Here is a 112,344-nt window from a genome sequence, read left to right on the forward strand (position 1 = left end):
CCCCCTGCCCCTCTCCCGCAGGCGGGAGAGGGGAGCAAACCCTCAGAACTTCTTGATTTCCTTGATGCCGTTCTTCTCGTTCACCAGGATGACCTTGGGCTTGTAGGCGGCGATTTCCTCGTCGCTCATCGGCGCGTAGGTGCAGATGATCAGCTGGTCGCCCAGGTGCGCGCGGCGGGCCGCGGCGCCGTTCAGCGAGATCTCGCCGCTGCCGCGCTCGCCCTTGATGATGTAGGTGGAGAAGCGCTCGCCGTTGTTCACGTTGTACAGCTCGATCTTCTCGAACTCCTTCATGTCGGCAGCGTCCAGCAGGTCCTGGTCGATGCCGCACGAACCCTCGTAGTTGAGGTCCGCCTGCGTCACGGTGACGCGGTGGAGCTTGGCGCGGAGCATGATGCGTTGCATGGGTGATACGTCCTTATATTTGATGCAAAAGCAGTGGGCGCATGGCGCCCGTGGAAATTACGCCGCCTCGCGCACGACCTTGCCGTCCCTGCACATCAGGCAGGCCGCGACGATGTCGTCTTCAAGGTTCAGCGTGAACTGGCCGTCCTTGTCGACGACCAGCTTGAGGAAGTCCAGCACGTTGCGGGCATAGAGCGCCGAGGCGTCGGCCGCGACCATGCTGGCCAGGTTGGTGTGGCCGATGATGATGACGCCGTTGTGGTTGACCACTTCGTCGGCCACCGTCAGCGGGCAGTTGCCGCCCTGTGCCGCGGCCAGGTCCACCACCACCGAGCCGGGTTTCATCTGCGCCACGGTGGCTTCCTGCAGCAGCACCGGTGCCTTGCGGCCCGGGATGAGTGCGGTGGTGATGACGATGTCGGCCTGGACCGCGCGCTGGTGCACCAGCTCGGCCTGGCGCTTCATCCAGTCCGGCGGCATCGGGCGGGCATAGCCGCCCACGCCCTGGGCGATCTCGCGCTCTTCATCGGTGAGGAAGGGCACGTCGAGGAACTTGGCGCCGAGCGATTCGATCTGCTCCTTGACCGCGGGGCGCACATCGGAGGCCTCGATCACCGCGCCCAGCCGCTTGGCGGTGGCGATGGCCTGCAGGCCGGCGACGCCCGCGCCCAGGATCAGCACGCGCGCGGCCTTGACGGTGCCGGCGGCGGTCATCAGCATCGGCATGAAGCGCTGGTAGTGGTGCGCGGCCACCAGCACGGCCTTGTAGCCGGCGATGTTGGCCTGCGACGACAGCACGTCCATGCTCTGCGCGCGCGTGGTGCGCGGCGCGGCTTCCAGGGCAAAGGCGGTGATGTTCGCGGCGGACATGCGCGCGTTGTTCTCGGCGTCGAAGGGATTGAGCATGCCGATCAGCACGGCGCCCGGCTTCATCTGCGCCAGTTCGGCGGCGTCCGGTGCGCGCACCTTGAGCACCAGCTGGGCGCCCAGAGCTTCGGCGGCGGTGCCGATGGTGGCGCCGACCGCCTCATACGCGCCGTCGGGCTGGCTGGCGCTTACGCCGGCGCCGGCCTGCACGACCACCCTGTGGCCCTGGGCGACGTACTTCTTGACTGTCTCCGGGGTGGCGGCGACGCGAGTCTCGCCGGCCCGCGTCTCCTGCGGGATGCCGATGTACATCGTCAATTTCTCCTTTAGCTGGCGTCTTGTGTGGTTGGGCGGACCGACGTCTGGCCCGTGCGCGCCGCAAGCTTAAGCCGCAGCGCAACAATTTTTTCGCAGCTTACAGGAATCTGACGTTCAATGGTGACCGGCCGGTCGGCTTTTGCGGCGACCGCCAAAGAGGGAGTTGCAGCCGCCATTCCAGCACCAGCCTGGCTTACCGGCCGGGGGCCATGGCGGGCCGGCGGCGCTGCACGATGGGCCCGCAACCGGTAGAATGCGGGATTGCCTAAAAATTGAGCATCATGTCAAGTGACTGGAATGCCAGCGTGACCGTTGCCGCCGTGATCGAGCGCGGCGGACGCTTCCTGCTGGTCGAAGAGGAAACCGCCGACGGGCTGCGCCTGAACCAGCCCGCCGGGCACCTGGACCCGGGCGAGAGCCTGATCCGCGCAGTGATCCGCGAAACCCTGGAAGAGACCGCGCACACCTTTGAGCCGCGCGCGCTGCTGGGCTGCTACATGGGCCGTTCGCTGTCGTCGCGCACCGGCACCGATGTGACCTATGTGCGCTTTGCCTTTACCGGCGACCTGGGCTCGCTCGATGCGGGCCGCCAGCTCGACACCGGCATCGTGCGCACGGTCTGGATGAGCGCGGAAGAACTGCGCGCCTGCACGGAGCGTCACCGTACGCCGCTGGTGATGGCCTGTGTCAACGACTACCTGGCCGGCAAGCGCTTTGCGCTGGACGCCTTGTACACGCACCCGTCGGCGCTGGCCGCGGCCGTCCCGCTGGGAGCGCAGCCGTGAGTGGTGCCGGAAAACGTGTCGTGGTGGGCATGTCGGGCGGGGTCGATTCGTCGGTCACCGCGTGGCTGCTCAAGCAGCAGGGCTACGAGGTCATCGGCCTGTTCATGAAGAACTGGGAGGACGATGACGACAGCGAGTACTGCTCAACGCGCCAGGACTGGCTGGACGTGGTCTCGGTGGCCGACCTGATCGGCGTCGACGTGGAGGCGGTCAACTTTGCCGCCGAGTACAAGGACCGGGTCTTTGCCGACTTCCTGCGCGAATACTCCGCCGGGCGCACGCCCAACCCCGACGTGCTGTGCAATGCCGAGATCAAGTTCAAGGCCTTCCTCGACCATGCCATGTCGCTGGGCGCGGAAACCATCGCCACCGGCCACTATGCGCGTGTGCGGCAGAACGCGGCCGGCCGGTTCGAGCTGCTCAAGGCGCTCGACCATACCAAGGACCAGAGCTACTTCCTGCACCGGCTGAACCAGGCGCAGCTGTCGCGCACGCTGTTCCCGCTGGGCGAGATCCCCAAGACGCGCGTGCGCGAGATCGCCGCCGAGATCGGCCTGCCGAACGCGAAGAAGAAGGACTCCACCGGCATCTGCTTTATCGGCGAGCGTCCGTTCCGCGATTTCCTGAACCGCTACCTGCCGACCAAGCCGGGCCCGATGAAGACGCCCGAGGGCAAGGTCGTGGGCGAGCATATCGGCCTCGCCTTCTACACGCTGGGCCAGCGCAAGGGCATCGGCCTGGGCGGCAGCCGCGAGGGCAACGGCGACGCCTGGTATGTGGCGCGCAAGGATATGGCGAACAATACGCTTTACGTGGTGCAGGGCCACGACCACCCGTGGCTGCTGACGCCGGTGCTGACCGCGTCGGACCTGTCCTGGGTGGCCGGCGAGCCGCCCGCCGCGGGCGCGGCGATGGCGGCCAAGACGCGCTACCGCCAGAGCGATGCGGCCTGCACGGTGCAGGCGGTGGACGGCGACGCGCTGACGCTCCGGTTTGCCGAGGCGCAATGGGCGGTCACGCCCGGGCAGTCGGCGGTGCTGTATGACGGTGACATCTGCCTGGGCGGCGGCATCATCCAGTAAGCGCTGCCGCTGCACGAAAAAACACCCGCTCGAGGCGGGTGTTTTCTTGTCGGCCGCTGTGGATCAGCCGCGCGGCGGTTCCGTATCGATAAACGACTGGCGCTTGGACAGCTTTTCCTCCAGCGCCGCCAGGTTGGGATGGCGCTCGCGCCAGGCGATCTCGGGGAAGCGGAAATCCAGGTAGGACAGCGCGCAGCCCACCGCCACGTCGGCCAGCGAATAGTGCGTGCCGGTGCAGAAGGGGCGGTCGGCCAGACCGTGCGCCATGGCCACCAGCGCCGCATCGATCTTGCCGCGCTGGCGCTGCACCCAGCGTTCGCTGCGCTCATGCGGCTCGCGCTGGGTGGCCTCCAGGCGCACCAGCAGCGCTGCGTCGAGCAGGCCGTCGGCCAGCGCCTCCCAGCAGCGGACTTCCAGGCGCTCGCGCCCGCCCTGCGGGATCAACCGGCTGACCGGCGTCAAGGTGTCGACATATTCGACGATCACGCGCGAATCGAAGATTGCGCCGCCGTCTTCCATGACCAGGCAAGGCACTTTGCCGAGCGGGTTGAACTGGCCGATCCTGGTCTCGGGCGACCAGACATCCTCTTCGATGAGCTGGCACTCGATCTTTTTCTCCGCCATCACCACGCGCACCTTGCGCGCGTAGGGACTGGTCCGGGATGCATACAGCTTCATATTCTCCCCTTGAGCTTGTTATGAAGTGCATCGTCGCTCTGTGGCAGCGGCGGTGGGGCGCGCGGCTTGCCCGATGCACTTCATAACAGGCTACTGGAACGGCGTGCGCGAGTATACCCGTGGTGCATGGCGAATGCGGGCTTGCGCACCGATGCCCCGCGGCGGCGCTTTACCGCTGCCCGGAGCCGGGGCAGGGGTGGTAAAATCCCGCGTTGCGCAGCGCCGGCGGGCCTGCCGGCGCGGCGTTTTGGACGCATCCGGCCGCATAAGGTCGCTTTTCCGGTCCCTCCCGCCGCCAACGCTGACAGCGCCAGCCCCCGCGGCGCTTCTTGTTCGTCGCCTTCTTCCATTGCCTCCCTTTTCCCGGTTTCCAGCATGACCTCCTCTTCGCTTTCGCCGCTCACCGCCCTGTCCCCGATCGATGGCCGTTACGCCGCCAAGGCCGATGCGCTGCGCGAATGGCTGTCCGAGGCCGCGTTCATGCGCAACCGCGTCAAGGTCGAGGTGCACTGGCTGATCGCGCTGGCGCAGGCCGGCCTGCCCGACATGCCCAAGTTCTCGGCCGCCTCCGAGGCCGCGCTGCTGGCGCTGGTGGACAAGTTCAGCGAGGCCGACGCCGCCCGCATCAAGGAAATCGAAGCCGTCACCAACCATGACGTCAAGGCGGTCGAGTACTGGCTCAAGGAACAGGTCAAGGGCAACGCCGAGCTGGAAGCCGCCAGCGAGTTCATCCACTTCGCCTGCACCTCGGAAGACATCAACAACACCTCGCACGGCATGATGCTCAAGGGCGCCCGCGAAGGCGTGGTGGTGCCGGCGCTCAAGCGCGTGCACGCCCGCCTGGTCGAGCTGGCCAAGCTCAATGCCGCGCAGCCGATGCTGTCGCGCACCCACGGCCAGCCGGCCAGCCCGACCACGCTGGGCAAGGAAATGGCCAACGTGGCCGCGCGCCTGGCGCGCGCGATCCAGCGTATCGAGCAGGTCGAGCTGCTGGGCAAGATGAACGGCGCGGTGGGTAACTACAACGCGCACCTGTCGGCCTACCCGAGCTTCGACTGGGAAGCCTTCTCGAAGCAGGTGATCGAGACCCGCCTGGGCCTGGTCTTCAACCCGTACACCATCCAGATCGAGCCGCACGACTACATGGCCGAGCTGTTCGACGCGATCGCCCGCGCCAACACCATCCTGCTCGACCTGAACCGCGACGTCTGGGGCTATATCTCGCTGGGCTACTTCAAGCAGAAGACCAAGGCCGGCGAAATCGGCTCGTCGACCATGCCGCACAAGGTCAACCCGATCGACTTCGAGAACTCCGAAGGCAACCTGGGCCTGGCCAACGCCGTGCTGCGCCACTTGTCCGAGAAGCTGCCGCTGTCGCGCTGGCAGCGCGACCTGACCGATTCGACCGTGCTGCGCAATATCGGCGTGGCCTTCGGCTACAGCCTGCTGGCCTATGAGGCTTGCCTGCGTGGCCTGGGCAAGCTGGAAACCAACCCCGAGCGCCTGGACGAAGACCTGGACAACTGCTGGGAGGTGCTGGCCGAGCCGGTGCAGACCGTGATGCGCCGCTTCGGCGTGCCCAACCCGTACGAGCAGCTCAAGGAGCTGACCCGCGGCAAGGGCATCTCGCGCGAGGCGCTGCAGACCTTCATCAACGGCCTGGCGATCCCCGACGACGCCAAGAAGCTGCTGCTGGACATGACGCCCGCCAGCTACATCGGCAAGGCCGTGGTGCTGGCCGAGCGCATCTGACGCCACATTTCGCCCCTGAACCGGGGCGACGTGCTGCAAAAGCCATCCGCGAGGATGGCTTTTTGCTTTTCTGGCGCAGCGCGGCGGGCAGGTCACTGCGGCTTTGTGCCGCTTGCGACAGAATGTCACTTCAAAGCATTTGAATAACTTAATGAAGGACTGTCCTTCATCGGCGCACAGCCCGCCGCAATAATGCGAGAATCGTAAGCGCACGGGCGGGCCAGCCCCCGCCGGTGCCTTCCCCAAAATTGTGAAACGCTCCTGCGCGGGGCGAGAGGAATCCGATGCGTTCTACCGCCAACGCCCCCACCGGCTACGGTGCCACCGCGATCGCCTTGCACTGGGTCATTGCGCTGGCGATCTTCGCCGCGTTCGGGCTCGGCCTGTACATGACCGGCATTCCGGGGCTGACGCCGACCAAGCTCAAGCTCTACTCCTGGCACAAGTGGCTGGGCGTGACGATCTTCGCGGTTGCCGTGCTGCGCGTGCTGTGGCGTGCAACCCATGCGGCACCGCCGGTGGCGCCCGGCACGCCGGCCTGGCAGGCCAAAGCCGCGGCCGGCGCCCATCACCTGCTGTACCTGCTGATCGTGATCGTTCCTATCAGCGGCTACCTGTACAGCTCGGCCGCGGGCGTGCCGGTGGTCTACCTGGGCCTGTGGAAGATGCCGGCGCTGCTGGAGAAGAACGACGAACTGAAAGAAATACTCAAGTTTGTCCATATCTGGCTGAACTACCTGATGGCGGCGGTGGTCGTTGTCCATGCGGCGGCGGCGGTCAAGCACCAGTTCGTCGACCGCGACGGCACGCTGGGCCGGATGCTGCCGTTCCTGCGCTGAGGCGCCGCCCCGGCCAACTTTTTCCGTACCGCGGCGCGCTGCGCCGACCCTGACAGGAGTTTTTTGAGATGAAACGCAATTCCCGCCGCGGCTCGCTCGTCATCGCCGCCGTCCTGGCCGCCTCCGGCATCGCAGCCAACCTGGCCTGGGCGCAGGTTGACGCCGCCAAGAGCTCGGTGACCGCGGTCGCGCGCCAGATCGGCGTGCCGATGGAAGGCAAGTTCAGGAAGTTCGATGCCGCGGTCAGCTTCGACCCGGCCAAGCTGGCGACCTCGTCGGCCAAGGTCGAGATCGATGTGTCCAGCTTCGAGATCGGCGACGCCGAGACCACCAAGGAAGTGAAGGGCAAGGACTGGTTCGACGCCGCCAAGTACCCCAAGGCCGTGTTCCAGTCCACCAGCATCAAGAACGGCACGCCGGGCAAGTACGACGTGGCCGGCAAGCTGACCATCAAGGGCAAGACCGTTGACGTGGTGGTGCCCGCCACCTACCGCCAGGAAGGCGCCGTGCAGGTGTTCGAGGGCGCGCTGCCGATCAAGCGCACGGTCTTCAATATCGGCGACGGCGAGTGGAAGGACACTTCCGTGGTGGCCGACGACGTGCAGATCAAATTCCGTATCGTGCTGGCCAAGAAGTAACAAGCAAGGCCGGCATTCCGCTGACGTACCCAATCGGCGTTCGTGAGAACGTTCCGCCCCAACCTGATTTGTCGGGAGATTCCATGAAACTGCGTTCCCTCGTTGCCGCCGTCGCGGCCATTTCCGCAACCGCCGCCTTCGGCGTGGCTTCGGCCAATACCGTGACCTACAACCTCGATCCGACCCACACCTACCCGAGCTTCGAGGCCGACCACCTGGGCGGCCTGTCGACCTGGCGCGGCAAGTTCGACAAGTCCAGCGGCGTGGTCACGCTGGACCGTGCCGCCAAGGCGGGCTCGGTCGAGGTCAAGATCGACCCGGCTTCGATCGATTTCGGCAATGCCAAGCTGAACCAGCACGCCAAGGGCCCGGACATGTTCGACGTGGAAGCCTTCCCCGAGGCCGTCTACAAGGGCAAGTTCTCCAAGTTCAAGGGTGACGTGCCGACCGAGGTTGACGGCATGCTGACGCTGCGCGGCGTGTCCAAGCCGGTCAAGCTGGAAATCCGCGATTTCAAGTGCATCCAGCACCCGATGCTCAAGCGCGAAGCCTGCGGCGCCGATGCCGTGGGCCATTTCAACCGTGCCGACTTCGGCCTGGACTATGGCGTGAAAATGGGCTTCAAGCCCGAGGTCAAGCTTGCCATCCAGGTGGAAGGCGTGCGCGCGGACTGAGCGTGCCAGCCCGCTGCGGCGGGCTTCCAGGCAGTCAAGGCCGGCCATGCCGGCCTTTTTTATTGTCCGGCATCATTCAGGGGCCTGCCAGGGCACTTGGTTGTACGACCCCCGACGGGCACAGTACAATGGCCCGCGGCAATTCCTCCTTGATCGGGGCATTGCTACTCCTGCCAAGGCGGGGGCAGCCATGCCCGCAACCGGCTAAAGCGCATCACTATGAGCATTCGCTGCATGTCCCGATACCGGTAGCCGCCCCCGCGACCTCCTCGCCCCTCATGCTGTACCCGGCCGTTCTGCCCTGGCTGTATGGCCCGCAGCGTTTCTCGGTTTTCCCTGGCGCAATACCGTGTATTCCAAAACGCAAATCGATCCGGTAGTTAGTTTCCGCAACTCGCAGGGCGAGCAGGTGCGGGGCACGATTGTCAATCTCCAGAGAAAGTCTCTGGTGATGGAAATCTACAATCCGTATTCGATCGTGCAGGTCAGCGAGGTGCTGAGCGAACTCAGCGTCCGCATGGGGGCCAAGAACGCCTACCTCGGCAAGGCCGTGGTGATGAGCCTGGTGAATACCGGCCTGACCGCCGTGGTGTCGCTGACGCTGATCGACGAATGGCGCGAACTGACGGACCTGACCAACGAGCCCAAGTCAGTCGCGCGCGAAGCCGAGCTTTTTGTGCAGGACTGGGACACGCGCTTCAATATCCGGCGCGACTACCAGATCGTGGTCAACGAGATGCGCGCGTTCCTGTCCGAAGTGTCGCGCTGGGTCGAGCAGGTCGACATGACCGAATCGCTGCCCAAGATTGAAGGCAAGCTCCGCGAAGACGTCTTCTACGAGCTGGCCACGCCCATCATGGTCAAGACAAAGACCTACCTGGATTGGCTTGAGGGCGAGGCCCAGCGCGTGGATCCGGAGATCGCGCCGGTGCACCGCACTTACGCGCAGTCGGCGCTGCACCCGCTCTTGCTGCGGGCGCCGTTCGTATACCGCACCTTCACCAAGCCGCTCGGCTATGCCGGCGACTACGAGATGGTGAACCAGATCCTGAACGACCCGCAGCAGGGTCCCACCACCTATTTCCAGATCGTCAACACCGCCTTCCTCAAGGCGGCCGTGGCGACCGCGCACCGCAACCGCATCGAACTGCTGATCGATTTCCTGACGCGCCAGGCCGATCGCGCGCGCGCCGCTGGCCGGCCGTTCCGCGTGCTCAACGTGGGCTGCGGCCCTGCCTTCGAGATCCAGCGCTTCGTGCGCGAATACCCCAACCCCGAACTGCTGTCGTTCCAGTTGGTCGACTTCAGCGAAGAGACGCTGGAGTTCACGCGTAGCTCGATCGAACGCTCGGCCACCAGCGCCGGGAGCAAGGTTGCCATCGAGATGGTGCACCAGTCCGTGCATGAACTGCTCAAGCGGCGTATCTCGCCGGACGATACCAGTGCAAGGGAGTTCGACGCGGTCTATTGTGCGGGCCTGTTCGACTACCTGTCCGACAAGGTGTGTACGCGGCTACTCTCGTATTTCGCCTCCCGCTCGCGACACGGAGGACAGATTCTGGTAACCAACGTCCACGCCGACAATCCTGAGAAATTCGGCATGGAACACCTGCTGGAGTGGTACCTGATCTACCGCGACGACGCGGGCATGGCGCAGCTACTGCCTGAAAATTCGCACTCGCACCGCATTTACGGCGATGCCACCGGCGTCAACGTATTTGCGGAAGCCACCATTGACTGAAGCAGTCCTTGCGGGGCACGCCATGAGCACCAACCAACTCTACGCCGGCTACCAGTCCGAGCTGGCTGACTTTCGCCTGGCATTCAGCCGTGGCGGCGCCTATACCGCGATCGCGCTGGTTCTGCTCGGCGTCGGGCTCGATTACGGCCAGTATCCGCAGCAGCAGCTTGCCTTCGGGGTGGCGCGCGTGTTGGTGTCGTTGTTGATCGCGGGCGTGGTGGTGGTGCTGTACAGCGCTGCGGGGCGCCGCTTCGCGCCATGGCTGACGCTGACGTGGCTGCTGCTGCCGCAGATCATGATTGCGTGGATGATCTGGCAGACTGAAGGGGCGCAGTCGCCATACTACGTCGGGCTTAACCTCGCGATCTTCGCGTCGGGCATCGCGCTGCCGTTCGGCTTGTGGCAGAACCTTGTGTTCGGCGTACTCTCGTACCTGCTGTACGTCCTGGCATGCCTGTTCCACCCCGGCGGCATCGAGCCGGTGGGCGCTTTTATCGCCAATTCACTGTTCCTGCTGTTCGCCGCGGCGGCCAGCGGGGTCTATACCTTCTTCAACGAGCGGGCGCGCTTCATGTTGTTCCGTCTGAAGGACGAGGTCGCCGAGAAGAATACCGAGCTCGAGGTGATCAACCGCCGGCTGGCCGACATCAAGGGCCAGATGCTGCAGCAGGAGAAGATGGCCGCCATCGGTACGCTGGCGGCCGGGCTGCTGCACGAGGTGAACAACCCGGTCAACTTCTGCCTGATGGCGATCGAAGTGGCGATGGAAGAGCCGCAGGCCAAGGAGAACCCTTCGCTGGAAGAATGCCTGGTCGACGCCAAGCAGGGGATGCAGCGCATCCAGCATATCGTCTCCGACCTCAAGACCTTTGCCTACCGCAAGCCGGGCGCCGAGGTGGAAGGCACGCCGTTCCTGTTCGAGAAGGCGCTCGATTCGTCGATCCGCCTGACCGCGCATGAGCTGCGCGGCGTCAGCCTCAGCCGCGAACTGCCTGCCGACACCCTGGTGCTGGGCGACGAGGCGGCCATCATCGGCGTGCTGATCAACCTGTTCTCGAATGCCGCGCTGGCCATGCGCAAGGCGGGCACGGTCGCGCCCGCGATCCATACCACGGCCCGCTGGGACAACCACCGCCTGCACGTCATGGTGCGCGACAACGGCCCTGGCATCCCCCAGGAAAACCTGGCGCGCGTGTTCGAGCCGTTCTTCACCACGCGCGAGGTGGGGCAGGGGCTTGGCCTGGGCCTGTCGATCAGCTACGCGGTGGTGGAACGCCACGGCGGGCAGCTGTATGCCGAGAGCGAACTGGGCCAGTGGACCGCGTTCAGCTTCGACCTGCCGCGTGCGGAGTAACCAGCCATGAGCGAAGCGAAGCAGGCACGGCTTGCCGTCCTCTATGTCGACGACGAGGAGATGGCGCGCAAGTATTTCGCCCGGGCCGCCGGCAGCGACTATGAGGTGCTGGTGGCAGACAGCGCCGACGAGGCCCTGGCGGTGCTGCGCGCGGACCCCGCCCGCGTGGCGGTGCTGGTGACCGACTTCCGCATGCCCGGGCGCGACGGCGGCCAGCTGCTGCGCCAGGTGGCGCAGGAATACCCGCAGATCGTGCGCATCCTGGTCACCGCCTATGCCGACAAGGATGTGCTGCTGGAAACGGTCAACAGCGGCGAAGTCTTCCGCATCCTGGAAAAGCCGCTGAGCGTGGCCGACCTGCGCGAGGTGCTGGCAGGCGCCGCCGAGCGCCACCGCGAGCGCACCCTGCGCCAGCACCGGCTGATGGCGATCGACGAGACCCTGGCCTTCCTGGCGCATGAGCTGAATACCCCGCTGGCTGCCATCGCCAACTTTGCCCACGGCATCCGCGGACGTGTCGCCGGCGAGTACAGTGCGCAGCGCCAGGCCGAGATCGGCCAGGCGGCCAGCGCCATGTACGACAACGCCCAGTATTGCCTGGCGGTGCTGTCGTCGTTCCTGCAGTCGGTGCGCAACAGTGCCGGCAGCACGCCGGCGCGGCCCGATGCCGGCGCCGAGGTCAGCGCCGGCTCGCTGGTCACTTCGCTGCTGGACAGCTACCCGTTCGCAGGCGACCAGCGCAGCTGGGTGCAGGTGGAGATGCACGGCGATTTCCCGGTGCAGACGCTGCCCAACTGCGTGGCGCTGGTGCTCTCCTCGGTGATGAGCAACGCGCTGCGGGCGCTGGGCAGTGTCGGCACGCCGGCGTTGCGCTTTGTGGTGGTGGCGCAGCCGCGCCCGGAAATCCGCATCTGCGACAACGGGCCGGGGATTGCGCCGGAAGTGATGGAGCGGTTGCTGGTCGACCCGGTCACCACCCACGCCAGTGCCGGCGGCAGCGGCCTGGGCATGATTTTCTGCAACCGCGTCATGCAGTCGTTTGGCGGCGGCATCCGGATCGAATCCGCATCCGGTGCCGGCACGACGGTGACGCTGGACTTTCCAAGTTTCAAGAGTCGAAAGCATAGGAGTGACCGATGACCGAACCGAATGCCACGCAGGCACCACCCCCGGCGATTCTGTTCGTCGATGACGAAGCGACTGCAGTCAAGTATTTCCAGCGTGCCATCGGGGCGCTGGCACCGGTGGCCACCGGCGGCTCCGTTGAAGAGGGCAAGGCCTTGCTCGACGCCCACGCAGACAGCCTCGCGGTGCTGGTGTCGGACCAGCGCATGCCGGGCGAGTATGGCAACGAACTGCTGCGCTACGCGCGCGAGCGCTACCCGCATATCGTGCGCATCCTGACCACCGCGTATTCGGAGCTCGACCAGACCGTCGAGGCGGTCAACCAGGGGCAGATCCACCGCTACATCAAGAAGCCGTGGGACATCACCGCGCTGCGCATGGAGCTGAAGCAGGCGCTGGAACTGGCCGGCCTGCGCAAGGAACGCGACCAGCTGCTGCGCGAGAAGCTGTCCGTGCTGCAGACCCAGACCGTGGCCTCGCGCATCGGCATGGTGCATGCGCTGTGCGCCAGCCTGATCGGGCCGGGCCGTTTCCAGCCGGTGGAGACCTACCTCGCGGCGGTCGACCTGGCCGGCGCGGGCAGCGTCGAGCCGGACTGGCAGCGCATGGACTACGCCGACCTGGTGCGGGCCGAGGCCGAGCGCAGCGGCAGCTTCGGCCATGCCGTCGGCACGCGCCTGGCGGGCCTGCGCAGCGCCAACGCGGGCAAGGGGGCGGCCGATGCCGTCGCGGTAATCGCCGACGCGCTGGGCAGCGAGGTGGTGCGCCGCGATGGCGATACCGTGGTCTGGACCGCGCCGGCCACGTTGGCCGAGTACCTGGTGCAGCCGGTGGGCGCGCCGGTGTCTGCCGCGCATGCGGCGTGGCTGGCCAGCCTGCTGTGGCTGGACGAGGCCGGCGGTGCGCTGCAGTTTGCGCGCGATGGCGACGCCATCCTGTGCCGTGCCGGCCAGCGTACCGAGTTCTTCGCGGCCGACCGGCTGGCGGCGTGGATCGAGCGCTTTGCCGAGCAACGTTGACATGGAGCCGGGCTGTAGCCGGTGAGGTGCAGGCTGACATGGCAAGCAAGACGATCGGTGCGGCCGCTGCCGTAGCCGCCAGGCGCAGGGGGCGGCCCGCGCGCTCCGCGCAGAACGTCGATACGCAGCGCGCAGCGATTGTCGAGGCGGCGCGAACCATCCTGGTTTCCGCGGGACTCGAGGCAGCGTCCGCCAGGCGGATCGCGTTGGCGGCCGGCATCGCCCCGGCGACCCTCTATCTGTATTTCGAGAACATCGAAGTCCTTTACGCCGCGGTGCTGGGCGAGTCCCTGCTCCAGTTGCAGCAATACGTGCGCGCGGCCACCGGCGATGTCCCGCCCCCGGCAAAGCCCGCCGGCGACGCAACGCCGGCGCGGGCCCGCGCCGCGGCATCACGCGACATTCGCCCGAGGGGATCTGGTTCAAGGAGTGTGCCGAGCGCTACGGTTTTGCCGCCGCCGTGGAATGGCGCGATTCCGGCCGCCCCATCCCCGAGCCCGAGCCGGGACAGGACCGCGAGCCGCTGATGCCGGCCCCGCCCGCGGGAGCGCGCTCACGCTGGTCAGGCCAGGCATAACACCGGCCGACCGCGGAAAAAAACAAAGGCGCCCGGGGCGCCTTTGTTTTCGTGGGCGGCAAGCCGTCAGGCCTGCGCGCCGTAGTTGGGGTCGTTGCGGTCGGTCGAGTCGGACTTCTTCTCGCCCTTGACCAGGTCCTCGCGCTTGACGCCCAGCCACATCGCCAGCGCCGCGGCCACGAACACCGACGAGTAGATGCCGAACAAGATGCCGACCGTCAGTGCCAGGGCAAAGTAGTGCAGCGTGGGGCCGCCGAAGAAGAACATCGACAGCACCATCATCTGGGTCGAGCCGTGGGTGATGATGGTGCGCGAGATGGTGCTGGTGATCGCGTTGTCGATGATCTCGTGGGTGCTCATCTTGCGGAACTTGCGGAAGTTCTCGCGGATCCGGTCGAAGATCACCACCGATTCGTTGACCGAGTAGCCCAGCACCGCCAGGATCGCCGCCAGCACCGACAGCGAGAATTCCCACTGGAAGTAGGCGAAGAAGCCCAGGATGATGACCACGTCGTGCAGGTTGGCGATGATGCCCGCCACCGCGAACTTCCACTCGAAGCGGAACGACAGGTAGATCACGATGCCGGCCACCACGCACAGCAGCGCGAGCAGGCCGTCGGTGGCCAGCTCCTTGCCCACCTGCGGGCCGACAAACTCCACCCGTTGCAGCTTCACGTCAGGCGAGGCCGCCTGCAGCGAGGTCATCACCTGCTCGCTCTGCTGGGCCGAGGTGACGGGCTTGCCGTCCGGGCCCTTCTGCAGCGGCAGGCGGATCATCACGTCGCGCGAGGTGCCGAAATTCTGCACCTGCACGTCGGTATAGCCCAGCTTGCCCACCTGGCCGCGGATCTTTTCCAGGTCGGCGGTCTGCTGGTAGCTGACTTCCATCACCGTGCCGCCGGTGAATTCGATCGACAGGTGCAGGCCCTTGTGCCAGAGGAAGAACACGGCTGCGGCAAACGTCAGGAAGGAAATCACGTTGAAGACCAACGCGTGCTTCATGAACGGAATGTCGCGCCGGATGCGGAAGAATTCCATGTTGAATCCTGTTCTGTACTGCTAGTTGTTGCTGCTCGCCTTACTTGGCGACCGGCGTGTCGGTGGTGTTGCCCGGCTTCCAGATCTGGCCGATGGCCACGCTCTGCAGCTTCTTCTTGCGGCCGTACCAGAGGTTGACCAGGCCGCGGTTGAAGAACACCGCCGAGAACATCGAGGTCAGGATGCCCAGGCAGTGCACCACGGCAAAGCCGCGCACCGGGCCCGAACCAAAGGCCAGCAGTGCCAGGCCGGCGATCAGCGTGGTCACGTTGGAGTCCAGGATGGTGGCCCAGGCGCGGTCGAAGCCGACCGCGATCGCCATCTGCGGCGACGCGCCCGCGCGCAGTTCCTCGCGGATGCGCTCGTTGATCAGCACGTTGGCGTCGATGGCCATGCCCAGCACCAGCGCGATGGCGGCAATGCCCGGCAGCGTCAGCGTGGCCTGCAGCATCGACAGCACCGCGATCAGCAGCAGCAGGTTCACGCCCAGCGCCACCACCGAGAACACGCCGAACAGCATGTAGTACAGGATCATGAACACGCCGATGGCGGCAAAGCCGTAGGCGACCGAGTCAAAACCCTTCTGGATGTTGTCCGCGCCCAGCGACGGGCCGATGGTGCGCTCTTCGATGATCTCCATCGGCGCGGCCAGCGAGCCGGCGCGCAGCAGCAGCGCCAGGTCGTTGGCGGCTTCGGTGGAGTAGGAGCCGGTGATCTGGAAGCTGGAGCCCAGTTCGGACTGGATCGTCGCCACCGTCAGCACTTCGCCCTTGCCCTTTTCGAACAGCACGATCGCCATCGGCTTCTTCAGGTTCTCGCGCGAGACGTCGCGCAGCACGCGTCCGCCCTGGGCGTCGAGCTTGATGTTGACCGAAGGCTGCTGGTTCTGGTCGAAGCCGGCCGAGGCGCTTTCAATGCGGTCGCCGGTGAAGATGACCTGCTTCTTCAGCACCACCGGGGCGCCGTTGCCTTGCGTGAAGAGCTCGCTGCCGAACGGGATCGGGTCGCCCGGGCGCGGGCTGCGCGGTGCGTCGTTGTCGACCAGGCGGGCTTCGAGCGTGGCGGTGCGGCCGATGATGTCCTTGGCCTTGGCGGTGTCCTGCACGCCGGGCAGCTGCACCACGATGCGGTCGGCGCCTTGCTGCTGGATCACCGGCTCGGCCACGCCAAGCTCGTTGACGCGGTTGTGCAGCGTGGTGATGTTCTGCTTGACCGCGGCATCCTGCACGGCCTTGCGGGCGGCTTCGGTGAAGGTGCCGACGATATTGTTGCCGTCCATGGCGAAGGCGACTTCGCGCAGGTTGTCGGCCAGCAGCGGACGCGCGCGGTTGGCGTCGTCGGCGTTGTTGAAGCGCACCGTCAGGCGCTCGCCATCGCGGTCGATGCCGCCGTGGCGGATGCTCTTGTCGCGCAGCAGGGTGCGCGCGTCGCCGCCCAGGCTGTCGAGCTTCTTGTCGACCGCGCCCTTCATGTCGACCTGCAGCAGGAAGTGCACGCCGCCGCGCAAGTCCAGGCCCAGGTACATCGGCAGCGCGTGCATGGCGGTCAGCCAGCGCGGCGAGCCCGACAGCAGGTTCAGCGCGACCACATAGGTGGGGTCGGCCGCGTCGGGGTTGAGCGTGCGCGACAGGATGTCCTTGGCCTTGAGCTGCTCGTCGGTGGTGCGGAAGCGCGCCTTGACCGAGCCGGACTGGCCGGAAATATCAAAAAAGACGCCGTCAGGCTGCAGCTGGTTCTGTGCCAGGATCTCTTCGACCTGCTTCTGCATCGACAGGTCGACCTTGACCGTGGCCTTGCCCGAGGACACCTGCACCGCAGGCGCCTCGCCGAAGAAATTCGGCAAGGTATAGATGATGCCGATGGCCAGGGCCACCAGGATCACGAGGTATTTCCAAAGCGGATAACGATTCATCTCTGGCCAGTCATTCAGCGGTTGGCGGGGCCGGCGCTGGCGTGGCGCACCACGTCGGCGGGGCCGAACCGGTTTGGCAAACAGCCGCCTGGCAACCACGGATCGAAGCCACGGGGGCTTCGTCGGGCTGGATCAGGCGGCTGCCGGGGCATGCGCGAACGGGCATGCCGGAAAAGACAAAGGCGGGAGTCGCGCGCGCGATCGGTGGATCAGAGCGCCTTCAGCGAGCCCTTCGGCAGCACCGTCGTCACGGCGTTCTTCTGCACGGTGATTTCCGTGCCTTCGGCGATTTCCAGGCTGACGTACTGGTCGGTGACCTTGGTCACCTTGCCCAGGATGCCGCCGGCGGTCACGACTTCGTCGTTCTTGGCCAGCGCTTCGAGCATTGCCTTGGCTTCCTTCTGACGCTTCATCTGCGGGCGGATCATGATGAACCACAGCACGCCAAACATCAGGATGATGGGCAGGAAGCTCATCAGGCCGCCAGCCGCGCCGCCGGTACCGGTGGTCTGGGCAAATGCGTTAGAAATCAGCACGTTGATTCTCCGTCACAAAATTAGTCAAATAATCGATCATTCTACCATTCGCATTCCGCCCACCCTTGGCATTCTAGGGCGGAATACGGGTTTGTTCGGGTGCGCCCGGGACAACTTGCGGCAGGGGGCGGCAAGGCCGGGCGCTCCGGATCGCGGCTCGCCCCCGGATGACCCGGCTATTCGACCGCCGGCAGCGCAAAAGTTCGCGCCAGCGGGCATTGTCACTGCGTGCCGCGGGCGCGGTCAGCGGCGAACTGGCGCCGGAAGTCGGCAAAGCGGTGGTGCTCGATGGCTTCGCGCATCTCGCGCATCAGTTGCAGGTAGTAGTGCAGGTTGTGGATGGTATTGAGGCGCGCGCCCAGGATCTCGCCTACGCGGTGCAGGTGGTGCAGGTAGGCGCGCGAGAAGTTGCGGCAGGTGTAGCAGGCGCAGCTTTCATCGAGCGGGCGCGGATCGTTGCGGTGCGCCGCGTTCTTGATCTTGACGTCGCCGAAGCGGGTGAAGAGCCAGCCGTTGCGTGCGTTGCGGGTGGGCATCACGCAGTCGAACATGTCCACCCCGGCGGCGACGCCGGCGACCAGGTCTTCGGGCGTGCCCACGCCCATCAGGTAGTGCGGCTTGTGGGCCGGGAGGCGCGGCGCGACGTGCTCGAGCACGCGCATCATGTCTTCCTTGGGCTCGCCCACCGACAGCCCGCCGATGGCAAAGCCGTGGAAGTCCAGCTCGGACAGGCCGGCCAGCGATTCGTCGCGCAGGTCTTCGTACATGCCTCCCTGGACGATGCCGAACAGCGCGTTGGGGTTGGCCAGGCGCTCGAACTCGTCGCGCGAGCGCTTGGCCCAGCGCAGGCTCATGCGCATCGACTTGGCCGCTTCCTCGTGCGTGGCGGCGCGGCCGTCGATCTCGTACGGCGTGCACTCATCGAACTGCATCACGATGTCGGAGTTCAGCGTGCGCTGGATCTGCATCGAGATCTCGGGCGACAGGAAAAGCTTGTCGCCATTGACCGGAGATGCGAACGTGACGCCATCTTCAGTGATCTTGCGCAGATCGCCGAGCGAAAACACCTGGAAGCCACCGGAATCGGTCAGGATCGGCTTGTCCCAGCCGATAAACTTGTGCAGGCCCTCGTGGGCGTTGACCACGTCCAACCCGGGGCGCAGCCACAGGTGGAAGGTATTGCCCAGGATGATGTGCGCGCCAATCTCGTTCAGTTCCAGCGGCGACATCGCCTTGACCGAGCCGTAGGTGCCGACCGGCATGAAGATCGGCGTCTCGACCACGCCGTGGTTCAGCGTGACGCGGCCGCGGCGGGCGTTGCCGTCGGTGGTGATGAGTTCGAAGTTGAGCATGGCTTGTGATTCTGGATTCAGGCGCCGGGCTGGCGGGTCAGCAGCATGGCGTCGCCGTAGCTGAAGAAACGGTAGCGCTGCTCGACCGCATGGCGGTAGGCGGCGCGGATGGCTTCCACGCCGGCCAGTGCCGACACCAGCATCAGCAGCGTCGACTTGGGCAGGTGGAAGTTGGTGATCAGGGCATCGACCAGGCGGAAGCGGTAGCCGGGGGTGATGAAGATATCGGTGTCGCCGCTGCCGGCGGCGAGCGTGCCGTCGGCCTGCGCGGCCGATTCCAGCGCGCGCAGCGAGGTGGTGCCGACCGCGATCACGCGGCCGCCGCGTGCGCGGGTGTCGCGCACGGCCTGGGCCAGGTCTGCGGAGACGGCGTACCACTCCGAGTGCATCTTGTGCTCGGCCAGGTTCTCGGTGCGCACCGGCTGGAAGGTGCCGGCGCCCACGTGCAGCGTCAGGAAGGCGCGCCGCACGCGGGCGGCATCGAGCCGCGCGAACAGCGCATCGTCGAAATGCAGGCCCGCGGTGGGTGCGGCCACCGCGCCCGGGCTGCGCGCGTAGACGGTCTGGTAGCGGGTCTCGTCGTAGGCGTCCGGGTCGTGCCTGATATATGGCGGCAGCGGCAGGCGGCCGTAGCGCTCGATCAGGTCCAGCGCCGGTTCGGGGAAGCCCAGCGTGAAGAACTGGTCCACACGCGGGCCCACGGTGACGGCGAAGGCGCCGTCAGCCAGGTGCAGTATGCTGCCCTCGGTCGGGGTCTTGGAGGCGCGCACCTGGGCCAGCACGGTGTGGCTGTCGACCACGCGCTCGACCAGCACCTCGATCTTGCCGCCGCTGGGCTTGTGGCCGAAGAAGCGCGCCTTGATCACGCGGGTGTCGTTGAAGACCAGCAAGTCGTCGGGACGCAGGTAGTCGACGATGTCGCTGAAGGCGCGGTCGACCATGCGCACCGCGTCGGCGGTGTCGGCCGGGGCCAGCCGTTCGACCACCAGCAGCCGGCTCGCGCTGCGGTCGGGCAGCGCACTCTGGGCAATCAGTTCTGGCGGCAGCGGGAAATCGAAATCGGAAAGCGTCAACATCGTGGGAGCGGCGGGCTGCGCGATCCCATGCAGGCCGGAGCGGGGCACAAAACGGCACTCCGCTGCCCGTGGTGGCAGCCGGCATGGGTACAATCGGCGAATCCGATATTGTAAGGCCACGGGCGCGCTTGCCGCCGGGCCAGGCGTGATGCCGGCTATTCGCCGGCGCCGCGCCAGCCAACCCCGCAGCACGAGAGCGACCGCTGCCAACTTTTTCGCCGATGCCCGGAACCGCCGCTGAACCGATCCACGACCCCGCCGACGCCGCCAAGGAAACGGCGGCGCCCGCGCGCGGCAAGGCCGGCGAAGCCAGGGGCAAGGCCGCCGCCTCCGGCACGTCTTCCGCGGCCGCGCGCCTGGCCAAGCTCGGCCTGCGCCGTCCCGTCGACCTGGTGCTGCACCTGCCGATGCGCTATGAGGACGAGACCACGCTGGCGCCGATCGCCGAGGCGATCCACCGCGCCGGGCTCGGGCTGCCGGCGCAGGTGGAAGGCGAGGTCATCTCCAACGAAGTCACGTTCCGGCCGCGCCGCCAGCTGGTGGTCAAGATCGCCGACGACAGCGGCGAGCTGACGCTGCGCTTCCTGAACTTCTACGGCAACCAGACCAAGCAGATGGCCGAAGGCGTGCGCCTGCGCGTGCGCGGCGAGGTGCGCGGCGGCTTCTTCGGCGCCGAGATGGTCCACCCGACGGTGCGTCCGGTGGTGCCCGGCGAAGCGCTGCCCGACCGCCTGACGCCGGTGTATCCGTCCACCGCCGGCATCCCGCAGGCCTATCTGCGCAAGGCTATCGGCGGCACGCTGTCGCGCACGCCCATGCCCGAGACGCTGCCGCGGGCGGTGCTGGAGGGGCCGCTGGCACGCCTGCACCTGCGCCCGCTGGCCGACTGCCTGCGGCTGCTGCACGCGCCTCCGCCGCAGGAGAGTGAGGCCGCGCTGGCCGACCGCTCGCACCCGGCCTGGCAGCGCATCAAGTTCGACGAACTGCTGGCGCAGCAGATCTCGCTGCGGCGCGCGCACGCGGCGCGGCGCGAAAAGACCGCGCCGACCATGCCGCGCCGCGAGGGCGGCCTGCTGACGCGCTTCCTGGCCGCGTTGCCGTTCCGGCTGACCGGGGCGCAGCAGCGCGTGGTGGAAGAAATCGCCGCCGACATGACGCGCCCGCACCCGATGCACCGGCTGCTGCAGGGCGACGTGGGCAGCGGCAAGACCATCGTCGCCGCGCTGGCGGCCTGCCAGGCGATCGATGCCGGCTACCAGGCCGCTTTGATGGCGCCCACCGAAATCCTGGCCGAGCAGCACTACCGCAAGCTGTCCGCATGGCTGGAGCCGCTGGGCGTGCCGGTGGCGTGGCTGGCCGGCAGCCAGAAGGCACGCGACAAGCGCGAGGCCGTGGCGCGCGTGGAATCGGGCCAGGCGCAGCTGGTGATCGGCACCCACGCGCTGATCCAGGACACCGTGCGCTTTGCCAAACTGGGGCTGTCGGTGGTCGACGAGCAGCACCGCTTCGGCGTGGCGCAGCGGCTGGCGCTGCGCGGCAAGGCCGGTGCCGCCGATACCCCCGATTCAGCGGCGACCGCGGCCGAGACCGTGCCGCACCAGTTGATGATGTCGGCCACGCCGATCCCGCGCACGCTCGCCATGACTTACTACGCCGACCTCGATGTGTCGGTGATCGATGAATTGCCGCCGGGCCGCACCCCCATCGTCACGCGCCTGGTCAACGACGAGCGGCGCGACGAAGTGATCGGACGCATCCATCACGCCGCCGCCGAAGGCCGCCAGGTCTACTGGGTGTGTCCGCTGATCGAGGAAAGCGAGGCGCTGCAGCTGCAGACCGCGGTGGAGACCTATGAAACGCTGGTGGCCGCGCTGCCCGACCTGCGCGTGGGCCTGGTGCACGGGCGCCTGCCGCCGGCCGAGAAGGCCGCGGTGATGGACGACTTCAGCGCCAACCGCATGCAGGTGCTGGTGGCCACCACCGTGATCGAAGTGGGCGTGGACGTGCCCAATGCCTCGCTGATGGTGATCGAGCACGCCGAGCGCTTCGGCCTGGCGCAGCTGCACCAGCTGCGCGGGCGGGTGGGGCGGGGCAGCGCCGAATCGGTCTGCCTGCTGATGTACCAGGCGCCGCTGTCGCCGACCGCGCGCGAGCGCCTGGCGACCATGCGCGAGACCACCGACGGCTTCGAGATCGCCCGGCGCGACCTGGAGATCCGCGGCCCGGGCGAGTTCCTGGGTGCGCGCCAGTCCGGCGAAGCGATGTTGCGCTTTGCCGACCTGCAGACCGACGCGTGGCTGGTGGAATACGCGCAGGAGGCGGCCGAACTGATGCTGGCGCGCTACCCGGAAGCGGTGGAAGCGCACCTTTCGCGCTGGCTGGGTGGGCGCGAGCACTACCTCAAGGCTTGATCGCGGGCTGGTTTTTCGACGGGATGTGCGCCATCCAGCGCACCCGCCAGTCCGCTGCGGGCTATTCGGGCTGGCGCTCTGACAGAAGCGGCAATCGAAGGTAAAATCTATCGCCTACCGGAAACTGATAAGTCATGACGCTCACCGAACTCAAGTACATCGTCGCCGTGGCGCGCGAGCGCCATTTCGGCCGGGCCGCCGAAGCCTGCTTTGTGTCGCAGCCGACGCTGTCGGTCGCGATCAAGAAGCTGGAAGACGAACTCAACGTGCAGATTTTCGAGCGCGGCACCTCCGAGGTGTCGGTGACGTCGGTCGGCGAGCAGATCGTGGCGCAGGCCCAGCGCGTGCTTGAACAGACCATGGCCATTCGCGAGATCGCCAAGCAGGGCAAGGACCCGCTTGCGGGTCCGCTGCGCGTGGGCGTGATCTACACCATCGGGCCGTACCTGCTGCCGTCGCTGGTCAAGCAGATGATCGAGACCGTGCCGCAGATGCCGCTGATGCTGCAGGAGAACTACACCCACAAGCTGATCGAGCTGCTCAAGCAGGGTGAGATCGACTGCGCGGTGATGGCCGAGCCGTTCGCGGATTCGGGCCTGACGGTGCGCCCGCTCTACGACGAACCCTTTGTCGTCGCCGTGCCGCGCGGCCACCAGCTGGCGCAGGCGCGCTCCATCGACCCCGATGAACTGAAGCAGCAAACCATGCTGCTGCTGGGCAGCGGCCACTGCTTCCGCGACCATGTGCTGGGCGTGTGCCCGGAACTGTCGCGCTTCTCGCAGGCGGCCGATGGCATCCAGAAGACCTTCGAGGGCTCGTCGCTGGAAACCATTCGCCATATGGTGGCCAGCGGGGTCGGCATCACCGTGCTGCCGCGCACCTCGGTGCCCGACCTGAAGGCCAAGGGCGACATGCTGTCCTATGTGCCGTTTGCCGATCCGGTGCCCGACCGGCGCGTGGTGCTGGCCTGGCGCAAGAGCTTCACCCGGCTGCCGGCTATGGAAGCGCTGGCCAACGCCGTGGCCGCGTGCGAGCTCGCCGGCGTGCGCAAGCTGGACGCCAAGGAGCTGGCCGAAGCGGCCTGATCTTCCTGCCCCCACAGTACCGGCATTTCCCTCGGCCGCACCGGAGATTCCGTTGCGGCCGTTGTCATTTCCGGCCCCGCAACGGGGTATTTCAGGGACCTGTCTTCGGGCGGTCACCTTCCGCTGCGATAAGTTGCAGAAATCCCAGATAGATTTGACCTAATGCATAGGTATAAATAATTGAATTCTCAATTCGATAGATCGTTGGTAGGCTGACTCCTGTCGATGCAGATGGCATCGACCTGAGACAGGAACCAATGATGAGCACCAGCGCCCAGTTCTCTCCGACAACAATCAACGGGCGCCCGTTTCCCCTCCGCGTGGGGCGCTGCCTGCTCGATTGCCTTGCCTGCTATGCCGCCGCGCTCTGATGCGGCGTTCCCTTTCAGCCTACCCACAAAGAGGAAAAGATGAGCAAGAAGGACACCCTTACCACTGCCGCCGGCGCACCCGTCGCCGACAACCAGAACGCGCAGACGGCCGGTCCGCGCGGCCCGATGCTGCTGCAGGATGTCTGGTTCCTCGAAAAGCTGGCCCACTTCGACCGCGAGGTCATCCCCGAGCGGCGCGTGCATGCCAAGGGCTCGGGCGCTTATGGCACGCTCAAGGTCACCCACGACATCACCAGGTACACCAAGGCTTCGGTCTTTGCCCAGGTCGGCAAGGAGACGCCGCTGTTCATCCGCTTCTCGACCGTGGCCGGCGAGCGCGGCGCGGCCGATGCCGAGCGCGACGTGCGCGGCTTCTCGATCAAGTTCTACACCGACGAAGGCAACTGGGACGTGGTCGGCAACAATACCCCGGTGTTCTTCGTGCGCGACCCGCTCAAGTTCCCGGACTTTATCCACACGCAGAAGCGCAATCCGCGCACCAACCTGCGCGACCCGATCGCGGTGTGGGACTTCTGGTCGCGCCATCCGGAATCGCTGCACCAGGTCACCATCCTGATGAGCGACCGCGGTCTGCCGCAGAACTACCGCCAGATCCACGGCTTCGGCTCGCACACGTACTCGTTCATCAACGCGAACAACGAGCGCTTCTGGGTCAAGTTCCACTTCAAGTCGCAGCAGGGCATCGCCAACTGGACCAATGAAGAAGCGGCCAAGGTCGTGGCAACGGACCGCGAAAGCGCGCAGCGCGACCTGTTCGAGAACATCGAGCAAGGCAATTTTCCGCGCTGGAACCTGCGCGTCCAGGTCATGCCGGAGGCCGATGCGGCCAAGTACCACATCAATCCGTTCGACCTGACCAAGGTCTGGCCGCACAAGGACTACCCGCTGATCGACGTGGGCGTGCTCGAGCTCAACCGCAACCCGGACAACTACTTTGCCGAGGTCGAGCAGGTGGCGATGAATCCGGCCAATATCGTGCCGGGCATCGGCTTCTCGCCCGACAAGATGCTGCAGGGGCGGCTGTTCTCGTACGGCGACACGCAGCGCTACCGCCTGGGGATCAACCACAACCAGATCCCGGTGAATGCGCCGAAATGCCCGTTCCACAACAGCTTCCACCGTGACGGCGCGATGCGCGTGGACGGCAACCAGGGAGGCAAGCTCAACTACGAGCCCAACCGCGAAGGCGCCTACGCCGCCAGCGAACGCGCGATCGAGCCGCCGCTGGCACTGGATGGTGCCGCCGACCACTGGGACCACCGCGTCGACCCGGACTACTACAGCCAGCCCGGCGCGCTGTTCCGCCTGTTCGACGAAGGCCAGCGCCAGCGCCTGTTCGCCAATATCGCGGCGGCGATGCAGGGCGTGCCTGAGGCGATCGTGCGCGTGCAGCTGGAGCACTTCACCAAGGCCGACCCGGCCTACGGCGAGGGCGTGAAGCGCGCGCTCAACCTGAAGTAAGCGGCAGCCTGGCGCGGCGCCCCTGGCGGGATGCCGCGCCGCGGAGAACGATGATGGCGATGATCCGGTTGTTTATCCAAGAGTGGCGACAGCTGTGGCATGACGGGCACGACCAGCCCCGGCGCGCCGATGCCGCGCGGCTGCGCCACAAGCTGTGGCGCAAGGAAATCGGCGCCGCCGTGATCGTGCTCGGCGCGACCGTGATGTTCAGCGAGGTGGCCCGGGGTTTGGCCGGGATTGCCGGCTAGTGCAATAATGCGGGTACTGCGCCGCCCGGCCCCAAAACATGGCAAGCGCCGGCGGCGCCCCTCGTGGCTTTACCAGAACGGAGCGTATTTACCATGGCAAAGAAGAATGAGATGAGCGTGAATATCGGTATTTCCGACAAGGACCGCAAGAAGATCGCGGAAGGCCTGTCCAAGCTGCTGGCGGACACCTACACCCTCTACCTCAAGACCCATAACTTCCACTGGAACGTGACGGGTCCCATGTTCAATACGCTGCATCTGATGTTCGAGACCCAGTACACCGAGCTGGCGCTCGCCGTGGACTCGATCGCCGAGCGTATCCGCGCGCTGGGCTACCCGGCACCGGGCACCTACAAGGAATACGCCCGCCTGTCTTCGATCGCGGAGGAAGAGGGCGTGCCCGAGGCCACCGAAATGATCCGCAAGCTGGTCGAAGGCCAGGAAGCCGTGGTGCGCACCGCGCGTTCGCTGTTCCCGGTGATCGACGCCGCCGGCGACGAACCGTCGGCCGACCTGCTGACCCAGCGCATGCAGACGCACGAAAAGACCGCGTGGATGCTGCGCGCGATGCTGGCCTGAGGCCAGCTTGCCACCTCCGGCTGCCCTTCAGTAGCGGCCGGCACTGCGCGTCGCAACCGTCCGGGCTGCGGCGCGTTTTCATTGAATCCTCCTTCCCGGATCCGCGCAGTGCAGACCCTCTCGCCGTTGCCCCCCACGCCCATGCTTGAACGCCTTTCCCTCTACGCGCGCCTGGTGCGCATCGACAAGCCGATCGGCACGCTGCTGCTGCTGTGGCCGACGCTGTGGGCCATGTGGATGGCCGCGGGCGGGCCGCCGGCGTGGGGGCTGTTCTGGATCTTCGTGGCGGGCACCTTTCTGATGCGCTCGGCTGGCTGCGCCATCAACGACTGGGCGGACCGCGACTTCGACAAGCACGTCAAGCGCACCAGGGAACGGCCGCTGACCGCGGGCAAGATCGCAGCGTGGGAAGCGCTGGCCGTCGCCGCCGTGCTGGCGCTGGTGGCTTTTGCGCTGGTGTTGCCGCTCAATGCGCTGACCAAATGGCTGGCGGTGGTGGCGGCGGTGGTGGCCGGCACTTACCCGTTCTTCAAGCGCTTCTTTGCGATTCCGCAGGCTTATCTCGGCATCGCGTTTGGCTTTGGTATCCCGATGGCGTTTGCCGCGATCCAGGACCAGGTGCCGCCGGTGGCGTGGCTGATGCTGCTGGCCAATGTGTTCTGGGCGGTGGCGTATGACACGGCTTATGCGATGGTCGATCGTGACGACGACCTCCTGATCGGCATGAAGACTTCGGCCATTACCTTTGGCCGCTTCGACGTGGCGGCGATCATGCTCTGCTATGCCGCGTTCCTGGCGCTGATGGCGTGGGCGGGGGTGCTGCTGGGGCTGGGGTGGCCTTACTGGGTGGGGCTGGCGGCGGCTGCGGGTTGCGCCGGGTATCATTACACGCTGATTCGTGACCGCGACCGGATGCGGTGTTTCGCGGCGTTCCGGCATAACAACTGGCTGGGGGCCTGTGTGTTTGCGGGGACGGCGGTGGCTTATGCAATTCGCTGATTAGATCCCGCTGGTTTTCTCCCCTCTCCCGCTTGCGGGAGAGGGGAGCGTTCACATGGGGCGGCGGCCAGGTCAGAGCGCCCGCGGTTTGGCCGCGCCTCAATCCTTCCCGAACTCCGCCCCCATCTCCTTGCCCCGCGCCGCGGCAGCATGCATCGCGCGCACGAAGGCATCACCAATGCCCGAAGCCTCCATCGCCGTCAGCGCCGCATACGTCGTGCCGCCCTTGGACGTCACGCGCTCACGCAGCGTCGACACCGGCTCGGAAGACTGCCCGGCCAGGGTAGCAGCGCCACGGAAGGTCTCTACCGCCAGTTCGCGGCCTTGCTCCGCCGTCAGGCCCAGCTCGGTGGCGGCCCGTTCCATCGCCTCGATAAAGTAGAAGACATAGGCCGGCCCACTGCCGGAAATGGCGGTGACCGCATCGATCTGGTCATCCCCATCCACCCATACGCACTTGCCGACGGCCTCGGCCACCGCGCTGGCGATCGCGCGGTCTTCGGCCGACAGCCCGGCCGGCGCGGCCAGCCCGGTCATGCCCATGCCGGCCAGCGCCGGCGTATTCGGCATCGCCCGCACCAGCCGGGTGCGCCCGTCCAGCCAGCGCTCCATGTCCTGCAGCCGGATGCCGGCGGCCACGCTGATCACCAGGTTGCCCTTGCCGCTGGCCGGCAGGATCGGCAGCAGCTGCGCCGCGGCGTCGCGGAACTGCTGCGGCTTGACCGCCAGCACCAGCACGTCGCAGGCGCCGAAGGCGGCATCCGGCGCGCCGGCGGCATGCACGCCGAGGTCGCGCGCCAGGCGTTGCTGGGCCTCGGGGAAGGGGTCGACCACGCGGATCGAGCCGGCCGGCACGCCGCGGGCGATCAGGCCGCCGATCAGTGCGGTGGCCATGTTGCCGCCGCCGAGAAAGCCAAAGGTAAGGGTATCGAGCATGGAGATCCGTTGGGGGGCTTGAAGGGAATGGACTGGGCGCGCCGGACTACGGGTATTGGCGCGCTCCGAAAATGGCGGTGCCGATCCGCACCAGCGTGGCGCCCTCGGCGATGGCGGCTTCCATGTCGCCCGACATGCCCATCGACAGCGTGTCGAGGTCCAGGCCGTCGGTGCGCAGCGCCTGCAGCATGGCGCGCATGGCCGCGAATGGGCGGCGCTGCGCGGCGGGGTCGTGCTCGGGCTCGGGGATGGCCATCAGCCCGCGCAGGCGCAGGCCTGGCAGCGCGGCGACGGCATGTGCCAGGCCGGGCACCTCTGCCGGGGCGACGCCGCTCTTGCTGGCTTCGCCGCTGATATTGACCTGGATGCAGACCTGCAGCGCGGCCATGCCGGCCGGGCGCTGGGCCGACAGCCGCTCGGCGATCCTGAGCCGGTCGACGGCGTGCACCCAGTCGAAATGCTCCGCCACCAGGCGGGTCTTGTTGCTCTGCAGCGGGCCGATGAAATGCCATTGCAGGCGGTGGCGCAGGTCGGCCAGCGCGGCGATCTTGTCGACGCCTTCCTGGACGTAGTTTTCGCCGAAAGCGACCTGTCCGGCGGCGTATGCGGCCCTTATGCGGTCGGGGGGAACGGTCTTGGAAACCGCCAGCAGGGCGATGTCCGCGGGCTGTCTGCCGGCTTGTTGTGCGGCCGCCGCGATGCGCTGGTGAACGGCTTGCAAGTTGGCGGCAATTACAGACATAATCCGGCGAACATACAAAAGAAAGTACGCAAAGTACTGATAACTAGGGTGGGGTCATTATAGATGGACATCGCGCAGCTATTGGCTTTCGCTGTCAAGAACAAGGCGTCTGATCTTCATCTCTCCGCGGACATGCCGCCGATGGTGCGGATCCACGGCGACATGCGCCGGATCAACATCGCCTCGATGACGCACAAGGATGTCCACGCCATGGTGTACGACATCATGAGCGACACCCAGCGCAAGGCCTACGAAGAACGCCTCGAAATCGATTTCTCGTTCGAGATCGCCGGCCTGTCCCGCTTCCGGGTCAATGCCTATAACACCCAGCGCGGCGCCGCCGCGGTGTTCCGTACCATTCCCTCCAAGGTGCTCACGCTCGAAGAGCTGCGCGCGCCCGCGGTGTTTGCCGACCTGTGCATGAAGCCGCGCGGGCTGGTGCTGGTGACGGGCCCGACCGGCTCGGGCAAGTCCACCACGCTGGCGGCGATGGTCGACCATCGCAACGAAAGCGACATGGGCCACATCCTCACGGTGGAGGACCCGATCGAATTCGTGCACAGCTCCAAGAAGAGCCTGATCAACCAGCGCGAGCTGGGGCCGCACACGCATTCGTTTGCCAACGCGTTGCGCTCGGCACTGCGTGAAGACCCGGACGTGATCCTGGTGGGTGAGCTGCGCGACCTGGAAACCATCCGCCTGGCGCTGACCGCGGCCGAGACCGGCCACCTGGTCTTCGGCACGCTGCACACCAGCTCAGCGGCCAAGACCATCGACCGCGTGGTCGATGTGTTCCCGCCCGAAGAGAAGGACATGGTGCGCACCATGCTGTCGGAATCGCTGGAGGCGGTGATCTCGCAGACGCTGCTGAAGACGCGCGACGGCAATGGCCGCACCGCCGCGCACGAGATCATGATCGCCACGCCCGCGATCCGCCACCTGATCCGCGAGAACAAGATCGCGCAGATGTACTCGATGATGCAGACCAGCAGCGGGCTGGGCATGCAGACGCTGGACCAGTGCCTGTCTGACCTGATCAAGCGCAGCGTCATCAGCTACAACGACGCGCGCGCCATCGCCAAGAACCCCGACGCGTTCATGGGCTGAGGCCCGCTCCCCAGCAGGACACCGACATGCTCGATCGCGAATCCGCCGCCAAGTACATCAACGACCTGCTGGAGCTGATGGTCAGCAACCGCGGCTCGGACCTGTTCATTACCTCTGACTTCCCGCCGGCGATCAAGGTCGACGGCAAGATCAAGCCGGTGTCGCAGCAGCCGCTGAACCCGACCCAGGCGCTGGGCCTGGTGCGCTCGGTGATGAACGAGCGCCAGGTGCAGGACTTCGACACCAGCCGCGAATGCAATTTCGCGATCACCGCGCCCAAGGCCGGGCGCTTCCGCGTGTCGGCCTTTATCCAGCAGGGCAAGGCCGGCATGGTGGTGCGCACCATCAATACGCGCATTCCCTCGGTGGCCGACCTGGACCTGCCGGCGACGCTGCATGAGGTGGTGATGGCCAAGCGCGGGCTGGTGATCGTGACCGGCGCCACCGGCTCGGGCAAGTCGACCACGCTGGCGGCAATGCTGGATCACCGCAACGCGCATTCGTACGGCCATATCATCACCATCGAGGATCCGATCGAGTACGTGCATGCGCACCAGAACTGCATCGTCACGCAGCGCGAGGTCGGCATCGATACCGAGTCCTGGCACGTGGCGCTGAAGAACACGCTGCGCCAGGCGCCCGACGTGATCCTGATCGGCGAAATCCGTGACCGCGAGACCATGGAGTACGCGATGCAGTACGCCGAGACCGGCCACCTGTGCCTGGCCACGCTGCACGCCAACAATGCCAACCAGGCGATCGACCGCGTGGTCAACTTCTTCCCCGAGGAAAAGCGCCAGCAGCTGCTGATCGACCTGTCGCTGAACCTGAAGGCGATGATCTCGCAGCGCCTGCTGCCGCGCGCCGGCAAAAAGGGGCGCGTGCCGGCGGTGGAGATCATGATCGGCACGCCGCTGGTGGCCGACCTGATCTTCAAGGGCGAGATCCACGAGCTCAAGGAAGTCATCAAGAAGTCGCGCGAGCAGGGCATGGTCTCGTTCGACCAGGCGCTGTTCGACCTGTACGAGGAAGGCAAGATCACCTACGAGGACGCGCTGCGCAATGCCGACTCGCTCAACGACCTGCGCCTGATGATCAAGCTGCACAGCGCGAGCGCCAAGGACACCGACCTGGGTGCCGGCACCGAGCATCTCAATGTCATCTGATTCGTGCACGGTGATGCGCATGGCGTTATGCTTGGGCCACGCAAGGGCCAGTTCCGGCCCCAGGAGTCTGCCATGAGCAATGTCTACCAGTTCGAAGCCAACTCGCTGGCCGGCCAGCCGGTACCGCTGTCGCAGTTCCAGGGCAAGGTGATGCTGGTCGTCAACACCGCCAGCGAATGCGGGTTCACGCCGCAGTACGAGGGCCTGCAGAAGCTCTACGACGAATACCACGAGCGCGGCCTGGAGGTGCTGGGCTTCCCGTGCAACCAGTTCGGCAAGCAGGAGCCGGGCGATGCGCAGCAGATCGGCCAGTTCTGCGAAACGCGCTTTGCGGTGCGCTTCCCGATGTTCGCCAAGATCGACGTGAACGGTGCCGACGCCCATCCGCTGTACCAGTGGCTGACCACGGAAAAGCGTGGCGTGCTCGGTACCCAGGGCATCAAATGGAACTTCACCAAGTTCCTGCTGCGCCGCGACGGCACGGTGTTCAAGCGCTATGCGCCGACCACCAAGCCCGACGAGCTGCGCGCCGATATCGAGATGCTGCTGTCCGACCCGGCTGCCTGAGCGGGACTAGGTGCCGCTGGCGCGCACCGCGCGCAGGAAACCGTTGAGCGAGCGGTCGGGCGTTTCGTGGAAATGGTCGTCCAGCATGCGGATGGCGCGGCAGCGGTCCAGCCGGAAGCTGCGATAGTCCGAGCGCGTGGTGCACCACGTCGCCAGCAACCAGGCATTGCCCCAGAAGAACAGGCCCAGCGGCATCACCACGCGTTCGGTGATGCGCTGCTGCACGTCGCAATAGTCGAGCAGCAGCAATTTCTGTTCGCCCAGCGCCCCGTGTACCACGTCGAAGGCCTCGCGCACATGCGCCTGGTTGACGTATTCCGGCGCGAACACGCGGCTTTGCTGCGCTGCCAGCCGGCGCGGCGGCGGCAGCGCGGCCATCAGTTTTTCCAGCGCGGGATCGGCCGCGGCGGCCAGCGCGCCGCCGCCCCAGGCTTTCAGGAGGCGCAGGCCGGCGACCAGTGCTTCGACTTCCATGGCGGTGAACATCAGCGGCGGGACATCGAAGTCGGCGCGCAGCCGGTAGCCGATGCCGGCCTCGCCCTCGACCGGCACGCCTGACAGCGACAGCGCCTGGATATCACGGTAGACGGTGCGTTCCGACACCCCGAGCCGCTGCGCCAGCAGCGCCGCCGTGGTCAGGCGGCGGCCGCGCAGCACCTGCACGATCTGGAACAGGCGGTCGGCGCGGCGGCTCATCGGGGGCGGCTTGCCATCGGGGTCAGGCGGCCACGGGCTCGTGCAGCCCGATGCGGTTGCCTTCGCTGTCGGTGATATGGGCGATGCGGCCGATCTCGCCCGGCAGGCGCAGCGGCCCGAACACCGTCTTGCCGCCGGCGCGCGCGGCGCGCTCCAGCAGCACATCCAGTTCCGGCGCATGCAGGTATGGCACCGCGCCGTAGTAGTTGCTGGGGCGATAGCCCTCGCCGGCGACCAGCGCGCCGCCCGGGTCGGGGTGGGGGAACACGGCCATGTCGACCTGGCTCATGGTCTCGCGGCGCAGCTGGATATTGAACACCTGCTCGTAGAAGCCGACCGCGCGGCTCATGTCGACGACGGGGATTTCCAGCCAGTTGATCAGACGGTTGCTCATGACAGACTCCTTGGTTCCAGGTGAAGGGGAGTGGGGAGCTCGCATCATGCGCGGGGGCTGCTGACAGCGTGCTGTCAGGAGCGTGTCAGTGTGGCATCCACGCCGCCATCACCGGCACCATGATCGCCGTCAGCACGCCGTTCAGGCCCATGCCCAGCGCGGCAAAGGCGCCGGCTTCCTGGTTGACCTGGAAGGCGCGCGCGGTGCCGATGCCGTGGGCTGCCACGCCGGTGGCGAAACCGCGCACGCTGTAGTCGCGGATGCGCAGCAGGTTCAGCACGCTGGTGGCGCTGACCGCGCCGATGATGCCGGTGGCCATCACCAGCACCGCGGTCAGCGAGGGCAGCCCGCCGATCTTCTCGGCCACGCCCATGGCGATCGGGATCGTCACCGACTTGGGCGCGAGCGAGCGCACGGTCTCGGGCGATGCGCCCAGCAGCCAGGCAATTCCCACCGCCGACACCACCGCCACCACCGAGCCCGCCACCAGTCCTGCCAGCAGCGGGAACACATGGGTGCGCAGCTTGGGCAGCTGCAGGTACAGCGGCACCGCCAGTGCCACCGTGGCCGGCCCCAGCAGGAAGTGCACGAATTGCGCGCCGTCGAAGTAGGTCTTGTAGGGCGTGCCGGTGACGGTCAGCACCGTGACCAGCAGCGCCACCGCGATCATCACCGGGTTGGCCAGCGGCGAGAAGCGCGAACGCTCATAGATGCGGAAGGCAAAGACGTAGGCCAGCAGCGTGGCGGTCAGCCCGACCAGCGGGCTCGCGGCCAGGTAGACCCAGATCTCGTTGAGGCGGGGCGTCATCATGCCTGCTCTCCTTTCGCATCGGCGGGCGGGACATCGGCGCGCTTGCGCATCAGCATGCGCGTGACCACGGCGGTGGTGGCGATGGCCAGCCAGGTGGACACCACCAGCGCCACCAGGATCGGCATCCATTCGCCCTCGATGCGGTTGGCATGGACCATGATGCCGACGCCGGCCGGCACGAACAGCAGCGACAGGTGCTTGAGCAGTTCAGATGTGGTGCCCTGGATGATGGGCAGCAGGCGGTCGTCGAAGACGAGCCAGCCGAACAGCAAAATCATGCCCAGCACGGGGCCGGGCACCGGCAGGGTCAGCGCGTAGCTGATCACCTCGCCGACGGACTGGAAAACCAACAGGATTGCAAAGGTCTGGAGCATGGGGCGTGGCGTTTGGTCGCAGGTGCGCGGCGCGCGTCCGGAAGGATGCGCGCTGCCGCCCATGCTGCCCGCCCGCGCTAGCCGAGCATCTTGTCGACCAGTTCGATCCAGTGCATCACCGGGGTGCCGGTGCCGCCCTGCAGGTGCGAGATGCAGCCGATATTGGCCGAGACGATGGCTTCGGGCTGCGTGGCCTGCAGTTTGGCGAGCTTGTCGTCGCGCAGGCGGTAGGCCAGTTCCGGCTGCAACACCGAATAAGTGCCCGCCGAGCCGCAGCACAGGTGGCTGTCAGCGCAGAGTTTGACTTCGACGCCGAGGCCGGTCAAGAGCGCTTCGACTTTGCCGCGGATCTGCTGGCCGTGCTGCAGCGTGCAGGGCGGGTGGTAAGCCACGCGCCGGTTGTCGCGCGGGACCGCGCCGGCCAGGGTGTGCAGCTCGTCGGCAAAGTCCGGCAAGACTTCGGACAGGTCGCGCGTCAGCGCCGAGACGCGGCGGGCGCGCTCGGCGTACTTCGGATCGTTGCGCAGCAGGTGCCCGTAGTCCTTGACCATCGCGCCACAGCCCGAGGCTGTCATCACGATGGCCTCGGCGCCGTCCTCGATATGCGGCCACCAGGCATCGATATTGCGGCGCATATTGTCGAGGCCGCCGTCGTGGTCGCCGGTGTGGAAGCGGATCGCGCCGCAGCAGCCGGCTTCGCGCGCCACCAGCAGTTGTACGCCGACACGGTCGAACACACGCGCAGTTGCGGCATTGATGTTGGGCGACATTGACGGCTGCACGCAGCCGTCGAGCAACAACATCTTGCGTGCATGCGCATTGCGCGGCCACGTGCCGGGCGCGGCGGTGCTGGACAGCGCCGGCACCTTGTTGCGCAGCGTGCCCGGCAGCAGCGGCCGCACCATCTGGCCCAGGCGCAGCGCCGTGCCGAACAGCGCCGGGCGCGTCAGCCCCTCGCGCAGCACCCAGCGCGCGATGCGCTCGCGGGCGGGGCGCTGCACGCCTTCGGCCTCGAGCTTGTCGTCGACCAGCTTGCGGCCGATATCGACCAGGCGGCCGTAGCGCACGCCCGACGGGCAGGTCGATTCGCAGTTGCGGCAGGTCAGGCAGCGGTCCAGGTGCAGGCGCGTGCTTTCGGTGATGGCATGGCCTTCCAGCACCTGCTTCATCAGGTAGATGCGCCCGCGCGGGCCGTCCAGCTCATCGCCGAGCAACTGGTAGGTGGGGCAGGTGGCGGTGCAGAAGCCGCAATGCACGCAGTTGCCGACGATGGATTTGGCTTCCTCGCCTTCGGGCGTGTTGCGAAGAAAATCGGCCAGGTTCGTTTGCATGGTGTGGGGAGGTTGTGCCGGGGGGATGCCTGGACGTGCCGGGTCAGAGCCCGGGGTACATGCGCTGCGGGTTGAAGATGCCGGCCGGGTCGAAGGTCTCTTTCAGGCGGCGGTGGATCGCGGCCAGCGGCGAGGCCAGCGGCGTGAACACGCCCACTGACTTGTCGCCATTGCGGAACAGCGTGGCATGGCCGCCGGCGGCCTGCGCCACGGCGCGCACGCTTTCGGCATCGGTCTTGTCAGTGCCGTCCTCGGGCAGCCACCAGCGCTGGCCGCCGCCCCATTCGATCAGCTGTGGGCCCGGCAGCGCCAGCGGCGCGGCGATGGTGGGCACCGCCAGGCGCCACAGCGCGCGGCCCGCCTGGGCGGGGGCGAAGAACGGGTGGGTCTGCTCGCGCAGCGATTGCCACAGCGCCGCGGCTTCCGCAGCGTCCACGCGCTCGCCGCCCAGCCTGGCGCACGCGGCGCGCACGGCGGCGGTGGCGCCGGCCAGGCGCACGTGCAGCACGCCCGCGTGCCAGGCCGAAGACGCCAGCGGCAGCGGCTGGCCGCCCCAACGGTTCAGGTGCTCGATGGCATCGGCCTGCGCCAGCTCGAAGCGCAGCGTGGCCTCGTCGAACGGTGCCGGCAGCACCTTGACCGACACCTGCAGGATCAGCCCGAGCGTGCCGAGCGAGCCCGCCAGCAGCCGCGACACGTCATAGCCCGCCACGTTCTTCATCACCTGGCCGCCGAAGTCCATCACCTCGCCGCGGCCGTCCATCAGCTGCGCGCCCAGCATGAAGTCGCGCAGCGCGCCCACCGACTGCCGGCGCGGGCCCGACAATCCCGCGGCCACGGCGCCGCCCAGCGTCGCGGTGCTGGGCTGGCCCGGCAGTGCGAAATGGGGCGGCTCGAAGGCCAGCATCTGGCGCTTCTCGGCCAGCGCCGCCTCGATCTCGGCCAGCGGCGTGCCGCAGCGCGCGGTGATCACCAGCTCGGCCGGGTCGTAGTCGACGATGCCGGCATAGGCGCGCGTGTCCAGCAGCTGGCCCGCGGCGGGCTGGCCGTAGAAGTCCTTGCTGCCGCCGCCGCGCAGCCGCAGCGCGGTGCGGGTCTCGGTGGCTTGCCTGACGGCGTCGCGGATGGCGTCGAGGGTGGCTTGCATATGCGTCGTGGGGTAGGGAAGGCCGGCTCAGGAGCCGGCAGGTCCGCCGGGCACTTCCGGCCGGTCGTTCTGGTATTCGGGCAGCTGGCTGCCGCAATGCTTGCAGTAGCCGGCGTCGGGTTCGTGGCCCTCGGTCAGGCAATGGGTGCAGGTGCGCGTGGTGAGCGGCCGCTTCAGGATGCTGGCGGCCAGCTCGGCGCCGACGATACCGGTGGGGAAGGCGATGATGCCGTAGCCCAGCAGGATGGTCAGCGAGGTGATGAACTGCCCCAGCGGGGTCTTGGGCACCATGTCGCCGAAGCCCGTGGTGGTCAGCGTCACCACCGCCCAGTACATGCTGACCGGGATGCTGGTGAAGCCGTGCTGCGGACCTTCCACCACGTACATCACCGTGCCCAGGATCACCGTGATGATGAACACCGTGCCCAGGAACACGAAGATCTTGCGGCGGCTGTTGACCAGCGCGCGGTACAGGATCTCGGCCTCCTCGAAGTACACGGTCAGCTTCAGGATCCGGAACACGCGCAGCAGCCGCAGCAGGCGCACGTCGATCAGGAAATGCAGCTCGGGCAGGAAGAACGCCAGCCAGGTCGGCATGATCGAGACGAAGTCGATGATGCCGTAGAAGCTGAACACATAGCGCCACGGCCGGCGCACCACCAGGATGCGCATCATGTACTCGGCCGTGAAGAACAGCGTGAACATCCATTCCAGCACGGTGAACAGCCGCCCCAGGCGGTTGTTCACCGCGGGCAGGCTGTCGAGCATCACCACCGTCACGCTGGCGACGATGGCCAGCAGCAGCGCGACATCGAAGAGCCGGCCCTCGCGGGTATCGGCCTCGAAGATGATGGTGTACCAGCGCTGGCGCCAGCCGGCCTCGGGCTGGCCCAGGCGCTGGCGGATGAACGCTTCCTGCTGCTGGCGTCGGCGTGGGCTGGACATGGCGTGGCTCAGAAGCGCGGCAGTTCCGGGTGCGGCAGCAGGCCCCGCTTCACATGCATCTTGCCGTACTCCGCGCAGCGCGCCAGCGTGGGGATGGCCTTGTCCGGGTTGAGCAGCCGCGCCGGGTCGAAGGCGGCCTTGACGCCGAAGAAGGCATCGCGCTCGGCGGGCGAGAACTGCACGCACATCGAGTTGAGCTTCTCCACGCCCACGCCGTGCTCGCCGGTGACGGTGCCGCCCAGTTCCACGCAGGTTTCCAGGATGTCGGCGCCGAACAGCTCGGCGCGGTGCCATTGGTCCTGGTCCGCGCCATCGAACAGCACCAGCGGGTGCATGTTGCCGTCGCCGGCATGGAACACGTTGATGCAGCGCAGGCCGTACTTTTGCTCCATGGCTTCGATGCGCCTGAGCAGCGTGCCGATGTGCTTGCGCGGAATGGTGCCGTCCATGCAGTAGTAGTCCGGCGAGATCCGGCCGGCGGCGGGGAAGGCGTTCTTGCGGCCGCTCCAGAAGCGCAGGCGCTCGGCTTCGTTCTGCGAGACCACGATGCGGGTGCAGCCCGATGCCGTCAGCACCGCGCTCATGCGTTCGATTTCCTCGGCCACTTCTTCCGGGGTGCCGTCGGATTCGCACAGCAGGATGGCGGCGGCATCCAGGTCATAGCCCGCATGCACGAACTGCTCGACCGCGGCGGTGGCGGGCTTGTCCATCATTTCCAGTCCGGCCGGGATGATGCCGGCGGCGATCACGTCCGCCACCGCATTGCCGCCTTTCTCGACATCGTCGAAGCAGGCCATGATCACCTGCGCCAGCTGCGGCTTGGGGATCAGGCGCACCGTGACCTCGGTGACCACGGCCAGCATGCCTTCGGAGCCGATCAGCACGGCCAGCAGGTCCAGGCCCGGCGAGTCGGGGGCCTCGGAGCCGAACACCACCACCTCGCCCTCCATCGTCACCGCGCGCACGCGCAGCACGTTGTGCACGGTCAGGCCGTACTTCAGGCAGTGCACGCCGCCGGAGTTCTCGCTGACGTTGCCGCCGATGGTGCAGGCGATCTGCGAGGACGGGTCCGGCGCGTAGTACAGGTTGTGGGGTGCGGCGGCGTCGGAGATCGCCAGGTTGCGCACGCCCGGCTGGACCACCGCGGTGCGCGAGTACGGATCGACCGACAGGATGCGCTTGAACTTGGCCAGCGACAGCACCAGGCCCTCGGCGATCGGCATGGCGCCACCCGACAGGCTGGTGCCGGCGCCGCGCGGCACCACCGGCACGCCCAGCTTGTGGCACAGGCGCAGGATCGCGCAGACCTGTTCCTCGGTGTCGGGCAGGGCCACGGCCATCGGCACCTGGCGGTACGCGGCCAGGCCGTCGCATTCATAGGGGACGGTGTCTTCCGGCTTCCACAGCAGCGCGGCATCCGGCAGGATCTGCGCCAGGCCGGCCAGCAGCGCGCTGCGGCGGCCTTCGGCCGTGGCATGGGCGCCGTCGGGGGCGATGGTTTGGGCTTCGTGCGGGGCATTCATGAACGACTCCTGTGGGGCCTCCTGGATGGCGGCCGGTGCGCGGCCTGCCGGTCGCGGCAATGCAGGGCCTGCCGCGGGGACGGGTGACTATAGCGCAGGGCACCTGGCGCGGGCACCACGGGACACGTGAATTCCGCATGGCAGGCCGATCAAAAATGCTCATCATGGCTGCGCGGGAAATCACTCCTGGCAGGCGACGCAAGTCCAGCGTACACCGCAGCGCGGGTGCAGGGAAGGCGGTCCGGCCGGACTCAGCGTGCCGGCGGCTGCGGCAGGAAGCAGACCATGTCGAGCTTGTCGTGGAAGTGCGGCGCGACGTACAGCGCATCCGGCTCCAGCCCCGTGCGCACGAAGCCGAGCGACTCGTACAGCCGCACCGCGCCCGCGCTGCCGGCATTGACGCACAGCGTCACCTGGCGCACGCCCGGCATGGCGGCGGCCTGTTCCATGGCCCGCTCCATCAGCGCGCGGCCGAGCTTGCGGTCGCGCCAGCCCGGGGCCACGTACATGCCCCAGATAAAGGCCTTGTGCCGGTGCTTGGCGTTTTCCTCGCGCATCACCCCGACCACGCCGGCCAGCGCGCTGCCATCGCTGCCGTCGACAAAGGCGCCGAATACGGCCTTGCCCTCGGTCGCGGCCAGGCGCCCGGCGACGACTTCCAGCGGCCGGTCCTGTTCCTCCTCCAGGCTGGAAGCGAAGGCTTCCGGCGCTTCGGCCAGGCCGTGCAGCCGCAGCGCCTGGAAGGCGGCGGCATCGGCGGGGGTCAGCAAGCGGATTTCCATGGGGTCAGTCTCCTACCAGTCCAGGCTCAGCAGCCAGTCGACGAAATAGCGCGCCTCGGGCTTGAGCGGGGCCTGTTCGCGCTCGACGATGTAGTAGCCGTGCGGCGAGACCGATTCCACCTCCAGCAGCCGCACCATCTGCCCCAGCGACAGCCAGTGCCGCGCCATGCGCTGGCGCACCAGCGCCACGCCCTGGTTGGACGCGATCGCTTCCAGCATCAGGCCGATGTCGTTGAACTGCGGCCCGGTCTGCGGCTCGACCCAATCCAGCCCGGCAGTCTCGAACCACGGCTTCCACGGCTCCAGCGGACTGCGCAGCAGCACCAGGCCGTGCAGGTGCTCCGGCTTGGTGATGGCGCGGCCGTTGACGCGCTCGTAGTACTCGCGCCCGCACGCCGGGAACACCGGCTCGACCAGCAGCCGGGTGGTCTTCAGGTCAGGGTAGCGGCCGGTGCCGTAGCGGATCTCGACATCGGTGTCCTCGGCCTTGACGTCCAGGAACGGGATCGCCAGGTGCAGCTCGAGGTCGATATGCGGATACAGCGCGCCGAACTCGGGCAGGCGCGGCACCAGGTGCTGGCGCCCGAAGGTGGGCGGGATCGCCACCCGCAGCCGGGTGCGCAGCTTGTTGTATTCGGGCCGCGCCAGCTCGTTGAGCGACTTGAGCGCGTCCTGCACGTTGCGCAGGTAGCGCGTGCCGGCGGCGGTCAGCCGCAGCGCCGCGTTGGCGCGCACGAACAGGTCTTCGCCCCACAGCTCCTCAAGATTCTTGATGCGGTGCGAGACCGCGCTGGGCGTGACCGACAGCTCTTCGGCCGCGCGCGCGAAGCTGCCCAGGCGCGCCGCTGCCTCGAAGGCGATCAGCAGGTGCAGCGGCGGGACGCGGTTGAACATGGAGGCCATCAGCTCGGCACGCCTTACTGCGAGCCGCCGCGCGTGGCGCTGAAGATCTTGCCCGGGTTGAGGATGTGCTTGGGGTCCAGCGCGTCCTTGATCGCGCGCATCACGTCGAGCGCATCCTCGCCGTGTTCTTCCACCAGGAAGCGCTGCTTGTGCAAGCCCACGCCGTGCTCGCCGGTGCAGGTGCCGCCCATCGCCAGCGCGCGTTCGACGATGCGCTGGTTGATGGCCTCGGCCTCGGCCATCTCTTCGGGCTTGTCGGGGTCGACCAGGATCGCCACGTGGAAGTTGCCGTCGCCGACATGGCCGACGATGGGGCAGGGCAGCGCCGAGGCGTTCAGGTCCTTCTCGGTCTCGGTGACGCAGTCGGCCAGGCGCGAGATCGGCACGCACACGTCGGTGGTCACCGACTTGCAGCCCGGCTTGAGCTGCAGCATGGCGAAGTAGGCGGTATGGCGCGCGTTCCACAGCCGGCTGCGGTCCTCCGGGCGGGTGGCCCACTCGAAGCCCTGGCCGCCGTGCTCGGCGGTGATCTGCTGCACGGTCTCGGCCTGCTCGCGCACGCCGGCCTCGGTGCCGTGGAATTCGAAGAACAGGTGCGGGGTCTCGGGCAGGGTCAGGTTGTCGTGGCGGTTGATGGCTCGGATCGCCAGCGCATCGACGAACTCCACGCGCGCCACCGGCACGCCCAGCTGGATGGTCTGGATTACCGCCTGCACCGCGCTGCCCATGCTGGGGAAGGCGCACACCGCGGCGGAGATCGCCTCCGGCTGCGGGTAGAGCCGCACCGTCACCTCGGTGATGATGCCGAGCGTGCCTTCGCTGCCGATAAAGAGCCGGGTCAGGTCATAGCCCGCCGCCGACTTGCGCGCCTGCGTGCCGGTGCGGATCACGCGGCCGTCGGCGGTTACCACTGTCAGCGCCAGCACGTTCTCGCGCATGGTGCCGTAGCGCACCGCGTTGGTCCCGGAGGCGCGCGTGGCGCACATGCCGCCCAGCGAGGCGTCGGCGCCCGGGTCGATCGGGAAGAACAGGCCGGTGTCCTTGATTTCCTGGTTCAGCTGCTTGCGCGTGACGCCGGGCTGCACGGTCACGGTCAGGTCCTCGGGCTGCACCGCCAGCACGCGGTTCATCTGCGACAGGTCCAGACTGATGCCGCCTGCCACGGCCAGCAGATGGCCTTCCAGGGACGAGCCAGCGCCGTACGGGATCAGCGGCACGCCATGCTGGTTGCACAGGCGCGCCACCTCGGCCACTTCCTCGGTGCTGTGGGCGAAGACCACGGCGTCGGGCACGGCCGGCGGGAACGGGGATTCGTCGCGGCCGTGGTGTTCGCACACGCCGGCGGAGGTGGTGAAGCGGTCGCCGAAGCGCGCCGCCAGGGCTTCGCTGAAGGCGGGCGGCAGCGGACGGCGGGCGAGCGTGGCGGACGGCGTGGGGTGGTTCATGCGGGTCTCCGGCGGGTCGGCGCGACGGTGGTGCCGGCGGCGGCGCTGCGGAGCAAGCTCCGGTCTGGCCGGCAGGGGCGCGACCCGGTTATCGAATGGGCGACGAATGGGGGCTACCGGCATTCTACGCCGCGCGGCGGCTCATGCACCCTGGCCGGGCACTGCGGCGGCCGGTACTGGCCGATAGCCGCACAGCAAGCGCCGGGACACAAGCGCTTGGCGCGCCGAGGCGGTCCGGCGCGATAATGCGTCTTTCCCCCGGCGCCCCGCGTTGCAGGGCGGACCACGACTACCACACGCTTACGAGGAGACCGGCATGGGCAACCGCCTGTCCAAGATTGCCACCCGCACCGGCGACGCCGGCACCACCGGCCTGGGCGACGGCAGCCGCACCGGCAAGGCCAGCCCGCGCATCGCCGCCATCGGCGACGTCGACGAGCTCAACTGCCACGTCGGCGTGCTGCTGACCGAGGCCTTGCCCGACGACGTGCGCGCCGCCCTGCTGCATATCCAGCACGACCTGTTCGACCTGGGTGGCGAGCTGTCCATCCCGGGCTACACCCTGCTCAAGCCTGAGCAGGTGGCGCAGCTCGATACCTGGCTCGCCGACTACAACGCCAACCTGCCGCGGCTGGCCGAATTCATCCTGCCCGGCGGCAGCCGCGCCGCGGCGCAGGCCCATGTCTGCCGCACCGTGTGCCGCCGTGCCGAGCGCGCGCTGGTGGCGCTGGGCGCGGCCGAGCCACTGAACGAGGCCCCGCGCCAGTACCTGAACCGGCTGTCGGACCTGATGTTCGTGCTGGCGCGGGTGCTGAACCGGGCCGGCGGCGGTTCCGACGTGTTGTGGCAGCGCGATCGCGACGCGCCAGGAGGTATGGAATAGGCCACTTTCGGCGGCCGCGCCGCGCCGTCCGCTTAACCTGCGGCGGCGGATGCCGTTGAAAGCATGCAGAAACCGAGAAAATTACTCGGATTTGCCGGTTCTGCCCTTGAAAAGCCCCCGGGCGGCCACATTTCGGCCTCAGGTTGAATTGCAGCCGCGCGGATAGCGCCGGCTCAAGAGGAGAGAATAATGGGTAAGATCATCGGTATCGACCTCGGTACCACCAATAGCTGCGTCGCGATCCTGGAAGGCAACACCCCCAAGGTCATCGAAAACTCGGAGGGTGCCCGCACCACCCCGTCGATCATCGCCTACATGGAAGACGGCGAGATCCTGGTCGGCGCGCCGGCCAAGCGCCAGGCCGTCACCAATCCGCGCAACACCCTGTACGCGGTCAAGCGCCTGATCGGCCGCAAGTTCGAAGAGAAGGAAGTCCAGAAGGACATCGGCCTGATGCCGTATTCCATCGTCAAGGCCGACAACGGCGACGCATGGGTGTCGGTGCGCGACCAGAAGCTGGCGCCGCCGCAGGTTTCCGCCGAAGTGCTGCGCAAGATGAAGAAGACGGCCGAGGACTACCTCGGCGAGCCGGTGACCGAAGCCGTGATCACCGTGCCGGCCTACTTCAACGACTCGCAGCGCCAGGCCACCAAGGACGCCGGCCGCATCGCCGGCCTCGACGTCAAGCGCATCATCAACGAGCCGACCGCGGCCGCGCTGGCGTTCGGCATGGACAAGAACGAGAAGGGCGACCGCAAGATCGCCGTGTATGACCTCGGCGGCGGCACCTTCGACATCTCGATCATCGAGATCGCGGACGTGGACGGCGAGAAGCAGTTCGAAGTGCTGTCGACCAACGGCGACACCTTCCTGGGCGGCGAAGACTTCGACCAGCGCATCATCGACTACATCATCAGCGAGTTCAAGAAGGACCAGGGCGTGGACCTGTCCAAGGACGTGCTCGCGCTGCAGCGCCTGAAGGAAGCCGCTGAAAAGGCCAAGATCGAACTGTCGAGCTCGCAGCAGACCGAGATCAACCTGCCGTACATCACGGCCGATGCCTCGGGTCCGAAGCACCTGAACCTGAAGATGACCCGCGCCAAGCTCGAATCCCTGGTGGAAGAGCTGATCACGCGCACCATCGAGCCGTGCCGCATCGCCATCAAGGACGCGGGCGTCAAGGTCAGCGACATCGACGACGTGATCCTGGTGGGCGGCATGACCCGCATGCCCAAGGTGCAGGAACAGGTCAAGGAGTTCTTCGGCAAGGAAGCGCGCAAGGACGTGAACCCGGATGAAGCCGTGGCCGTCGGCGCCGCGATCCAGGGCTCGGTGCTGTCGGGCGACCGTACCGACGTGCTGCTGCTGGACGTGACGCCGCTGTCGCTGGGGATCGAGACCCTGGGTGGCGTGATGACCAAGATGATCACCAAGAACACCACCATCCCGACCAAGCATGCGCAGGTGTTCTCGACCGCCGACGACAACCAGCCGGCGGTGACCATCAAGGTGTTCCAGGGCGAGCGTGAAATGGCCTCCGGCAACAAGCTGCTGGGCGAGTTCAACCTGGAAGGCATTCCGCCCGCAGCGCGCGGCACGCCGCAGATCGAAGTGTCGTTCGACATCGACGCCAACGGCATCCTGCACGTGGGCGCCAAGGACAAGGCGACCGGCAAGGAAAACAGGATCACCATCAAGGCGAACTCGGGCCTGTCGGAAGACGAGATCCAGCGCATGGTGAAGGACGCCGAGGCCAACGCCGAGGAAGACAAGAAGGCCCGCGAGCTGGCTGATGCCCGCAACCAGGCCGACGCGCTGATCCACTCGACCAAGAAAGCGCTCACCGAATACGGCGACAAGCTGGAAGCCGGCGAGAAGGAAAAGATCGAAGCCGCGATCAAGGAACTGGAAGACGCCGCTCGCGGCGGCGACAAGGCCGAGATCGATGCCAAGGTCAACGCGCTGTCCGAAGTCAGCCAGAAGCTGGGCGAGAAGGTCTACGCCGACATGCAGGCCAAGGCTGGCGAAGGCGCCACGGCCGGTGCTGCTGCCGGTGCCGGCGCGGCCGGTGGCCAGCAGGCGCAGCCGCAGGACGACAACGTTGTGGACGCCGAATTCAAGGAAGTCAACGACAAGAAGTAATCGGGACACGCGGGCGGCGGTGCAGGCACTGGCCGGCACCGCCCCCGTCCCGACGCCGGGCGCGGCCATCGGACCCAGCGGGAAACCGCCGTCGGATGCCTCGCTCGGCTTTTTTGCTATTCGCCGGTATCGCGCCACATGTGCGTGCCGGCCAAAAAGGTTTGAGCCACCATGGCAAAACGTGACTATTACGAAGTGCTCGGGGTAGGCAAGAACGCGAGCGACGACGAGATCAAGAAGGCTTATCGCAAGCTCGCGATGAAGTACCACCCGGACCGCAATCCGGAAGGCAAGGACGGCAAGATCGCCGAGGAAAAATTCAAGGAGGTCAAAGAGGCCTACGAGATGCTTTCCGACCCGGAGAAGAAGGCGGCCTACGACCAGTATGGCCATGCCGGTGTCGACCCCAATATGGCGGGCGGCTTCGGCGGTGCGCAGGGCTACGGCGGTTTCGCCGAGGCCTTTGGCGACATCTTCGGCGACATTTTCGGCCAGCAGGCCGGTGGCCGTCGCGGCGGCGGCGGCCCGCAGGCCTATCGCGGCGCCGACCTGCGCTACAGCATGGAGATCTCGCTGGAGCAGGCCGCGCACGGCCACGAGGCGCAGATCCGCGTGCCGCACTGGGACGACTGCGACCACTGCCACGGCAACGGCGCGGAGCCGGGCTCGAGCGTGGAAACCTGCCCGACCTGCCACGGCGCGGGCCAGGTGCGCGTGTCGCAGGGCTTCTTCACCATGCAGCAGACCTGCCCGAAGTGCCACGGCAGCGGCAAGTACATCCCCAAGCCGTGCACCAAGTGCCACGGCCAGGGCAAGCTGAAGTCGCAGAAGACGCTGGAAGTGAAGATCCCGGCCGGCATCGACGAAGGCATGCGCATCCGCTCGTCGGGCAACGGCGAGCCGGGTATCAACGGCGGCCCCCCGGGCGACCTGTATGTGGAAGTCCACATCAAGGCGCACCCGATGTTCGAGCGCGACGGCGACGACCTGCACTGCCAGATGCCGATCTCCTTCGCCACCGCGGCGCTGGGCGGCGACCTGGAAGTGCCGACGCTGAGCGGCAAGGCCACCTTCCCGGTGCCTGAAGCCACCCAGTCGGGCAAGACCTTCCGTCTGCGCGGCAAGGGCATCAAGGGCGTGCGTTCCGGCTATCCGGGCGACCTCTATGTGCATGTGAACGTGGAGACGCCGGTCAAGCTGACCGAGGCGCAGAAGGAGATGCTGCGCCAGTTCGACCGCTCGGTGCATGAGGGCGGCTCGCGCCACAGCCCGCAGGAGCAATCCTGGCTGGACAAGGTGAAGAGCTTCTTCAGCTGACCGGGTTTGCAGTATCGGACCGGCCACGTGCGAGCGTGGCCGGTTTTGTTTTTGGCGCGCGATAATGCCAAGGTTGTCCCCACCGCCCCTTTCCTGACGATTTCCCCGTGGTAGCCAGCATCCAGCCCCCGCCCTCTCCCCCGGCCCCTCTCCCGCAAGCGGGCGAGGGGAGCACCCAGCCAGGGGGAGGAGATGTCTTCGTCCTTCTCGACGACGCCACGGCCCCGGCGGCGCAAGCCGCATCACGCCTCTACACCGGCTTCATCCGTGAAGACGTCTTGCCCGCCGGCAGCGACATCGCGCAACTCGACACCATGCTTGCCGAAGGCTGGCGCCAGGGCTGGCATGCCACCCTGTTTGCCCCCTACGAATTCGGCGGCGCGCTGGTCGATGCCCCGGTGCACACCGGCAACGCGATGCCGTTCCACGACGGCGCGCTGCGCCTGCTGTGGTTCCGCAACCTGCGCCGGCTCGATGCCGCGGCGGTCACGGCGTGGCTGCAGGCGAAAGCCGACCCCAGGCCGGCGGGCCTGATGGACGTGGCCTCCGATACCTCCCGCGAGGCATTCGACGATGCCATCGCCCGCATCCACCAGTGGATCGAAGCCGGCGACACCTACCAGGTCAACTACACCCAGCGCCTGCACTTCGATGCCTTTGGCGACCCGGTGGCGCTGTATGCCGCGCTGCGCGCCGCGCAGCCGGTGCCGTATGGCGTGCTGGCCAGCCTGCCGGATCGTGCCACGGTGCTGTCGCTGTCGCCCGAGCTGTTCGTGCGCCACGACGGCCAGGGCCACCTGCTGACCCGGCCGATGAAGGGCACCGCGCCGCGCTCGGGCGATGCCGTGCGCGATGCGCAGGCCGCCGCCGCGCTGGCCGCCGATGCCAAGAACCGCGCCGAGAACGTGATGATCGTCGACCTGCTGCGCAACGACCTGGGGCGCATCGCGCAGCCGGGCAGCGTGGCGGTGCCGGAGCGCTTTGCGGTGCAGCCGTTTGGCGCGGTGCTGCAGATGACCTCTACCGTCACCGCGACGGCGCGGCCCGGCACGCGCTTTGGCGCGCTGATGGCGGCGCTGTTCCCGTGCGGCTCCATCACCGGCGCGCCCAAGCGGCGCACCATGCAGATCATTGCCGAACTGGAAGGCACGCCGCGCGGGCTGTACACCGGGGCGATCGGCTGGATCGATGCGCCAACCGACGAAGGCACCGCGGGACCGTTCGCGCTGTCAGTGACAATCCGCACGCTGGTACTGGCGCCTCTCGCGGATACCGGCCTGCGCGCGGGTGAAATGGGCGTGGGCGGCGGCATCGTCCATGACAGCGTCGCGGCGGAGGAGTTCGATGAATGCGGCTGGAAGGCGCGTTTCCTGACGCGGCACGATCCCGGTTTTACGCTGTTCGAAACCATGCGCGTGCAGGACGGCGAGTGCCTTTACCTGGCGCGGCATCTTGCGCGCATTGGCGCTTCGGCACATACGTTCGGCTTCGCTTTCGATGCCGATGCGGCACGCAACGCGGTGGCCGCTCAGGTAGCGCAGCTGGGCGCGGGGACATGGCGCCTGCGTATGAGCGTGGACAAGCGCGGCGCGCTCGCATTTGCCAGCGGCGCGGTGGCACCGATGCCGGCCGGTCCGGTCAGGATCGATATCGCCCCCGAGCCACTACCCGCCGCCGATCCGCTGCGCCGCCACAAGACCAGCGCGCGCGCAGTGTTCGATGCGGGCTGGCAGGCCGCCGAGCGTGCCGGTGGCTTTGACCTGCTGTTCTTCAACACGCGCGGTGAACTGCTGGAAGGCGGGCGCAGCTCGGTCTTCGTCCGTATCGATGGCCGCTGGCTGACGCCGCCGCTGTCGGCTGACATCCTGCCCGGCGTGATGCGCGCGGTGGCGCTGGACGAGGGAGGGGCGGCCCTGGGCGCCCCCGGCGAAGTGGTGACGGAAGCGGTGATCACGCGCGCGATGCTCGCGCGCGCCGAGGCCATCGTCCTGGTCAACGCCTTGCGTGGCGCGATGCCGGCGACGCTGAGTCAGTAAGCCTGAAGACTAAGGGTGGTGCGTGTCCAGGACGCCGTCGCCCAGCTTCCAGCGCACCACGCCCGGCAGGTTGATCAGCTCGCGGTCGTGGCAGATCATCACCACGGTGCGGCCTTCGGCGGCCAGGTCGCCGACCAGCCCAATCACCTGTTCGCGCGCATGGCCGTCCAGGCTCGAGGTAGGCTCATCCAGCAGCAGCAACTCCGGCTCCAGCACCTTGGCGCGCGCCAGCGCCACGCGCTGGATCTCGCCGCCTGACAGGTATTCGGGCGCGGTGTCCTGCAGGTGCGACACGCCGGCCCAGCCCAGCGCCTCGCCCACGCGGCGGGCGATCTCGTCGCGCGGCATCCCGCGTGCGTGCAGGCCGTAGGCGATGTTCTCGCGCACCGAGGTGCGGAACAGGTACGGATGCTGGTGCAGGTAGGCAATGCGCTGGCGCAACGCCGGCGGCAGCGGGGAGAGGGGGGCGTCGTGCGCCTGGCCGTGCGCGTCGGTCCACTGCGCGCTGGCGCCGGGTGCCGGCTCCAGCCCGGCCAGCATGCGCAGCAGCGTGGTCTTGCCGGCGCCGTTCATGCCGGTCAGCACGATCGCGGTGGCGCGCGGGATCACCAGCCTGTCGATGGCAAAGAGCTTGCGCAGGCCGATGGTGCGCGCCAGCCCTCGCACGGTCAGCAGCGGGCTGTGGTCATGGGCAACTGAGGGGGTCATCGGCGGAAGCCTCCGGCACCCTGCAGCCAGGCCATGCCGATATTGACCAGCAGCGCCAGCGCCACCAGCACGATGCCCAGCGCAATGCCCTGGGCGAACTCGCCCTTGCTGGTTTCCAGCGCAATGGCCGTGGTGATGGTGCGGGTCGAGCCTTCGATATTGCCGCCGATCATCAGGGCCGAGCCGACTTCGGCAATCACGCGCCCGAAGCCGGCGACCACTGCCGCCATCAGCCCGAAGCGCAGCTCGCGGATCACGGTCAGGAAGGTGCGCCAGCGGCCCGCGCCCAGCACCCAGGCGGTCTCGCGCAGGCGCACGTCGGCGCCCTGCAGGGTCGACAGCGCAAACGCCAGCACCACCGGGAAGCCGATCACCGCCTGCCCCAGCACCATGCCCGCCGGCGTGAACAGCAGGTGCAGGCTGCCCAGCGGGCCCTGGCGCGTCAGCAGCAGGTAGAGGACCAGCCCGACCAGCACGGTCGGGAACGACAGGAAAGCCTGCGCCACCACCACCACCGCACGCCGGCCCGGGAACTGCCGGGTGGCGATCAGCCAGGCCGCGGCGATCGCCGGCACCGTGGCCAGCGCCAGTCCCAGCACCGCCACCATCAGCGAGGTCCAGACGATGAACCACAGGCCAGCGTCGCCGCTGGCCAGCAGGCGGAAGGCGTCGGCGGTGGCGGTGCCGATCTCCACCGGCTCAGGCGGAGAAGGTGTGCTCGGCGGCGGGGAAGCTGCCGTCCTTGACGGCGGCCACGTAGGCGCGCACGGCTGCCTCGATCGAGGTCTGGCCGTCCATGAAGTTGCGCACGAACTTGGCCTTGCGGCCCGGGTAGACATTGAGCATGTCCTGCAGCACCAGCACCTGGCCGGAGCAGTCCGCGCCCGCGCCGATGCCGATGGTGGGGACCGTCAGCGATTGCGTGATCTCGCCGGCCAGCGCCGCGGGCACCGCCTCCATCAGCACCACCTGCGCGCCGGCGGCCTGCAGCGCCAGCGCGTCGCGCTTGAGCTGGGCCGCGCCGGCGTTGGTCTTGCCCTGCACCTTGAAGCCGCCCAGCGCGTGCACCGACTGCGGCGTCAGGCCGATATGCGCGCATACCGGGATGCTGCGCTCGACCAGGAACTTGACGATGGGCGCCAGCCAGTCGCCGCCTTCAAGCTTGACCATCTGCGCGCCGGCCTTCATCAGCGTGACCGCGCTGGCAAACGCGGCCTCAGGCGTGGGATAGGTGCCGAACGGCAGGTCCGTCAGCAGCAGCGAGGTCTGGTTGCCGCGCGCCGCGCATTCGGTGTGGTAGGCCATCTGTTCCAGCGTGACCGGCAGCGTGGTCTGCTGGCCCTGCATCACATTGCCCAGCGAATCGCCGACCAGGATCATTTCCACGCCGCAGTAGTCGAGCAGCGCGGCGAAGCTGGAGTCGTACGCGGTCAGCATGGCGATTTTCTCGCCGGCGTCACGCATCGCCTGCAGTTTGGGAATCGTGATGGTCTTGCGGGAGGGATCGAGGAGGTAGCTCATGGCAGTGCCCATATAGGACGGCTTTGCCGGTGCCGGGAGGGCCGCCCGCACGGCAACGACAGCCGTCGTTATTGTGTTGGGTCTGGCAGGCGTGGCCTGTCAGGGCGCAGCGAGATTGAGAAAGGCCTTGCGGCCGCGCATGTTTTCGATGCGCGACAGTAGTGTACGGAAATCGTCATCATTGTCCACCGGATTGAAGTGGGCGGTGTCGACCACCATCACCGGGGCGTCGTCGTACCGGTGGAACAATTCGCCGTAGGCGCCGGCCAGGCGCTGCAGGTAGTGTTCGTCGATGCCGGCCTCGCCGGGCTCGCCGCGGCGCACGATGCGCTCGCGCAGGAGCGACGGGGTGGCCTGCAGCACGATCACCAGGTCGGCGCGCTGCGGCGGCAGGTCAAGGCGTGCGGCGATGGCGTCGTAGAGCGCCAGTTCGTCGTCGGACAGCGTCAGCGCCGCGTGCAGCCGGTCCTTGGCCATCAGGAAATTGGTGACCATGCGCTGTCCGGCCAGCACCCCCGCCTGCCATTGCTGCAGTTGCACCGCGCGCTGGGTCAGGCACCACAGCTGCAGCGCCAGCGCATGGCGCGCGGGATCGCGGTAGAAGGGTTCGAGGAAGGGGCTGCGGCGTGCGCTGTCGGGCAGCTCCTGGGCCTGCAGCGTGCGCGCCAGGCGCTGGGCCAGCGAGGTCTTGCCGGATCCGACGGGGCCTTCGACGACGATGCGGCGCAGGTGATCGAGCATGGCGCTCCGGGCTTCAGTGGGGTGGAAGGCTGCGCCGCGGGCGCAGCCGGGCGGGGTCAGCCAGGGCTGCCGCCATCGCCGGTCTCGCCAGCGGCGGCCTGCATGCGCAGGCACTTGCAGGTGGACACCTTCTCGATACGCTGCGCGCCCACGCCGGCCAGGTAGTCGGCGGCGCGTCCGCGCCCGGGGATGGCCAGCGCGGCGTCCAGCTCCAGCAGCGGCACCAGCGTGAAGGCGCGCTCGGTCAGGCGCGGATGCGGCACCGTCAGGTGCTCGTGGTCGTGCTGCTCGTCGCCGAACAGCAGCAGGTCCAGGTCCAGCGTGCGCGGCGCGTTGCGGAACGGCCGCTCGCGGCCGAACTGGTCTTCGATGTGGTGGCAGATGCGCAGGAGCTGCGCCGCGGTGAACGAGGTCTGCACCTTGACCACCGCGTTGTAGTAGTCGTCGCCGCCGGCATCGACCGGGGCGGTGCGGTAGAGCGATGAGCGCGCCAGCACCGTGATGCCGACCTGCTGGGCCAGACACACGATGGCGTCCTTGATGGCCTGGCGGGCATCGCCAAGATTGGCCCCGATGCCGATGAAGGCAAGCGTCATTTAGGTTTCCTCCGGCTGGCCGGGGCCGGCATGTGCTGCCTCGCCCGCGTCCGTGTCGCTCCGGGAAGACACTTTATCCGATTTCCGCGGACCGCGCCGGCGGCGCTTCTTGCGTGCCGGGCCTTCGCCCTCGGCGCCCTGGCCACCCTGACTGCCATGACCGCCTTGACCACCAGGGCCGCGCGCGCTGCGTACCGCGTCGATCAGGTCCTCGCGCTCGCCCGGGTCGGCGTCCTGGAAGTCCTGCCACCAGGCGGCCAGTTCCTCGGGCAGCTCGCCCGACTGGCAGCGCAGGTGCAGGAAGTCGAAGCCGGCACGGAAGCGCGGCGACTCCAGCAGCCGGAACGGCATGCGGCCCACGCGCTTTTCAAAGCGCGGCTGCATGCCCCAGATATCGCGCATGTCGGTGACAAAGCGGCGCTGGATCGCCAGCTGGCCGGTCTGCTTTTCCAGCACCATGTCCATGGCGGTGTTCAGCGCGGCGATGGCGTGCTCGCCCTCCTCGCGCAGCCTGGTCCAGCGCTGCAGCACGTGGTGCCACAGCAGCGCGGCGAACAGGAAGCCCGGCGAGACCGGCTTGCCGGCCTGCACGCGGCGGTCGGTGTTGTCCAGCGCCAGCTGCACGAAGCGCTGGCCCATGGGCTGCTCCAGCGCCACGTCCAGCAGCGGCAGCAGGCCCTGGTGCAGGCCGGCCTTGCGCAGCTCCTGCAGCGAGGCCCAGGCGTGGCCGGACATCAGCAGCTTGAGCATCTCGTCGAACAGGCGCGCGCTGGGCACGTTGTGGATCAGCGACGCCAGGCCGGCGATCGGGTGGCGCGTGGCCTCGTCGATGTCGAAGCCGGTCTTGGCGGCGAAGCGCACCACGCGCAGCATCCGGATCGGGTCTTCGCGGTAGCGCGTGACCGGGTCGCCGATCATGCGCAGCGTGCGCGCGCGGATGTCTTCCATGCCGTGATGGTAGTCATGCACGGTCTGCGCGGCCGGGTCGTAGTACATCGCGTTGATGGTGAAGTCGCGGCGTTCCGCGTCTTCGGCCTGCGAGCCCCACACGTTGTCGCGCAGCACCCGGCCCGAGGCATCGATCGCATGGGTCTTGCTGTCGAGCTCGGCGCGCTTGAGGCGGCGGCCTTCGGGCAGCGTTTCGCTGGCGATGGCGTCGACCAGCGCGCGGAAGGTCGAGACCTCGATGATTTCCTGCTCGCGCCCGCCGTAGAAGGTCACGTGCACGATCTGGAAGCGCCTGCCGATGATGCGCGAGCGCCGGAACAGCGCCTGCACCTGGTCGGGCGTGGCGTTGGTCGCGACGTCAAAATCCTTGGGCTTGATGCCGAGCAGCAGGTCGCGCACCGCGCCGCCCACGATGTAGGCCTGGTAGCCGGCCTGCTGCAGCGTGGAGGTGACCTTGACGGCATTGCGCGACAGCAGCGCGGGGTCGATCTGGTGTTCGTCGGCGCCGACGATGCGCGGCGTATGGGCGCGGCCGGTGCGGCGCAGCTTGGGGCTGGGTTTGCCCAGCAGCCGGGTAATGAGCTTCTTGATCACGTCAGAACAGATCCATGATGCGCCAGCCGGCCGCGGCGGCGTGGTGGCGCAGGCGATCGTCCGGGTTGGTGGCGATCGGCTCGGAGACTTTTTCCAGCAAGGGCAGGTCGTTGGCCGAGTCGCTGTAGAAGGTGGTAGTTTCGAAGTGGTTCCACTGCGCGCCCTGGCTCCTGAGCCAGGATTCGACGCGGGTGATCTTGCCTTCGCGGAAGCTGGGCACGCCGTGGACCTCGCCGGTGAACTGGCTTTCCGGCTTGCCGTCGATGGTGGCGGGCTCGGTGGCGATCAGGTGCTTGATGCCGAAGGCCGCGGCGATCGGCGCGGTGACAAAGCTGTTGGTGGCGGTCACCACGGCGCACAGGTCGCCGGCTTCCAGGTGCTTGTAGACCAGCGCGCGCGCCTGCGGCGTGATCACCGGGTCGATCACCTCGTGCATGAAGCGCACCCGCATGGCATCGAGCCGGTCGCGCGGGTTGGCCGCCAGCGGCGCCAGCGCAAAGCGCAGGAAGGCCTGGATATCGAGGGTGCCGGCTTTGTAGTGGCCGTAGAACTCGTCGTTCTTCTGCCGGTAGGTTTCCTCGTCGACGACGCCCAGGCGGACCAGGAAGCGGCCCCATTCATGGTCGCTGTCGGTCGGGATCAGGGTGTGGTCGAGGTCAAAGAGTGCCAGATTCATGGGCGGCGATTTTACCTTAAGGCGAGAGGTCGGGCGGGCAGGCAGGCAGGCGCCGGGGCCGCATTGGGTGCGGTATGGGCGCCGATCCGGCGCTAATCCCGGAATTCAGCAAACATTTCACGCAGCAGCGGCAGCGTCACCGGCCGCTTGCGTTCCAGCGAGTAGGTGTCGAGCGCGTCCAGCAGCGCCATCAGGCTTGGCATGTCGCGGTAATGCCGCGTCACCAGCCAGTGCGTGATCTCCGGCGACAGCTGCAGGCCGCGCTCGCGTGCCGCATGCAGCACAGCGGCCTTCTTGTCGTCGTCCGACAGCGGCGCGACCTGGTACACCAGGCCCCAGCCCAGGCGCGTGCGCAGGTCTTCGCGCACCGGCATCGCGCGCGGGGCCAGGCCGCCGGCCACCACCAGCGCGGTGCGCACGTGGGCGCGCACCTCGTTGTAGAGCGAAAACACCGCGATCTGGCGCGCTTCATCCAGCAGCTCGACGTCATCGACGGTGTAGAGCTGGCACCACGGGTCGAACAGGAAGTCCGACAGCGGGTGGTGTGGGCTCAGGTAGCGGCTGCGGATGCCGTGCTGCGGCCCGGCCTCACATAGCGCGTGCAGCAGGTGGGTACGGCCGCAGCCGACCTCGCCCCACAGGTAGACCAGCCGGTCGCTGGCGTGCTCCTGGGCGAGCGCGGCGGGCAGTTCGCGCAGGCGCTGCACCGCTTCGCGGTTGGATGCCACCACGAAATTCTCGAAGGTCGAAGGCGGCGGGCTGCCCAGCTCGAGCGACAGTTGCTTGGGACGCGGGGACATGACGTATGGCTAACTTGCGGGTGTGGGCAGCAGTGGGGCAGCCGTTATTTTCGGTACAGGTCGCTGGCCAGGTAAACCCGCCGCAGCTGCCGCGCACCGACCAGCAGCACGGCACAGGTCGGCAGCGCCAGCAGCACGCCGAAGAAGCCGAACAGCTGGCCGAAGGCGAGCAGCGCGAAGATCACCACCAGCGGGTGCAGGCCGATGCGTTCGCCCACCAGGCGCGGGGTCAGGTAAAAGCTCTCGATAAACTGGCCGAAGCCGTAGACCACCGCCACCGCGGCCAGCCCGTACCAGTTGCCGAACTGCAGCAGCGCGGCAAGGATCGCCATGACCAGCCCGACACCAAAGCCAATATACGGGATAAACACCGCCAGTCCCGTGAAGACCCCGACCGGCACGCCGATATCGAAGCCGGCGATGGTCAGACCGATCGAGTAGATCGCCGCCAGGATCACCATCACCAGGATCTGGCCGCGCAGATATTGCGACAGCAGCGCGTCGGTCTCGTTGGTCAGTTCGCGCACCTTGGGCACCCAGCGGCGCGGCACCACGCCCTCGATGCGGCGCATCACCATGTGCCAGTCCATCATCAGGTAGAACATGACGATGGGCACGATAAAGACGATGCCGGCCACCGTGATCAGCGCCGAGCCCGACATCTTGACGTAGTTCAGCAACACCACCAGCAGGTCTTCCGGGCTGGCGGAGAAGCGGTCCGACAGCATGTTGCGCAGGCCCGGGAAGTCAAAGCGGATGCGCACGCCGAACTCCGCCAGCCGGGGCGAGACCACGGAGTTGAGCTTCTTCAGCAGGATCGGCAGCTGTTCGCGGATCTGCGGGATCTCGCGTTGCAGCACCGCGATTGCCAGCAGTACCAGCATCACGCAGATCACCGTCAGCAGCAGGATCATCAGCGTCACGCCGACTGCGCGCGGCACCCGGCGGCGCTGCAGCCAGTCCACGCCCGGGTTCAGGACATAGGCGAAGATGAACGCGAACAGGAACGGCGTCAGCACCGGCGCCAGCGCGATGATGGCGGCGAACAGCGCGACGGCCACGACGACCCAGAGCAGGATACGCTTGGCCTCTTGGTTCAACAGCGGGGCATTCATCAATAGTTGGGAAGGACGGGCGACTGCGCCGTTTGCGGCGGAATCTCGCCGGAAACTGGAAGCGGGGGGCCTCTATCCGTTAAAATTGCAATTCTACTGGACTCGCGCCCGCGTTCCGATGCCAAGCAACGGAAGCCGCGGTGGCCCGAGCGCCGGATTCCTCACTTTATTTCCTCCAGGACAAGCAGGTTCCCATGAGCGCATCCCCGACCGCCGGCCAGGCAGGCCTTTCCTACCGCGACGCCGGTGTTGATATCGATGCCGGCGACGCACTGGTCGACCGCATCAAGCCGTTTGCCAAGCGCACCATGCGCGAAGGCGTGATGGCGGGCATCGGCGGGTTCGGTGCGCTGTTCGAACTGTCGAAGAAGTTCCAGGAGCCGGTGCTGGTATCGGGCACCGACGGCGTGGGCACCAAGCTCAAGCTTGCGTTCCAGCTCAACCGCCATGACACCGTCGGCCAGGACCTGGTCGCCATGAGCGTCAACGACATCCTGGTGCAGGGTGCCGAGCCGTTGTTCTTCCTCGACTACTTCGCCTGCGGCAAGCTGGACGTGGACACCGCCGCCACCGTGATCCAGGGCATCGCCCGCGGTTGCGAACTGGCCGGCTGCGCCCTGATCGGCGGCGAAACCGCCGAAATGCCCAGCATGTACCCGGACGGCGAATACGACCTGGCCGGCTTTGCCGTCGGTGCGGTCGAAAAGAAGAAGATCATCGACGGCAGCACCATCACCCCGGGCGACGTGGTGCTGGGCCTGGCTTCGTCGGGCGCGCACTCCAACGGTTACTCGCTGGTGCGCAAGATCATCGAAGTGGCCAGGCCGGACCTGAACGCCGACTTCCACGGCCAGCGCCTGCAGGACGCGATCATGGCGCCGACGCGCATCTACGTGAAGCCGCTGCTGTCGCTGATCGAAACCCTGCCGGTCAGGGGCATGGCCCATATCACCGGCGGCGGCCTGACCGAGAATGTGCCGCGCGTGCTGGCGCAGGACGTCACCGCCGTGCTCAAGCGCGATGCCTGGACGCTGCCGCCGCTGTTCCAGTGGCTGCAGGCGCAGGGCCGCGTGGCCGACGACGAAATGCACCGCGTGTTCAACTGCGGCATCGGCATGGTCGTGATCGTGGCCAAGGAAGACGCTGAACGCGCCATCCGCCACCTACAAGCGGCCGGCGAGGCCGTGTGGCAGATCGGTGAGATCCGCGAACGCGCCGAGGGCGAGGCGCAGACCATCGTGGTCTGACGACACCGAAGCCTTCCGGCAAGAACGGCGCATGCCTTAGGGCATGCGCTTTTTTTTCGTCCTGCGTACGGCTCATAAGGGTTTACCCAAAGGCTCACACCGGCTTTGTGCCCTGCGCTGCCCGAGTCCCGTTTTCGTGCATCGCACCAAAATCCAGCATGCATCTGCACCAAGTCTGATAAACAATATTTTGCTTGATTGTATGGCGGTTTATCGCCTAATGTACTGAGCAAAGACGCGGCACACGTATGCCGCGTCCGGAGACAACGCCTCCGCGCGATGCCGGCAACCACCGGCGGCGCTGGGGGCAGGCCAGGACCATTGGAGGATCCACCATGCAAGCAGTCAGCATCGACGCAGCGGCAAAAGGCGCGTCGGCCCAGAAGCAGTCCGTCGCGCGCGTCGCGGGGGCCAGCCTCGCCGGCACCACGCTCGAGTTCTACGACCACTTCATCTACGGATCGGCCGCCGCGCTGGTCTTCCCCAAGCTGTTCTTCCCGCAGAGCGACCCGCTGACCGCGACGCTGCTGTCCTTTGCCAGCTACGGCGTTGCCTTCGTGGCGCGGCCGCTGGGCGCGGCGATCTTCGGCCACTTCGGCGACAAGATGGGGCGCAAGTCCATCCTGATCATTACGCTGCTGATGATGGGCCTGGCCACCTTCGGTATCGGCCTGCTGCCGACCTATGCCGCCGCGGGCGCGCTGGCGCCGGTGCTGCTGGTGCTGCTGCGCGTGGTGCAGGGCCTGGCGCTGGGCGGCGAATGGGGCGGGGCGGCGATCATGGTCAACGAGCTCGACCCTGAAGGGAAAAGGCGCGGCATCCTCGGCAGCCTGGTGCAGCTCGCCGCGCCGATCGGCCTGCTGCTTGCCAACGGCGTATTCGCGCTGGTGACCTGGCAGGTCTCGGAAGAAGCCTTCCTGAGCTGGGGCTGGCGCGTGCCGTTCCTGCTGTCGGCGCTGCTGGTGGGCGTTGGGCTCTACATCCGCTCCAACGTGCGTGAATCCGGCATGTTCGAGAAGCTGGAGGAATCCCACGCCGAAGCGCGCGCGCCGATCATGGAAGTGCTGCGCAACTACAAGAAGCAGCTGCTGATCGCCTTCGGCGCGCGGCTGGGCGGCGATATCGCCTTCTACGTGTTCACGCTGTTCCTGCTGTACTTCGTGCCGACCAAGCTGGGCCTGCCCAAGAGCATCGCGCTCAATGCCGTGCTGCTGGGTGCGGTGGCGCAGATCCTGTTCATCCCGGTGGCCGGTTACCTGGCCGACCGCATCGGGCGCCGCCCGGTGCTGATGATCGGCGGCATCGGCGGTGCGGTGTGGGCCTTTGTCTTCTTCACGCTGGTCAAGACCGGCAGCCCGGCTTTGATCATGCTGGCCTCGTTCGTCGGCATGGTGCTGGTGTCGTTCATGTTCTCGCCGCTGGCGTCGTTCCTGCCGGAGCTGTTCGCCACCCGGGTGCGCGTGACCGGTGCCTCGCTCGGCTTCCAGTTCGCCGGTGTGTTCGGCGGCGCGCTGGCCCCGCTGATCGCGGTGGGCCTGCTCGACCGCTTCGGCAGCACCGCGCCCGTTGCGCTGTACCTGGCGGCGGTGTGCGCGCTGATCGCAATCGCCGCGGCGGCCGCGCGGGAAACCAATCGCATGCACCTGTCCGACGCGGACCGCTGAATGCGGACCACGGTGAGCGGCAGTAACAATCTTCTCGTGAGCAGTATCGTGAAACAGTTCGACCTGATCATCCGCAACGGCACCGTCGTGACCGCCAGCGACACCATGCAGTGCGATATCGGCATCGCCGGCGGGCGCATCGTACAGCTCGGCCACGACCTGGGCGAGGCCGCGCAGACCATCGACGCCAGCGGCAAGCTGGTCTTGCCGGGCGGCGTCGATGCGCACTGCCACCTGGACCAGCCGATGCCGGACGGCCTCAGGATGGCTGACGACTTCGGCACCGGCTCGGTGTCGGCGGCCTGCGGCGGAACCACTACCGTGATCCCGTTCGCCGCGCAGGAGAAGGGCCATTCGCTGCGCGCCGCGGTGAACGACTACCACCAGCGGGCCGATGGCAAGACTGTGGTCGACTACGCCTTCCACCTGATCGTGGCCGATCCTACCGAGGCGGTGCTGCAGGACGAACTGCCGGGGCTGATCCGCGAGGGCTATTCGTCGTTCAAGGTCTACATGACCTACGACGACCTCAAGCTGAACGACCGCGAGATCCTTGAGGTGCTGTCGGTGGCGCGCCAGGAGGGCGCGCTGGTGATGGTGCATGCCGAGAACTCGGACTGCATCGCCTGGCTGACCGAGAAGCTGGAAGCGGCGGGCAACACCGCGCCGAAGTTCCACGCGCTGGCCCGGCCGATGGCGATCGAGCGCGAGGCCACGCACCGCGCCATCACCTTCTCCGAACTGGTCGACGTGCCGATCCTGATCGTCCATGTATCGGGCAAGGAAGCGGTCGAGCAGATCCGCTGGGCGCGCAACCGCGGCATGAAGATCTTTGCCGAGACCTGCCCGCAGTACCTGTTCCTGACTGCCGAAGACCTCGACCAGCCCGGCTACCACGGCGCCAAGTGCGTGTGCAGCCCGCCGCCGCGCGACCGCAGCAACCAGGAAGTGATCTGGGACGGCCTGGCCGACGGCCTCTTCACCATCTTCTCGTCCGACCATGCACCGTTCCGCTACGAAGACGCGCAGGGCAAGAAGCCTGGCGGCAAGGAAGTCCCGTTCCAGTACATCCCCAACGGCATCCCCGGTCTGGAAACGCGGCTGCCGCTGCTGTTCTCGGCTGGCGTGGTGGGCGGCCGCATCTCGGTCAACCAGTTCGTCGCGCTGACCTCGACCAACCCCGCCAAGCTCTACGGCCTGCATCCGCGCAAGGGCACCATCGCCATCGGCGCCGATGCCGACCTGGCGATCTGGGATCCGCAGCGTGAAGTGACGATCCGCAACGCCGACCTGCATCACGCTGTCGACTACACCCCGTATGAAGGCCTGCGCGTGACCGGCTGGCCGGTGACCACGCTGGTGCGCGGCAAGGTGGTGGCGCATGAGGGCGAGGTGCTGGCCGAGGCCGGCCACGGCCAGTTCCTGCCGTGCGGCCTGCCGGAGATGGCCAGGCCGCGCTATCGCACCTCGGGCGGCAGCCTGTGACGGCAGCCTTGCCAATGCTTTGACTGAAACGACTGACATGGAACTGACCAACCGCCTGGACGCCACCACTATCGCGGCCCGCGTCGCCGCGGGCCGCCTCGATCCCGCCGAGGTGGTCGCCGCCTTCCAGGCTCGCATCGCGGCGCGCAATGACCAGCTCAACGCCGTGTTCGAGCAGCGCCAGGAGCTGGTCGATGCCGACCTGGCGCAGCTGCGCGCGCGCCTGGCGCAGGGCGAGCGCCCGCTGCTGGCGGGCGTGCCGGTGATCGTCAAGGACGTGATCTGGAGCCAGGGCCGCCGCGTCACGCAGGGTTCGCAGCTGTATCGCGACTTCATTGCGCCCGCCGACGCGATCGCGGTCGAGCGCCTGCGCCAGGCCGGCGCGATCGTGCTCGGCATGGGCAATACCTCGGAGTTCGCCTGCAAGGGCCTGACCACCAACAAGGTCTACGGGCTGACGCGCCATCCGCTCGATGCCACGCTGACCGCGGGCGGCTCGTCTGGCGGCTGCGCGGTGGCGGTGGCGGCCGGCATGGCGCCGCTGGCGCTGGGCACCGACGGCGGCGGTTCCAGCCGGCGCCCGCCCGCGCATGCCGGCGTGGTCGGCTTCAAGCCTTCCTACGGCGCGATTCCCGATTCGGTCGGCTTTCCCCATGCCTTCAACGGCATCCAGGTGATTGCGCCGATCACGCGCACGGTGGCCGATGCCGAGCTGATGTTCGAGGCGCTGGCCGGCGCCGATCCGCGCGATCCCGATACGCTGGGCTTCTCGCTTGGCGCCGCGCGCCCGCTGCATACGCTGAAGATCGCGGTCAGCCCGCGCCTGGGCCTGGACACGCCGGTCGACGACGATGTCGCGCAGGCCTTCGAACAGGCCGTGGCCCGGCTGCAGGCCGCGGGCCTGACCATCGAGCGTGCCGACCCGGCCTGGCCGAAGGGCGCCGACGAGCCCGCGCTGATGCCGCTGCAGCATGTCGGCCTGGCCAATCTCTACGGCGAGGCCTGGCGCCGCGACCCGGAGCTGTTCGATCCCGACGTGGCGCGCCAGATCGAGCGCGGGCTGGCCTGGAGCGGCGCCGACGTGGCGCGCGCGCGCGAAGCCAGCCACCAGATCGCGCTGGCCGTGGCCGGGTTCTTTACCCGCTATGACCTGCTGCTGTGCCCGACCACCCCGTGCGTGGCGTGGCGCAACGACCGGCTCGGGCCGGAGCGGATCGGCGGCGTGGCGGTGGAGCCGCGCGCCCATGCGGTGTTCACGCCCTTCTTCAACCATGCGCTGGCGCCGGCCATTTCGGTGCCCTGCGGCCATGGCCGCGACGGGCTGCCGGCGGGCCTGCAGATCGCCGGCCCGCGCGGTGCCGACCGCAACGTGCTGGCCGCGGCCAGGCTGGCCGAAAGCGTGCTGGCGCCGCTGCTCAACCCTGCCGGATAACCGTCATGCGAATCCTTGTCCTGAATCCCAATACCAGCGAAGGCATCACCGCGCGGCTGATGGCGGCGGCCACCGAGGCCGCGGCCCCCGGCACCGAGCTGGTGCCGCTGACCGCCAGCCGCGGCGTGCCCTATATTGCCACGCGCGCCGAGGCGCAGATCGGCGGCGCCATCGCGCTGGAGATGCTGGCCGAGCACCATGGCCAGTTCGACGCGGCCATCATCGCGGCCTTTGGCGACCCCGGCCTGATGGGCGCGCGCGAACTGTTCGATCTGCCGGTGGTGGGCATGGCCGAGGCGGCGATGCTGTCGGCCTGCATGCTGGGCCGGCGCTTTGCCATCGTGACCTTTGCGCGGGCGCTGGGGCCCTGGTATGAGGAGTGCGTGGACATGCATGGCCTGCGCAGCCGGCTGGCCGGCATCCGCATGCTGGACGGCAGCTTTGCCTCGGTGTCGGACGTCCAGGAAGAGAAGGAAGCCGTGCTGGTGGAACTGGCCAACCGCGCCGTGGCGGAGGATGAAGCCGATGTGGTGATCCTGGCCGGCGCGCCGCTGGCCGGCCTGGCCGCGCGCGTGCGCGACCGCATTCCGGTGCCGGTGGTCGACCAGATGGCCGCCGCCGTCAAGCAGGCCGAGGCGCTGGTCGCGCTGCAGCCGCGCAAGGCCACCGCGGGCACGTTCCGCCGCCCGGATGCCAAGCCCACGCTGGGTTTGCCCGCGGCGCTGGCAGCGCGCATCGAGCACCGCTAAGCCACTTCGCCGCCGATGACGCCGCGGCTCAGACCGCGGCGAACACCGCTTCGAGATCGACCTTTTCCTCAGCCGGCAGCTCCAGCCGCAGCGTGCTTTCGACATGGCCGAGGTGCTCCGCCATCAGCCGCGCGGCGCGCTCGCCGTCGCCGGCTTCCAGCGCATCGACGATGTCGTCGTGTTCATGGTGCGGGCACGACGGCACCCCCGGTGCGTCATAGAGCGCGATGATCAGGCAGGTCAGCGAGCACAGCTCGCGCATGTACTTGCCCAGGTACTGGTTGCCGGTCATTTCCGCCAGCTTGCAGTGGAACTCGCCCGACAGCCGGATGATGGCGCGGCGGTCGTTGCTGTCGCGCGCCTGCGCTTCCTGGCGCGTGGTTTCGCGCAGCGCGCGCACCCCCGGCGCGCCAATGGCGCCGGCCAGGTCGCGCACCAGCGCGGGTTCCAGCAGGTGGCGTGAATGCAGCACCTGGCGCGCTTCGGCCACGCTCGGGCTGGAGACGAAGGTGCCGCGGTTGGGATGGACCGTCAGCACGCCTTCATGCGCCAGCTTGGCAAAGGCCAGCCGTACCTTGGTGCGGCTCACGCCGAACACCCCGCCCAGCTTTTCCTCGACCAGCTTGGTACCCGGCGGCAGCCGGTGCTCCCAGATCGCGGTCAGGATGCGGTCGGCGATTGCCTCGACCGACGCGCCGCGCGCGCTGTCCGTGTCGGTCTCATTGATACCGTCGGTGGCGGGCAGGTCGGCTTTGGTTTGTGGCATGGCGGTTGGCGTTGGCGGCCCGGAAAAAAGACAGTCGGTGCCGTTATTGTATGGCGGCTTGCCATCAAGTGTATAACAGCGGCGTCGGACCGGTTGCCGTTCTTACTTCGCGCCGAGCTTGTCCAGCGCCTCGCCGGTCACGCGGCAGATGCGCCAGTCGGGCAGCACGTCCGCACCCATGGCCTGGTAGAAGTCGATCGACGGCTGGTTCCAGTCCAGCACCGACCATTCGAAGCGGCCACAGCCGCGCTCGACCGCCAGCGCAGCGAGGTGCTTGAGCAGCGCCTTGCCCAGGCCGTGGCCGCGCCAGGCCGGATCGACATAGAGGTCTTCCAGGTACAGGCCGGGCCTGGCCAGGAAGGTTGAGAAATTGTGGAAGAAGAGGGCAAAGCCGACGGCTTGCCGGCCGCCATCGGTGTCGACTTCGACCAGCACCGCTTCGGCATGCGGCGTGGCGCCGAACAGTGCATCCTGGATCTTCTGCGGCGTGGCTTCGACAATATGCGTCAGCTTTTCGTATTCGGCCAGCGCCAGGATCAGGTTGAACAGCGTCTCGCTGTCGGCGGCGGTGGCGGGGCGGAGCGTGAAGGCGGGCTTGGACATGCTGGGTCGGCTCTCCGGAAAACAGGGATTCGGAATTATCGCCTGTGCGTCACTTGCCGCGCCAGCTTGCATGCAATCGGGTCAGTGCCCGAAGTCCGCCAGCCTGCGCACCTGGTCGACATACCCGGGCGCCAGGCAATCCACCACCAGCCGCTCGGGCGTGCTGCGCAGCCAGGTCAGCTGGCGCTTGCACAGCTGGCGCGTGGCGGCGATGCCGCGCTCGCGCATGGTGGCAAAGTCTGCGTCGCCGTCCAGGTACTCCCATACCTGCCGGTAGCCGACGCAGCGGATCGACGGCAAGCCCGGATGCAGGTCGCCGCGCCGGCGCAGCCGCTCGACTTCCTCGATAAAGCCGTTGGCCAGCATCGCGTCATAACGCTGAGCGATGCGCGCGTGCAGCGCCAGGCGGTCCGATGGCTCCAGCGCAATCACGCGGAAGCGCTGGTCCGCCGCGCCGGCAAAGGTGCGCCCCTCGGCCTGGCGTGCCAGCAGTGCCGACATCGGCTGGCCGGACAGGCGGTGGATCTCCAGCGCGCGCTGGATGCGCTGCGCGTCATTGGGCGCGAGCCGCGCCGCGGTGACCGGGTCGACCTCGGCCAGCATCGCATGCAGCGCCGGCCAGCCGCGCTCGGCGGCAAGCTGGTCCAGCTCCGCGCGCAGCGCGGCATCGGCCTGGGGCAGGTCATTGAGCCCCTGCGTCAGTGCCTTGTAGTAGAGCATGGTGCCGCCGACGATCAGCGGCACATGGCCGCGCGCGCGGATCTGTGCGATCAGCCGTTCGGCATCGGTGACGAACTGCGCCGCGGAGTAGCTGTCGGCCGGGTCGATGATGTCGATCAGGTGGTGCGGCGCGGCTGCAAGTTCTTCGCGCGTGGGCTTGGCGGTGCCGATATCCATCTCGCGGTACACCAGCGCCGAATCCAGGCTGATGATCTCCACCGGCGCGTCGGCCGCCAGCGCCAGCGCGGCCGCGGTCTTGCCCGAGGCGGTGGGGCCGAGCAGGCAGACCACGGGCGGATGCGTGGCGGAATCGTGGGGTACGGCGGACATCGAAAGCCTTGGATGAATCGTGGGGCGAGCGGCTTATTGCCCGCGCAGGAACAGCCGGTCCAGCTCGGTCACGGTCAGTTGCACCCAGGTCGGGCGGCCGTGGTTGCACTGGTCGGCGCGCTCGGTCTGCTCCATCTGGCGCAAGAGCGCATTCATTTCCTCGAGCGTGAGCTTGCGGTTGGCGCGCACCGCGCTGTGGCAGGCGAGGGTGGCCAGCAGTTCGTTGCGGCGCTCGGCCAGCACGCGCGAGCCGCCGTAGGCATGCAGGTCGCGCAACACATCGCGCGCCAGCGCTTCGGCATCGGCCTGCTGCAGCAGCGCCGGCACCGCTCGCACCGCGAGAGTGGTGGGCGACACCGGGGCGATATCGAAGCCCAGCAGCGTCAGTGTCTCCTGGTGTTCTTCGGCCACGCCGATCTCGACCGGGCTGCCGGGCAGCGTGACCGGGATCAGCAGCGGCTGCACCGCGAGGTCGCGCGCGTCCAGGCCGGCCTTGATCTGCTCATACAGGATGCGTTCGTGCGCGGCATGCATATCCACCAGCACCAGCCCGCGCGCGTTCTGCGCCAGCACATAGATGCCATGCAGCTGGGCGATGGCGTAGCCGAGCGGGTGGTCGTCGGGGGCGTCGGCAGGATCGGCAAAGCCGGCGCGCGCGGCCGGCGGCAGGCGGTCCAGCAGGCCGGGCGGGTCGTCGGCGCGTGCCGCCTGCGCGTCGGCCAGCCAGGCCGGCGCTTGCGCCGGGGTGCCGGGCATGGCGCCATACGGCCGCGCTGCCGGTGCGGCGGCATCGCGCACCATGCCCAGGTAGGCCTGGCGTGGCTGGGCGATGCCGAGTTCGGTCTGGCGTGCCGCGGAATAATTGATCCACTGGCCGCCGCCACCACTGCCGCCGCCAAAGCCCGGCCGTGCGCCGCCCGCCGGTGTCGCGCCGCCAGACGGCAGGGTGATCTCGCCGTCGGCATCGGTATGCAGGCTGTCGCCGTTCCCGCCGGCCTGCCGCGCCAGGCAACGCTGCACCGCGTGGTAGACGAACTGGTGCACGGCGCGCGATTCACGGAAGCGCACTTCGATCTTCGACGGGTGCACGTTGACGTCGACCATCTCCGGCGGCAGGTCCAGGCACAGCACATAGGACGGGAAGCGGTCGCCGTGCAGCACGTCCTGGTAGGCGCTGCGCACCGCGTGATTGAGCAGCTTGTCGCGCACGAAGCGGCCGTTGACAAAGAAGTACTGCTGGTCCGGCCGCCCGCGCGAGGCGGTGGGCAGCCCGGCAAAGCCATACAGGTGCAGCGTGTCGGCCTCTTCGTCCAGTGGCAGGCGGGCGCGGGCAAAGTCATTGCCCAGCACCTGCGCGGTACGGGTGGCGACGTCGCCGGCATTCCAGTGCTCCAGCGGCTTGCCGTTGTGGTGGACCGAGATGGTTACGTCGGGCCGCGCCAGCGCCGTGCGCCGTACCATCTCCAGGCAGTGCCCCAGCTCGGTTTGCTCCGATTTGAGGAACTTTCGGCGCGCTGGCGTGTTGAAGTAGAGGTGCTGCACGTCGACGGTGGTGCCGACCCCGCCCGAGGCAGGCTGCACCGTGCCGGTATCGGCGCTGACCTGGGTGGCATGGGCATCGGCCGCGGTGCGGCTGGTCAGGGCCAGCTGGGACACCGAGGCGATCGAGGCCAGGGCCTCGCCGCGGAAGCCCAGCGTCAGCACTGATTCCAGTTCGTCGAGCGACGCAATCTTGCTGGTGGCGTGGCGCATCAGCGCGACCGGCAACTCTGCCGCAGGGATGCCGCAGCCGTTGTCCGTGATGACGATGCGCCGCACGCCGCCTTCTTCCAGCCGGATGCCGAGCTGCGTGGCGCCGGCGTCGAGCGCGTTTTCCAGCAACTCCTTGACCACCGAGGCCGGTCGTTCCACCACTTCGCCGGCGGCGATCTGGCTGATGAGCTGGTCCGGCAGCGGCCGGATCGGGCGCGGCTGCTGGGTGGTGCGCAGGGCGGTGCTGGAGGCGGAGGCAGGCATCCGGCGATTATACGTGGACGCCCGCACGGAGTCGGACGCGCAAAGGCGCCGCAGGTGACGGATTGGCGCGGCGGCTCTTGTATGATTCAGGCCAAGGCGGCCCAGGCCGCATCGGACAGAACGCAGTCAACCAAACCATCAACGGGGAACGACTTGGATCTCGCTTTGCAGCTCATCGATATGCTGGTGCATGTCGACAAATACCTCGGCACGGTCATCGACCAGTACGGCCACTGGGTCTATGCCATCCTGTTCCTGATCGTCTTTGCCGAAACCGGTCTGGTGGTCCTGCCGTTCCTGCCGGGCGACTCGCTGCTGTTTATCGCGGGCGCCTTCTGCGCAACCGGCGCCATGAACGAGTGGGCACTGATCGGCCTGCTGCTGGTGGCGGCGATTTCCGGCAATACCGTCAACTACCTGGTGGGCAGCTGGATCGGGCCCAAGGTGTTCGACCATCAGTGGCGCTTCCTGGACCAGGATGCGCTGCGCCGCACCCATGACTTCTATGAGCGGCACGGCGGCAAGACGCTGGTGATGGCGCGCTTCGTGCCGATCGTGCGCACCTTCGCCCCGTTCGTGGCGGGCGTGTCGCAGATGACCTTTGCGCGCTTCCAGATGTTCAACGTGGTCGGCGCCGTGGCCTGGGTGGTCGGCCTGGTCTTTGCCGGCTACTTCTTCGGCAACCTGCCGTTCATCCGCCAGTACCTGAACCTGATCGTGCTGGCCGGCATTGGCGCGGCCGTGGTGCCGCTGGTTCTGGGCGGGCTGTGGAAGCTGGTGCGCGGCAACCGCCGCCGGCCCACGCGCGTGGAGCGCTGAGCAAGTGAGGGGCCGCGCAGCCTTCGCGCCCTTTTTTCACTATGAAGCGGGTTCTTAGTTGAGGCTGCGGCTCATCATCCGCAGCGCCGGCATGCGCTCGCGGATCTGGCCGATATCGGCCGCATCGGGCCGGGCGAGCACATAGGCTTCCAGGTCGGCCAGCGCGGGGCGGAAGCACTCCAGGTTGGCGTACGCCAGCCCCCGGTCGCGCACTTCCTCGATCGAACCCGGCAGCAGGATCACCAGCCGGTTCTGCACCGCCAGCAGCCTCTGCCAGCGCGACTCCTGCAGGTAGATCGCCTTCAGGTTGCGCAGCATGCGTGCGACGATCTCGCGGTGGCTGGCCGCGCGCAGGAACAGGCCCAGCGGCACCTGGCTGGCATCGCTGATGCCTTCGCGCTCCAGGTACGGGTCCAGCATTTCCTGCAGCCGTTCCTTCGACAGGGTCTCGCCGGTGAGCGGGTCCAGGATCACCTCGCCGGCAGGAATCGTCATGCGCAGCAGGAAATGGTTGGGGAACGACACGCCCTTGAGCGGCAGGCCGATCTGCTGGCCCAGCTCCATGAACAGCACCGCAAGCGAGATCGGGATGCCGCGCCGCTGGCGCAGCACCACGTTCAGGTAGGAGTTGTCGGGGTCGTAGTAGTCGTTCGCGTTCGGGCCGAAACCCAGGTCGCGATAGAAGAAATGGTTCAGCAGGCGCAGCCGCTGGATCGCGGGGGTGCCTTCGGCGATCCGGCGCTTCAGGCGCAGCGCCAGCACGTCCAGCGCCGCAAGCTCGGACTGCAGGTCCAGGTCGGGGTAGGCGTCCTGCGCGATGGACAGCGCGGTTTCGGTCAGCGGGATGCCGTTTTCGTCAGCCACGAGGCTGGCGAAATAATCCAGGACTTTGGTGGATGTCATGTCGGTTTCCCGGTGCAGCCGCCGGCACCGCGCGCAGCGTGGGTCACCATTGCCGGCTCGTTAGGTGGCCCATGCGTTGGCAGATTCGCTGGCCCATCAGCCGGCGCGGCGCCTGAAGGCAGAGTAGCGCAGTCCCATGAGCCACAGTGTACCGAAGTAGACCACCGCTGCAAGTACCAGGCACGAAGCCAGCAGCGCGATGCGCAGCAGCGGCGTCGCGCCCAGCCCGATCCAGTCGAAGTTGCGCGCGAACCAGAGCAGCATGCCGGACAGCAGCAGCACCGAGGCGCACAGCTGCGCCAGGAACAGCCACCAGCCCGGCGCCGGCCGGTACAGGCCGCGCCGGCGCAGGCCGAAGAACAGCAGCAGCGCGTTGATGGTGGCGCCGGCGCTGATCGACAGCGCCAGCCCGGCATGGCCGATCCACGGCACGAACGCATAGTTGCAGGCCTGCGTGATCACCAGCACCAGCAGTGCGATCTTCACCGGCGTGCGGATATCCTGGCGCGCATAGAAGCCGGGCGCCAGGATCTTGATCGAAATCAGCCCCATCAGGCCGACGCCGTACGAGACCAGCGCCTGGCGCGTCATCTCGACCGCGTGGGCGTCGAACTTGCCATAGTTGAACAGCACGGCGGTCAGCGGCGCGCCGAACACGAACAGCCCCACCGCGCAGGGCACCGCCAGCAGGAAGGTCAGGCGCAGGCCCCAGTCGAGCAGGCTCGAGTACTCGGCATGGTCGCCCGAGGCGTTGGCCTTGGACAGGCTCGGCAGCAGGATGGTCCCCAGCGCCACGCCCAGCAGCGCGGTCGGGAATTCCATCAGCCGGTCGGCATAGGTCAGGTAAGAGACGCTGCCCGCGGCCAGCCGCGAGGCGATATTGGTATTGATGATCTGGCTGATCTGCGCCACCGACACGGCCAGCAGCGCCGGCCCCATCTGCCGCAGGATGCGGCGCACGCCGGGATCGGACCACGCCGCGCGCAGGTTGAAGCTCAGCCGCGGCATCACGCCCAGGCGCCGCAGCGCCGGCACCTGGATCGCCAGCTGCAGCACGCCGCCGACCAGCACGCCCCACGCCTGCGCGTAGATCGGCTGGTCCATGTGCGGGCCGACGAACAGGGCCGCGATGATCAGGCACAGGTTGAGCAGCACCGGCGTGAAGGCCGGCACCGCGAACTTGCGCCAGGTATTGAGGATGCCGGACGCCAGCGCCACCAGCGAGATCAGGCCGATATACGGGAACATCACCCGCGTCATGAACACGGCCGCGGTATAGGTCTCGCTTTGCCCGCGGAAGCCGGTGGCGACCGCGGTCATCACCAGCGGTGCCCCGATCACGCCAAGCAGGGACACGCCCATCAGCACCCAGGTCATGACCGTGGCGACGGCGTCGATCAGTGTCTTGGTCGGCTCGTCGCCGCGCTTGGTATGGTATTCGCCCAGGATCGGCACGAAGGCCTGCGAGAACGCGCCTTCGCCGAAAATGCGGCGCAGCAGGTTGGGAATGCGGAAGGCCACGTTGAACGCGTCGGTCATCTCCGACGCGCCGAAGGCGCGGGCGATCAGGATCTCGCGCACGAGGCCGGTGATGCGCGAGAGCATCGTCAGGCTGCTGATGGTGGCGAGCGCTTTGAGCAGGTTCAAGGTGCGGGTCGGTGCGGGACGGTGGATCGGTGCGGGCGCACCGCATGCCGGGGACGCCACTGAGACGCGGTCCGGGCGATAAAGTTGCCGGCGCGCCACGTGCCCCGGCACAATGTGGCGCTTATTATACGGACCGGCCCGGCGCCCGCCCGGGCCTGAGCTGGCAAAGTGTCCGCCGTGTTGCTTTGTGCGCCGGCATCTGTGTATAATTGCCGATTCACAAGGACAGTTGCGTTCCGGATTCGTGTGTCAGTGCATCCCGGGTCGCTCGATATGACTTAATTGTTGTGTCCCCCGCGGCACGCATCTGAATTCAGGATATTTTTACATGGCAAATTCCGCACAAGCTCGCAAGCGCGCCCGCCAGGCCGTTGCCCAGAACGCTCACAACTCCAGCCTGCGTTCGCGTCTGCGCACCGCCGTCAAGGCCGTCCGCAAGGCCATCGACGCTGGCGACAAGGCCGCTGCCGCCGAGATCTTCAAGAACTCGCAAGCCGTGATCGACAGCATTGCCGACAAGAAGATCGTGCACAAGAACAAGGCTGCACGTCACAAGTCGCGCCTGTCGGCCGCCATCAAGTCGATGGCTGCCTGATCGCTGCCCGGGCCGCCCCGGCGGTCCAGCAGAGGAGGGTGCCCAGGCATCCGCCAACAAAAAAGCTCGTCATCCGACGAGCTTTTTTGCTTTCCGGCGCCAGGCCGGCACGCTTATTCCAGCGAACAGGCTTCAACCAGCTGCAGGTTGTTGTCGCGCGCAAAGTTAAGCACGAAATCCAGCGCCTTGGGTTCAATGTCGCGCAGCCGCACGTCCACCACCACGCATTTGACATTGCCGGCGAAGATCGGCCGCACGTAGGGGGAGTAGGTCAGGCGCGGGTCGCCGCTGTCGCCCTCGGGGCGGAACTGCGCCATCACGCCGCACAGCCGTTCGGCCCAGTCGCTCGGACGGAAGGTCTTGCCTTCCTTGGTAATGCCTTGGATAAAGAATTCGCGAACGTTGGGGTTCATGAGGCTGGACACTGCGGGTGAGGCGGACGACTCGACGGTAAACCCGCTGGACGGGCGCCCGTTTGGCGCGGCCGGGGCGCGTTTGGTTCGCGCTGGTTCCAGCCGGAAGGCGGGGCGTCGGTGTCTTGCGGGGGCACTTTTGATGCCGGCGGCGGGCAGCGGCATGGGTATGCCGGGCCCCGCGTGAATCAGCGGGTATTATATCTTATATAAGAGTTGCGCATAAGGGCGAAATCCTGTCGGGAACCTGTCAGCGGGCCCGGGCAAGTGCAGGGCGCAAGTCCGTGCCGGGTTGTCCCGGACTCGCCAAAGCAGAAATAATCCCTTATGATTCTTGCAGTTAAATTGCGTATGCGACGCGAAAGGCGGCTCCGCGGCGCGCTTGAGTCATGAACACTTCGTGACGGCGCGTCCCCACCGAGCCGCCTTCTTTGTTTTATGAGCTCAACCCCGATCAAGCATTACCTCCAGTTCAGCGACTTCACTCCCGACGAGTATGAGTACCTGCTGGATCGCGCGCGGATCCTGAAGGCCAAGTTCAAGAACTACGAGACCTGGCACCCGCTGCACGACCGCACGCTGGCCATGATCTTCGAGAAGAATTCCACGCGTACGCGCCTGTCGTTCGAAGCCGGCATCCACCAGCTGGGCGGCCACGCGGTGTTCCTGAACACGCGCGACTCGCAGCTGGGCCGCGGCGAGCCGATCGAGGATGCGGCGCAGGTGATCTCGCGCATGGTCGACATCATCATGATCCGCACCTTCGGCCAGGACATCATCGAGCGCTTTGCCGCGCATTCGCGCGTGCCGGTGATCAACGGCCTGACCAACGAATACCACCCGTGCCAGGTGCTGGCCGACGTCTTCACCTACATCGAGCAGCGCGGCAGTATCCGCGGCAAGACCGTGGCGTGGATCGGCGATGCCAACAACATGGCCTACACCTGGATCCAGGCCGCCGAGCGGCTCGGCTTCACCTTCCATTTCTCGGCGCCGCCGGGCTACCAGCTTGATCCGGCGATGGTGCCGGCGTCGGCAGCCGGCCTGGTCAAGGTCTTCGACGATCCGCTAACGGCCTGCCAGGGCGCCAGCCTGGTCACCACCGATGTCTGGACCAGCATGGGCTTCGAGGCCGAGAACGACGCCCGCAAGCGCGCCTTCAAGGACTGGATGGTCACGACCCCGATGATGGACCGCGCCGCGCCCGACGCGCTCTTCATGCACTGCCTGCCGGCGCACCGCGGCGAGGAAGTCGAGGCCGCCGTGATCGACGGTCCCAAGAGCGTGGTCTGGGAAGAGGCCGAGAACCGCCTGCACGTGCAGAAGGCGCTGATGGAATACCTGCTCTGCGGCCGCTACTGAACCAGCGCGGCGCGGGGTGAACAGGGAGGGGCCGCGATGGCCCCTCTTTTTACGTCTTTCGTACAGAAACCCAAGGAGATGGAAGTGAGCCAGTTCGACAACGTGTCGGTCGTCAAGAAAGCCAACCTGTACTTTGACGGCAAGTGCGTCAGCCACACCGTGCTGTTCCCGGACGGCACCCGCAAGACGCTGGGCGTGATCTTCCCGGCCGCGCTGACCTTCAACACCGGCGCGCCCGAGATCATGGAAATCAACGCCGGCACCTGCCGCGTGCGCCTGGCCGGTTCGGAAGACTGGCAGACCTATGGCGCGGGCCAGCAGTTCAGCGTGCCGGGCAACAGCAGCTTCGATATCGAGGTGCAGGAAACGCTGGACTACGTCTGCCACTTCGCGTGACCGGCGCGGCGGGCCGGTCCTGGCCCACCTGCTTTACAGCACTACCGGCTCCGGTTCGATGCGCACGCCAAAGCGCGCCTGCACCGCATCGGCGATGCGGTTGGCCAGTGCCAGCAGCATCGCGCCGGTGCCGCCGCCGTGGTGCACCAGCACCAGCGCCTGCTTGCCGTAGACGCCCACCGGGCCATCGGTCATGCCCTTGAAGCCGCAGCGGTCGATCAGCCAGCCGGCTGCCAGCTTGTACGAGCCGTCCGGCTGCGCATAACTGACCAGGTCCGGGTTGGCCTGCAGCAGCGCGTCGCGCTGCGCCGCGCTGACCAGCGGATTCTTGAAGAAGCTGCCCGCATTGCCCAGCTGTGCCGGGTCGGGCAGCTTGCGCGAACGGATCGCGACCACGGCGTCGCGAATCGTGGCCGCATCGGGCGCAGCCCGGCCATCGAGTTCGCGCGCCAGCTCTCCGTACGACAGCACCGGTTGCCACGCCTTGGGCAGGCTCAGCGTCACCGCCGTGATGATGTAGCGGCCGGCGCCGGCGTGCTTGAACAGGCTGTCGCGGTAGCCGAAGCCGCAGGCCCGCAGGTCCAGCCACACGAATGCGCCGGTGTGGCGGTCATAGGCGCGCACGCCTTCGAAGCGCTCGCGCAGCTCCACCCCGTAGGCGCCGATATTCTGGATCGGCGCCGCGCCCGCGGTGCCGGGGATCAGCGCCAGGTTTTCCAGGCCGGGCATGCCGTCGGCGATGGTGCGGTTGACCAGCGCGTTCCAGTTCTCGCCGGCGCCGGCGGTGACCAGCCAGGCATCGCCAGTCTCCTCCGGCTGGTAGCCGGGGATTTCCATCAGCAGCACCAGCGCGTCCAGGTCGCCGGTCAGTACCACATTGCTGCCGCCGCCCAGGACCACCAGGGGCAGGCCGTCGGCACGCGGGTCGGCCAGGGCCGCGGTCAGGTCGGCTTCGCTGCGCACATGCACCGCAAAGCGCGCGCGCGCGTCGAATCCGAATGTATTGTGGCGACGCAGGGGATAGAATTCGTGGAAATCTGCCATGCAAGGGAAAGGTGACGCGGCCGCCGCTGGAGGGCAAGCGACCCGGAACTGCGAGGTAGGCTGGATTATACGGAAGGCGCCGTGCGCGGCCGGCTTCCGGGCATACGGATCACAAGGAGAATGCAATGCCGTCGTTTGATGTAGTGTGCGAAGCGAACATGGTTGAGGTGAAGAACGCCGTCGAGCAGGCCAACAAGGAAATCTCGACGCGCTTCGATTTCAAGGGCTCGGACGCCCGGGTCGAGCACAAGGAAAATGAACTGACTGCCTTTGCCGACGATGATTTCAAGCTGAGCCAGGTCAAGGATGTGCTGATCAACAAGATGGCCAAGCGCAACGTTGACGTGCGCTTCCTGGACTACGGCAAGATCGACAAGATCAGCGGTGACAAGGTCAAGCAGGTGATCTCGATCAAGAAGGGCGTGACCGGCGACCTGTCCAAGAAGATCGTGCGCATCATCAAGGACAGCAAGATCAAGGTGCAGGCCAGCATCCAGGGCGATGCGGTGCGCGTGTCGGGCGCCAAGCGCGACGACCTGCAAAGCGTGATGGCGATGCTGCGCAAGGACGTGTCCGAGGCGCCGCTGGACTTCAACAACTTCCGCGACTGATTCCTGCCTCCCGCGCCGGTGCTCCTGCCGGCGCCGCCTGGCGCTGCCGCACTCAGCGAGGCTGCGGCAGTCCGCCGATTTTCGCGCCGGCCTTGATGCCTTTCTGCGCGAACCATCCCCTGTTCATTTCCAGCGCATAGCGGATCGCCGCCTTCGGGCAATGATTGCTCTCCGTGCGCGGCGCCATGTCCTCGATATTGACGATGGTGCCGTCATCGGCCAGGAAGGCGATCGACAGCGGCAGCTCGGTGTTGCGCATCCAGAAGCAGTGGCCCGCCTTCTGCTCGAACACGAACAGCATGCCGGCGTTGGGGGCCATGGTCGTGCGGTACATCAGCCCCTGCTCGCGTGCCGCCGGCGTGGCGGCAACCTCGGCCTGGATTGCAAACATGCCCGCGGTGAGCGGCACCACCGGCAGCGCGGCCTGCGCGTGCGCGATCCCGGCGCTCAGCGCGAGCAGGCCGGCAATCGAGGAGCATCGTGACAACAGCGTGTTGGACAGGAAGGACATGGTGTTCAGTCTGAAATGGCGCGGGCAGCGGCAGCCGCAAGCATAGCGCACGCGCAGTGTACCGATGTGCGGCGGGCCGTACGTCGCGCATCACGAGCTGTCGCGGCAACAAAAAAGGCAGGCGCCTGGCGGCAGCCTGCCTTCTCTTTCCTGCCTCGCGAGCGCACGGGGCAGGAAGGGCGCCAGCGATTACTGGGCAGCCGGGGCCGAAGCGGCGGGGGCAGCCTTCTTCTTGCTGTGCTTCTTGCTGGTGGTCTTCTTCTTGGTCGTGGTCTTCGGGGCTTCCTTGGTGGCCGCGGGCGCTGCAGCGTCGGCGGCAGCAGGTGCCGAAGCCTGGGCGAAGGCGCCGGTGGCGAACAGGCCAACAACCAGAGCAGCGATCAGTTTTTTCATGACGTATTACCTCGAAGGATGAGAACAGTCGGAAAGTTTGACGCGTGATAGGACGTGTCCCCGACAAGAACGAGGCCGCTGCCGCCAGCGTTGACCCGCGACTTGTTAGTTTTTGTAACGAGAACGCCGCTTGGTGTCGTTCGCCTGTCTGGTCTTCGAGACATGGGATCGAGGTGCCGGCTCCTGGCGCATGCGCGGTGCTGCCGGTGCCAGTCCCAGTTGCGCCGGCAACACCTCGCAGCAGGCCCCGGGCGCGAGGCCGAGCGCGCGCAGGTCGAGCGGGCCGATCCCGACGCGCACCAGCCGCAATGTGGGAAAGCCGACCGCGGCGGTCATGCGGCGCACCTGCCGGTTCTTGCCCTCGCGGATCTTCAGCTCCAGCCACGCGGTCGGGATCGCCGCGCGAAAGCGCACCGGCGGCTGGCGCGGCCACAGCCAGTCGGGCGCGTCGATGGCGCGTACCCTGGCGGGCTGGGTCACGAAGTCGCCGAGGTCTACCCCGGCGCGCAGCCGGGCCAGCGCGGCGGCATCGGGAATGCCTTCGACCTGGGCCAGGTAAGTCTTCTCCAGCTTGTGGCGCGGGTCGGCGATGCGCGCCTGCAGCGCGCCGTCGTCGGTCAGCAGCAGCAGGCCCTCGCTGTCGGCATCGAGCCGCCCGGCCGGGTAGACGCCGGGCACGCTCACGCACGCGGCCAGCGTCGGGCGCGTCGGGTGTTCCGAGAACTGGCTCATGGTGCCAAACGGCTTGTTCAGGGCAATCAGGGTCATGGGGCGCAAGTATGCCGCAGCGGCGCGCCGGGCCGGGAAATCGGCGGATCTGGGGTCCGGCCCGATTGGCGGATGATGAAAAATTGCTGCATAATACGAAATTAGTCTTGTGTCTTATATAAGACTGAAGGCAGCCCAGGATGGCGCCAGGGTGATGCAATGCAGCACGGGCGCGCAGCAAGGCCCGCTACAATGCCACAGCGCCATCTCCCCGAATCTCGCCGACCGGCCATGAACCGGCGGCAGTCACAACCGTTCCGTACTGGAGACGTCATGTACCAACACATCAAGGTTCCGGCCGGCGAAAAGATCACGGTCAACCAGGACTTTTCGCTGAATGTCCCGGACAATCCGATCATTCCTTACATCGAAGGCGACGGTACGGGCCTCGATATCACCCCGGTGATGATCAAGGTGGTCGACGCGGCTGTGGCCAAGGCCTATGGCGGCAAGCGCAAGATCGCCTGGATGGAGATCTACGCCGGCGAGAAGTCCACCAAGGTCTACGGCCCGGACGTGTGGCTGCCGGACGAAACCCTGGAGGTGCTCAAGGATTACGTGGTCTCGATCAAGGGTCCGCTGACCACGCCGGTGGGCGGCGGCATCCGCTCGCTGAACGTGGCACTGCGCCAGCAGCTGGACCTGTACGTCTGCCTGCGCCCGGTGCGCTACTTCAAGGGCGTGCCCTCGCCGGTGCGTGAGCCGGAAAAGACCGACATGGTGATCTTCCGCGAGAACTCGGAAGACATCTACGCCGGCATCGAATGGGCGGCGGAAAGCGAGCAGGCGAAGAAGCTCATCAAGTTCCTGCAGGACGAGATGGGCGTGAAGAAGATCCGCTTCCCGGCGACCTCGGGCATCGGCATCAAGCCGGTCTCGCGCGAGGGCACCGAGCGTCTGGTGCGCAAGGCGATCCAGTACGCCATCGACAACGACAAGCCGTCGGTGACGCTGGTGCACAAGGGCAACATCATGAAGTTCACCGAAGGTGGCTTCCGTGACTGGGGCTACGAGCTGGCGCAAAAGGAATTCGGCGCCGAGCTGGTCGACGGCGGCCCGTGGTGCAAGTTCAAGAACCCGAAGACCGGCAAGGACATCGTGATCAAGGACGCCATTGCCGACGCCTTCCTGCAGCAGATCCTGCTGCGTCCGGCCGAATACTCGGTGATCGCCACGCTGAACCTGAACGGCGACTATGTCTCCGACGCGCTGGCCGCACAGGTCGGCGGCATCGGCATCGCCCCGGGCGCCAATATGTCTGACTCGGTTGCCATGTTCGAGGCCACCCACGGCACCGCGCCGAAGTACGCCGGCAAGGACTACGTCAACCCGGGCTCGGAAATCCTGTCGGCCGAAATGATGCTGCGTCACATGGGCTGGACCGAAGCCGCGGACCTGATCATCTCGTCGATGGAGCAGTCGATCCTGTCCAAGAAGGTGACGTATGACTTCGCCCGCCTGCTGGAAGGCGCGACGCAGGTGTCGTGCTCGGGCTTTGGCCAGGTGATGATCGACAATATGTAAGCACGGACTCCCGCTGCGGCGGGCGACCTGCCAAGGAAAACCCCGGTGCCGTCTGGTCGGCGCCGGGGTTTTTTCTTGCCCCGGGCGCCACTGTTGCCTAGAACGTCAGGGGTTGGACTGACGGGCCTGGCGGCCCGAGGAGACAGGCATGGACGATCCCTTCCGCCGCACCGCGTTCGGTGCGGCCCTCTTCTACAAGGACCCGCTGGCGGCCCTGGACTGGCTGGAGCGCGCCTTCGGCTTTGAGCGGGTCATGGTGATCCGCGACCAGCAGGACCAGCTGGTGCATTCTGAAATGCGTTTCGGCGACAGCTACCTGATGGTGGGCAGCGAGTGGGCGGACTTTACCGCCAGCCCGGCCTCGATCGGGGGCAAGAATACCCAGACCCTGCACGTGCACCTGCAGGAAGGGCTGGACCAGCATTGCGAGCGCGCCCGCGCCGCCGGCGCCGTGATCCTGCGCGAGCCGCAGGACGAGTTCTACGGCGACCGGACCTACACGGCCCGGGACGCGGAGGGCCATGTCTGGACCTTCGGCCAGACTGTGCGCAAGGTCACCAGGGAAGAGGCCGAGCAGGCCAGCGGGCTGAAGATCGACGGCTGGGCCTGATGGTCCGGACCCGGGGGCCCGGAAAGCAGAAAGCCCGGCGCGAAGCCGGGCTTTCAGTCGGATGTGGTGCGTGCAGCTGATCCGCGCCGGCACCCGCCGCACCGCCGTGGCGGCAACGCGGGGCGCTGGCATCGATCCCGTCCCGGGGGAGCTCCCCCCACACCCTGGTTGACCGCTCCGCGGCTCTGCGGCCGGGATGCGGTCGCGGCGCGCTTTAGCTGGCGTCCTGGATATTGGTGGCTTGCTTGCCCTTGGGGCCCTGGACCACCTCGAACGAGACGCGTTGACCTTCCTTCAGCGTCTTGAAGCCGGACATCTGGATAGCCGAAAAGTGCGCAAACAGTTCTTCTTCGCCCTCGTCCGGCTTGATGAACCCGAAGCCCTTGGCGTCATTGAACCATTTGACGATACCGCTTGCCATATACTCCCCCACGAAATAGCAGATTTCAAAGCGGGGAAGCCTTGCCGGCCAGACGGCACGGACTGCGGCGCCATGACCTGCCGCGTCCTGAGGCGCGGCCGGCGATGACGCGCGGCGAGGTGCAATCGCGTGGCGGACAGTCTCGATGCTGACTCGCCGCCGCGGCGGCCGTGGCCTCCCTGCTCACGGATCACCTGTCTCGGCTGTTGCTTTGGCTCGTTGGCCGTCGGCAGGTGTGCGAACGATTCTTCTGGCAAAGCAGGATACTGTCAAGTTGGCGGATTCCCCACTGCCAGCAGGGTGTGGCGGGAATGGGACGGCACCTGGTGGTACCTTGGCGGCATGCGCCAGGGCTGCCGTGCTTGCTGTCCCGCCCGCGCCGGCCACGTGCCTTGCAATGCCTCCCGCGTGAAATCCCGCGTCCTTCCACCACCGGAAACAGGTGGCCCGGCTCTTGAATCCGGCGCCTTTTCCCCAAATTGCAGAGTTGCGAGTAAGGGTTAGAATAAAGCCATGGCTACACGGCTTGCGAATGTCCCACAACGCGAAGCGGGCACCATCCTGGAGCGGAAAGAGCAGGCGCTTAAACCGCCCGCCATGTTCAAGGTGGTGCTGCTTAATGACGACTACACTCCGATGGAGTTTGTAGTGATGATCCTGCAGCAGTATTTCAGCAGGGACCGGGAAACGGCGACGCAGATCATGCTCACCGTGCACCGGGAAGGAAAGGGCGTCTGCGGTATCTACACCAGGGATATTGCAGCGACCAAGGTCGAGCTGGTGTCAACGCACGCGCGGCAGGCGGGGCATCCCCTGCAGTGCGTGATGGAGGAAGCATGATTGCGCAAGAATTGGAAGTGAGCCTGCATATGGCGTTTGTCGAAGCCAGGCAGGCACGCCACGAGTTCATTACCGTGGAGCACCTGCTGCTGGCATTGCTCGACAATCCCACGGCAGCGGAAGTCTTGCGCGCCTGCGCGGCCAATATAGAAGACCTGCGCACCAGCCTTAAGAACTTCATCGCGGATAACACGCCGGTAGTGCCGGGTACCGACGAGGTCGATACCCAGCCCACGCTCGGTTTCCAGCGCGTGATCCAGCGCGCGATCATGCACGTCCAGTCCACTTCCAACGGCAAGAAGGAAGTGACGGGTGCCAACGTGCTGGTCGCGATTTTCGGCGAGAAGGATTCGCACGCGGTCTATTACCTGCAGCAGCAGGGCGTGACGCGGCTGGACGTGGTCAATTTCATCAGCCACGGCATCCGCAAGGACCAGTCCGAGCCCGCCAAGCATGGCGATGCCGCCGGCGAAGGCGAGGGCGGCGACGGCAAGGAAAGCCCGCTCGAGCAATACACCCAGAACCTGAACACGCTGGCCAAGGCCGGCAAGATCGACCCGCTGATCGGCCGCGAGAGCGAAGTCGAGCGCGTGGTCCAGGTGCTGTGCCGCCGGCGCAAGAACAACCCGCTGCTGGTGGGCGAGGCCGGCGTCGGCAAGACCGCGATCGCCGAGGGCCTGGCGTGGCGCATCACCAAGAACGAGGTGCCGGACATCCTGGAAAAGGCGACCGTCTACTCGCTCGACATGGGCGCGCTGCTGGCCGGCACCAAGTACCGCGGCGACTTCGAGCAGCGCCTGAAGGGCGTGCTCAAGTCGCTCAAGGACAATCCGAACGCGATCCTGTTCATCGACGAGATCCACACGCTGATCGGCGCGGGCGCTGCCTCGGGCGGGACGCTGGACGCCAGCAACCTGCTCAAGCCGGCGCTGTCGTCGGGCCAGCTCAAGTGCATCGGCGCGACCACCTTCACGGAATATCGCGGCATCTTCGAGAAGGACGCGGCGCTGTCGCGGCGCTTCCAGAAGATCGACGTGGTCGAGCCTTCGGTCGACCAGACCGTGCAGATCCTGCGCGGCCTGAAGTCGCGCTTCGAGGAGCACCACGGCGTCAAGTACGCGGCCTCGGCGCTGACCGCGGCAGCGGAGCTGTCGGCCCGCTTCATCACCGACCGTCACCTGCCCGACAAGGCGATCGACGTGATCGACGAAGCCGGCGCGGCGCAGCGCATCCTGCCGAAGTCCAAGCAGAAGAAGACCATCGGCAAGGGCGAGATCGAGGACATCGTCTCGCGCATCGCACGCATCCCGCCGCAGAGCGTGAACCAGGACGACCGCAGCAAGCTGCAGACGCTGGACCGCGACCTGAAGTCGGTGGTGTTCGGCCAGGACCCGGCGATCGAGGCACTGGCCTCGGCGATCAAGATGTCGCGCGCCGGCCTGGGCAAGACCGACAAGCCGATCGGCTCGTTCCTGTTCTCCGGCCCCACCGGCGTGGGCAAGACCGAAGTCGCCAAGCAGCTCGCCTTCATCATGGGCATCGAGCTGCTGCGCTTCGACATGTCCGAGTACATGGAACGCCACGCGGTGAGCCGCCTGATCGGCGCGCCGCCGGGATACGTCGGCTTCGACCAGGGTGGCCTGCTGACCGAGGCCGTCACCAAGAAGCCGCACTGCGTGCTGCTGCTGGACGAAATCGAGAAGGCACATCCGGATATCTTCAATATCCTGCTGCAGGTGATGGACCATGGTTCGCTGACCGACAACAACGGCCGGCGCGCCGACTTCCGCAACGTGATCATCATCATGACCACCAACGCGGGAGCGGAGACCATGAACCGCGCCACCATCGGCTTCACCAGCTCGCGCGAGCAGGGCGACGAGATGGCTGACATCAAGCGCATGTTCACGCCGGAGTTCCGCAACCGGCTGGATGCCATGATCAGCTTCCGCTCGCTGGACGAGGAAATCATCCTGCGCGTGGTCGACAAGTTCCTGATGCAGCTGGAAGAGCAGCTGCACGAGAAGAAGGTGGAAGCCAGCTTTACCGAGAAGCTGCGCAAGTTCCTGGCGCACAAGGGGTTCGATCCGCTGATGGGCGCGCGCCCGATGCAGCGCCTGATCCAGGACATGATCCGCAAGGCCCTGGCCGACGAACTGCTGTTCGGCAGGCTGGTTTCGGGCGGCAAGGTGGTGGTGGACCTGGACGAGCAGGACCAGATCAAGCTCGATTTCTCCGAGATCGAGCCGGAACCGCCCGAGGCGCCCGAGGAACAGCGCGCAGAAGCCTGAGCGGTTATCGGCCGCGTTGCCAGCAACGTGGCCGGTCATCGGGCAAAATACGGGGGCGGCAGTCATGCCGCCCCTTTTCTTTTTGTCCCGGCGGCCGCCGGCCATGCCCGTCGGGGCACGGGTTTGCGGCCGCAGCTGGCCGCGCAACCGGCCAGGAATCCAGCCTGAAAACCCTGATGTCCTCTGCCGAACGCACGCGGCGCCGCCGCCTGCTGCTCAAGATCCTGCCGCTGGGTGCCATGCCCGTCCCGATGCTCCACGTCGCTGCAGCCGCCGGCGCCGAACCGCTGGCGGGCAACCGCCCGATCGCGCTGGTGCTGCCGTTCCCGCCTGGCGGGAGCGTCGACATCGTGGCCCGGCAGCTGCAGCCTGGGCTGAAGGCGACGCTGGGGCAGGCCGCGGTGGTCGACAACAAGCCGGGTGCCGGCGGCCTGATCGCATCGAGCACCGTGGCGCGCGCGAAGCCGGACGGCACCACCCTGTTGATGGCCTTCGACACCCACGCCATCAACCCTTTCGCCTACAAGCAGCTGCCCTACGACACCTTCCGCGATTTCTCGCCAATCTCGCAGCTGGTGCGCTTTCCGCTGGTGATTGCCGCCAATCCCGCGCTGCCCGTGGCCAATGTGCGCGAGCTGGTGGAGCTGGCCAAGGCCAGGCCCGACGGCGTGCGCTATGCCTCGTCCGGCATCGGCAGCCTGAACCAGCTGGCGGCAGAGGCGCTGGCGACCGAAGCCGGCGTACGCATGCTGCATGTGCCCTACAAGGGCGGCGGCCCGGCCGTGCAGGCGGTGCTGTCCAACGAGGTCGATATTTTCTTCAGCAGCTACGCCGCCGTGCAGGCGCACGTGGCCGCACGCACCATCAAGGTGCTGGGCGTGACCGGCACCAGCCGGCTGCGCCAGCTGCCGCAGGTGCCGACGGTGGCAGAGCAGGGGCTCAAGGGCTTCGAGGCCTACTCCTGGATCGGCGTGTTCGGCCCGGCCGGCCTGCCGGCATCCACGGTCACGCGCATCCACGACGCGCTGGTCGAATCGCTGCGCCAGCCGCGCGTGCTCGATGCGCTGGCCGCGCAGGGCTTCGAGATCGTGGGCGGCAGCCCGGCCGACCTCGGCAACCTGGTGCGCCGCGAGCATGACAAATGGCAGGCCGTGGCGCGCAAGGCCAATATCCAGTTCGAATGACGATGTCCGGCGCGGGTGCGCCGTGAAACCGAGAGGATGCCGATGGCAACGCAAGCGGAAATGTTCGACCACGCGGTGGTGGTGTGCCCAGACCTCGATGCCGGGGCCCGGGCATGGCGCCGGCTCGGCTTTACGCTGACGCCGCGCGGCTACCACACGCTCGGCTCGCAGAACCACTGCATCATGCTGCGGCGGGACTACCTTGAGTTGCTGCACGTGACCGCGCCCAGCCCAAGCCGCCAGTACTACTGGGATGCGCAGGCGCACGGCGGCGGCTGCGCGGCGATGTCGTGCAAGAGCGCCGATGCCTTTGCCACCGCGGCACGGCTGCGTGCGGCGGGCTGGCACACCTCGGACCCGATCGAGTTCTCGCGTCCGGTGCGGCTGGATGACGGCAGCGAGCACCCGGCCACCTTCCGCGTGACCGCGCTTGACGATGCGCCGGGCGCGCGCTACTTCGTCTGCGAGCACCGTACGCCCGAACTGCTGTGGCGGCCCGAATGGACCCGCCATGCCAACGGCGCGCACAGCATCGCCACCATGTTCCTGGTGGTGGCGCCCGCGCTGGTGGACGCCGCCGCGCACGCCTACGCGGAGCTGACCGGCGGCGAGCTGACGCAGCTGAGCGAACATGTCTGCAGCCTGGCGCTGGACGATGCCACGCTGGTGGTCAGCACGCCGCAGGCGCTGGCTTCGGCCACCGGCACCGCGCATGTCCGGCGCGAGGGGCCGGGCTACGCTGCAATCCGCCTGCGCACCGATGACCTGGCGGCGGCACGTGCCGGCTGGCGCGAACAGGGTGTGCCGACCCACGACCTGGGCCCGCGCGAGACCCTGGTGCTGGCGGACGCCGCCAGCGGCGTGGCGCTGCTGTTCGAGCAGCAGGGCTGAAAAGCAAACTGGCGCCCCGCGGGGCGCCAGTGTCTTGTGCGGCCAGAGGCTGCGTCAGGCGCTGGCCTTGGTGTGGTGCACGCCGGTCGAGCCAAAGCCGCCCGCGCCGCGTTCGCTGTCTTCGCTGAATTCTGCCACCGTCGAAAACACCGGCCGCAGCACCGGCACGAACATCATCTGCGCGATGCGCTCGCCCGGCTGGATTACGATCGGCTCGGTGCCGGGCGCGTTGCGGTTCCACACGCTGACCATGATTTGGCCCTGGTAGTCGGCATCGATCACGCCGATCGAATTGCCCAGCACCAGGCCCTTCTTGTGGCCCAGGCCCGAGCGCGGCACGATGGTCGCGGCCATGTACGGGTTGCCCATGTGCACGGCGATGCCGGCCGGCACCAGTTGCGCGGGCGTGCCCGGCGCGATCGATACCGGGGCGTCGACGCAGGCATGGAGGTCGATGGCGGCGGCCATTTCGCTCTGGTAGGCGGGCAGGCCCCATTCATTCAGGCGCGCATCGAGCACCTTGATTTCGACGGTTGGGTTCAGTGGCTGGGTCATGGGAATCCTGGGGGAAATCGGTTCAACGGAATAGGTGGCAGCCGCGCATGATACCGGACGCGCGCCCGCCATCAGGGCCGTGTGCGCCCGGGCAGGCGCTGGCCGATCGCCGCCACCAGCTGGCGTGCCAGTGACAGCTTGTCGGCGCGCGGTAGCCGCGTCATGCCGGCGGCGTCGAACAGCACGATTTCGTTGTCGTCCAGGCCGAAGGTATGGTGGCCGATATTGCCGACCAGCAGCGGTACGCCCTTGCGCTGGCGCTTCTGCTCGCCGTACCGCTCCAGGTTCTCGCTCTCGGCGGCAAAGCCGACGCAGTAGGGTGCGTCGGCTCGCGCCGCGACCGTGGCCAGGATGTCGGGGTTCTGCACGAACTGCAGCGTGGGGGTGTCGGTATCGTTGGCCTTCTTCAGCTTCTGCTGCGCGACTTCAGCCGGGCGCCAGTCTGCCACCGCGGCCACGGCGACAAAGACATCCACGCCGTGCAGCTGCGCGATCACCGCGTCATGCATTTGCTGCGCGCTGCGCACGTCGGTGCGGAGCACGCCGCGCGGGGTGGGCAGGCCGGTGGGGCCGGCCACCAGCAGCACCTCGGCGCCGGCCTCGCGCGCCGCGCGCGCGATCGAGAAGCCCATCTTGCCGGACGACAGGTTGGTGATGCCGCGCACCGGGTCGATCGCCTCGAAGGTCGGGCCGGCGGTGATCAGCACGCGCTTGCCTTGCAGCGGCTTGGGCTGGAAGAAGGCGATGATGTCGTCGAGCAGTTCTTCGGGCTCCAGCATGCGGCCGTCGCCGACCTCGCCGCAGGCCTGGTCGCCGCTGCCGGGGCCCAGGATCATCACGCCGTCGGCGCGCAGTTGCGCGGCGTTGCGCTGGGTGGCGGGGGCGGCCCACATCTGGCGGTTCATCGCCGGTGCCACCAGCAGCGGGCAGTCGCGCGCGATGCACAGGGTGCTGAGCAGGTCGTCGCACAGCCCGTTGGCCAGGCGCGCCATGAAATCGGTCGAGGCCGGAGCGATGACGATGGCATCGGCCTCGCGCGACAGGTCGATGTGCGCCATGTTGTTGTCGATGCGGGCATCCCACTGCGACAGGAAGACCGGACGGCCGGACAGCGCCTGCATCGTCACCGGCGTGATGAAGTGCGTCGCCGCCTCGGTCATGGCCACCTGCACGGTGGCGCCGGCCTTGGTCAGCAGGCGGACCAGTTCGGCCGACTTGTAGCAGGCGATGCCGCCGGTCAGGCCGAGAACGATGTGCTTGCCGCGCAAATCCATGGTGGGGAACCTGGCTGGGGAGAAAGGGAAATGATACCGGGGAAGCCGGCTGAGGGTTGGCTCCCCACTCCCGCACGGCGGGAGTGGGGCCGGGGGTGAGGGCGGGCGGTTCTGGTGGCGTGGTGCCTTGCTGAACCGCCCCTCACCCTAGCCTCTCCCCGTGAGGGGAGAGGGGAACACAATCAGGGCGCTCAGTGGCGCCGCACCCTGCGCAGCTCGTCCACGATCAGCAGCACCGCGCCGACCGTGATCGCGCAGTCGGCCACGTTGAAGGCCGGCCAGTGGTAGTTGCGCACATAGAAATCCAGGAAATCGACCACGTGCCCGTAGACCACGCGGTCGATCACGTTGCCGACCGCGCCGCCCAGGATCAGCGACACCGCAAAGCAGAACAGCCGCTGTCCGGTGTGGCGATACAGCAGCCACACGATGAACGCGCCCACCACGATGCCCAGCCCGGTGAAGAACCAGCGCTGCCAGCCGCCGGCATCGGCCAGGAAGCTGAACGCCGCGCCCTTGTTGTAGACCAGCACCAGGTTGAAGAAGCCGGTCACCGGGCGCGATTCACCATAGGTGAAGGTGCGCACGATGACGATCTTGAAGAACTGGTCGAGCACCACCACCAGCAGCGCGAAGGCCATCCACAGCAGCGGGGTGGTGCTGGCGGCCTTGTTGTTGCGGCGTGCCGGGCGCGCGGAACGGGACGTGGTCGATGCCATCAGGCATGGCTCCTGTGTTCACCGGCGCCGAACAGGTTGCTGTCGCAGCGCCCGCAGAGGGTCGGATGGTCCGGGTTGTGGCCGACATCGGCGCGGTAGTGCCAGCAGCGCTCGCACTTGGCATGGGTCGACGGGGTCACCGTGACCAGCAGGTCGCCGGCCTCGGGCGCGTGCGTTACCTTGGCCGATGAGGTCAGCAGCACGAAGCGCAGGTCGTCGCCCAGGCTCTGCAGCGCGTCCAGCACCGGGCCGCCGGCCTGGATGGTCAGCTCGGCCTGCAGCGACGAGCCGATCTCGCCTTCCACGCGCACCGCTTCCAGCTGCTTGGTGACCTCGGCGCGCACTTCGCGCAGCGTGTGCCACTTCTGCAGCAGGTCGTCGGCGCCATCGTCGACTTCCGGTATCGCGTAGTAGGTGCTGGTGAAGATGGTGTCGGTGTGCTCGGTGCCGTGGGCGAAGATCTGCCACGCTTCCTCGGCGGTGAACGACAGGAACGGCGCCATCCAGTGCAGCATCGCCTGGGTGATGTGGTACAGCGCGTTCTGCGCCGCGCGGCGGGCCTTGGAGTCCGGCGCGGTGGTGTACAGGCGGTCCTTCAGCACATCGAGGTAGAACCCGCCCAGGTCCTCGGAGCAGAAGGTCTGCAGCTTGGACACCACCGGGTGGAATTCATACGCCTCATAGTGCGACAGCACTTCCTTTTGCAGCTGCGCGGTCAGCGCCACTGCGTAGCGGTCGATCTCCAGCCATTCCGACGCCGGCAGCGCGTGCCTGGCGTGGTCGTAGTCGGACAGGTTGGACAGCAGGAAGCGCAGCGTGTTGCGGATGCGGCGGTAGCCTTCCACCACGCGCTTGAGGATCTCGTCCGAGATCGACAGCTCGCCGGAGTAGTCGGTCGAGGCTACCCACAGGCGGATGATCTCGGCGCCCATCTTGTTCGAGATGTCCTGCGGCGACACGGTGTTGCCGATCGACTTGGACATCTTGCGGCCTTCGCCGTCGACGGTGAAGCCGTGCGTCAGCAGCGCCTTGTAGGGCGGCTTGCCGTACAGCATCGACGCGGTCAGCAGCGACGAGTGGAACCAGCCGCGGTGCTGGTCCGAGCCTTCCAGGTACAGGTCGGCGAGGCGGCCATCGGCTTCATCGGCGGACGGATCGTACAGGTCGTCGCGGTGCGAGCCGCGGATCACGGACCAGTGCGTGGTGCCGGAGTCGAACCACACGTCCAGCGTGTCGCGGTTCTTCTCGTACTGGCTGGCCTCGTCGCCCAGCAGCTCGGCCGGGTCCAGCGTCTGCCAGGCCTCGATGCCATGCTGCTCGACGCGCCTGGCCACTTCTTCCAGCAACTGCGGCGTGCGCGGGTGCAGCGCTCCGGTTTCCTTGTGCAGGAAGAAGGCCATCGGCACGCCCCACTGGCGCTGGCGCGACAGCGTCCAGTCCGGCCGGTTGGCGATCATGTTGTGCAGGCGCTGCTTGCCCCAGGCCGGGAAGAACTCGGTGGCGTCGATGCCGGCCAGCGCGGTCTCGCGCAGGGTGGGGCCGGTCTTGCCGTTCTCGTCGGCCGGGTCCACGTCCATGCCCGCGAACCACTGCGAGGTGGCACGGTAGATGATCGGCGTCTTGTGGCGCCAGCAGTGCATGTAGCTGTGGGTGTACTTGTGCGAATTGAACAGGTTGCCCGAGGCCTGCAGCACCTCGACGATCTTCGGGTTGGCGTCCCAGATCGACAGCCCGCCAAAGAGCGGCAGCGTGCCGGCATAGACGCCGTTGCCCATCACCGGGCTGATGATGTCGGAATCGGCCATGCCGTGCGCCTTGCACGACTGGAAGTCTTCCACGCCGTAGGCCGGCGCCGAGTGCACGATGCCCGAACCGGTGTCGGTGGTGACATAGTCGCCCAGGTAGACCGGCGACAGGCGGTCATAGCCCGCGTCCATCCTGGCCAGCGGGTGGTGGAAGCGGATTTCCGACAATGCCGCGCCGGTGGTGGTGGCCACGACCTTGCCTTCCAGGCCGTAGACCTTGAGCTGCTCCTCGACGCGCTCGGTGGCCAGGATCAGGTAGCCGCGCGGGGTCTCGACCAGCGCGTATTCCACTTCCGGGTGCACGTTCAGCGCCTGGTTGCTCGGGATGGTCCATGGCGTGGTGGTCCAGATCACGATCCAGCCGGGCTTGCCGTCGAGCTGCTCGAAGGGCACCTTGAAGGCGTGTGCCAGCTTGTCGGCTTGCGCGAACGGGAAGCCCACGTCGATCGACAGGTCGACCTTGTCCTTGTATTCGACCTCGGCCTCGGCCAGCGCCGAGCCGCAGTCGAAACACCAGTTCACCGGCTTCAGGCCGCGGAACACATAGCCCTTCTCCATGATCTTGCCGAGTGCGCGCAGTTCATCCGCCTCGTTGCTGTAGTTCATGGTCAGGTAGGGGTGGTCCCAGTCGCCCAGCACGCCCAGGCGTTCGAAATCCACCATCTGGCGCTTGATCTGCTCGGTGGCGTAGGCGCGCGCCTTGGCCTGGACCTCCTGCACCGGCAGGCCCTTGCCGAATTTCTTCTCGATCTGGATCTCGATCGGCATGCCGTGGCAGTCCCAGCCCGGCACGTAGACGGCGTCCAGCCCGGTCAGGCCGCGCGCCTTGATGATCATGTCCTTGAGCACCTTGTTGACGGCGTGGCCGATATGGATGTCGCCGTTGGCATACGGCGGGCCGTCGTGCAGCACGAACTTCTTCGCGCCCTTGCGGGCCGCGCGGATCTTCTTGTAGAGCTGCTTGTCCTGCCACTGCTTGACCCACTGCGGCTCGCGCTTGGGCAGGTCGCCACGCATCGGGAAGGGCGTGTCGAGCAGGTTGACCGGATATTTGCTTTTCTCGGGCTTGGCGCGTTTGTCGTCAGGCATTTCGATTCTCAGGGCAATTCGGGTTGGCGCGCGGGCGGCGGCAGGCCGGCGGGTGCGCGGAAAGACTGGGGCGGCGGCGTGCGTGCCGGGCCCGCGCCACTGGCGTGCGGGCGGGCGCCGGCCGCTACCTAATTCGGTCGGTGGCGGAGGTGGCGAAGTCGCGCCCGCCGCTGCCTTCGGCCGCGCCCGGGGCGGTCAGGCCGAAGAAGGCGCGCGCATCGGCGCTGTCCTTGGCGATGGCGGCGGTGAGCTCGTCCAGGTTGTCGAAGCGCGCTTCGTCGCGCAGCTTCTTCATGAATTCAACCCGCACCAGCTTGCCGTACAGGTTCTCTTTGAAATCGAACAGGTGGACTTCCAGCAGCACCCGGCCGGCGTCCTCGATGGTGGGGCGCACGCCGATGCTGGCCACGCCCGGCAGGGGCTGGTCGGCGATGCCGTGCACCTGCACCACGAAGATGCCGCTGACTGCCGGCCGCTTGTGCGAGATGCGCAGGTTCAGCGTCGGGAAGCCCAGGTCGCGGCCCAGCTTGCGGCCGTGGATCACGTGGCCGCTGATGGCATAGCCGTGGCCGAGCAGGCGCCGGGCATGCTCCAGATCGCCGTCGGCCAGCGCCTGGCGCACGGCAGAGCTGGAGATGCGGATGCCGCCTTCGGACACCGATCCCATCTGCTCGACATCGAAGCCGTAGCGGCGCCCGGCTTCCTGCAGGTAGGTAAAGTCGCCGGCGCGCCTGGCGCCGAAGCGGAAGTCGTCGCCGACCAGCACCCAACGCGCGTGCAGGCCGTGCCACAGCACGTTCTCAACGAACGCCTGCGGCGACTGGGCGGCAAAGTGGGCGTTGAAGTGTTCCACCACCACCCGGTCCACGCCGTTGCGGCGCAGGCTTTCCAGCTTGTCGCGCAGCAGCGCGATGCGGGTGGGGGCCTTGTCCGGGGTGAAGAACTCGCGCGGATGCGGCTCGAAGGTCATCACGCACAGCGGCAGGCCGCGTGCGTCGGCGGCTGCACGCGCACGCGCGAGCAGCGACTGGTGGCCGCGATGCACACCGTCGAAATTGCCGATGGTGAGCGCGCAGGGCGCCCGGCTTTCGGCGTTGGGCAGGCCGCGGAAGACTTTCACGGGGACGGCGGGAAACGTTTCAGGTAAAGCGAGCATTATAAGGCGAATGGGTCCGCTTGCCGCTCCCGCCGCCCGCGGCCGGTGCCGCGCTGCTGTTTTTGTGCCGCAACCGGCCCTCGCGGCATGGCGCAATGCCGCAAAAGGCGGCATGATATGGCCCACTTCGGCTTCACTTCGGCGCTGGCACCTGCTGCCCCCGACATCCGCCCATTCCAAGCCAGCCACACTTGAAAGCGCTGCCCAACCGGTTCTTTTCCCGGCTCCTGCCCCGAGTCCTGCCTCAGGCGACCGCCCAGCTCGACGTCGAGACGCGCGCCAAGCTGATGGCCATCGTGCACAAGAACTCGCCCACGGCGATCGTGGCCTCGGTGCTGCTGCCCGCGCTGACCACGCTGGGATTCTGGAACGACGTGAGCCGCGCGGCCTTGCTCGGCTGGTGCGCGGTGATGCTGCTGCTGACGGTCGGCGGCCTGTGGTTCTATGTCGGCTACCAGCGCGACCATGCCTCGATGAGCCGCTCCGCGCACACGCGCAAGTGGTGGAACAATATGCGCGCGGTTGCCTTCCTGACCGGCGTGACCTGGGGCAGTTCGGCGCTGCTGCATTTGTATACGGGCTCGGCCGTGTTCTCCAGCGTGCTGTACCTGCTGACCCTTGGGGTGCTGGCAGGCGGCGCGGTGTCGCAGGCGCCGGTGCCGTCGAACCTGGTCTATGCCGGCGTGCCGATCCTGGTGCCCAATATCCTGATGGCGGAATTCGCCTTCCCCGGCCATGGCGTCTATGTGCAGGTGCTGCTGGTGATCTATGGTCTGATGCTGTCGCGCCATGCCTTGCACCTGCAGGTCACGCTGGTGCGCGCCATCCAGCTCGAGGGCGACAGCCGCCGCCTGGCCAAGCAGTTCCAGGAGGAAAAGGAGCGCGCGCTGCATGCCAGCGAGGAGAAGTCGCGCTTCCTGGCTGCCGCCAGCCACGACCTGCGCCAGCCGGTGCATGCGCTGGTGATGCTGGTGGAGGCGCTGCGCGCGCGCAACCAGTCGTCGGCGCTGCATCCGCTGGTGGAGCAGGTGGCGGCGGGCACCCAGACCATCGACCTCCTGTTCCGTTCGCTGCTGGACCTGTCCAAGCTGGAAGGGCGCAAGGTGTTGCCGACGCTGGAGCCATGCGAGCTGGGCGCGCTGATTCGCGACGTGATGAGCCAGTTTGCCGCCGATGCGCGCGAAAGCGGCCTGACCCTGACCCCGCGCGTGCCCGACGAGCTCTACGCCATGGCCGAGCCGGTGCTGTTGCGCCGGGCCCTGTTCAACCTGGTGCAGAACGCGCTGCGCTACACCCAGCGCGGCGGTGTGCTGGTGACCGCGCGCCAGCGCCGCAAGCATGTGCGGCTGGAAGTCTGGGATACCGGCGCCGGCGTGACACCCGAGCACCTGCCCGACATCTTTTCGCCGTATTACCAGGTCCATAACCCGCAGCGCGACCCGTCGCAGGGCCTGGGCCTGGGGCTGGCCATCTTCAAGGAATGCGTGCGCCTGATGCGCGGCACCTATGGCGTGCGCTCGGTGCCGGGCAAGGGTTCGGTGTTCTGGTTCGCGCTGGCGACGGTGCCGGCCGAGACCGTGGCCAGCGTGCGCGAGATGCGCGCGATGGCGCAGGCGGAAGAGGCCAAGCCCGACCGCCTGCAGGGCACGGTGCTGGTGGTCGACGACGACAGCCAGATCCGCAAGGCCTGGATCGCGCTGATGGAGGCCTGGGGCATCCGCGTGGCCTGCGCCGCGCACGGCGCCGAGGCCGACAAGCTGTTTGCCAAGGGCCTGCGCCCGGACATCATCTTCTGCGACCTGCGCCTGCCCGGCAGCGAGAACGGACTGGATTTGCTCGAGCGCTGGCAGAACACGCAGCCGCAGGCGCGCAGCGCGCTGCTGACCGGCGACCTGAAATCCGCCGCGCTGGCGGCGGCAGAAGAGGCGGGATATTTCGTGCTGCCCAAGCCGGTGGACCCGGCTTCGCTGCGGCTGCTGCTGCGCCGCTGGCTGCGGCCGGCGTAGGGTACCGGCCTGCGTTACTGGCGCAGGCGGAACCGCTCCATGCGCGACATCACCTGCATGCGCGTGCGCACGCCCAGGCGCTGCAGGATGGCTGACACGTGCTCCTTGACGGTGTTCTCGGTCAGCCCCAGGCGGCGCGCGATCACCTTGTTCGGCAGGCCTTCCAGCACCAGCGCCAGCACCGCGCCCTGGCGCGGCGTCAGGCCGAGCTCGGCCGGCGTGACCGGAATGCCGTGGGCGGGCCCGAACGACTGCGCGCGGCCGTTCAGGGCCTCATCGGTGGGGAAGGAGGTGTCGCCTGCCAGCACCTTGCGCACCGCGGCGGTGAAGGCATTGGCATCAAGGTGCTTGCCGACGAAGCCGCAGGCCGACAGCGCGCGGGCGCGGCCGACGATCTCGGGGGTGGCCTCGGCGGACATGAAGATGAAGCGTGCGCCGGGGATGACGGTCTTGAACGACTGCATGGCATCGAAGCCGGTGCCATCGTTCAGCCAGATATCGAGCAGCACGATATCGGGGCGCAGACCCTGCTGCAGGCTTGTCAGGGCTTCGCGGGCACTGCCGGCGGCATGGACTGCCACATCCGGCATGACTTCGGCGAGGAAAGCCGTAGTGCCTGACAAAGCCATAGGATGATCATCGACCACCAACAACGTCGGTGCAGCGTTCGACATGCGAATTCCCGTTCAAATTCCCGTTTCGTCCTTGTTGTCACCAGCTCTTGGCGAGCACTGTGTCATGCACAGGGTTGGCGCGTGGACGTAGCGCCCACTCTAGCAGAGGGGGCGAAGCGTCACAATCCATCAATCGGGGGTATACGGGCATGCCGTCACATGTTAGAGACATCGCGCCCTGTCCGAATCTCGTGAATTAAGCACGTAATGCGTTGGCTTTACCAGAGTTTAGCGCCTTGCCTTGGTAGAATTGCGCGATGAAAAAAATTGTCATCTTGATTTCCGGACGAGGCTCCAATATGGAAGCCATCGTCCGTGCCTGCGCGGGTGGCGGCTGGCCCGCCCGGGTGGCGGCAGTACTGTCGAACCGGCCGGACGCCGCCGGGCTGCAATTCGCGCAGCAGCATGGCATCGAAACCGGCGTGGTCGACCATCGCCAGCACCCTGACCGTGCCGCTTTTGATGCGGCTTTGGCCGAGGCCATCGACGCCCACGCGCCCGACCTGGTGGTATTGGCCGGTTTCATGCGTATACTCACGCCCGGCTTCGTCGACCGCTATGCAGGCCGGCTGCTGAATATCCATCCGTCGCTGCTGCCATGCTTCCCGGGCCTGAACACCCACAAGCAGGCGCTCGACGCCGGCGTCAAGCTGCATGGCGCCACCGTGCACTTTGTCACCCCAGAACTCGACCATGGTCCGATCGTGATTCAGGCTGCACTTGATGTGCGGCCGGCGGACACGCCCGAGAGCCTGGCCGCGCGCCTGCTCGAATGCGAGCACGTGATCTATCCCCGCGCCGTGCAATGGTTCGTAGAGGACCGCCTGCAACTTCAGGACGGCGTAGTCAACGTTATCAACCCGGCCGAATCGCAATTGCTGATGGCCATCTCCGCCGATACCCCGGCGGGAGGAGTCAAGGCATGAGTCGCACCCAGGCAGGAACCCGATCCCCGCGCAGCGAAGGACATGCCCCCGCGCGCAGCAAGGGCAAGGGCAAGGGCAGCCCCATCCGCAAGTCGCCCAATGCCAACGGTGCCCCGGTCCGCTCGCATGGCGGCCTCCATGCCACCCATATCCAGCATATCGACCGCCTGCTGGGCAAGGTCATGCTGTTTGCGCGCCCGGCCGATGCCGTGGTGAGCTATTACTTCCGCGAGAACAGCAAGCTTGGCCACCGCGAGCGCGGCATCATCGCCGAGGCCATCTACGCGGTGCTGCGCCGGCGCGTCGAGTTTGCCCAGTTTGCCGAAAGCGGCACGGGCGCGACCTCGCGCCGGCTGGCGCTGCTGGGCCTGGCCGCGACCCTGGGCCGCGACACGCTGACGCCGTTCCTGCATCCCGAAGAAGCCGAGTGGCTGGACCGTCTGACCACGATCGAGCGCTCCAGCCTGGCGCCGCGCGTGCGCGCCAACCTGCCCGAGTGGCTGTACGACGAACTGGTGCGCGGCCACGGCGAGGCCTTCGCCGCAGCCCTGGGCGACGCGCTGCTGCGCCCGGCGCCGCTGGACCTGCGCGTCAACCTGGCCAAGACCAGCCGCGAGGCCGCGCTGGCCGAGCTGCACGCCGCCGGCCTGGGCGCCGAGCCGACGCCGATGGCGCCGGCCGGCATCCGCATGGCCGGCAAGCCGGCACTGAACCAGTTGCCGATTTTCGTCAACGGCCTGGTCGAGGTGCAGGACGAGGGCAGCCAGCTGCTGTGCAACCTGGTCGCACCCAGGCGCGGCGAGATGGTGGTCGACTTCTGTGCCGGCGCGGGCGGCAAGACCCTGGCGCTGGGCGCGGCGATGCGCTCGACCGGCCGGCTCTATGCCTTCGACGTATCGGAAAAGCGCCTGGCCAACCTGAAGCCGCGGCTGGCGCGCAGCGGGCTGTCCAACGTCCATCCGGTGCTGATCGACTCCGAGCGCGACGCCAAGATCAAGCGCCTGGCCGGCAAGGCCGACCGCGTGCTGGTCGACGCGCCCTGCAGCGGCCTGGGCACGCTGCGCCGCAACCCCGACCTGAAATGGCGGCAATCGCCGGAGTCGGTGCTGGAACTGACTGCCAAGCAGAGCGCGATTCTGGATTCGGCCGCGCGGCTGGTGAAGGGCGGCGGCCGCGTGGTCTACGCGACCTGCAGCGTGCTGGAAGCCGAAAACGAGCAGATCGTGCGCGACTTCCTGGCTGCGCACCCCAACTTCCGCCTGGTGCCGGCCGCCGAAGTGCTGGCCGAGCAGAAGATCGAAGTGACCGGGCTGCCGGACAACGGCATGTTTGCCCTGTATCCGCACCTGCACCAGACCGACGGCTTCTTTGCCGCGGTGCTGGAACGCACCAGCTGAGCGCCGGTGCCTGCCGGGCCGCCTGCCGATCGCGCGGGCGGCCGCGCCAACCCTGAGTTTCCTCGATGAACGGTGAGACCCTGTCCGACCTGGGTGGCCTGAAAGACCTGAAGGCCTCCCACTCCATGTTCGGCAAGATGCTGGACGACCTGATCCGCGACGCAGGCGGGCCGGGCTTCTTCTGGCAGCTGCTGGTGCTGGCCGGCTGCCTGCTGGTGGCCTGGCCGCTGGCGCGCTTCGTGGTGCGGCGCCTTGAAGCGCGCTACCAAGGCTCAAGCTTCTCCGTGCGCTTTGCCGCCGCCAGCCTCGAGCGCGCCATGTTCCCCCTGGCCGGATGGGTGCTGGTGCTGATCGCCCGCTTTGCGCTGGAGCCGCTGATCCCGATCAGCGTGCTGCGCCTGGCGCTGGTGCCGCTGTTCGGCATCACCTTCCTGAATTCCACCTTCTACGTGCTGCGCCGGGTGATGTCGGGCAGTGGCCAGCTGCATGGCATGCTGCTGCTGGTGGAGAAGGTGCTGACCACGCTGGTGTGGGCCGGCATGGCACTGTACGTGCTGGGCGTGCTGGCGGACGTGGTGGCGTGGATGCAGGGCGTGCGCTTCGCGATCGGCGGCAAGCAGAAGATCAGCCTGGCCGAGACCCTGATGGCGGTGGTCTGGATCCTGCTGACGGTGCTGGTGGCGCTGTGGTTCGGTTCCTGGCTGGAAGAGCGGCTGATGCGCTCGGCCAACCTCGACGGCAACCTGAAGGTGGTGCTGACGCGCATCTCCAAGGCCTTGCTGCTGCTGGTGTCGCTGCTGCTGAGCCTGTCGCTGGTGGGGATCGACCTGACCGTGCTGTCGGTGTTCGGCGGCGCGCTGGGCGTGGGCCTGGGGCTGGGTTTGCAGAAGATCGCCAGCAACTACATCTCCGGCTTCATCATCCTGCTGGACCGCTCGGTCAAGCTGGGCGACCAGATCACGGTGGACAAGTACACCGGCATCGTGTCGCAGATCCGCACCCGCTATACGGTGGTGCGCAACGGCGATGGCGAAACCCTGGTGCCGAACGAGCAGCTGGTGGCGCAGCCGGTGCAGAACCATTCGTTCTCCAACACCAATGTGCGCGTGGCCACCCGGGTGCAGGCAGACTACAACGCCGATCCGGAAACGGTGATCGCGCTGCTGACCGCATGCGTGCGCGACCTGCCGCGCGTGCTGCCCGACCCGGAGCCCGCCGCTTTCCTGGTGCTGTTTGCCGATAGCGGCATCGAGTACGAGGTTGCGGTCTTCGTGGCCGATCCGCAGAACGGCAAGCTGGGGGTGCAGTCGGCGATGAACCGCGCGATCTGGCGCACGCTGCGCGAGCATGGGATTTCCATCCCCTATCCGCAGCGTGAACTCCGCGTGCTGGGCGAGGCACCCTTGCCCGGCAACGATCTGCCCCCATCTAAGACGGTAGCGGATGCAGCGAATGCGGCGAGTGCCGCATAGACCGCAAGATGGGCGCAGCATGCGCCACCCACGGAACGAAAACTGTGGCGCTCCGTCCAAATCCGGGAAATAGCGTATGCTTGCGCGTCGCGCGATCCGGTAGAATGCCGGGTTGTCGCGGGTTGCAGCTTCAGGTTGCAGCGCACGCTCCCACATCAGACAGCCGCCAGATTGCAGCGGCTCGTACCTTGTCCCGCCAGCGCAGGCCATCCCGGCGCCGGCGCGAGACTCGTGTGCCTGGGAGCCCGGTATGACTTCGGGTCCCGTGGCAGGCGCCAGAAAGCTATCGCAATCACTTGGATTCGCAGCCTTTTTTCTGCGCGTTGCGTGCACCGGCCCCGCCGGGCTGCACGGGAAAGTCCCTGTTTAACCGACGGAGAACAGTTTGTTCGACACTATTCTTGACTGGGCCGCCAACGGCCTTGCCAACTGGACCTGGTGGGAGATCGTCATCTACACGCTCGTGATGACGCATATCACGATTGCCAGTGTCACCATTTTCCTGCACCGCTGCATGGCGCACCGGTCGCTGGATCTGCACCCGATCGCCCAGCATTTTTTCCGCTTCTGGCTCTGGCTGACCACGGGCATGGTCACGCGCGAGTGGACCGCCATCCACCGCAAGCACCACGCCAAGTGCGAAACCGAAGAAGATCCGCACAGCCCGCAGACCCGCGGCATCCGCAAGGTGCTGCTGGAGGGAGCGGAGCTGTATCGTGCCGAATCCAAGAACAAGGAAACCATCGCCAAGTTTGGCCATGGCTGCCCCAATGACTGGATCGAGCGCAACGTGTACTCGCGCTTCGGCTGGCAGGGTGTCGGCCTGATGCTGATCATCGACCTTGCGCTGTTCGGCGTGATCGGCATGACCGTTTGGGCCGTGCAGATGCTGTGGATCCCGATCCATGCCGCCGGCATCATCAATGGCCTGGGCCACTGGTGGGGCTATCGCAACTACGATTGCGAGGACGCCTCGACCAACGTGTCGCCGTGGGGCCTGATCATTGGTGGCGAAGAGCTGCACAACAACCACCACACGTACCCGACCTCGGCCAAGTTCTCGATCAAGTGGTATGAGTTCGATGTGGGCTGGGGCTATATCCGCGCGATGCAGGCAGTCGGCCTGGCCAAGGTCAAGAAGACTCCGCCCAAGGCACGCCTGGTGGAAGCCCGCCCGGTTGACCACAACACGCTGGAAGCGATCATCGCCAACCGCTATGACGTGATGGCGCGCTATGCCAAGGCCGTCAAGGGCGCGTTCCGCCAGGAACTGGAAAAGCTCAAGGAAGGCCGCGTGGCCGAGTACCGCAGCTTCAAGCCCGCCAGCAAGTGGTTCCACCGCGAGGAAACCAAGCTGGCCGCGCCGCAGCGCGAACAGCTGGCAAGCATCGTTGAACAGAACAAGGCGCTGCAGACCTTCGTCGAAATGCGCCGTGAACTGGCCGCCATCTGGGGCCGTTCCAACCTGACGCGCGAGCAGCTGCTGCAGCAGCTGCAGGCCTGGTGCCATCGTGCCGAGGCCAGCGGCATCCAGGCGCTGCAAGATTTCTCGCTGCGCCTGCGCCGCTACGCCTGATACAATCCGGCCGCGCCGTATGGTTTGACAAAGCCCCGCCCATGGCGGGGCTTTTGTTTTAGATAAACTCCCCAATATTCTGGCCGGGCCGCATCCTTGCTGGCGAAGGTCTAGAGGAGTACCGGAGATGACCCCACAATCGATCAAGACCGTCGAGTTCGAAAAGCCGAACCTGGCGGATGCCGAAAACGCCACTGGCAGCAGCTGCGTGGCCCATGCCTGGGCCAAGGTGCCGCCGGTGCTGACACCCGACGAGCGCCAGTCCCTGAAGACGCGTATTCGCCGCCTGCTCAAGGAACGCAATGCGGTGCTGGTGGCGCACTATTACGTCGACGCCGACCTGCAGGACCTGGCCGAGGAAACCGGCGGCTGTGTCTCCGACTCCCTGGAAATGGCCCGCTTCGGCCGCGACCACGAGGCCCGGACCCTGGTGGTGGCGGGCGTGCGCTTCATGGGCGAGACCGCCAAGATCCTGAGCCCCGAGAAGACCGTGCTGATGCCGGACCTGGACGCGACCTGCTCGCTCGACCTGGGTTGCCCGGCCGATGAGTTCGCCGCCTTCTGCGATGCGCACCCGGACCGCACCGTGGTGGTCTACGCCAACACCAGCGCCGCCGTGAAGGCGCGCGCGGACTGGATGGTGACCTCCAGCATCGGCCTGAAGATCGTCGAGCACCTGCATGCGCAGGGCAAGAAGATCCTGTGGGCGCCGGACAAGCACCTGGGCAGCTATATCCAGAAGCAGACTGGTGCCGACATGCTGCTGTGGCAGGGCTCGTGCCTGGTGCACGACGAGTTCAAGGGCATCGAGCTGGACCTGCTGCGCCGCGAATTCCCCAACGCCAAGATCCTGGTGCACCCTGAGTCGCCGGAAAACGTGGTGGCACAGGCCGATGTGGTCGGCTCGACCTCGCAGCTGATCGAGGCCGCACAGAAGCTGGACGCGACCGAGTTCATCGTCGCCACCGACAACGGCATCCTGCACAAGATGCGCATGGCGGCGCCCGGCAAGCACTTCATTGAAGCGCCCACGGCCGGCAACAGCGCGACCTGCAAGAGCTGCGCGCACTGCCCGTGGATGGCCATGAACGCGCTCACCAACCTGGCCGAGGTGCTGGAAACCGGCCGCAACGAGATCCATGTCGACCCGGTGATCGGGCGCCAGGCGGTGACCTGCATCAACCGCATGCTGGACTTCGCCGCCGCGCAGAAGCGCAATGTGCGTCCGTCGGCAGACCTGGCCAAGGAACAGGCGCTGTTCAAGGGGATTGGCCCGGCATGAGCGTGAATTCGATTTTCGACAGCTACGGTCCGGCGCTGCAGGCAGCGCTGCAAGCCAATGTGCAGGCCGCCATTGACGAGGATGTCGGCAGCGGCGACCTGACCGGCCTGCTGGTGCCTGCGGCCAAGGCGGCACGCGCGCGCGTGATCGTGCGCGAGTCCGCAGTGCTGTGCGGCCAGCCGTGGTTCGATGCCTGCATGCGCGCGGTCGACCCGGCGCTCGAGGTGCACTGGCTGCAGCAGGAAGGTGCCCGCATGGCGCACGATTCGGTGGTCTGCGAGATCACCGGCCCGGCGCGCTCGCTGCTGACGGCGGAGCGCCCGTCGCTGAATTTCCTGCAGCTGCTGTCGGGCGTGGCCACCGCCACGCGCCGCTATGCCGACCTGATCGCCGGCACCCGCGCGCGCGTGCTGGATACGCGCAAGACGCTGCCGGGCCTGCGCCTGGCGCAGAAGTACGCGGTCCGCATCGGCGGCGGCGAGAACCAGCGGCTGGCGCTGTACGACGGCATCCTGATCAAGGAAAACCATATCGCCGCGGCTGGCAGCATCAGCGCGGCCATGCAGGCGGCGCTGGCGCTCGATACCAGGGCGTCGGTGCAGATCGAGGTGGAAACGCTGGCCGAACTGGAAGAAGCGCTTGCGGCCGGTGCGACGTCGGTGCTGATCGATAACTTCACCGTGCCGATGATGCAGGATGCGGTCAGGATCAATCGGGGCAGGGCGCTGCTGGAGGTGTCGGGCGGCGTCAATGCCGATACTATCCGCACCTTTGCCGAAACCGGCGTGGACCGGATCTCGGTTGGTGCGCTGACCAAGGACGTGCGGGCGACGGACTATTCGCTGCGGATCATCGGCTGACGCTTCGCGCGATACCAGAAAAACGGGGTGGGGCCTTGCGGCGCCACCCCGTTTTGCTTTGCCTGGCCGGCCGTCAGCGCTTCCTTGTGGCTGGCGGCTGAATCACCGTCGGCAGCGCCTTGGGCAGGGTATCCGGATAGTCCCGGCTGAAGTGCAGGCCCCGGCTTTCGTGGCGCGAATAGGCGCTGTCCACGATCAGCGAGGCCACTTCGACCAGGTTGCGCAGCTCCAGCAGGTCGCTGGTGACGCGGAAGTTGGCGTAGTACTCAGCGATTTCCTCGCGCAGCAGGCCGATGCGGTGCTGGGCGCGCTCCAGCCGCTTGCTGGTGCGCACGATGCCGACGTAGTTCCACATCATGCGGCGCAGCTCGTCCCAGTTGTGCGACACCACCACTTCCTCGTCGGCATCGGAGACGCGGCTTTCATCCCAGGCCGGCAGCGTGATGTCAGGCAGCCCGGCCTTGTCCTTGGAAGCGATGTCCTCGGCCGCGGCGCGGCCGATCACCATGCATTCGAGCAGCGAGTTGGAGGCCAGCCGGTTGGCGCCATGCAGGCCGGTGCAGGCGGTTTCGCCCACGGCGTACAGATTGCCGATATCGGTGCGCCCGGAGGTGTCGGTGACCACGCCGCCGCAGGTGTAGTGGGCGGCCGGCACCACGGGAATCGGCTCGCGCGTGATGTCGATGCCGAGCTCCAGGCAGCGCGCGTGGATGGTCGGGAAGTGTTCTTTCAGGAAGGATTCGGGCTGGTGGCTGATATCCAGGTAGACGCAGTCCAGGCCGCGCTTCTTCATCTCGAAGTCGATCGCGCGCGCCACCACGTCGCGCGGCGCCAGTTCGGCGCGCGCATCGTGTTCGGGCATGAAGCGGGTGCCATCGGGCAGCTTGAGCAGGCCGCCTTCGCCGCGCACCGCTTCGGAGATCAGGAAGGACTTGGCGTAGGGGTGGTACAGGCAGGTCGGGTGGAACTGGATGAACTCCATGTTCGAAACCCGGCAGCCCGCGCGCCAGGCCATGGCGATGCCGTCGCCGGTGGCCGTATCCGGGTTGGTGGTGTACAGGTAGACCTTGCCGGCACCGCCCGCGGCCAGCACGGTGTGCGTGGCGGTGAGGGTGCGCACTGCGCCGGTGCTGTCGTCCAGTACGTACAGGCCGTAGCAGCGGTTGCCCGGCAGCCCCAGCTTGCGCGAGGTGATCAGGTCGATTGCGAAGTGGTCTTCCAGGATGGTGATGTTCGGGTGCTGCATGGCCTGCTGCAGCAGCGTGCTGACCACGGCATGGCCGGTGGCGTCGGCGGCGTGGATGATGCGCCGGCGGCTGTGGCCGCCTTCGCGCGTCAGGTGGAAGCCCAGTTCGGCCTGTTCGTCGCGCGTGAACGGCACGCCGCGGTCGATCAGCCACTGGATGGCCTCGCGCCCATGCTCCACGATGAAGCGCGTGGCCTCTTCGTCGCACAACCCCGCACCGGCGACGAGCGTGTCCTGCGTATGCTCGTCATGGCTGTCGCCGGAATCCAGCACGGCGGCAATACCGCCCTGCGCCCAGTCGCTGGCGCCCTGGGTCATGGCGCGCTTGCTGAGGATGGCCACCCGGTGGGTGTCGGCCAGTTGCAGCGCGACCGTAAGGCCGGCCAGGCCGCTGCCGACGATGGCGACGTCGAAATTCATGGTGCGGAGTGCGCTGGGGGGCGCCAGGCAAAAAGGAGGAAACGGGAAAGTCTACACCTGAAGCGCCATCCCGCGCATCAGCGCGTCGCGTGGGGGTGGGCGCTTATCGCCCCGCAGGCCTGCGCGGCGCGCAGGCAACAAAAAGCCCCGCGGCATGGCGGGGCTTTCTGGCGGGAACCGGGATCAATTACTTGATCTTGGTTTCCTTGTAAGCGACGTGCTTGCGGGCGACGGGATCGAACTTCATGATCTCCATCTTTTCCGGCATGGTGCGCTTGTTCTTGGTGGTCGTGTAGAAATGACCCGTACCTGCGGTCGATTCCAGCTTGATCTTGTCGCGGCCGCCCTTGCTTGCCATGATGTGCTCCTAATTAGACTTCGCCGCGTGCGCGCAGGTCGGCGAGCACGGAGTCGATGCCTTTCTTGTCGATCAGGCGCAGGCCGGCGTTCGAGACGCGCAGGCTCACCCAGCGGTTTTCGGATTCAACGAAGAAACGACGATTCTGCAGGTTGGGCAGAAAACGGCGCTTGGTCTTGTTGTTTGCGTGGGAAACGTTGTTGCCGACCATCGGCGCTTTCCCGGTCACTTGACAGACGCGTGCCATGAAGCACTCCTAAATCTTCTATTCGTGGACAATGTTCGCAACAGATCAACAAAAGGCGCGCGGGCCCGGACTGCAGCGGTTGAGACTTCAGCAAAACGGGCATTATAGACCGGATTCCCTCGCCGAATCAATGCCTTCTGTGCTTTGGCGTTATCCGGTGTTGCTGCGCTGTATGTGCCGTGGCGTTGGCGTCACAGCCCGGGCAGGCGGTCGCAGCAGTCGGCCAGCGAGCGGATTTCCTGGCCGGCCACGATGAAATGGTCGAGCAGCCGCACGTCGATCAGATCGAGGGTGCGCGCCAGTTCGTGGGTCAGGCGGATGTCGCTCTGGCTCGGCGCGGTGGTGCCGCGCGGGTGGTTGTGCGCCACGATGATGCCGGCCGCATTATGCACGAGCGCCTGGCGCGCCACTTCGCGCGGGTAGACGGCGGTGCGCGTCAGCGTGCCGCGGAACATTTCTTCACTGGCCACCATGCGGTTGCGCGGATCCAGGAACAGGCACAGGAAGACCTCGTGCGGCAGCGGCGCCAGCGTCAGGCGCAGGTAGTTGCGCACCGCCGCCGGGCCGTCAAAGCCGGTGGGCAGGCGCAGCGATTCGGCCAGCGCACGCCGTGCCAGCTCCGGAATGGCCTGCAGTTGGGCATACTTGGTTTCGCCCATGCCCCGGACGCTTGTCAGTGCGCGCCCCTCGGCCGCGAACAGGGCTGTCAGCGAGCCGAAGCGGTGCAACAGCTCGCGTGCGAGGTCCACGGCACTTTTGCCGGCAGCGCCCACGCGCAGCAGGATGGCCAGCAGCTCGGCGTCTGACAGGGCGGCGGCGCCGCTTTCCATCAGTTTCTCGCGGGGCCGCTCGCAGGCGGGCCAGTTGGCAATGGTCATGAGCACTCCAGGGTAGTCACGCCGTGATGAGGGTGAGGCCGGGTCCGGGGGCGGCGGGCAATGGGCCAGTCGAATACAATACGGGTTGTTGACCGGTTGATCACCCATGAATTTGCAAACTTTCGCGTCGGAAACCGACGGCGGCACGGCTGGCCGCAAGACTGTCCAGGCCGACTCTTTCCTGACCCTGCACTACAGCATCGCGCTCGAGAACGGCACCGAGGTCGTCAGCACGTTCGAGGAGAAGCCCGCCACGCTGCTGCTCGGCCAGGGCCAGTTCGCGCCGACGCTGGAGCAGGCGCTGCTCGGCATGCCCGAAGGCGAGCGCATGACCTACCGGCTGGCGCCGGAGCAGGCCTTTGGCCCGCGCAACCCCGAGCTGCTGCAGTGGGTGTCGCTGGCCACGCTGCGCGAGAACAGTTCCTTCGAAGAGGACTACAGCCCTGGCGACCTGGTGGAGTTCAACGCGCCCGGCGGCGGCAAGTACGCCGGTGTGCTCAAGGAGTTCGGCGAGACCGCCGCGCTCTTTGACTTCAACCATCCGCTGGCCGGGCAGACCATCCTGTTCGACGTGCAGCTGATCGGCATTCTCTGAGCGCGCCGCACGTGTGCCGAACCATCCTGATACCGCAGCATGCCTGACCTGACTCCCGCACCCGACGCAGAAATCCTGATGGCGCAGCCGCGCGGCTTCTGCGCCGGCGTGGACCGTGCCATCGAGATCGTCGAGCGTGCGCTCGAGCGCTTCGGCGCGCCCATCTACGTGCGCCACGAGATCGTCCACAACGCCTATGTGGTGGCCGGCCTGCGCCGCAAGGGCGCGGTGTTCGTGCGCGAGCTCGACGAGGTGCCCGCGGGCGCCACCGTCATCTTCAGCGCCCATGGCGTGTCGCGCGAAGTGCGTGCCGACGCCGCCGCGCGCGGGCTGCACGTGTTCGATGCCACCTGCCCGCTGGTGACCAAGGTGCATGTCGAGGTGAGCAAGATGCGCGCCGAGGGCTGCGAGATCGTGATGATCGGGCATCGCGGCCATCCGGAAGTGGAGGGCACCATGGGCCAGGCCAGCAGCGGCATGCTGCTGGTGGAGTCGGTGGCCGACGTCGCCACGCTGCAGGTTACCGACCCGTCGCGGCTTGCCTACGTGACCCAGACCACGCTGTCGGTGGATGAGACCCGCGAGATCGTGGCCGCGCTCAAGGCGCGCTTTCCGCAAATCCGCGAGCCCAAGAAGCAGGACATCTGCTATGCCACGCAGAACCGCCAGGACGCGGTGAAGTTCATGGCGCCGCAGGTGGAGGTGGTGATCGTGGTGGGCAGCCCCAACAGCTCCAACTCCAACCGCCTGCGCGAGCTGGCCGAGCGCCTGGGCGTGCCGGCCTATATGGTGGACGCCCCCGAGCAGGTGCGCCCCGAATGGATCGCCGGCAAGCGCCGCATCGGCCTGACCGCCGGCGCTTCGGCGCCCGAGGCGCTAGCCCAGTCCATCGTCGAGCGCCTGCGTGAGCTTGGCGCGAGCCAGGTGCGCCCGCTTGACGGCATCGAAGAGAACATGGCCTTCCCGCTGCCGCGTGGGCTGCTGCCGGCCAGCGCCGCCGCCTGACCCGGTGCGGGCCGTGCCCGCCTGCCAGCCCCGCCTTGAACAAGGGCGCCGCTTGATGCGGCGCCCTTTGTCTTTGGTACGCCCGATTTGCAGCCGGCCGGCGCGAATAATGCACGGCGATGGTGCAGGTAATACATGGCTGTCCTGCTGATCAGACAAATCAGGGTAATCCCCCGGTTTGGGGTTTTCCCTATTATGGTGCGGCGCTACATTCTGCACATTAGAGAACGGTGCAGCTGAATTTAAATGAAACACCTAATTAATAAAGGCGCATTATAGGTGGTGCCGGCGATGCTTATCCGTGCCATCGGGCGGCGCAGGCACGATTCTTGTAAGTAGGTGAGGCGGCCGCGTCATGTGAGCGGGAATTGCCGCAATCTGTGCATTGGGGAAATTCCCTAGCTCATTTGACCGGTAAATGGTTAAGGATGTTGCGTCGCGTATTGCATCGACTAAGAAAGGGGATACAATGCGCGCGTTTCAAATTGAAACTAAACAAAGGCGGTCCAGGGAAACGTCCGGGAGGCGTTGAAAATCCCTGTCTTCGTGAATCCTAGGAGATCACTCATGCAAATCACGTTTGCCAAGATTCTGCCGATTGCGGCCGCAGTGGCGCTGGTAGCCGCTTGCGGCAAGAAGGAAGAGAAGCCGGCTGATGCGGCGCCTTCGGCGCCGGCGGCAGCCGCTCCTGCAGCGGGCGGCGGTGAAGTCGTCGTCAAGATCGGCCACGCGGCCCCGCTGACCGGCGGCATCGCGCACCTTGGCAAGGACAACGAAAACGGCGCCCGCCTGGCCGTGGAAGAAGTCAACAAGACCGGCCTGGAGATCGGTGGCAAGAAGATCAAGCTGGAACTGGTTGGCGAAGACGATGCCGCCGACCCCAAGACGGGCACCTCCGTGGCGCAGAAGCTGGTCGACGCCAAGGTGGTGGCCGTGGTCGGCCACCTGAACTCGGGTACGTCGATCCCGGCCTCCAAGATCTATAGCGATGCCGGCATCGTGCAGATCTCGCCCTCGTCCACCAACCCGGACTACACCAAGCAGGGCTTCAAGACCACCTACCGCGTGGTGGCCACCGATGCCCAGCAGGGCCCGGCACTGGCCAACTATGCCAGCAAGACGCTCCATGCCAAGAGCGTGGCGATCGTCGACGACGCCACCGCCTACGGCAAGGGCCTGGCCGACGAGTTCGAGAAGACCGCCAAGGCGGCCGGCGTGAACGTGGTGGCGCGCGAGGCCACCAACGACAAGGCCACCGACTTCAAGGCCATTCTCACCAAGATCAAGGGCAAGAAGCCTGACGTGATCATGTACGGCGGCATGGACGCCACCGGCGGCCCGTTCGCCAAGCAGGCCAAGGAACTGGGCATCGGTGCCAAGATCGTCGGCGGCGACGGCGTCTGTACCGACAAGGTGGCCGAACTGGCGGGCGACGCCGTGACCAACATCATCTGCTCCGAGGCCGGCCTGGCCCTGTCGAAGATGGAGCAGGGCGCGGACTTCTCCAAGCGCTACCAGGCTCGCTTCAACGCCCCGGTGCAGATCTATGCACCGTTCACGTATGACGCCGTGATGGTCGTCGTCGACGCCATGAAGCGCGCCAACTCGACCGAACCGGCTGCCATCCTGGCCGAAATGCCCAAGACCAACTACAAGGGCGTGATCGGCAATATCGCCTTCGACGAGAAGGGCGACATGAAGGAAGGCACCATCACGCTGTACGAGTACAAGGACAAGAAGAAGTCCGTCCTCGACGTCGTGAAGATGTAATCTGGGCTTACCGGCCCATCCGAACGGCACCGTGAGTATTTTGCGGTGCCGTTCTTTTTAGCCTCGCCTAATGTAGAAGCATCCTTACCATGGATGGAGCAGGGCAGGTCGCTTACCAGCAAACCAACCACCGCAACGTTACCCATTACACACCATGGTCCCGCCCCCGGCATCCACACCATGCCGCAAGGTCCGGGACTGAAGCAGGAGTTTTCATGGATATCCTTATCCAGCAGATCGTGAACGGTCTGGTGCTCGGCAGCATCTATGCGCTGATCGCACTGGGCTACACCATGGTCTACGGTATTCTCGGCATCATCAACTTCGCCCACGGCGATGTGCTGATGATCGGCGCGCTGACCGCCCTGTCAGCCATCCTCGGATTGCAGAAGTTCGCCCCCGGCCTGCCTGAATGGCTGACGCTGGTGATCGCCACGCTGGTCGCGATGCCAGTCTGCGCGATCCTGTCCTATTCGATCGAGCGGATCGCCTACCGGCCCTTGCGCAATGCGCCACGGCTGGCCCCGCTGATTACCGCCATCGGCGTCTCCATCATCCTGCAGACGATGGGCATGCTGATCTGGTCGCGCAACCCGCTGACCTTCCCGCAGCTGCTGCCGTCCGAGCCGATCGACATCGGCACGACCGGCGCCACCATCACCGGCAAGGAAATGGTCATCATCGGCATGGCCGTGATGGTGATGTCCGGCCTGCTGGCCCTGGTCAACCGCACCAAGCTCGGCCGCGCCATGCGCGCCACCGCCGAGAACCAGAAGGTGGCCGGCCTGATGGGCGTGAACCCCAATTTCGTCATTTCCGCCACCTTCATGATCGGCGCCACGCTGGCCGCGCTGGCCGGCGTGATGATGGCCACCAACTACGGCAATGCCCACTTCTACATGGGCTTCATCCCCGGCCTGAAGGCGTTTACCGCCGCGGTGCTGGGCGGCATCGGCAACCTGGCTGGCGCCATGGTCGGCGGCATGCTGCTGGGCCTGATCGAAGCGCTCGGCGCCGGCTATATCGGCGACCTGACCAACGGCGTCTTCGGTTCGAACTACCAGGACGTCTTTGCCTTTATCGTGCTGATCACCGTGCTCGTCTTCCGTCCGTCCGGCATCATGGGCGAACGCGTGGCGGATCGCGCCTGAGGAGAGCGAATCCATGAATACTCCGATTCCATCCACGGCAGCCGTCGCGGCGCCCACCAAGGTGCCGGCCAAGACCCTGGCCGCACTGATTGGCTTCCTGGTGATCGCCCTGTGCGCACCGTTCTTCGTCCAGACCCTGGGCGGCAACTACTGGGTCCGCGTGCTGGACTTCGCGCTGCTGTACATCATGCTGGCGCTGGGCCTGAACATCGTGGTGGGCTTTGCCGGCCTGCTTGACCTGGGCTATATCGCGTTCTACGCGGTCGGCGCCTACCTGATGGCGCTGCTGGGCTCGCCCCACCTGGCGAACCAGTTCGAGTGGATCCAGCAACTGTTCCCCACCGGCATCCACCTGTCGATGTGGTTCGTGTTGCCGATCGCGATCCTGGTAGCCGCCACCTTCGGCGTGCTGCTCGGGGCGCCAACGCTGAAGCTGCGCGGCGACTACCTCGCCATCGTGACGCTGGGCTTCGGCGAGATCGTCCGCATCTTCATGAACAACCTTGACCGCCCGGTCAACATCACCAACGGGCCCAAGGGCATCACCGCGGTGGACCCGGTCCATATCTTCGGCTTCGACTTCTCGAAGTCGCACGAGATCTTCGGACTCAAGTTCACGCCGGTATTCATGTACTACTACCTGCTGGTGTTCCTGGTCATCGTGATCGTGTTCGTGAGCCTGCGGCTGCAGACCTCGCGTATCGGCCGCGCTTTCGTGGCCATCCGCGAAGACGAGATCGCCGCCAAGGCGATGGGCATCAACACCCGCAACATCAAGCTGCTGGCCTTTGCCATGGGCGCTTCGTTCGGCGGCGCCTCGGGCGCGGTGTTCGGCGCGTTCCAGGGCTTCGTGTCGCCGGAATCGTTCACGCTGTGGGAATCGATCTACGTGCTGGCCATCGTGGTGCTTGGCGGCATGGGCCATATCCCGGGCGTGATCCTGGGCGGCGTCCTGCTGGTGGGCTTCCAGGAGTTGCTGCGCGTGGTGGCGGAGCCGATGCAGACCGGTTTGTTCGGCCATGTCATCGTCGATGCCGAAGTGCTGCGCCAGCTGCTGTTCGGCCTGGCCCTGGTCGGCGTCATGCTGTATCGCCCGGCGGGCATCTGGCCGTCGCCGCGCAAGGAAGACCGCCCGGTGGTGCGCCGTGCGGGCAGCGTGGGCCGTTTCTGACCAGGAGGACAACATGAGCAACAACGATTTCCTCCTGTCGGTACAGGGGGTCAACAAGCGTTTCGGCGGCCTGCAGGCACTGTCCGAGGTGGGCCTGCAGATCAAGCCGGGCGAGATCTACGGGCTGATCGGCCCCAACGGCGCCGGCAAGACCACCTTCTTCAACGTGATCACCGGCCTGTACACGCCGGATTCAGGCGAGTTCGTGCTGGGCGGCAAGCCCTACCAGCCGACCGCCGTGCATGAGGTCGCCAGGGCCGGCATCGCGCGCACGTTCCAGAACATCCGCCTGTTCGGCGAGATGACTGCGCTCGAGAACGTGATGGTGGGGCGCCACGTGCGCTCCAAGGCCGGCGTGTTCGGCGCGATCTTCCGCCCGCCCGCGGTGCGCCGCGAGGAAGAGGGCATCGAGGACATGGCGCACGACCTGCTCGACTATGTCGGCATCGGCAAGTACGCCAACTTCACCGCGCGCAACCTCTCCTACGGCCACCAGCGCCGGCTCGAGATCGCGCGGGCGCTGGCGACCGAGCCCAAGCTGCTGGCACTGGACGAACCGGCCGCGGGCATGAACGCGACCGAGAAGGTGGAGCTGCGCGGACTGCTCGACAAGATCCGCAACGATGGCAAGACCATCCTGCTGATCGAGCACGACGTGAAGCTGGTGATGGGCCTGTGCAACCGCATGACGGTGCTGGACTACGGCAAGGTGATTGCCCAGGGCCTGCCGCACGAAGTGCAGAACAACCCCGCGGTGATCGAGGCCTACCTCGGCGCATCGGCACACTGATGGCCGGAGGACAAGCAATGACACAGACAGTACTGAAGATCTCCGGCCTCAAGGTCGCGTACGGCGGCATCCAGGCCGTCAAGGGCATTGACCTGGAAATCCGGGACGGCGAGCTGGTGACGCTGATCGGCGCCAACGGCGCCGGCAAGACCACCACCATGAAGGCCATCACCGGCCTGCAGGGCTGGGCCAGCGGCGACGTGGAATACATGGGCAAGTCGATCAAGGGCGTGCCCAGCTACGCGCTGCTCAAGCAGGGCCTGGCGATGGTGCCGGAAGGCCGCGGCGTGTTCGCGCGCATGACCATCACCGAGAACCTGCAGATGGGCGCCTACACGCGCAACGACGACGCCGGAATCAAGGCCGACGTCGAGCGCATGTTCGGCATCTTCCCGCGCCTGAAGGAACGCGCCAACCAGCTGGCGGGCACCATGTCCGGCGGCGAGCAGCAGATGCTGGCAATGGCGCGCGCGCTGATGAGCCAGCCCAAGGTGCTGCTGCTGGACGAGCCGTCGATGGGCCTGTCGCCGATCATGGTCGAGAAGATCTTCGAGGTCGTGCGCGACATCTCGGCACAGGGCGTGACCGTGCTGCTGGTGGAGCAGAACGCGCGCCTGGCGCTGCAGGCTGCCCACCGCGGCTACGTGATGGAGTCGGGCCTGATCACCATGAGCGGGGACGCCAAGCAGATGCTCGACGATCCCAAGGTGCGGGCCGCCTACCTGGGCGAGTAAGGCGCGCGCTGCCGCCTCCCACCCCGCCGCAAGAGGGGTGAGGGAGAGGGCAGGCGCACGCAGGCGCAAGGCCTTTCCCCTTGCCGCGGGGCCCCGCGCAACGCCTGCTCAGGCTGGTGTGCGCGGGTTCTGCGGCGCTGGCTCTCTCCCTCACTCCTCTGCGGCACCACAAAGAAAAAAGCCTCGCGCGCGCGAGGCTTTTTTTCCGTCTGGCGAATGACCAGGACTCAGGCCAGCTTCTTCAGCAGCGTGCGCAGCATGCCGATCATCTGGTCGATCTCTTCACGCGTCACGTTCAGCGCGGGCATGAAGCGCAGCAGGTTGGCGCGCGGAGCGTTCAGCAGCAGGCCTTGCGGCACCATGTCGCGGGCTTCTTCCACCAGTTGCGGGCCGATGTCCTTGCCCAGCATCAGCGCGCGCAGCAGGCCGTCGCCGCGTTCGCCGGCCAGGCCGAACTCGGCGGACAGCGCCAGCAGCTGTTCCCTCAGGTATTCGCCCTTGGCCTTGACGTCGTCGAGGAAGCCCGGCGCGGTCAGCTGCTCGATCACGGCGCTGCCCACCGCGGTCATCAGCGGGTTGCCGTTGTAGGTGCCGCCCTGGTCGCCGGCCTCGAAGCTGGCGACCTCGGCCTTGCACAGCAGCGCCGACAGCGGCACGCCGCCGCCGATGCCCTTGCCCAGCGTCATGATGTCCGGCTCCACGCCTGCCAGCTCGTAGGCGAACAGGGTGCCGCAGCGGCCGCAGCCGGTTTGCACTTCATCGACGATCAGCAGCAGCCTGTGCTTGTCGGCCAGCGCGCGCAGGCCCTGCATGAACTCGCGCGTGGCGGGGATCACGCCGCCTTCGCCCTGCACCGGTTCCAGCATGATGCCGACGGTCTTGTCGGTGATCAGCTTCTCCACCGAGGCCAGGTCGTTGAGATCGGCGCGCGGGAAGCCCGGCACCTGCGGCGCAAAGATGGTGTCCCAGCCGGCCTTGCCCGACGCGCTCATGGTGGCGAGCGTGCGGCCATGGAAGCTGTGGTCCATGGTGATGATCTCGAAGGCGCCGTCCTTGTGCTTGCG

The 112,344-nt window shown here is 67.0% G+C and carries 107 protein-coding genes (1 of these 107 only partly in view); 54 read left to right on the forward strand and 53 right to left on the reverse strand.

Translation table 11 applies throughout. The features are described from left to right. Positions 1–42: 42 nt before the first annotated feature. Both panD and C265_RS03045 read right to left on the reverse strand, forming a co-directional pair. Entirely contained in the window at positions 43–405 is a 363-nt protein-coding gene (panD, locus tag C265_RS03040; protein WP_010815077.1) for an aspartate 1-decarboxylase, read from the reverse strand. Between the two features lie 57 nt (positions 406–462). After that, complete coding sequence (locus tag C265_RS03045) at positions 463–1,584, reverse strand: Re/Si-specific NAD(P)(+) transhydrogenase subunit alpha (RefSeq protein WP_010815076.1); 1,122 nt, start codon at positions 1,582–1,584, stop codon at positions 463–465. Positions 1,585–1,871: 287 nt separating this feature from the next. Here C265_RS03045 and C265_RS03050 point away from each other — a divergent pair, with 287 nt between their 5' ends. Together C265_RS03050 and mnmA are read left to right on the forward strand one after the other, a co-directional pair. Then, positions 1,872–2,375 carry an NUDIX hydrolase gene (locus C265_RS03050; protein WP_037023515.1) on the forward strand — a complete coding sequence of 168 codons (504 nt, stop codon included), beginning with the start codon at positions 1,872–1,874 and terminating at the stop codon, positions 2,373–2,375. After that, a complete protein-coding gene (gene mnmA, locus C265_RS03055; protein ID WP_010815074.1) occupies positions 2,372–3,457 on the forward strand; it encodes a tRNA 2-thiouridine(34) synthase MnmA in 1,086 nt (361 codons plus the stop codon). Before C265_RS03050 ends, mnmA begins: the two co-directional genes overlap by 4 nt. Before the next feature lie 63 nt (positions 3,458–3,520). Here the strand turns inward: mnmA and C265_RS03060 are convergent, their stop codons facing one another. Beyond that, positions 3,521–4,135 (reverse strand): glutathione S-transferase C-terminal domain-containing protein, encoded by a 615-nt coding sequence (locus tag C265_RS03060; protein ID WP_010815073.1) that lies wholly within the window; start codon positions 4,133–4,135, stop codon positions 3,521–3,523. 375 nt (positions 4,136–4,510) lie between these two features. Here C265_RS03060 and purB point away from each other — a divergent pair, with 375 nt between their 5' ends. The 9 genes from purB to C265_RS32650 all read left to right on the forward strand — a co-directional run bounded on the left by purB (position 4,511) and on the right by C265_RS32650 (position 13,804). Next, positions 4,511–5,887, forward strand: coding sequence for an adenylosuccinate lyase (purB, locus tag C265_RS03065; protein ID WP_010815072.1), 1,377 nt, complete (start codon positions 4,511–4,513; stop codon positions 5,885–5,887). A gap of 284 nt (positions 5,888–6,171) precedes the next feature. Then, on the forward strand, positions 6,172–6,726 hold the full coding sequence (locus tag C265_RS03070) for a cytochrome b (protein ID WP_010815071.1): 555 nt from the start codon (positions 6,172–6,174) through the stop codon (positions 6,724–6,726). Positions 6,727–6,794: 68 nt separating this feature from the next. After that, positions 6,795–7,364, forward strand: a complete 570-nt coding sequence (locus C265_RS03075) for a YceI family protein (RefSeq protein WP_010815070.1) — start codon at positions 6,795–6,797, stop codon at positions 7,362–7,364. Positions 7,365–7,447: 83 nt separating this feature from the next. Next, the gene (locus C265_RS03080; RefSeq protein WP_010815069.1) at positions 7,448–8,038 is read left to right on the forward strand and encodes a YceI family protein; all 591 of its coding nucleotides are present in this window, start codon (positions 7,448–7,450) and stop codon (positions 8,036–8,038) included. Positions 8,039–8,387: 349 nt separating this feature from the next. Continuing rightward, on the forward strand, positions 8,388–9,779 hold the full coding sequence (locus C265_RS03085) for a class I SAM-dependent methyltransferase (RefSeq protein WP_010815068.1): 1,392 nt from the start codon (positions 8,388–8,390) through the stop codon (positions 9,777–9,779). 22 nt (positions 9,780–9,801) lie between these two features. Further along, complete coding sequence (locus tag C265_RS03090; RefSeq protein WP_010815067.1) at positions 9,802–11,133, forward strand: sensor histidine kinase; 1,332 nt, start codon at positions 9,802–9,804, stop codon at positions 11,131–11,133. A 6-nt stretch (positions 11,134–11,139) separates the two neighbouring features. Continuing rightward, the gene (locus tag C265_RS03095; protein ID WP_010815066.1) at positions 11,140–12,273 is read left to right on the forward strand and encodes a hybrid sensor histidine kinase/response regulator; all 1,134 of its coding nucleotides are present in this window, start codon (positions 11,140–11,142) and stop codon (positions 12,271–12,273) included. Then, positions 12,270–13,277 carry a response regulator gene (locus C265_RS03100; RefSeq protein ID WP_010815065.1) on the forward strand — a complete coding sequence of 336 codons (1,008 nt, stop codon included), beginning with the start codon at positions 12,270–12,272 and terminating at the stop codon, positions 13,275–13,277. Before C265_RS03095 ends, C265_RS03100 begins: the two co-directional genes overlap by 4 nt. A gap of 38 nt (positions 13,278–13,315) precedes the next feature. After that, positions 13,316–13,804, forward strand: a complete 489-nt coding sequence (locus tag C265_RS32650) for a TetR/AcrR family transcriptional regulator (protein WP_052181590.1) — start codon at positions 13,316–13,318, stop codon at positions 13,802–13,804. A 116-nt stretch (positions 13,805–13,920) separates the two neighbouring features. Here the strand turns inward: C265_RS32650 and secF are convergent, their stop codons facing one another. The 5 genes from secF to queA form a co-directional block, all read right to left on the reverse strand. Beyond that, the gene (secF, locus tag C265_RS03110; protein ID WP_010815063.1) at positions 13,921–14,892 is read right to left on the reverse strand and encodes a protein translocase subunit SecF; all 972 of its coding nucleotides are present in this window, start codon (positions 14,890–14,892) and stop codon (positions 13,921–13,923) included. A gap of 40 nt (positions 14,893–14,932) precedes the next feature. Continuing rightward, positions 14,933–16,804, reverse strand: coding sequence for a protein translocase subunit SecD (gene secD / locus C265_RS03115; RefSeq protein ID WP_010815062.1), 1,872 nt, complete (start codon positions 16,802–16,804; stop codon positions 14,933–14,935). A gap of 209 nt (positions 16,805–17,013) precedes the next feature. Beyond that, on the reverse strand, positions 17,014–17,340 hold the full coding sequence (gene yajC / locus C265_RS03120) for a preprotein translocase subunit YajC (protein WP_010815061.1): 327 nt from the start codon (positions 17,338–17,340) through the stop codon (positions 17,014–17,016). A 221-nt stretch (positions 17,341–17,561) separates the two neighbouring features. Next, positions 17,562–18,692 (reverse strand): tRNA guanosine(34) transglycosylase Tgt, encoded by a 1,131-nt coding sequence (gene tgt, locus C265_RS03125; RefSeq protein ID WP_010815060.1) that lies wholly within the window; start codon positions 18,690–18,692, stop codon positions 17,562–17,564. Between the two features lie 17 nt (positions 18,693–18,709). Beyond that, positions 18,710–19,768 (reverse strand): tRNA preQ1(34) S-adenosylmethionine ribosyltransferase-isomerase QueA, encoded by a 1,059-nt coding sequence (queA, locus tag C265_RS03130; protein ID WP_010815059.1) that lies wholly within the window; start codon positions 19,766–19,768, stop codon positions 18,710–18,712. 221 nt (positions 19,769–19,989) lie between these two features. On the opposite strand from queA, the gene recG reads away from it, so the two are divergent. The 6 genes from recG (at position 19,990) to ubiA (ending at position 26,943) form a co-directional block, all read left to right on the forward strand. Continuing rightward, positions 19,990–22,179 carry an ATP-dependent DNA helicase RecG gene (gene recG, locus C265_RS03135; RefSeq protein ID WP_010815058.1) on the forward strand — a complete coding sequence of 730 codons (2,190 nt, stop codon included), beginning with the start codon at positions 19,990–19,992 and terminating at the stop codon, positions 22,177–22,179. A 134-nt stretch (positions 22,180–22,313) separates the two neighbouring features. Continuing rightward, complete coding sequence (locus tag C265_RS03140) at positions 22,314–23,264, forward strand: LysR substrate-binding domain-containing protein (RefSeq protein ID WP_010815057.1); 951 nt, start codon at positions 22,314–22,316, stop codon at positions 23,262–23,264. A gap of 410 nt (positions 23,265–23,674) precedes the next feature. Further along, a complete protein-coding gene (locus tag C265_RS03145) occupies positions 23,675–25,117 on the forward strand; it encodes a catalase (RefSeq protein ID WP_010815056.1) in 1,443 nt (480 codons plus the stop codon). A gap of 50 nt (positions 25,118–25,167) precedes the next feature. After that, positions 25,168–25,365, forward strand: coding sequence for a hypothetical protein (locus tag C265_RS03150; RefSeq protein WP_037023517.1), 198 nt, complete (start codon positions 25,168–25,170; stop codon positions 25,363–25,365). A gap of 93 nt (positions 25,366–25,458) precedes the next feature. After that, a complete protein-coding gene (locus C265_RS03155; RefSeq protein ID WP_010815054.1) occupies positions 25,459–25,944 on the forward strand; it encodes a Dps family protein in 486 nt (161 codons plus the stop codon). 141 nt (positions 25,945–26,085) lie between these two features. Continuing rightward, positions 26,086–26,943: a 4-hydroxybenzoate octaprenyltransferase gene (ubiA, locus tag C265_RS03160; protein ID WP_010815053.1), complete on the forward strand. Its 858-nt coding sequence runs from the start codon at positions 26,086–26,088 to the stop codon at positions 26,941–26,943. 99 nt (positions 26,944–27,042) lie between these two features. Here ubiA and proC read toward each other — a convergent pair whose 3' ends face one another. Both proC and C265_RS03170 read right to left on the reverse strand, forming a co-directional pair. Further along, complete coding sequence (gene proC, locus C265_RS03165) at positions 27,043–27,879, reverse strand: pyrroline-5-carboxylate reductase (RefSeq protein WP_010815052.1); 837 nt, start codon at positions 27,877–27,879, stop codon at positions 27,043–27,045. A 46-nt stretch (positions 27,880–27,925) separates the two neighbouring features. After that, on the reverse strand, positions 27,926–28,621 hold the full coding sequence (locus C265_RS03170) for a YggS family pyridoxal phosphate-dependent enzyme (protein ID WP_010815051.1): 696 nt from the start codon (positions 28,619–28,621) through the stop codon (positions 27,926–27,928). A 63-nt stretch (positions 28,622–28,684) separates the two neighbouring features. Between C265_RS03170 and C265_RS03175 the strand changes: the two genes are divergently transcribed. From C265_RS03175 to C265_RS03185, 3 genes are all read left to right on the forward strand, one after another. Beyond that, entirely contained in the window at positions 28,685–29,728 is a 1,044-nt protein-coding gene (locus tag C265_RS03175; protein ID WP_010815050.1) for a type IV pilus twitching motility protein PilT, read from the forward strand. Between the two features lie 26 nt (positions 29,729–29,754). Next, positions 29,755–30,894: a PilT/PilU family type 4a pilus ATPase gene (locus C265_RS03180; RefSeq protein ID WP_010815049.1), complete on the forward strand. Its 1,140-nt coding sequence runs from the start codon at positions 29,755–29,757 to the stop codon at positions 30,892–30,894. A gap of 72 nt (positions 30,895–30,966) precedes the next feature. Then, positions 30,967–31,461 carry a glutathione peroxidase gene (locus tag C265_RS03185; RefSeq protein ID WP_010815048.1) on the forward strand — a complete coding sequence of 165 codons (495 nt, stop codon included), beginning with the start codon at positions 30,967–30,969 and terminating at the stop codon, positions 31,459–31,461. A 6-nt stretch (positions 31,462–31,467) separates the two neighbouring features. On the opposite strand, the gene C265_RS03190 is transcribed toward C265_RS03185, so the two are convergent. From C265_RS03190 to C265_RS03240, 11 genes are all read right to left on the reverse strand, one after another. Continuing rightward, positions 31,468–32,157, reverse strand: coding sequence for a YafY family protein (locus C265_RS03190; protein WP_010815047.1), 690 nt, complete (start codon positions 32,155–32,157; stop codon positions 31,468–31,470). Positions 32,158–32,179: 22 nt separating this feature from the next. Next, positions 32,180–32,551: a VOC family protein gene (locus C265_RS03195; RefSeq protein ID WP_010815046.1), complete on the reverse strand. Its 372-nt coding sequence runs from the start codon at positions 32,549–32,551 to the stop codon at positions 32,180–32,182. An 85-nt stretch (positions 32,552–32,636) separates the two neighbouring features. After that, positions 32,637–33,362 carry an LrgB family protein gene (locus C265_RS03200; RefSeq protein ID WP_010815045.1) on the reverse strand — a complete coding sequence of 242 codons (726 nt, stop codon included), beginning with the start codon at positions 33,360–33,362 and terminating at the stop codon, positions 32,637–32,639. Next, positions 33,359–33,736: a CidA/LrgA family protein gene (locus C265_RS03205; protein WP_010815044.1), complete on the reverse strand. Its 378-nt coding sequence runs from the start codon at positions 33,734–33,736 to the stop codon at positions 33,359–33,361. The genes C265_RS03200 and C265_RS03205 overlap by 4 nt, the downstream gene beginning before the upstream one ends. Before the next feature lie 77 nt (positions 33,737–33,813). After that, on the reverse strand, positions 33,814–35,067 hold the full coding sequence (glcF, locus tag C265_RS03210; protein WP_010815043.1) for a glycolate oxidase subunit GlcF: 1,254 nt from the start codon (positions 35,065–35,067) through the stop codon (positions 33,814–33,816). Positions 35,068–35,110: 43 nt separating this feature from the next. Further along, complete coding sequence (gene glcE / locus C265_RS03215) at positions 35,111–36,214, reverse strand: glycolate oxidase subunit GlcE (RefSeq protein ID WP_010815042.1); 1,104 nt, start codon at positions 36,212–36,214, stop codon at positions 35,111–35,113. A gap of 27 nt (positions 36,215–36,241) precedes the next feature. Next, positions 36,242–37,159, reverse strand: a complete 918-nt coding sequence (locus C265_RS03220) for an ion transporter (RefSeq protein ID WP_010815041.1) — start codon at positions 37,157–37,159, stop codon at positions 36,242–36,244. An 8-nt stretch (positions 37,160–37,167) separates the two neighbouring features. Next, a complete protein-coding gene (locus tag C265_RS03225; protein WP_010815040.1) occupies positions 37,168–38,682 on the reverse strand; it encodes an FAD-linked oxidase C-terminal domain-containing protein in 1,515 nt (504 codons plus the stop codon). Between the two features lie 251 nt (positions 38,683–38,933). Then, entirely contained in the window at positions 38,934–39,464 is a 531-nt protein-coding gene (locus C265_RS03230; RefSeq protein WP_010815039.1) for a GNAT family N-acetyltransferase, read from the reverse strand. A gap of 12 nt (positions 39,465–39,476) precedes the next feature. Further along, the gene (locus tag C265_RS03235) at positions 39,477–40,367 is read right to left on the reverse strand and encodes a LysR substrate-binding domain-containing protein (protein WP_010815038.1); all 891 of its coding nucleotides are present in this window, start codon (positions 40,365–40,367) and stop codon (positions 39,477–39,479) included. Between the two features lie 14 nt (positions 40,368–40,381). Further along, positions 40,382–41,812, reverse strand: a complete 1,431-nt coding sequence (locus C265_RS03240; RefSeq protein ID WP_010815037.1) for an FAD-binding oxidoreductase — start codon at positions 41,810–41,812, stop codon at positions 40,382–40,384. 316 nt (positions 41,813–42,128) lie between these two features. Here C265_RS03240 and C265_RS03245 point away from each other — a divergent pair, with 316 nt between their 5' ends. From C265_RS03245 to pabB, 4 genes are all read left to right on the forward strand, one after another. After that, positions 42,129–42,695 carry a cob(I)yrinic acid a,c-diamide adenosyltransferase gene (locus tag C265_RS03245; RefSeq protein ID WP_010815036.1) on the forward strand — a complete coding sequence of 189 codons (567 nt, stop codon included), beginning with the start codon at positions 42,129–42,131 and terminating at the stop codon, positions 42,693–42,695. Between the two features lie 189 nt (positions 42,696–42,884). Continuing rightward, the gene (dnaK, locus tag C265_RS03250; RefSeq protein ID WP_010815035.1) at positions 42,885–44,837 is read left to right on the forward strand and encodes a molecular chaperone DnaK; all 1,953 of its coding nucleotides are present in this window, start codon (positions 42,885–42,887) and stop codon (positions 44,835–44,837) included. A gap of 171 nt (positions 44,838–45,008) precedes the next feature. Then, positions 45,009–46,154 (forward strand): molecular chaperone DnaJ, encoded by a 1,146-nt coding sequence (gene dnaJ, locus C265_RS03255; protein WP_010815033.1) that lies wholly within the window; start codon positions 45,009–45,011, stop codon positions 46,152–46,154. A gap of 107 nt (positions 46,155–46,261) precedes the next feature. Further along, positions 46,262–48,190: an aminodeoxychorismate synthase component I gene (gene pabB, locus C265_RS03260; RefSeq protein ID WP_037023521.1), complete on the forward strand. Its 1,929-nt coding sequence runs from the start codon at positions 46,262–46,264 to the stop codon at positions 48,188–48,190. Between the two features lie 9 nt (positions 48,191–48,199). On the opposite strand, the gene C265_RS03265 is transcribed toward pabB, so the two are convergent. The 9 genes from C265_RS03265 to C265_RS03305 all read right to left on the reverse strand — a co-directional run bounded on the left by C265_RS03265 (position 48,200) and on the right by C265_RS03305 (position 55,889). Beyond that, on the reverse strand, positions 48,200–48,898 hold the full coding sequence (locus tag C265_RS03265; RefSeq protein ID WP_010815031.1) for an energy-coupling factor ABC transporter ATP-binding protein: 699 nt from the start codon (positions 48,896–48,898) through the stop codon (positions 48,200–48,202). After that, positions 48,895–49,593, reverse strand: coding sequence for an ABC transporter permease (locus tag C265_RS03270; RefSeq protein WP_010815030.1), 699 nt, complete (start codon positions 49,591–49,593; stop codon positions 48,895–48,897). The genes C265_RS03265 and C265_RS03270 overlap by 4 nt, the downstream gene beginning before the upstream one ends. A 4-nt stretch (positions 49,594–49,597) precedes the next feature. Next, the gene (panB, locus tag C265_RS03275) at positions 49,598–50,419 is read right to left on the reverse strand and encodes a 3-methyl-2-oxobutanoate hydroxymethyltransferase (protein WP_010815029.1); all 822 of its coding nucleotides are present in this window, start codon (positions 50,417–50,419) and stop codon (positions 49,598–49,600) included. A 99-nt stretch (positions 50,420–50,518) separates the two neighbouring features. Beyond that, positions 50,519–51,160: a deoxynucleoside kinase gene (locus C265_RS03280; RefSeq protein WP_010815028.1), complete on the reverse strand. Its 642-nt coding sequence runs from the start codon at positions 51,158–51,160 to the stop codon at positions 50,519–50,521. A 56-nt stretch (positions 51,161–51,216) separates the two neighbouring features. Continuing rightward, entirely contained in the window at positions 51,217–51,756 is a 540-nt protein-coding gene (folK, locus tag C265_RS03285) for a 2-amino-4-hydroxy-6-hydroxymethyldihydropteridine diphosphokinase (protein WP_010815027.1), read from the reverse strand. After that, on the reverse strand, positions 51,757–53,298 hold the full coding sequence (gene pcnB, locus C265_RS03290) for a polynucleotide adenylyltransferase PcnB (RefSeq protein WP_010815026.1): 1,542 nt from the start codon (positions 53,296–53,298) through the stop codon (positions 51,757–51,759). 1 nt (position 53,299) lies between these two features. Further along, positions 53,300–53,974, reverse strand: coding sequence for an HAD family phosphatase (locus C265_RS03295; protein WP_010815025.1), 675 nt, complete (start codon positions 53,972–53,974; stop codon positions 53,300–53,302). Positions 53,975–54,066: 92 nt separating this feature from the next. Continuing rightward, complete coding sequence (hda, locus tag C265_RS03300) at positions 54,067–54,774, reverse strand: DnaA regulatory inactivator Hda (RefSeq protein ID WP_010815024.1); 708 nt, start codon at positions 54,772–54,774, stop codon at positions 54,067–54,069. Positions 54,775–54,818: 44 nt separating this feature from the next. Beyond that, positions 54,819–55,889 carry an AI-2E family transporter gene (locus tag C265_RS03305; RefSeq protein ID WP_010815023.1) on the reverse strand — a complete coding sequence of 357 codons (1,071 nt, stop codon included), beginning with the start codon at positions 55,887–55,889 and terminating at the stop codon, positions 54,819–54,821. A 194-nt stretch (positions 55,890–56,083) separates the two neighbouring features. On the opposite strand from C265_RS03305, the gene purM reads away from it, so the two are divergent. From purM to C265_RS03330, 5 genes are all read left to right on the forward strand, one after another. Then, positions 56,084–57,136 carry a phosphoribosylformylglycinamidine cyclo-ligase gene (purM, locus tag C265_RS03310; RefSeq protein WP_010815022.1) on the forward strand — a complete coding sequence of 351 codons (1,053 nt, stop codon included), beginning with the start codon at positions 56,084–56,086 and terminating at the stop codon, positions 57,134–57,136. A 335-nt stretch (positions 57,137–57,471) separates the two neighbouring features. Beyond that, on the forward strand, positions 57,472–58,800 hold the full coding sequence (locus tag C265_RS03315; protein ID WP_010815021.1) for an MFS transporter: 1,329 nt from the start codon (positions 57,472–57,474) through the stop codon (positions 58,798–58,800). Positions 58,801–58,848: 48 nt separating this feature from the next. After that, positions 58,849–60,285: a dihydropyrimidinase gene (hydA, locus tag C265_RS03320; protein ID WP_010815020.1), complete on the forward strand. Its 1,437-nt coding sequence runs from the start codon at positions 58,849–58,851 to the stop codon at positions 60,283–60,285. 37 nt (positions 60,286–60,322) lie between these two features. Further along, a complete protein-coding gene (locus C265_RS03325) occupies positions 60,323–61,717 on the forward strand; it encodes an amidase (protein WP_010815019.1) in 1,395 nt (464 codons plus the stop codon). Positions 61,718–61,722: 5 nt separating this feature from the next. Further along, complete coding sequence (locus tag C265_RS03330; protein ID WP_010815018.1) at positions 61,723–62,466, forward strand: aspartate/glutamate racemase family protein; 744 nt, start codon at positions 61,723–61,725, stop codon at positions 62,464–62,466. A 28-nt stretch (positions 62,467–62,494) separates the two neighbouring features. Here C265_RS03330 and C265_RS03335 read toward each other — a convergent pair whose 3' ends face one another. The 4 genes from C265_RS03335 to mutL form a co-directional block, all read right to left on the reverse strand. After that, complete coding sequence (locus C265_RS03335) at positions 62,495–63,232, reverse strand: GntR family transcriptional regulator (RefSeq protein WP_010815017.1); 738 nt, start codon at positions 63,230–63,232, stop codon at positions 62,495–62,497. 102 nt (positions 63,233–63,334) lie between these two features. Further along, positions 63,335–63,835 carry a GNAT family N-acetyltransferase gene (locus C265_RS03340; RefSeq protein WP_010815016.1) on the reverse strand — a complete coding sequence of 167 codons (501 nt, stop codon included), beginning with the start codon at positions 63,833–63,835 and terminating at the stop codon, positions 63,335–63,337. Positions 63,836–63,916: 81 nt separating this feature from the next. Further along, positions 63,917–64,885 (reverse strand): tRNA (adenosine(37)-N6)-dimethylallyltransferase MiaA, encoded by a 969-nt coding sequence (gene miaA, locus C265_RS03345; RefSeq protein ID WP_010815015.1) that lies wholly within the window; start codon positions 64,883–64,885, stop codon positions 63,917–63,919. 33 nt (positions 64,886–64,918) lie between these two features. Beyond that, a complete protein-coding gene (mutL, locus tag C265_RS03350) occupies positions 64,919–66,901 on the reverse strand; it encodes a DNA mismatch repair endonuclease MutL (protein WP_010815014.1) in 1,983 nt (660 codons plus the stop codon). A 165-nt stretch (positions 66,902–67,066) separates the two neighbouring features. Here mutL and C265_RS03355 point away from each other — a divergent pair, with 165 nt between their 5' ends. After that, positions 67,067–67,720, forward strand: coding sequence for a VTT domain-containing protein (locus C265_RS03355; RefSeq protein WP_035821236.1), 654 nt, complete (start codon positions 67,067–67,069; stop codon positions 67,718–67,720). A 54-nt stretch (positions 67,721–67,774) separates the two neighbouring features. Here C265_RS03355 and C265_RS03360 read toward each other — a convergent pair whose 3' ends face one another. Together C265_RS03360 and murJ are read right to left on the reverse strand one after the other, a co-directional pair. Beyond that, positions 67,775–68,623 carry a SirB1 family protein gene (locus tag C265_RS03360; protein WP_010815012.1) on the reverse strand — a complete coding sequence of 283 codons (849 nt, stop codon included), beginning with the start codon at positions 68,621–68,623 and terminating at the stop codon, positions 67,775–67,777. Between the two features lie 96 nt (positions 68,624–68,719). Continuing rightward, positions 68,720–70,270, reverse strand: a complete 1,551-nt coding sequence (gene murJ, locus C265_RS03365) for a murein biosynthesis integral membrane protein MurJ (RefSeq protein ID WP_010815011.1) — start codon at positions 70,268–70,270, stop codon at positions 68,720–68,722. A 328-nt stretch (positions 70,271–70,598) separates the two neighbouring features. Here murJ and rpsT point away from each other — a divergent pair, with 328 nt between their 5' ends. Then, on the forward strand, positions 70,599–70,865 hold the full coding sequence (gene rpsT, locus C265_RS03370; protein WP_010815010.1) for a 30S ribosomal protein S20: 267 nt from the start codon (positions 70,599–70,601) through the stop codon (positions 70,863–70,865). 113 nt (positions 70,866–70,978) lie between these two features. Here the strand turns inward: rpsT and C265_RS03375 are convergent, their stop codons facing one another. Continuing rightward, positions 70,979–71,278, reverse strand: a complete 300-nt coding sequence (locus tag C265_RS03375) for a DUF3579 domain-containing protein (RefSeq protein ID WP_010815009.1) — start codon at positions 71,276–71,278, stop codon at positions 70,979–70,981. A gap of 438 nt (positions 71,279–71,716) precedes the next feature. On the opposite strand from C265_RS03375, the gene argF reads away from it, so the two are divergent. Together argF and C265_RS03385 are read left to right on the forward strand one after the other, a co-directional pair. Then, positions 71,717–72,640, forward strand: coding sequence for an ornithine carbamoyltransferase (gene argF, locus C265_RS03380; protein WP_010815008.1), 924 nt, complete (start codon positions 71,717–71,719; stop codon positions 72,638–72,640). Between the two features lie 84 nt (positions 72,641–72,724). Continuing rightward, complete coding sequence (locus tag C265_RS03385) at positions 72,725–73,036, forward strand: pyrimidine/purine nucleoside phosphorylase (protein ID WP_010815007.1); 312 nt, start codon at positions 72,725–72,727, stop codon at positions 73,034–73,036. A 33-nt stretch (positions 73,037–73,069) separates the two neighbouring features. On the opposite strand, the gene murB is transcribed toward C265_RS03385, so the two are convergent. Beyond that, a complete protein-coding gene (gene murB, locus C265_RS03390) occupies positions 73,070–74,080 on the reverse strand; it encodes a UDP-N-acetylmuramate dehydrogenase (protein ID WP_010815006.1) in 1,011 nt (336 codons plus the stop codon). Between the two features lie 125 nt (positions 74,081–74,205). Between murB and C265_RS03395 the strand changes: the two genes are divergently transcribed. Continuing rightward, positions 74,206–74,691: a YajQ family cyclic di-GMP-binding protein gene (locus tag C265_RS03395; protein ID WP_010815005.1), complete on the forward strand. Its 486-nt coding sequence runs from the start codon at positions 74,206–74,208 to the stop codon at positions 74,689–74,691. Between the two features lie 52 nt (positions 74,692–74,743). On the opposite strand, the gene C265_RS03400 is transcribed toward C265_RS03395, so the two are convergent. The 3 genes from C265_RS03400 to C265_RS03410 all read right to left on the reverse strand — a co-directional run bounded on the left by C265_RS03400 (position 74,744) and on the right by C265_RS03410 (position 76,363). Further along, on the reverse strand, positions 74,744–75,202 hold the full coding sequence (locus C265_RS03400; protein WP_010815004.1) for a DUF192 domain-containing protein: 459 nt from the start codon (positions 75,200–75,202) through the stop codon (positions 74,744–74,746). 189 nt (positions 75,203–75,391) lie between these two features. Continuing rightward, on the reverse strand, positions 75,392–75,595 hold the full coding sequence (locus tag C265_RS03405; protein WP_010815003.1) for a hypothetical protein: 204 nt from the start codon (positions 75,593–75,595) through the stop codon (positions 75,392–75,394). 105 nt (positions 75,596–75,700) lie between these two features. Continuing rightward, on the reverse strand, positions 75,701–76,363 hold the full coding sequence (locus tag C265_RS03410) for a pseudouridine synthase (protein ID WP_010815002.1): 663 nt from the start codon (positions 76,361–76,363) through the stop codon (positions 75,701–75,703). Between the two features lie 273 nt (positions 76,364–76,636). Between C265_RS03410 and icd the strand changes: the two genes are divergently transcribed. Together icd and C265_RS03420 are read left to right on the forward strand one after the other, a co-directional pair. Beyond that, positions 76,637–77,887, forward strand: coding sequence for an NADP-dependent isocitrate dehydrogenase (icd, locus tag C265_RS03415; RefSeq protein WP_010815001.1), 1,251 nt, complete (start codon positions 76,637–76,639; stop codon positions 77,885–77,887). Positions 77,888–78,035: 148 nt separating this feature from the next. After that, positions 78,036–78,497, forward strand: a complete 462-nt coding sequence (locus C265_RS03420) for a VOC family protein (RefSeq protein ID WP_010815000.1) — start codon at positions 78,036–78,038, stop codon at positions 78,495–78,497. A 214-nt stretch (positions 78,498–78,711) separates the two neighbouring features. Here C265_RS03420 and C265_RS03425 read toward each other — a convergent pair whose 3' ends face one another. After that, on the reverse strand, positions 78,712–78,918 hold the full coding sequence (locus C265_RS03425) for a cold-shock protein (protein WP_010814999.1): 207 nt from the start codon (positions 78,916–78,918) through the stop codon (positions 78,712–78,714). A 513-nt stretch (positions 78,919–79,431) separates the two neighbouring features. Between C265_RS03425 and clpS the strand changes: the two genes are divergently transcribed. The 4 genes from clpS to C265_RS03445 all read left to right on the forward strand — a co-directional run bounded on the left by clpS (position 79,432) and on the right by C265_RS03445 (position 84,124). Continuing rightward, positions 79,432–79,758: an ATP-dependent Clp protease adapter ClpS gene (gene clpS / locus C265_RS03430; RefSeq protein WP_010814998.1), complete on the forward strand. Its 327-nt coding sequence runs from the start codon at positions 79,432–79,434 to the stop codon at positions 79,756–79,758. Next, entirely contained in the window at positions 79,755–82,049 is a 2,295-nt protein-coding gene (gene clpA, locus C265_RS03435) for an ATP-dependent Clp protease ATP-binding subunit ClpA (protein WP_010814997.1), read from the forward strand. The genes clpS and clpA overlap by 4 nt, the downstream gene beginning before the upstream one ends. Before the next feature lie 176 nt (positions 82,050–82,225). Further along, positions 82,226–83,233 (forward strand): tripartite tricarboxylate transporter substrate binding protein, encoded by a 1,008-nt coding sequence (locus tag C265_RS03440; RefSeq protein WP_010814996.1) that lies wholly within the window; start codon positions 82,226–82,228, stop codon positions 83,231–83,233. 42 nt (positions 83,234–83,275) lie between these two features. After that, a complete protein-coding gene (locus C265_RS03445) occupies positions 83,276–84,124 on the forward strand; it encodes a VOC family protein (protein ID WP_037023630.1) in 849 nt (282 codons plus the stop codon). Between the two features lie 54 nt (positions 84,125–84,178). Here C265_RS03445 and dut read toward each other — a convergent pair whose 3' ends face one another. The 5 genes from dut to C265_RS03470 all read right to left on the reverse strand — a co-directional run bounded on the left by dut (position 84,179) and on the right by C265_RS03470 (position 90,686). Further along, a complete protein-coding gene (gene dut / locus C265_RS03450; protein WP_010814994.1) occupies positions 84,179–84,679 on the reverse strand; it encodes a dUTP diphosphatase in 501 nt (166 codons plus the stop codon). 71 nt (positions 84,680–84,750) lie between these two features. Then, entirely contained in the window at positions 84,751–85,953 is a 1,203-nt protein-coding gene (gene coaBC, locus C265_RS03455) for a bifunctional phosphopantothenoylcysteine decarboxylase/phosphopantothenate--cysteine ligase CoaBC (protein WP_010814993.1), read from the reverse strand. 191 nt (positions 85,954–86,144) lie between these two features. After that, entirely contained in the window at positions 86,145–86,672 is a 528-nt protein-coding gene (gene lspA, locus C265_RS03460; RefSeq protein ID WP_010814992.1) for a signal peptidase II, read from the reverse strand. Further along, positions 86,672–89,566: an isoleucine--tRNA ligase gene (ileS, locus tag C265_RS03465; protein WP_010814991.1), complete on the reverse strand. Its 2,895-nt coding sequence runs from the start codon at positions 89,564–89,566 to the stop codon at positions 86,672–86,674. The genes lspA and ileS overlap by 1 nt, the downstream gene beginning before the upstream one ends. 124 nt (positions 89,567–89,690) lie before the next feature. Further along, complete coding sequence (locus tag C265_RS03470) at positions 89,691–90,686, reverse strand: bifunctional riboflavin kinase/FAD synthetase (protein ID WP_010814990.1); 996 nt, start codon at positions 90,684–90,686, stop codon at positions 89,691–89,693. Positions 90,687–90,913: 227 nt separating this feature from the next. Here C265_RS03470 and C265_RS03475 point away from each other — a divergent pair, with 227 nt between their 5' ends. Next, positions 90,914–92,728 (forward strand): hybrid sensor histidine kinase/response regulator, encoded by a 1,815-nt coding sequence (locus C265_RS03475; RefSeq protein WP_010814989.1) that lies wholly within the window; start codon positions 90,914–90,916, stop codon positions 92,726–92,728. A gap of 14 nt (positions 92,729–92,742) precedes the next feature. Here the strand turns inward: C265_RS03475 and C265_RS03480 are convergent, their stop codons facing one another. Beyond that, on the reverse strand, positions 92,743–93,402 hold the full coding sequence (locus C265_RS03480; RefSeq protein ID WP_010814988.1) for a response regulator transcription factor: 660 nt from the start codon (positions 93,400–93,402) through the stop codon (positions 92,743–92,745). A gap of 257 nt (positions 93,403–93,659) precedes the next feature. On the opposite strand from C265_RS03480, the gene purN reads away from it, so the two are divergent. The 6 genes from purN (at position 93,660) to nadC (ending at position 100,915) form a co-directional block, all read left to right on the forward strand. Further along, positions 93,660–94,328, forward strand: a complete 669-nt coding sequence (purN, locus tag C265_RS03485; protein ID WP_037023529.1) for a phosphoribosylglycinamide formyltransferase — start codon at positions 93,660–93,662, stop codon at positions 94,326–94,328. Further along, positions 94,325–95,725: an RsmB/NOP family class I SAM-dependent RNA methyltransferase gene (locus C265_RS03490; RefSeq protein WP_010814986.1), complete on the forward strand. Its 1,401-nt coding sequence runs from the start codon at positions 94,325–94,327 to the stop codon at positions 95,723–95,725. Before purN ends, C265_RS03490 begins: the two co-directional genes overlap by 4 nt. A gap of 65 nt (positions 95,726–95,790) precedes the next feature. Continuing rightward, positions 95,791–97,197 carry a mechanosensitive ion channel family protein gene (locus C265_RS03495; RefSeq protein WP_010814985.1) on the forward strand — a complete coding sequence of 469 codons (1,407 nt, stop codon included), beginning with the start codon at positions 95,791–95,793 and terminating at the stop codon, positions 97,195–97,197. 385 nt (positions 97,198–97,582) lie between these two features. Then, a complete protein-coding gene (locus C265_RS03500; RefSeq protein ID WP_010814984.1) occupies positions 97,583–98,773 on the forward strand; it encodes an acyl-CoA desaturase in 1,191 nt (396 codons plus the stop codon). 127 nt (positions 98,774–98,900) lie between these two features. Then, on the forward strand, positions 98,901–100,055 hold the full coding sequence (gene nadA / locus C265_RS03505; protein ID WP_010814983.1) for a quinolinate synthase NadA: 1,155 nt from the start codon (positions 98,901–98,903) through the stop codon (positions 100,053–100,055). After that, positions 100,052–100,915: a carboxylating nicotinate-nucleotide diphosphorylase gene (gene nadC / locus C265_RS03510; protein ID WP_010814982.1), complete on the forward strand. Its 864-nt coding sequence runs from the start codon at positions 100,052–100,054 to the stop codon at positions 100,913–100,915. The genes nadA and nadC overlap by 4 nt, the downstream gene beginning before the upstream one ends. 73 nt (positions 100,916–100,988) lie before the next feature. On the opposite strand, the gene nadB is transcribed toward nadC, so the two are convergent. From nadB to radC, 4 genes are all read right to left on the reverse strand, one after another. Then, entirely contained in the window at positions 100,989–102,581 is a 1,593-nt protein-coding gene (gene nadB, locus C265_RS03515; RefSeq protein WP_010814981.1) for an L-aspartate oxidase, read from the reverse strand. 187 nt (positions 102,582–102,768) lie between these two features. After that, positions 102,769–102,939 carry a 50S ribosomal protein L33 gene (rpmG, locus tag C265_RS03520; protein ID WP_010814980.1) on the reverse strand — a complete coding sequence of 57 codons (171 nt, stop codon included), beginning with the start codon at positions 102,937–102,939 and terminating at the stop codon, positions 102,769–102,771. Positions 102,940–102,952: 13 nt separating this feature from the next. Continuing rightward, positions 102,953–103,186, reverse strand: coding sequence for a 50S ribosomal protein L28 (gene rpmB, locus C265_RS03525; protein WP_006575661.1), 234 nt, complete (start codon positions 103,184–103,186; stop codon positions 102,953–102,955). Positions 103,187–103,377: 191 nt separating this feature from the next. After that, positions 103,378–104,064, reverse strand: a complete 687-nt coding sequence (gene radC / locus C265_RS03530) for a DNA repair protein RadC (RefSeq protein ID WP_010814979.1) — start codon at positions 104,062–104,064, stop codon at positions 103,378–103,380. A gap of 106 nt (positions 104,065–104,170) precedes the next feature. On the opposite strand from radC, the gene C265_RS03535 reads away from it, so the two are divergent. The 7 genes from C265_RS03535 to C265_RS03565 all read left to right on the forward strand — a co-directional run bounded on the left by C265_RS03535 (position 104,171) and on the right by C265_RS03565 (position 111,280). Further along, complete coding sequence (locus C265_RS03535) at positions 104,171–104,659, forward strand: peptidylprolyl isomerase (RefSeq protein WP_010814978.1); 489 nt, start codon at positions 104,171–104,173, stop codon at positions 104,657–104,659. 39 nt (positions 104,660–104,698) lie between these two features. Beyond that, positions 104,699–105,664, forward strand: coding sequence for a 4-hydroxy-3-methylbut-2-enyl diphosphate reductase (ispH, locus tag C265_RS03540; RefSeq protein WP_010814977.1), 966 nt, complete (start codon positions 104,699–104,701; stop codon positions 105,662–105,664). Positions 105,665–106,231: 567 nt separating this feature from the next. Beyond that, positions 106,232–107,434 carry a branched-chain amino acid ABC transporter substrate-binding protein gene (locus C265_RS03545; protein ID WP_010814976.1) on the forward strand — a complete coding sequence of 401 codons (1,203 nt, stop codon included), beginning with the start codon at positions 106,232–106,234 and terminating at the stop codon, positions 107,432–107,434. Between the two features lie 215 nt (positions 107,435–107,649). Then, positions 107,650–108,585, forward strand: coding sequence for a branched-chain amino acid ABC transporter permease (locus C265_RS03550; RefSeq protein ID WP_010814975.1), 936 nt, complete (start codon positions 107,650–107,652; stop codon positions 108,583–108,585). Positions 108,586–108,598: 13 nt separating this feature from the next. Further along, positions 108,599–109,756, forward strand: a complete 1,158-nt coding sequence (locus tag C265_RS03555; RefSeq protein ID WP_010814974.1) for an ABC transporter ATP-binding protein — start codon at positions 108,599–108,601, stop codon at positions 109,754–109,756. 13 nt (positions 109,757–109,769) lie between these two features. Further along, positions 109,770–110,546 (forward strand): ABC transporter ATP-binding protein, encoded by a 777-nt coding sequence (locus C265_RS03560; RefSeq protein ID WP_010814973.1) that lies wholly within the window; start codon positions 109,770–109,772, stop codon positions 110,544–110,546. Between the two features lie 17 nt (positions 110,547–110,563). Continuing rightward, on the forward strand, positions 110,564–111,280 hold the full coding sequence (locus tag C265_RS03565; protein ID WP_010814972.1) for an ABC transporter ATP-binding protein: 717 nt from the start codon (positions 110,564–110,566) through the stop codon (positions 111,278–111,280). Between the two features lie 227 nt (positions 111,281–111,507). Here C265_RS03565 and C265_RS03570 read toward each other — a convergent pair whose 3' ends face one another. Further along, on the reverse strand, positions 111,508–112,344 hold the 3' portion of the coding sequence (locus C265_RS03570; RefSeq protein ID WP_010814971.1) for an acetylornithine transaminase. The gene runs 351 nt beyond the window's last position; the window shows 837 of its 1,188 coding nt (coding positions 352–1,188); the start codon falls outside the window, past its right edge — the gene reads right to left on this strand; the stop codon is at positions 111,508–111,510.

The sequence above is a fragment of the Cupriavidus sp. GA3-3 genome, assembly GCF_000389805.1.
In the GTDB taxonomy this organism is placed as follows: domain Bacteria; phylum Pseudomonadota; class Gammaproteobacteria; order Burkholderiales; family Burkholderiaceae; genus Cupriavidus; species Cupriavidus necator_D.

What these genes read in the sequence shown, in the direction of transcription:
- C265_RS03195 (WP_010815046.1), bottom strand. Translation starts at nt 32,551, where the DNA reads ATGAGCAACCGTCTGATCAACTGGCTGGAAATCCCCGTCGTCGACATG.
- C265_RS03185 (WP_010815048.1), top strand. Translation starts at nt 30,967, where the DNA reads ATGAGCAATGTCTACCAGTTCGAAGCCAACTCGCTGGCCGGCCAGCCG.
- rpmG (WP_010814980.1), bottom strand. Translation starts at nt 102,939, where the DNA reads ATGGCAAGCAAGGGCGGCCGCGACAAGATCAAGCTGGAATCGACCGCA.
- C265_RS03565 (WP_010814972.1), top strand. Translation starts at nt 110,564, where the DNA reads ATGACACAGACAGTACTGAAGATCTCCGGCCTCAAGGTCGCGTACGGC.
- murB (WP_010815006.1), bottom strand. Translation starts at nt 74,080, where the DNA reads ATGGCAGATTTCCACGAATTCTATCCCCTGCGTCGCCACAATACATTC.
- C265_RS03060 (WP_010815073.1), bottom strand. Translation starts at nt 4,135, where the DNA reads ATGAAGCTGTATGCATCCCGGACCAGTCCCTACGCGCGCAAGGTGCGC.
- proC (WP_010815052.1), bottom strand. Translation starts at nt 27,879, where the DNA reads ATGCTCGATACCCTTACCTTTGGCTTTCTCGGCGGCGGCAACATGGCC.
- panB (WP_010815029.1), bottom strand. Translation starts at nt 50,419, where the DNA reads ATGAGCTACCTCCTCGATCCCTCCCGCAAGACCATCACGATTCCCAAA.
- C265_RS03545 (WP_010814976.1), top strand. Translation starts at nt 106,232, where the DNA reads ATGCAAATCACGTTTGCCAAGATTCTGCCGATTGCGGCCGCAGTGGCG.
- C265_RS03070 (WP_010815071.1), top strand. Translation starts at nt 6,172, where the DNA reads ATGCGTTCTACCGCCAACGCCCCCACCGGCTACGGTGCCACCGCGATC.
- C265_RS03305 (WP_010815023.1), bottom strand. Translation starts at nt 55,889, where the DNA reads ATGAATGCCCCGCTGTTGAACCAAGAGGCCAAGCGTATCCTGCTCTGG.
- C265_RS03045 (WP_010815076.1), bottom strand. Translation starts at nt 1,584, where the DNA reads ATGTACATCGGCATCCCGCAGGAGACGCGGGCCGGCGAGACTCGCGTC.
- dnaK (WP_010815035.1), top strand. Translation starts at nt 42,885, where the DNA reads ATGGGTAAGATCATCGGTATCGACCTCGGTACCACCAATAGCTGCGTC.
- C265_RS03330 (WP_010815018.1), top strand. Translation starts at nt 61,723, where the DNA reads ATGCGAATCCTTGTCCTGAATCCCAATACCAGCGAAGGCATCACCGCG.
- dnaJ (WP_010815033.1), top strand. Translation starts at nt 45,009, where the DNA reads ATGGCAAAACGTGACTATTACGAAGTGCTCGGGGTAGGCAAGAACGCG.
- C265_RS03325 (WP_010815019.1), top strand. Translation starts at nt 60,323, where the DNA reads ATGGAACTGACCAACCGCCTGGACGCCACCACTATCGCGGCCCGCGTC.
- C265_RS03560 (WP_010814973.1), top strand. Translation starts at nt 109,770, where the DNA reads ATGAGCAACAACGATTTCCTCCTGTCGGTACAGGGGGTCAACAAGCGT.
- C265_RS03075 (WP_010815070.1), top strand. Translation starts at nt 6,795, where the DNA reads ATGAAACGCAATTCCCGCCGCGGCTCGCTCGTCATCGCCGCCGTCCTG.
- tgt (WP_010815060.1), bottom strand. Translation starts at nt 18,692, where the DNA reads ATGCTCAACTTCGAACTCATCACCACCGACGGCAACGCCCGCCGCGGC.
- mutL (WP_010815014.1), bottom strand. Translation starts at nt 66,901, where the DNA reads ATGCCTGCCTCCGCCTCCAGCACCGCCCTGCGCACCACCCAGCAGCCG.
- dut (WP_010814994.1), bottom strand. Translation starts at nt 84,679, where the DNA reads ATGACCCAGCCACTGAACCCAACCGTCGAAATCAAGGTGCTCGATGCG.
- C265_RS03175 (WP_010815050.1), top strand. Translation starts at nt 28,685, where the DNA reads ATGGACATCGCGCAGCTATTGGCTTTCGCTGTCAAGAACAAGGCGTCT.
- nadC (WP_010814982.1), top strand. Translation starts at nt 100,052, where the DNA reads ATGAGCGTGAATTCGATTTTCGACAGCTACGGTCCGGCGCTGCAGGCA.
- C265_RS03535 (WP_010814978.1), top strand. Translation starts at nt 104,171, where the DNA reads ATGAATTTGCAAACTTTCGCGTCGGAAACCGACGGCGGCACGGCTGGC.
- C265_RS03235 (WP_010815038.1), bottom strand. Translation starts at nt 40,367, where the DNA reads ATGGCCTCCATGTTCAACCGCGTCCCGCCGCTGCACCTGCTGATCGCC.
- C265_RS03445 (WP_037023630.1), top strand. Translation starts at nt 83,276, where the DNA reads ATGGCAACGCAAGCGGAAATGTTCGACCACGCGGTGGTGGTGTGCCCA.
- lspA (WP_010814992.1), bottom strand. Translation starts at nt 86,672, where the DNA reads ATGGCATCGACCACGTCCCGTTCCGCGCGCCCGGCACGCCGCAACAAC.
- nadA (WP_010814983.1), top strand. Translation starts at nt 98,901, where the DNA reads ATGACCCCACAATCGATCAAGACCGTCGAGTTCGAAAAGCCGAACCTG.
- C265_RS03090 (WP_010815067.1), top strand. Translation starts at nt 9,802, where the DNA reads ATGAGCACCAACCAACTCTACGCCGGCTACCAGTCCGAGCTGGCTGAC.
- C265_RS03315 (WP_010815021.1), top strand. Translation starts at nt 57,472, where the DNA reads ATGCAAGCAGTCAGCATCGACGCAGCGGCAAAAGGCGCGTCGGCCCAG.
- C265_RS03295 (WP_010815025.1), bottom strand. Translation starts at nt 53,974, where the DNA reads ATGAATCTGGCACTCTTTGACCTCGACCACACCCTGATCCCGACCGAC.
- purM (WP_010815022.1), top strand. Translation starts at nt 56,084, where the DNA reads ATGAGCGCATCCCCGACCGCCGGCCAGGCAGGCCTTTCCTACCGCGAC.
- C265_RS03245 (WP_010815036.1), top strand. Translation starts at nt 42,129, where the DNA reads ATGGGCAACCGCCTGTCCAAGATTGCCACCCGCACCGGCGACGCCGGC.
- C265_RS03555 (WP_010814974.1), top strand. Translation starts at nt 108,599, where the DNA reads ATGAATACTCCGATTCCATCCACGGCAGCCGTCGCGGCGCCCACCAAG.
- C265_RS03410 (WP_010815002.1), bottom strand. Translation starts at nt 76,363, where the DNA reads ATGACCCTGATTGCCCTGAACAAGCCGTTTGGCACCATGAGCCAGTTC.
- secD (WP_010815062.1), bottom strand. Translation starts at nt 16,804, where the DNA reads ATGAATCGTTATCCGCTTTGGAAATACCTCGTGATCCTGGTGGCCCTG.
- C265_RS03190 (WP_010815047.1), bottom strand. Translation starts at nt 32,157, where the DNA reads ATGAGCCGCCGCGCCGACCGCCTGTTCCAGATCGTGCAGGTGCTGCGC.
- C265_RS03420 (WP_010815000.1), top strand. Translation starts at nt 78,036, where the DNA reads ATGGACGATCCCTTCCGCCGCACCGCGTTCGGTGCGGCCCTCTTCTAC.
- purN (WP_037023529.1), top strand. Translation starts at nt 93,660, where the DNA reads ATGAAAAAAATTGTCATCTTGATTTCCGGACGAGGCTCCAATATGGAA.
- ubiA (WP_010815053.1), top strand. Translation starts at nt 26,086, where the DNA reads ATGCTTGAACGCCTTTCCCTCTACGCGCGCCTGGTGCGCATCGACAAG.
- C265_RS03495 (WP_010814985.1), top strand. Translation starts at nt 95,791, where the DNA reads ATGAACGGTGAGACCCTGTCCGACCTGGGTGGCCTGAAAGACCTGAAG.
- clpS (WP_010814998.1), top strand. Translation starts at nt 79,432, where the DNA reads ATGGCTACACGGCTTGCGAATGTCCCACAACGCGAAGCGGGCACCATC.
- argF (WP_010815008.1), top strand. Translation starts at nt 71,717, where the DNA reads ATGAGCTCAACCCCGATCAAGCATTACCTCCAGTTCAGCGACTTCACT.
- C265_RS03395 (WP_010815005.1), top strand. Translation starts at nt 74,206, where the DNA reads ATGCCGTCGTTTGATGTAGTGTGCGAAGCGAACATGGTTGAGGTGAAG.
- queA (WP_010815059.1), bottom strand. Translation starts at nt 19,768, where the DNA reads ATGTTGACGCTTTCCGATTTCGATTTCCCGCTGCCGCCAGAACTGATT.
- C265_RS03375 (WP_010815009.1), bottom strand. Translation starts at nt 71,278, where the DNA reads ATGAACCCCAACGTTCGCGAATTCTTTATCCAAGGCATTACCAAGGAA.
- ileS (WP_010814991.1), bottom strand. Translation starts at nt 89,566, where the DNA reads ATGCCTGACGACAAACGCGCCAAGCCCGAGAAAAGCAAATATCCGGTC.
- C265_RS03095 (WP_010815066.1), top strand. Translation starts at nt 11,140, where the DNA reads ATGAGCGAAGCGAAGCAGGCACGGCTTGCCGTCCTCTATGTCGACGAC.
- nadB (WP_010814981.1), bottom strand. Translation starts at nt 102,581, where the DNA reads ATGAATTTCGACGTCGCCATCGTCGGCAGCGGCCTGGCCGGCCTTACG.
- C265_RS03145 (WP_010815056.1), top strand. Translation starts at nt 23,675, where the DNA reads ATGAGCAAGAAGGACACCCTTACCACTGCCGCCGGCGCACCCGTCGCC.
- glcF (WP_010815043.1), bottom strand. Translation starts at nt 35,067, where the DNA reads ATGCAAACGAACCTGGCCGATTTTCTTCGCAACACGCCCGAAGGCGAG.
- C265_RS03170 (WP_010815051.1), bottom strand. Translation starts at nt 28,621, where the DNA reads ATGTCTGTAATTGCCGCCAACTTGCAAGCCGTTCACCAGCGCATCGCG.
- C265_RS32650 (WP_052181590.1), top strand. Translation starts at nt 13,316, where the DNA reads ATGGCAAGCAAGACGATCGGTGCGGCCGCTGCCGTAGCCGCCAGGCGC.
- C265_RS03180 (WP_010815049.1), top strand. Translation starts at nt 29,755, where the DNA reads ATGCTCGATCGCGAATCCGCCGCCAAGTACATCAACGACCTGCTGGAG.
- C265_RS03155 (WP_010815054.1), top strand. Translation starts at nt 25,459, where the DNA reads ATGGCAAAGAAGAATGAGATGAGCGTGAATATCGGTATTTCCGACAAG.
- C265_RS03230 (WP_010815039.1), bottom strand. Translation starts at nt 39,464, where the DNA reads ATGGAAATCCGCTTGCTGACCCCCGCCGATGCCGCCGCCTTCCAGGCG.
- secF (WP_010815063.1), bottom strand. Translation starts at nt 14,892, where the DNA reads ATGGAATTCTTCCGCATCCGGCGCGACATTCCGTTCATGAAGCACGCG.
- C265_RS03080 (WP_010815069.1), top strand. Translation starts at nt 7,448, where the DNA reads ATGAAACTGCGTTCCCTCGTTGCCGCCGTCGCGGCCATTTCCGCAACC.
- C265_RS03225 (WP_010815040.1), bottom strand. Translation starts at nt 38,682, where the DNA reads ATGAATGCCCCGCACGAAGCCCAAACCATCGCCCCCGACGGCGCCCAT.
- coaBC (WP_010814993.1), bottom strand. Translation starts at nt 85,953, where the DNA reads ATGGATTTGCGCGGCAAGCACATCGTTCTCGGCCTGACCGGCGGCATC.
- C265_RS03550 (WP_010814975.1), top strand. Translation starts at nt 107,650, where the DNA reads ATGGATATCCTTATCCAGCAGATCGTGAACGGTCTGGTGCTCGGCAGC.
- C265_RS03200 (WP_010815045.1), bottom strand. Translation starts at nt 33,362, where the DNA reads ATGATGACGCCCCGCCTCAACGAGATCTGGGTCTACCTGGCCGCGAGC.
- C265_RS03440 (WP_010814996.1), top strand. Translation starts at nt 82,226, where the DNA reads ATGTCCTCTGCCGAACGCACGCGGCGCCGCCGCCTGCTGCTCAAGATC.
- ispH (WP_010814977.1), top strand. Translation starts at nt 104,699, where the DNA reads ATGCCTGACCTGACTCCCGCACCCGACGCAGAAATCCTGATGGCGCAG.
- C265_RS03265 (WP_010815031.1), bottom strand. Translation starts at nt 48,898, where the DNA reads ATGACCCCCTCAGTTGCCCATGACCACAGCCCGCTGCTGACCGTGCGA.
- C265_RS03425 (WP_010814999.1), bottom strand. Translation starts at nt 78,918, where the DNA reads ATGGCAAGCGGTATCGTCAAATGGTTCAATGACGCCAAGGGCTTCGGG.
- miaA (WP_010815015.1), bottom strand. Translation starts at nt 64,885, where the DNA reads ATGTCCGCCGTACCCCACGATTCCGCCACGCATCCGCCCGTGGTCTGC.
- C265_RS03100 (WP_010815065.1), top strand. Translation starts at nt 12,270, where the DNA reads ATGACCGAACCGAATGCCACGCAGGCACCACCCCCGGCGATTCTGTTC.
- radC (WP_010814979.1), bottom strand. Translation starts at nt 104,064, where the DNA reads ATGACCATTGCCAACTGGCCCGCCTGCGAGCGGCCCCGCGAGAAACTG.
- recG (WP_010815058.1), top strand. Translation starts at nt 19,990, where the DNA reads ATGCCCGGAACCGCCGCTGAACCGATCCACGACCCCGCCGACGCCGCC.
- C265_RS03335 (WP_010815017.1), bottom strand. Translation starts at nt 63,232, where the DNA reads ATGCCACAAACCAAAGCCGACCTGCCCGCCACCGACGGTATCAATGAG.
- C265_RS03480 (WP_010814988.1), bottom strand. Translation starts at nt 93,402, where the DNA reads ATGTCGAACGCTGCACCGACGTTGTTGGTGGTCGATGATCATCCTATG.
- rpsT (WP_010815010.1), top strand. Translation starts at nt 70,599, where the DNA reads ATGGCAAATTCCGCACAAGCTCGCAAGCGCGCCCGCCAGGCCGTTGCC.
- icd (WP_010815001.1), top strand. Translation starts at nt 76,637, where the DNA reads ATGTACCAACACATCAAGGTTCCGGCCGGCGAAAAGATCACGGTCAAC.
- clpA (WP_010814997.1), top strand. Translation starts at nt 79,755, where the DNA reads ATGATTGCGCAAGAATTGGAAGTGAGCCTGCATATGGCGTTTGTCGAA.
- C265_RS03360 (WP_010815012.1), bottom strand. Translation starts at nt 68,623, where the DNA reads ATGACATCCACCAAAGTCCTGGATTATTTCGCCAGCCTCGTGGCTGAC.
- glcE (WP_010815042.1), bottom strand. Translation starts at nt 36,214, where the DNA reads ATGCAAGCCACCCTCGACGCCATCCGCGACGCCGTCAGGCAAGCCACC.
- C265_RS03140 (WP_010815057.1), top strand. Translation starts at nt 22,314, where the DNA reads ATGACGCTCACCGAACTCAAGTACATCGTCGCCGTGGCGCGCGAGCGC.
- C265_RS03150 (WP_037023517.1), top strand. Translation starts at nt 25,168, where the DNA reads ATGATGGCGATGATCCGGTTGTTTATCCAAGAGTGGCGACAGCTGTGG.
- C265_RS03050 (WP_037023515.1), top strand. Translation starts at nt 1,872, where the DNA reads ATGTCAAGTGACTGGAATGCCAGCGTGACCGTTGCCGCCGTGATCGAG.
- C265_RS03205 (WP_010815044.1), bottom strand. Translation starts at nt 33,736, where the DNA reads ATGCTCCAGACCTTTGCAATCCTGTTGGTTTTCCAGTCCGTCGGCGAG.
- rpmB (WP_006575661.1), bottom strand. Translation starts at nt 103,186, where the DNA reads ATGGCACGCGTCTGTCAAGTGACCGGGAAAGCGCCGATGGTCGGCAAC.
- purB (WP_010815072.1), top strand. Translation starts at nt 4,511, where the DNA reads ATGACCTCCTCTTCGCTTTCGCCGCTCACCGCCCTGTCCCCGATCGAT.
- C265_RS03240 (WP_010815037.1), bottom strand. Translation starts at nt 41,812, where the DNA reads ATGAACCACCCCACGCCGTCCGCCACGCTCGCCCGCCGTCCGCTGCCG.
- folK (WP_010815027.1), bottom strand. Translation starts at nt 51,756, where the DNA reads ATGACGCTTGCCTTCATCGGCATCGGGGCCAATCTTGGCGATGCCCGC.
- hda (WP_010815024.1), bottom strand. Translation starts at nt 54,774, where the DNA reads ATGTCCCCGCGTCCCAAGCAACTGTCGCTCGAGCTGGGCAGCCCGCCG.
- panD (WP_010815077.1), bottom strand. Translation starts at nt 405, where the DNA reads ATGCAACGCATCATGCTCCGCGCCAAGCTCCACCGCGTCACCGTGACG.
- C265_RS03280 (WP_010815028.1), bottom strand. Translation starts at nt 51,160, where the DNA reads ATGCTCGATCACCTGCGCCGCATCGTCGTCGAAGGCCCCGTCGGATCC.
- C265_RS03490 (WP_010814986.1), top strand. Translation starts at nt 94,325, where the DNA reads ATGAGTCGCACCCAGGCAGGAACCCGATCCCCGCGCAGCGAAGGACAT.
- C265_RS03340 (WP_010815016.1), bottom strand. Translation starts at nt 63,835, where the DNA reads ATGTCCAAGCCCGCCTTCACGCTCCGCCCCGCCACCGCCGCCGACAGC.
- C265_RS03405 (WP_010815003.1), bottom strand. Translation starts at nt 75,595, where the DNA reads ATGAAAAAACTGATCGCTGCTCTGGTTGTTGGCCTGTTCGCCACCGGC.
- C265_RS03400 (WP_010815004.1), bottom strand. Translation starts at nt 75,202, where the DNA reads ATGTCCTTCCTGTCCAACACGCTGTTGTCACGATGCTCCTCGATTGCC.
- C265_RS03220 (WP_010815041.1), bottom strand. Translation starts at nt 37,159, where the DNA reads ATGTCCAGCCCACGCCGACGCCAGCAGCAGGAAGCGTTCATCCGCCAG.